At 54.7% G+C, this 115,343-nt stretch carries 101 protein-coding genes and 1 pseudogene (1 of these 102 running past the window's edge); 43 read left to right on the top strand and 59 right to left on the bottom strand.

Annotated elements, in window-relative coordinates:
* Positions 1–172: 172 nt before the first annotated feature.
* The 4 genes from E0L16_RS06905 to E0L16_RS06920 form a co-directional block, all read right to left on the bottom strand.
* Positions 173–2,635 carry a type I restriction-modification system subunit M gene (locus E0L16_RS06905; protein ID WP_131636596.1) on the bottom strand — a complete coding sequence of 821 codons (2,463 nt, stop codon included), beginning with the start codon at positions 2,633–2,635 and terminating at the stop codon, positions 173–175.
* Positions 2,636–2,817: 182 nt separating this feature from the next.
* Entirely contained in the window at positions 2,818–3,711 is an 894-nt protein-coding gene (locus E0L16_RS06910; RefSeq protein ID WP_131636597.1) for an HNH endonuclease family protein, read from the bottom strand.
* Entirely contained in the window at positions 3,708–5,852 is a 2,145-nt protein-coding gene (locus E0L16_RS06915) for an AAA family ATPase (RefSeq protein ID WP_131636598.1), read from the bottom strand. Before E0L16_RS06915 ends, E0L16_RS06910 begins: the two co-directional genes overlap by 4 nt.
* Before the next feature lie 329 nt (positions 5,853–6,181).
* Positions 6,182–6,802, bottom strand: coding sequence for an inovirus Gp2 family protein (locus E0L16_RS06920; RefSeq protein WP_131636599.1), 621 nt, complete (start codon positions 6,800–6,802; stop codon positions 6,182–6,184).
* A 53-nt stretch (positions 6,803–6,855) separates the two neighbouring features.
* Between E0L16_RS06920 and E0L16_RS22005 the strand changes: the two genes are divergently transcribed.
* Positions 6,856–7,029, top strand: coding sequence for a hypothetical protein (locus E0L16_RS22005; RefSeq protein WP_165498400.1), 174 nt, complete (start codon positions 6,856–6,858; stop codon positions 7,027–7,029).
* 397 nt (positions 7,030–7,426) lie between these two features.
* On the opposite strand, the gene E0L16_RS06925 is transcribed toward E0L16_RS22005, so the two are convergent.
* The gene (locus tag E0L16_RS06925) at positions 7,427–7,666 is read right to left on the bottom strand and encodes a helix-turn-helix transcriptional regulator (protein WP_131636600.1); all 240 of its coding nucleotides are present in this window, start codon (positions 7,664–7,666) and stop codon (positions 7,427–7,429) included.
* Positions 7,667–8,015: 349 nt separating this feature from the next.
* Between E0L16_RS06925 and E0L16_RS06930 the strand changes: the two genes are divergently transcribed.
* The 10 genes from E0L16_RS06930 to E0L16_RS06975 all read left to right on the top strand — a co-directional run bounded on the left by E0L16_RS06930 (position 8,016) and on the right by E0L16_RS06975 (position 14,860).
* Positions 8,016–8,858, top strand: a complete 843-nt coding sequence (locus tag E0L16_RS06930) for a hypothetical protein (protein WP_131636601.1) — start codon at positions 8,016–8,018, stop codon at positions 8,856–8,858.
* Positions 8,859–8,910: 52 nt separating this feature from the next.
* Positions 8,911–9,801 (top strand): GTPase family protein, encoded by an 891-nt coding sequence (locus E0L16_RS06935; RefSeq protein WP_226792357.1) that lies wholly within the window; start codon positions 8,911–8,913, stop codon positions 9,799–9,801.
* Positions 9,802–10,107: 306 nt separating this feature from the next.
* Positions 10,108–10,659, top strand: coding sequence for a hypothetical protein (locus E0L16_RS06940; protein WP_131636602.1), 552 nt, complete (start codon positions 10,108–10,110; stop codon positions 10,657–10,659).
* A gap of 5 nt (positions 10,660–10,664) precedes the next feature.
* Positions 10,665–11,180, top strand: a complete 516-nt coding sequence (locus E0L16_RS22180; protein ID WP_226792359.1) for a hypothetical protein — start codon at positions 10,665–10,667, stop codon at positions 11,178–11,180.
* Between the two features lie 157 nt (positions 11,181–11,337).
* Positions 11,338–12,159, top strand: a complete 822-nt coding sequence (locus E0L16_RS06950) for a DUF932 domain-containing protein (RefSeq protein WP_131636603.1) — start codon at positions 11,338–11,340, stop codon at positions 12,157–12,159.
* Between the two features lie 30 nt (positions 12,160–12,189).
* Positions 12,190–12,633, top strand: coding sequence for an antirestriction protein (locus tag E0L16_RS06955; protein ID WP_131636604.1), 444 nt, complete (start codon positions 12,190–12,192; stop codon positions 12,631–12,633).
* 12 nt (positions 12,634–12,645) lie between these two features.
* Positions 12,646–13,188, top strand: a complete 543-nt coding sequence (gene radC / locus E0L16_RS06960) for a RadC family protein (RefSeq protein ID WP_131636605.1) — start codon at positions 12,646–12,648, stop codon at positions 13,186–13,188.
* Positions 13,185–13,406, top strand: coding sequence for a DUF987 family protein (locus E0L16_RS06965; protein WP_047644100.1), 222 nt, complete (start codon positions 13,185–13,187; stop codon positions 13,404–13,406). Before radC ends, E0L16_RS06965 begins: the two co-directional genes overlap by 4 nt.
* 25 nt (positions 13,407–13,431) lie before the next feature.
* Positions 13,432–13,788, top strand: a complete 357-nt coding sequence (locus E0L16_RS06970; protein ID WP_049010462.1) for a type IV toxin-antitoxin system YeeU family antitoxin — start codon at positions 13,432–13,434, stop codon at positions 13,786–13,788.
* 337 nt (positions 13,789–14,125) lie between these two features.
* Positions 14,126–14,860, top strand: coding sequence for a DUF3800 domain-containing protein (locus tag E0L16_RS06975; protein WP_097404727.1), 735 nt, complete (start codon positions 14,126–14,128; stop codon positions 14,858–14,860).
* A 222-nt stretch (positions 14,861–15,082) separates the two neighbouring features.
* On the opposite strand, the gene E0L16_RS06980 is transcribed toward E0L16_RS06975, so the two are convergent.
* Complete coding sequence (locus E0L16_RS06980) at positions 15,083–15,712, bottom strand: hypothetical protein (protein ID WP_049010458.1); 630 nt, start codon at positions 15,710–15,712, stop codon at positions 15,083–15,085.
* 1,941 nt (positions 15,713–17,653) lie between these two features.
* Here E0L16_RS06980 and hsdR point away from each other — a divergent pair.
* The 4 genes and pseudogenes from hsdR to E0L16_RS22320 all read left to right on the top strand — a co-directional run bounded on the left by hsdR (position 17,654) and on the right by E0L16_RS22320 (position 24,341).
* The gene (gene hsdR / locus E0L16_RS06995) at positions 17,654–21,166 is read left to right on the top strand and encodes a type I restriction-modification system endonuclease (RefSeq protein ID WP_165498401.1); all 3,513 of its coding nucleotides are present in this window, start codon (positions 17,654–17,656) and stop codon (positions 21,164–21,166) included.
* Positions 21,167–21,237: 71 nt separating this feature from the next.
* Positions 21,238–22,827: an N-6 DNA methylase gene (locus E0L16_RS07000; protein WP_131636606.1), complete on the top strand. Its 1,590-nt coding sequence runs from the start codon at positions 21,238–21,240 to the stop codon at positions 22,825–22,827.
* Positions 22,824–23,363 (top strand): annotated as a pseudogene (locus tag E0L16_RS22315) (restriction endonuclease subunit S); the annotation flags it as partial. The gene E0L16_RS07000 and the pseudogene E0L16_RS22315, both read left to right, overlap by 4 nt.
* 15 nt (positions 23,364–23,378) lie before the next feature.
* Positions 23,379–24,341, top strand: a complete 963-nt coding sequence (locus tag E0L16_RS22320) for a restriction endonuclease subunit S (protein WP_427854521.1) — start codon at positions 23,379–23,381, stop codon at positions 24,339–24,341.
* Positions 24,342–24,412: 71 nt separating this feature from the next.
* Here the strand turns inward: E0L16_RS22320 and E0L16_RS07010 are convergent, their stop codons facing one another.
* From E0L16_RS07010 to E0L16_RS07025, 4 genes are all read right to left on the bottom strand, one after another.
* The gene (locus tag E0L16_RS07010) at positions 24,413–30,733 is read right to left on the bottom strand and encodes a DEAD/DEAH box helicase (protein WP_131636608.1); all 6,321 of its coding nucleotides are present in this window, start codon (positions 30,731–30,733) and stop codon (positions 24,413–24,415) included.
* Between the two features lie 2 nt (positions 30,734–30,735).
* A complete protein-coding gene (locus E0L16_RS07015) occupies positions 30,736–34,032 on the bottom strand; it encodes an STY4851/ECs_5259 family protein (RefSeq protein ID WP_131636609.1) in 3,297 nt (1,098 codons plus the stop codon).
* A 483-nt stretch (positions 34,033–34,515) separates the two neighbouring features.
* Complete coding sequence (locus tag E0L16_RS07020) at positions 34,516–35,106, bottom strand: class I SAM-dependent methyltransferase (RefSeq protein ID WP_131636610.1); 591 nt, start codon at positions 35,104–35,106, stop codon at positions 34,516–34,518.
* Positions 35,106–36,119 (bottom strand): HNH endonuclease family protein, encoded by a 1,014-nt coding sequence (locus E0L16_RS07025; protein ID WP_131636611.1) that lies wholly within the window; start codon positions 36,117–36,119, stop codon positions 35,106–35,108. Before E0L16_RS07025 ends, E0L16_RS07020 begins: the two co-directional genes overlap by 1 nt.
* 636 nt (positions 36,120–36,755) lie before the next feature.
* On the opposite strand from E0L16_RS07025, the gene E0L16_RS07030 reads away from it, so the two are divergent.
* The 4 genes from E0L16_RS07030 (at position 36,756) to E0L16_RS07045 (ending at position 39,167) form a co-directional block, all read left to right on the top strand.
* Positions 36,756–37,271 carry a DUF2778 domain-containing protein gene (locus tag E0L16_RS07030; RefSeq protein ID WP_131636612.1) on the top strand — a complete coding sequence of 172 codons (516 nt, stop codon included), beginning with the start codon at positions 36,756–36,758 and terminating at the stop codon, positions 37,269–37,271.
* Positions 37,252–37,770 (top strand): hypothetical protein, encoded by a 519-nt coding sequence (locus E0L16_RS07035; RefSeq protein WP_131636613.1) that lies wholly within the window; start codon positions 37,252–37,254, stop codon positions 37,768–37,770. The genes E0L16_RS07030 and E0L16_RS07035 overlap by 20 nt, the downstream gene beginning before the upstream one ends.
* 1 nt (position 37,771) lies before the next feature.
* The gene (locus E0L16_RS07040; protein ID WP_008501360.1) at positions 37,772–38,257 is read left to right on the top strand and encodes an Hcp family type VI secretion system effector; all 486 of its coding nucleotides are present in this window, start codon (positions 37,772–37,774) and stop codon (positions 38,255–38,257) included.
* 442 nt (positions 38,258–38,699) lie between these two features.
* Positions 38,700–39,167, top strand: a complete 468-nt coding sequence (locus E0L16_RS07045; RefSeq protein WP_131636614.1) for a SymE family type I addiction module toxin — start codon at positions 38,700–38,702, stop codon at positions 39,165–39,167.
* A 58-nt stretch (positions 39,168–39,225) separates the two neighbouring features.
* Here E0L16_RS07045 and E0L16_RS07050 read toward each other — a convergent pair whose 3' ends face one another.
* The 3 genes from E0L16_RS07050 to E0L16_RS07065 form a co-directional block, all read right to left on the bottom strand.
* A complete protein-coding gene (locus tag E0L16_RS07050) occupies positions 39,226–39,597 on the bottom strand; it encodes a hypothetical protein (protein ID WP_048957626.1) in 372 nt (123 codons plus the stop codon).
* Positions 39,598–40,171: 574 nt separating this feature from the next.
* A complete protein-coding gene (trpS, locus tag E0L16_RS07060) occupies positions 40,172–41,176 on the bottom strand; it encodes a tryptophan--tRNA ligase (protein ID WP_131636616.1) in 1,005 nt (334 codons plus the stop codon).
* A gap of 194 nt (positions 41,177–41,370) precedes the next feature.
* Positions 41,371–42,381, bottom strand: a complete 1,011-nt coding sequence (locus E0L16_RS07065) for a LacI family DNA-binding transcriptional regulator (protein WP_131636617.1) — start codon at positions 42,379–42,381, stop codon at positions 41,371–41,373.
* Positions 42,382–42,566: 185 nt separating this feature from the next.
* Between E0L16_RS07065 and E0L16_RS07070 the strand changes: the two genes are divergently transcribed.
* A complete protein-coding gene (locus E0L16_RS07070) occupies positions 42,567–43,655 on the top strand; it encodes a cellulase family glycosylhydrolase (RefSeq protein ID WP_131636618.1) in 1,089 nt (362 codons plus the stop codon).
* 45 nt (positions 43,656–43,700) lie between these two features.
* Complete coding sequence (locus tag E0L16_RS07075) at positions 43,701–45,095, top strand: MFS transporter (protein WP_131636619.1); 1,395 nt, start codon at positions 43,701–43,703, stop codon at positions 45,093–45,095.
* A 34-nt stretch (positions 45,096–45,129) separates the two neighbouring features.
* Here E0L16_RS07075 and E0L16_RS07080 read toward each other — a convergent pair whose 3' ends face one another.
* The 6 genes from E0L16_RS07080 to E0L16_RS07105 form a co-directional block, all read right to left on the bottom strand.
* A complete protein-coding gene (locus E0L16_RS07080) occupies positions 45,130–46,434 on the bottom strand; it encodes an McrC family protein (RefSeq protein ID WP_131636620.1) in 1,305 nt (434 codons plus the stop codon).
* Positions 46,431–48,494 carry an McrB family protein gene (locus tag E0L16_RS07085; protein ID WP_045259561.1) on the bottom strand — a complete coding sequence of 688 codons (2,064 nt, stop codon included), beginning with the start codon at positions 48,492–48,494 and terminating at the stop codon, positions 46,431–46,433. Before E0L16_RS07085 ends, E0L16_RS07080 begins: the two co-directional genes overlap by 4 nt.
* A gap of 131 nt (positions 48,495–48,625) precedes the next feature.
* Complete coding sequence (locus E0L16_RS07090; RefSeq protein ID WP_131636621.1) at positions 48,626–49,447, bottom strand: alpha/beta fold hydrolase; 822 nt, start codon at positions 49,445–49,447, stop codon at positions 48,626–48,628.
* Between the two features lie 30 nt (positions 49,448–49,477).
* On the bottom strand, positions 49,478–51,097 hold the full coding sequence (locus E0L16_RS07095; RefSeq protein ID WP_131636622.1) for an MFS transporter: 1,620 nt from the start codon (positions 51,095–51,097) through the stop codon (positions 49,478–49,480).
* Entirely contained in the window at positions 51,094–51,501 is a 408-nt protein-coding gene (locus E0L16_RS07100) for a DoxX family protein (RefSeq protein WP_063450788.1), read from the bottom strand. The genes E0L16_RS07095 and E0L16_RS07100 overlap by 4 nt, the downstream gene beginning before the upstream one ends.
* Positions 51,501–53,372 (bottom strand): amidohydrolase, encoded by a 1,872-nt coding sequence (locus tag E0L16_RS07105; protein ID WP_131636623.1) that lies wholly within the window; start codon positions 53,370–53,372, stop codon positions 51,501–51,503. Before E0L16_RS07105 ends, E0L16_RS07100 begins: the two co-directional genes overlap by 1 nt.
* A gap of 220 nt (positions 53,373–53,592) precedes the next feature.
* Between E0L16_RS07105 and E0L16_RS07110 the strand changes: the two genes are divergently transcribed.
* From E0L16_RS07110 to E0L16_RS07130, 5 genes are read left to right on the top strand one after another with little or no spacing between them, the layout of a single operon-like run.
* Entirely contained in the window at positions 53,593–54,279 is a 687-nt protein-coding gene (locus E0L16_RS07110; RefSeq protein WP_023315321.1) for a hydrolase, read from the top strand.
* A 60-nt stretch (positions 54,280–54,339) separates the two neighbouring features.
* Positions 54,340–54,561, top strand: coding sequence for a DUF1427 family protein (locus E0L16_RS07115; RefSeq protein WP_003863054.1), 222 nt, complete (start codon positions 54,340–54,342; stop codon positions 54,559–54,561).
* Positions 54,558–54,818: a XapX domain-containing protein gene (locus E0L16_RS07120; RefSeq protein ID WP_063450786.1), complete on the top strand. Its 261-nt coding sequence runs from the start codon at positions 54,558–54,560 to the stop codon at positions 54,816–54,818. The genes E0L16_RS07115 and E0L16_RS07120 overlap by 4 nt, the downstream gene beginning before the upstream one ends.
* Before the next feature lie 23 nt (positions 54,819–54,841).
* Positions 54,842–55,222, top strand: coding sequence for a response regulator transcription factor (locus E0L16_RS07125; protein ID WP_107534617.1), 381 nt, complete (start codon positions 54,842–54,844; stop codon positions 55,220–55,222).
* A 9-nt stretch (positions 55,223–55,231) separates the two neighbouring features.
* Positions 55,232–60,817, top strand: a complete 5,586-nt coding sequence (locus E0L16_RS07130; protein ID WP_131636624.1) for a trifunctional serine/threonine-protein kinase/ATP-binding protein/sensor histidine kinase — start codon at positions 55,232–55,234, stop codon at positions 60,815–60,817.
* Positions 60,818–60,820: 3 nt separating this feature from the next.
* Here E0L16_RS07130 and E0L16_RS07135 read toward each other — a convergent pair whose 3' ends face one another.
* Together E0L16_RS07135 and E0L16_RS07140 are read right to left on the bottom strand one after the other, a co-directional pair.
* Positions 60,821–61,438: a response regulator transcription factor gene (locus E0L16_RS07135; RefSeq protein WP_112792164.1), complete on the bottom strand. Its 618-nt coding sequence runs from the start codon at positions 61,436–61,438 to the stop codon at positions 60,821–60,823.
* 179 nt (positions 61,439–61,617) lie between these two features.
* The gene (locus tag E0L16_RS07140; protein WP_045631073.1) at positions 61,618–62,004 is read right to left on the bottom strand and encodes a VOC family protein; all 387 of its coding nucleotides are present in this window, start codon (positions 62,002–62,004) and stop codon (positions 61,618–61,620) included.
* Positions 62,005–62,085: 81 nt separating this feature from the next.
* On the opposite strand from E0L16_RS07140, the gene E0L16_RS07145 reads away from it, so the two are divergent.
* The 3 genes from E0L16_RS07145 to E0L16_RS07155 all read left to right on the top strand — a co-directional run bounded on the left by E0L16_RS07145 (position 62,086) and on the right by E0L16_RS07155 (position 64,778).
* A complete protein-coding gene (locus E0L16_RS07145; RefSeq protein ID WP_112792165.1) occupies positions 62,086–62,856 on the top strand; it encodes a DeoR/GlpR family DNA-binding transcription regulator in 771 nt (256 codons plus the stop codon).
* A 63-nt stretch (positions 62,857–62,919) separates the two neighbouring features.
* On the top strand, positions 62,920–63,522 hold the full coding sequence (locus E0L16_RS07150; RefSeq protein WP_131636625.1) for an ATP-dependent Clp protease proteolytic subunit: 603 nt from the start codon (positions 62,920–62,922) through the stop codon (positions 63,520–63,522).
* Between the two features lie 134 nt (positions 63,523–63,656).
* Positions 63,657–64,778: a ribosomal protein uL16 3-hydroxylase gene (locus E0L16_RS07155; RefSeq protein WP_131636626.1), complete on the top strand. Its 1,122-nt coding sequence runs from the start codon at positions 63,657–63,659 to the stop codon at positions 64,776–64,778.
* Between the two features lie 38 nt (positions 64,779–64,816).
* Here the strand turns inward: E0L16_RS07155 and E0L16_RS07160 are convergent, their stop codons facing one another.
* The gene (locus E0L16_RS07160) at positions 64,817–65,005 is read right to left on the bottom strand and encodes a hypothetical protein (RefSeq protein WP_047363975.1); all 189 of its coding nucleotides are present in this window, start codon (positions 65,003–65,005) and stop codon (positions 64,817–64,819) included.
* A gap of 219 nt (positions 65,006–65,224) precedes the next feature.
* On the opposite strand from E0L16_RS07160, the gene E0L16_RS07165 reads away from it, so the two are divergent.
* From E0L16_RS07165 to foxA, 3 genes are all read left to right on the top strand, one after another.
* Positions 65,225–65,458 carry a DUF2171 domain-containing protein gene (locus E0L16_RS07165; RefSeq protein WP_003863067.1) on the top strand — a complete coding sequence of 78 codons (234 nt, stop codon included), beginning with the start codon at positions 65,225–65,227 and terminating at the stop codon, positions 65,456–65,458.
* Between the two features lie 139 nt (positions 65,459–65,597).
* On the top strand, positions 65,598–66,551 hold the full coding sequence (locus E0L16_RS07170; protein ID WP_131636627.1) for an AraC family transcriptional regulator: 954 nt from the start codon (positions 65,598–65,600) through the stop codon (positions 66,549–66,551).
* Between the two features lie 121 nt (positions 66,552–66,672).
* Positions 66,673–68,781: a ferrioxamine B receptor FoxA gene (gene foxA, locus E0L16_RS07175; protein ID WP_112792168.1), complete on the top strand. Its 2,109-nt coding sequence runs from the start codon at positions 66,673–66,675 to the stop codon at positions 68,779–68,781.
* Between the two features lie 79 nt (positions 68,782–68,860).
* Here foxA and E0L16_RS07180 read toward each other — a convergent pair whose 3' ends face one another.
* A complete protein-coding gene (locus tag E0L16_RS07180) occupies positions 68,861–70,276 on the bottom strand; it encodes an aminotransferase-like domain-containing protein (RefSeq protein WP_131636628.1) in 1,416 nt (471 codons plus the stop codon).
* A 176-nt stretch (positions 70,277–70,452) separates the two neighbouring features.
* Between E0L16_RS07180 and E0L16_RS07185 the strand changes: the two genes are divergently transcribed.
* Positions 70,453–70,614 (top strand): DUF1127 domain-containing protein, encoded by a 162-nt coding sequence (locus tag E0L16_RS07185; protein WP_107534623.1) that lies wholly within the window; start codon positions 70,453–70,455, stop codon positions 70,612–70,614.
* Between the two features lie 45 nt (positions 70,615–70,659).
* Here E0L16_RS07185 and pdxR read toward each other — a convergent pair whose 3' ends face one another.
* A complete protein-coding gene (pdxR, locus tag E0L16_RS07190; RefSeq protein ID WP_131636629.1) occupies positions 70,660–72,048 on the bottom strand; it encodes a MocR-like pyridoxine biosynthesis transcription factor PdxR in 1,389 nt (462 codons plus the stop codon).
* Positions 72,049–72,149: 101 nt separating this feature from the next.
* Between pdxR and E0L16_RS07195 the strand changes: the two genes are divergently transcribed.
* The 4 genes from E0L16_RS07195 to E0L16_RS07210 all read left to right on the top strand — a co-directional run bounded on the left by E0L16_RS07195 (position 72,150) and on the right by E0L16_RS07210 (position 75,445).
* Positions 72,150–72,629, top strand: a complete 480-nt coding sequence (locus E0L16_RS07195; RefSeq protein WP_010427243.1) for a carboxymuconolactone decarboxylase family protein — start codon at positions 72,150–72,152, stop codon at positions 72,627–72,629.
* A 215-nt stretch (positions 72,630–72,844) separates the two neighbouring features.
* Entirely contained in the window at positions 72,845–73,315 is a 471-nt protein-coding gene (locus E0L16_RS07200; RefSeq protein WP_063867344.1) for a MarR family winged helix-turn-helix transcriptional regulator, read from the top strand.
* Positions 73,312–74,379, top strand: coding sequence for an HlyD family secretion protein (locus tag E0L16_RS07205; RefSeq protein WP_107534625.1), 1,068 nt, complete (start codon positions 73,312–73,314; stop codon positions 74,377–74,379). Before E0L16_RS07200 ends, E0L16_RS07205 begins: the two co-directional genes overlap by 4 nt.
* Positions 74,369–75,445: a DUF2955 domain-containing protein gene (locus E0L16_RS07210; RefSeq protein WP_063867348.1), complete on the top strand. Its 1,077-nt coding sequence runs from the start codon at positions 74,369–74,371 to the stop codon at positions 75,443–75,445. The genes E0L16_RS07205 and E0L16_RS07210 overlap by 11 nt, the downstream gene beginning before the upstream one ends.
* Here E0L16_RS07210 and E0L16_RS07215 read toward each other — a convergent pair.
* The 3 genes from E0L16_RS07215 to E0L16_RS07225 are packed head-to-tail and all read right to left on the bottom strand — an operon-like array spanning position 75,442 to position 78,161.
* Positions 75,442–76,713, bottom strand: a complete 1,272-nt coding sequence (locus tag E0L16_RS07215) for a DUF445 domain-containing protein (RefSeq protein WP_131636630.1) — start codon at positions 76,711–76,713, stop codon at positions 75,442–75,444. The genes E0L16_RS07210 and E0L16_RS07215 overlap by 4 nt on opposite strands.
* 3 nt (positions 76,714–76,716) lie before the next feature.
* Positions 76,717–77,370 (bottom strand): LysE family translocator, encoded by a 654-nt coding sequence (locus tag E0L16_RS07220; RefSeq protein WP_063867352.1) that lies wholly within the window; start codon positions 77,368–77,370, stop codon positions 76,717–76,719.
* A 47-nt stretch (positions 77,371–77,417) separates the two neighbouring features.
* The gene (locus E0L16_RS07225; protein WP_131636631.1) at positions 77,418–78,161 is read right to left on the bottom strand and encodes a helix-turn-helix transcriptional regulator; all 744 of its coding nucleotides are present in this window, start codon (positions 78,159–78,161) and stop codon (positions 77,418–77,420) included.
* Positions 78,162–78,314: 153 nt separating this feature from the next.
* Here E0L16_RS07225 and E0L16_RS07230 point away from each other — a divergent pair, with 153 nt between their 5' ends.
* Positions 78,315–79,685: an NAD-dependent succinate-semialdehyde dehydrogenase gene (locus tag E0L16_RS07230; protein ID WP_131636632.1), complete on the top strand. Its 1,371-nt coding sequence runs from the start codon at positions 78,315–78,317 to the stop codon at positions 79,683–79,685.
* A gap of 178 nt (positions 79,686–79,863) precedes the next feature.
* On the opposite strand, the gene E0L16_RS07235 is transcribed toward E0L16_RS07230, so the two are convergent.
* On the bottom strand, positions 79,864–80,409 hold the full coding sequence (locus tag E0L16_RS07235; protein ID WP_063450766.1) for a YfaZ family outer membrane protein: 546 nt from the start codon (positions 80,407–80,409) through the stop codon (positions 79,864–79,866).
* 411 nt (positions 80,410–80,820) lie between these two features.
* Between E0L16_RS07235 and E0L16_RS07240 the strand changes: the two genes are divergently transcribed.
* Entirely contained in the window at positions 80,821–82,179 is a 1,359-nt protein-coding gene (locus E0L16_RS07240) for an esterase-like activity of phytase family protein (protein WP_131636633.1), read from the top strand.
* Between the two features lie 60 nt (positions 82,180–82,239).
* Here E0L16_RS07240 and yjiA read toward each other — a convergent pair whose 3' ends face one another.
* The 13 genes from yjiA to hpaG form a co-directional block, all read right to left on the bottom strand.
* Positions 82,240–83,193, bottom strand: a complete 954-nt coding sequence (gene yjiA / locus E0L16_RS07245) for a GTPase (RefSeq protein ID WP_131636634.1) — start codon at positions 83,191–83,193, stop codon at positions 82,240–82,242.
* Positions 83,194–83,203: 10 nt separating this feature from the next.
* Complete coding sequence (locus E0L16_RS07250) at positions 83,204–83,407, bottom strand: YbdD/YjiX family protein (RefSeq protein WP_003856610.1); 204 nt, start codon at positions 83,405–83,407, stop codon at positions 83,204–83,206.
* Positions 83,408–83,503: 96 nt separating this feature from the next.
* A complete protein-coding gene (locus tag E0L16_RS07255; protein WP_131636635.1) occupies positions 83,504–85,657 on the bottom strand; it encodes a carbon starvation CstA family protein in 2,154 nt (717 codons plus the stop codon).
* Positions 85,658–85,939: 282 nt separating this feature from the next.
* Complete coding sequence (locus tag E0L16_RS07260) at positions 85,940–86,449, bottom strand: 4-hydroxyphenylacetate 3-monooxygenase reductase subunit (RefSeq protein WP_003856606.1); 510 nt, start codon at positions 86,447–86,449, stop codon at positions 85,940–85,942.
* Between the two features lie 17 nt (positions 86,450–86,466).
* Positions 86,467–88,029 (bottom strand): 4-hydroxyphenylacetate 3-monooxygenase, oxygenase component, encoded by a 1,563-nt coding sequence (gene hpaB / locus E0L16_RS07265; RefSeq protein ID WP_131636636.1) that lies wholly within the window; start codon positions 88,027–88,029, stop codon positions 86,467–86,469.
* 195 nt (positions 88,030–88,224) lie between these two features.
* The gene (hpaA, locus tag E0L16_RS07270) at positions 88,225–89,115 is read right to left on the bottom strand and encodes a 4-hydroxyphenylacetate catabolism regulatory protein HpaA (protein WP_063867369.1); all 891 of its coding nucleotides are present in this window, start codon (positions 89,113–89,115) and stop codon (positions 88,225–88,227) included.
* Complete coding sequence (gene hpaX, locus E0L16_RS07275; protein ID WP_064910200.1) at positions 89,087–90,430, bottom strand: 4-hydroxyphenylacetate permease; 1,344 nt, start codon at positions 90,428–90,430, stop codon at positions 89,087–89,089. The genes hpaA and hpaX overlap by 29 nt, the downstream gene beginning before the upstream one ends.
* A gap of 21 nt (positions 90,431–90,451) precedes the next feature.
* Entirely contained in the window at positions 90,452–91,246 is a 795-nt protein-coding gene (gene hpaI / locus E0L16_RS07280) for a 4-hydroxy-2-oxoheptanedioate aldolase (protein WP_131636637.1), read from the bottom strand.
* A gap of 10 nt (positions 91,247–91,256) precedes the next feature.
* The gene (gene hpaH / locus E0L16_RS07285; protein WP_045259529.1) at positions 91,257–92,060 is read right to left on the bottom strand and encodes a 2-oxo-hept-4-ene-1,7-dioate hydratase; all 804 of its coding nucleotides are present in this window, start codon (positions 92,058–92,060) and stop codon (positions 91,257–91,259) included.
* 106 nt (positions 92,061–92,166) lie between these two features.
* Positions 92,167–92,547, bottom strand: coding sequence for a 5-carboxymethyl-2-hydroxymuconate Delta-isomerase (locus tag E0L16_RS07290; RefSeq protein ID WP_131636638.1), 381 nt, complete (start codon positions 92,545–92,547; stop codon positions 92,167–92,169).
* A gap of 9 nt (positions 92,548–92,556) precedes the next feature.
* The gene (hpaD, locus tag E0L16_RS07295) at positions 92,557–93,408 is read right to left on the bottom strand and encodes a 3,4-dihydroxyphenylacetate 2,3-dioxygenase (RefSeq protein ID WP_107534635.1); all 852 of its coding nucleotides are present in this window, start codon (positions 93,406–93,408) and stop codon (positions 92,557–92,559) included.
* A 2-nt stretch (positions 93,409–93,410) separates the two neighbouring features.
* Positions 93,411–94,877 (bottom strand): 5-carboxymethyl-2-hydroxymuconate semialdehyde dehydrogenase, encoded by a 1,467-nt coding sequence (hpaE, locus tag E0L16_RS07300; RefSeq protein WP_131636639.1) that lies wholly within the window; start codon positions 94,875–94,877, stop codon positions 93,411–93,413.
* Positions 94,874–96,151: a 4-hydroxyphenylacetate degradation bifunctional isomerase/decarboxylase gene (hpaG, locus tag E0L16_RS07305; RefSeq protein ID WP_131636640.1), complete on the bottom strand. Its 1,278-nt coding sequence runs from the start codon at positions 96,149–96,151 to the stop codon at positions 94,874–94,876. Before hpaG ends, hpaE begins: the two co-directional genes overlap by 4 nt.
* A gap of 268 nt (positions 96,152–96,419) precedes the next feature.
* On the opposite strand from hpaG, the gene hpaR reads away from it, so the two are divergent.
* Both hpaR and tsr read left to right on the top strand, forming a co-directional pair.
* Complete coding sequence (gene hpaR, locus E0L16_RS07310) at positions 96,420–96,860, top strand: homoprotocatechuate degradation operon regulator HpaR (protein WP_063867379.1); 441 nt, start codon at positions 96,420–96,422, stop codon at positions 96,858–96,860.
* 83 nt (positions 96,861–96,943) lie between these two features.
* Positions 96,944–98,608, top strand: a complete 1,665-nt coding sequence (tsr, locus tag E0L16_RS07315) for a methyl-accepting chemotaxis protein (RefSeq protein WP_063450753.1) — start codon at positions 96,944–96,946, stop codon at positions 98,606–98,608.
* Between the two features lie 335 nt (positions 98,609–98,943).
* On the opposite strand, the gene E0L16_RS07320 is transcribed toward tsr, so the two are convergent.
* The 17 genes from E0L16_RS07320 to E0L16_RS07400 form a co-directional block, all read right to left on the bottom strand.
* Positions 98,944–99,450, bottom strand: coding sequence for a GNAT family N-acetyltransferase (locus E0L16_RS07320; protein ID WP_131636641.1), 507 nt, complete (start codon positions 99,448–99,450; stop codon positions 98,944–98,946).
* A gap of 29 nt (positions 99,451–99,479) precedes the next feature.
* The gene (locus tag E0L16_RS07325; RefSeq protein WP_063867381.1) at positions 99,480–99,953 is read right to left on the bottom strand and encodes a hypothetical protein; all 474 of its coding nucleotides are present in this window, start codon (positions 99,951–99,953) and stop codon (positions 99,480–99,482) included.
* 1 nt (position 99,954) lies between these two features.
* Entirely contained in the window at positions 99,955–100,695 is a 741-nt protein-coding gene (locus tag E0L16_RS07330) for a transcriptional regulator (protein ID WP_063867382.1), read from the bottom strand.
* Positions 100,696–100,823: 128 nt separating this feature from the next.
* Positions 100,824–101,780 (bottom strand): Csu type fimbrial protein, encoded by a 957-nt coding sequence (locus E0L16_RS07335; protein WP_131636642.1) that lies wholly within the window; start codon positions 101,778–101,780, stop codon positions 100,824–100,826.
* Entirely contained in the window at positions 101,771–104,065 is a 2,295-nt protein-coding gene (locus E0L16_RS07340; RefSeq protein WP_242672216.1) for a fimbria/pilus outer membrane usher protein, read from the bottom strand. The genes E0L16_RS07335 and E0L16_RS07340 overlap by 10 nt, the downstream gene beginning before the upstream one ends.
* Positions 103,983–104,762 (bottom strand): fimbrial biogenesis chaperone, encoded by a 780-nt coding sequence (locus tag E0L16_RS07345; protein ID WP_063450748.1) that lies wholly within the window; start codon positions 104,760–104,762, stop codon positions 103,983–103,985. Before E0L16_RS07345 ends, E0L16_RS07340 begins: the two co-directional genes overlap by 83 nt.
* 2 nt (positions 104,763–104,764) lie before the next feature.
* Positions 104,765–105,265 (bottom strand): Csu type fimbrial protein, encoded by a 501-nt coding sequence (locus E0L16_RS07350; RefSeq protein ID WP_063450747.1) that lies wholly within the window; start codon positions 105,263–105,265, stop codon positions 104,765–104,767.
* 20 nt (positions 105,266–105,285) lie between these two features.
* Positions 105,286–105,840 (bottom strand): helix-turn-helix transcriptional regulator, encoded by a 555-nt coding sequence (locus E0L16_RS07355; protein ID WP_131636643.1) that lies wholly within the window; start codon positions 105,838–105,840, stop codon positions 105,286–105,288.
* The gene (locus E0L16_RS07360; RefSeq protein WP_131636644.1) at positions 105,837–106,475 is read right to left on the bottom strand and encodes an EAL domain-containing protein; all 639 of its coding nucleotides are present in this window, start codon (positions 106,473–106,475) and stop codon (positions 105,837–105,839) included. The genes E0L16_RS07355 and E0L16_RS07360 overlap by 4 nt, the downstream gene beginning before the upstream one ends.
* Positions 106,476–106,655: 180 nt before the next feature.
* Positions 106,656–108,947 carry a phosphatidylglycerol--membrane-oligosaccharide glycerophosphotransferase gene (opgB, locus tag E0L16_RS07365; protein WP_131636645.1) on the bottom strand — a complete coding sequence of 764 codons (2,292 nt, stop codon included), beginning with the start codon at positions 108,945–108,947 and terminating at the stop codon, positions 106,656–106,658.
* A gap of 268 nt (positions 108,948–109,215) precedes the next feature.
* Entirely contained in the window at positions 109,216–109,698 is a 483-nt protein-coding gene (locus E0L16_RS07370) for a YjjA family protein (RefSeq protein ID WP_131636646.1), read from the bottom strand.
* 73 nt (positions 109,699–109,771) lie between these two features.
* The gene (gene dnaC, locus E0L16_RS07375; RefSeq protein WP_063450743.1) at positions 109,772–110,509 is read right to left on the bottom strand and encodes a replicative helicase loader DnaC; all 738 of its coding nucleotides are present in this window, start codon (positions 110,507–110,509) and stop codon (positions 109,772–109,774) included.
* Positions 110,506–111,051, bottom strand: coding sequence for a primosomal protein DnaT (gene dnaT / locus E0L16_RS07380; RefSeq protein ID WP_063450742.1), 546 nt, complete (start codon positions 111,049–111,051; stop codon positions 110,506–110,508). The genes dnaC and dnaT overlap by 4 nt, the downstream gene beginning before the upstream one ends.
* 123 nt (positions 111,052–111,174) lie before the next feature.
* Positions 111,175–111,603, bottom strand: a complete 429-nt coding sequence (locus tag E0L16_RS07385; protein ID WP_003856578.1) for an organic hydroperoxide resistance protein — start codon at positions 111,601–111,603, stop codon at positions 111,175–111,177.
* Between the two features lie 84 nt (positions 111,604–111,687).
* On the bottom strand, positions 111,688–112,140 hold the full coding sequence (locus E0L16_RS07390; RefSeq protein ID WP_063867389.1) for a MarR family winged helix-turn-helix transcriptional regulator: 453 nt from the start codon (positions 112,138–112,140) through the stop codon (positions 111,688–111,690).
* 44 nt (positions 112,141–112,184) lie between these two features.
* Positions 112,185–112,658 (bottom strand): threonine/serine exporter, encoded by a 474-nt coding sequence (locus tag E0L16_RS07395; protein ID WP_112792016.1) that lies wholly within the window; start codon positions 112,656–112,658, stop codon positions 112,185–112,187.
* Positions 112,649–113,425: a threonine/serine exporter family protein gene (locus E0L16_RS07400; RefSeq protein WP_107534649.1), complete on the bottom strand. Its 777-nt coding sequence runs from the start codon at positions 113,423–113,425 to the stop codon at positions 112,649–112,651. Before E0L16_RS07400 ends, E0L16_RS07395 begins: the two co-directional genes overlap by 10 nt.
* Positions 113,426–113,817: 392 nt before the next feature.
* Here E0L16_RS07400 and E0L16_RS07405 point away from each other — a divergent pair, with 392 nt between their 5' ends.
* Positions 113,818–114,555, top strand: coding sequence for a helix-turn-helix transcriptional regulator (locus E0L16_RS07405; RefSeq protein WP_102750110.1), 738 nt, complete (start codon positions 113,818–113,820; stop codon positions 114,553–114,555).
* On the top strand, positions 114,552–115,187 hold the full coding sequence (gene bglJ, locus E0L16_RS07410) for a DNA-binding transcriptional activator BglJ (protein WP_063867393.1): 636 nt from the start codon (positions 114,552–114,554) through the stop codon (positions 115,185–115,187). The genes E0L16_RS07405 and bglJ overlap by 4 nt, the downstream gene beginning before the upstream one ends.
* Before the next feature lie 37 nt (positions 115,188–115,224).
* Here the strand turns inward: bglJ and E0L16_RS07415 are convergent, their stop codons facing one another.
* Positions 115,225–115,343, bottom strand: partial view of a YbaK/EbsC family protein gene (locus E0L16_RS07415; RefSeq protein WP_003856572.1) — the end only. 340 nt of this gene lie beyond the right edge of the window; 119 of the gene's 459 nt are visible here — the last part of the coding sequence; its start codon lies off the right edge, out of view; its stop codon occupies positions 115,225–115,227.

A 115,343-nucleotide genomic window follows, 5' to 3' on the forward strand; every position in this document is an offset into this window, starting at 1 on the left:
TTGCCTGTATAAAAACTTTTATTACCACGGTAGGGAGTGGCTCCGCTGGAGCAGGATTCAATGAGATCGTTGAATGTGTACACATCCCAATCTTCCGGGATTACGCCCATTTCAGTGAGCTTATAACCAGCTGGGACCGCCTTATCAACTTGCATCTTTAATACATTATCCATCATGCCCAGTCCAATCCCATTGCCTTCAGATGGGCCGCTACTTTAGCTTCCAGTTCAGCCACATGATTGGATAGATGCGGTAGAGTTACACTATAACGTTCTTCCAGCTCTGTTACACGATTGGCCAGCCGCTGCGTAACACGCTCAATCTCAGCTTCTAGACTACCAGCTAGGCTGGCCTGCCATTTATCTTGAACTAGCAGACTTTTAAGGTCGTTATCAGTGAGTTTTGGATAATGAGCAAACACCGCAACATCCAGTTTTTCCTGTGCTTCTTTATATTCTTTTTTAGCTCGAGTTTCGGCATCGAACAACTTCTGAGTAGTTTTCAGCACCTCCTTTTCTTCTTTATCTGTGGCGACTTTAAGTCGAGCTTTAATGCTGGCGGCTGTAACTTTCTCTTTGTCGTTCATCGCATCAGCAAGTAGCCCATCTTCACCGCTATTTTCTTCAAGGAAACTTTCAAGTGTTTGCACTGTTTCGTCATAAGCGACTTGTAGCTGGTCTAGCTGTTCCTGCTCGGTAGCAAAATAGCGAGCCACTAAAAGTGCTGGCGGCAACAGTTCTGCCTTATATTTCTTCTTACCAATGACCAGATCCGGCGTTTCTTTGAGTTTTTCGCCTTTTTCCACAACCAGCTCACGTAGCACTTTGCCCGCCTGCCAGCCATCCTGACTCAGAACATAAACATCGTCCTGCATCACATCCATCCAGTAGTCCATCAGTAACTGATAGATGGCGTAGTTTTCAAGCAGCGGCACGTCAGTTGTGGCTTCAGAAGCATAGGCAGCGAGGAGACGCTCACCAATCTCTTCAATAAGCTGTTTCGGTGAGTCACCGCGAGAAATTTCTTCAAGCTGACAACTTGTAAACCATTTTTCAAATGGTATCAGTGCTCCTGTTTTGAAAGCGGCAAATTCCGGGTGCGCCAGAATAGCACTCTTAACTTTATCGGCCTCGACTCGGGCATTGCTGTAGCCAGGGCGATCAGGTTCAAACAGATCCTGTCGTAGCGTTGGGAAAACTTTCCAGTAAGCACTGAGAGCATCAATATCGCGATCGGGAATGCCACCAGCCAAATGGCCAGAAAGGTCGTGCAGATCTTCAGGATCACTGCTGTCGATATAGCGAGGGATATTGAGGTTGAAGTCGTTGGCCGCAATTTCTGACAGCGGTACCATGCGGCTGAAACGGGGGATTTCCTGCTCACGATTAAATGCATCGACAATTTTATGGATGTCCTGGGCGCGTAGGCGATTTTTATTGCCGTCTTTAATAAAGCCCTTACTGGCATCGATCATAAAGATGCTTTGCTGACTTTCGCCATTAGCATTGAAAGCTCGGAGCTGGGCATTTTCTTTATCGATGACAATGATGCATGCCGGAATGCCTGTGCCATAAAACAAGTTCGTGGGTAGGCCAATAATTCCTTTGATATAACCCTGTTTGAGCAGATTTTCACGAATGCGCGCTTCAGCGTTGCCCCGGAATAGAACGCCGTGAGGCAGGATCACTGCGCCTTTACCTGTGCTCTTCAGACTTTTGATGATGTGCAACAGGAAAGCATAATCACCATTCTTTTCTGGCGGTGTACCCCAGATAAAACGGCCAAAAGGATCATTCGCAGCATCAAGTCCGCTGGTCCAGTTTTTGTTGGAGAAAGGGGGGTTGGCTACAGCAAAGTCGAAAGTTTTTAGGTTGTCGTTGCTATCTTTCCAGTATGGATCGGCTAGGGTGTTACCTTTCCAGATTTTAGCGGTGGCGTTGTCATGCAGGATCATGTTCATGCGTGCCAGTGCGCTGGTCGCATAATCCATCTCTTGCCCATAGATGGTTAGTCCCTTGGGACCTGCTTCGTCACTGGCTTTCAACAACAATGAGCCTGAACCACAGGTAGGGTCATAAACGGTAGCATCCTGTGGTGTCTGTTTGCTGATACCAATCACTTTAGCCAGAATGCGTGACACCTCTGCAGGGGTATAAAACTGCCCCTTAGATTTACCTGACTCTGTAGCAAAGTGACGCATCAAATATTCGTACGCATCACCCAGCAGATCGTCTCCGTCAACGCGGTTGGCTGAGAGGTCCAACCCTTCGAAGATTGCCACCAGCTTGGAAAGGCGGTCGATCATTTCCTTGCCTTTACCCAGCTTGTCTTCATCATTGAAGTCGGCAATGTCGATAACACCTTTCAGGTCATTAGCTTCAGCCAGTAATCTGATGGTTTTGTTAATTTTTTCGCCAATTTCTTTGTTGCCCTTGAGAGCAACCATATCGTCGAAACTTGCACCTTCCGGCACTTCAATCATCGCGTAATGGTTGCCCTTAGCTTTGTCAGAGACGTACTTCATAAACAGTAGAGTCAACACATAGTCTTTGTACTGTGAAGCATCCATTCCGCCACGCAACTCGTCGCAGCTCGCCCAAAGGGAGGAGTAAAGTTCGTTCTTCTTGATAGCCATATGGTGTCCGGTGAAAACAATGCATGTAACGCGGCAAAGAGGTGACGACACAATCGTCCAAATAGTTTCTGCCCCGTAAGAATTTACGAGAGAGTTTATCAAGTTGGTGGGGCTTCGACCATGGGCCTCGGCCTGCCGTAAAGGGGATTTTGATGACAGCATAAATGCTTTTACAGAATCAGTTATTCCGAAAACAACGTTTTGAATTCTGTTTCTAGGGTAGCCAGATGTAGATTGATATATGCTCGCGACATAGCTGACCATTCTTCCTGACTATCTTCATATGCCTTTAATGACGCGATCTCATCAATAAAATGGGCTTCAAGGACATGGCGTTCTGTCGGTTTTAGCTGTGCAATGCTGTAGGCTAACCGACGAATACTGGTTACTCTTAAACTGATATCATCCAGTTTCTTTTTGCGTTTTTCCAGCAGTCGCTTGCGATTCAGTCCGCACAGACTGATGGTGGTTTCTGCCCGTTCATCTAGGGGTATGAGAAAAGGATAATTCAGTTGAGTAAAAATCCATTTTAGATGCCGGGTAGGATCATCCTTGCACGGGTTTAGGAGCAAAGGTTGTTCTCGGATTAAATGATGGCTGGGCCGGGTGCATCGCGCAGACTCACATGCAATCGGAAAATGATTCTGTTTACCGCTTAATCTCTCTATTGTTTCTAGATGTACTTGCCTATCAGACGTAAGAACATAATGCAATTTGCCACGATGGCTGTTGCAGTCGTTACAGCTGGGCAATAAATTATCCCAGTCAGCTGCCAGCCACCAATACCCAGGGTGTTTCGGCGCGCCAGTAACACCGCCTTTAGGACGGTAGTGTTCAACGGCCATCGGCTGAGTGGCTGAATAATCCGTTTCGCAGTAGGCACACTTGTTATGAAAGAGGGTATTTAACGCTTTAACAACATCTGGTGCTTTGTACACTGCAAAAGGATAAGCCGATGTACCTGGTTTTTTCTGGTTATAATGGGCTTTTGCTTTTGTAAGCTCTGTCGCAGCAGCTGACTTGCTTCCTACTAGTGATGCTGGTTTTTTGATAAGACGCTTTTCAACAAGGATCATCGCTGTGCCTCCTGCAAGCTTTTGACAATCATTCTTACCGCATCCTGATGGAGTTTCTCGCGTTCCAAAGGCGTCTGGCGCGCCTGCTCGACATAGCGGGCAATACCCTCTGCGATAACACGCTGCACAGGGTTTCCGGACAATGCTCGGTATTGGCTCAGTTCTCTTTCAATATCATGGATCAATCTCTGCTGACCTGGCGTTCGTTGTATTGCATGCTCGTAACGTTTAAGTAGATTTTCAAGCTTACCGTCGAGCGTACTTAATAGCCCGAAATAGTCAGAGGTTAAAAGTTGTTCAATATCCATGCCTTGCAAAAGAGGCAACTCACTCAATTCGACAATCTGCTGATGGGGATCTCGGAAAAGCACGCGAACTTCATGTTGGGTTAGACCTCTAAGGCATAGTGGGTCATGTGTGGAAAAAATGAATTGAACACCAGGCATCGCGCGGCGTAATGCTGACACGACCTGAATCTTCCAGCGGGGATGTAGATGCGTTTCAATTTCATCAATAAGTACGACTCCACGAGCCGATTCAAGACTTCTCCAGTAATGGGTCATTCTGAACATAATATCGAGGCTCATGGCAAACAAGGACTGATACCCGTCGCTCATCTTGCTGAGTGGTGTATCACGACCATGAGCGCGAACCAGAATATTGCGATGACTATCCCGCAGGAGAAACTCTCCTTGTTCCAGTGACAGAATTTCTTTCATTGCACGAGCAATAGAGGCAAAGAATTCATCATCTTTGTCCGCTAATTCGTTCGTAACATCCCGCAGCAGAGCAGTGGGATAAAATAGTGACTTCCCTACGGCAGTCCTCCGGGTTCGTTCACAGAAATACCGACGTGCACCGTAAGCGAGAACCATGAAGTCAGGCCAGTCATTGTCACTAAACACGAGCCCTTCATCCGAAATCGTTAATGTGCGCGTACTACCATCCTCTAGGGTGAGGGTAATGCTGGCAGGTTTCATATGGCTACGTTGCCAGCCTTCACGATCGCGTTGCAGGTAATTTTCGTAATCTAGGCGTAATAGATTACGTTGCTGTCGACTCATCAGGGCCAGGCAAATTCCCTGTAAAATACTGCTTTTCCCGGTGGAATTTTCTCCTACTAACGCCACGCAGGGAGCTAAGTCTTCTGGTGGAGTAATATTAGTGAAATCAAGAGTAAAATCTTCAAAACTCTTAAAATTATGTAGTGTAATGCCTGTAACGAGTTGTGAGGCAAGACTACGACGTCTCTCATTTACTGCTTCGTTCGCCCAGTCTGCTTTTTGGTTTTTATCAGGAAGAGGAAAGGAAAAGTCAGACCAGAGACGTATAAGTTCGTTGAGTGGCAATGAAGAGTTCAGCACAGCATCTAGGGCACGGTTAAACGTAATAAGTGGTTTATAGCGTAGATTTGTGTACTCACCAGCAACTATCCGCAGCAGGGTGTTGAGAAAAATAATCGCTACACCGGGGCGTTCCGTGTGAATTAGATAATGCTCCATGGTAAGCGTATTTGTATGCTGATTAAGTTCCGAGATTAAACTGATTATCTCCTCTTCACGCTTATATCGTAGTGGCTCCCGATTAAGCTGTAAAATTTCAATAGTGGTATGACCTTTCTCAGTGAGAGGTAACAATAAACCGTCACGTTGGATACTGAGATGCTCACAGGGATTATCGGCAGAGGGGTTCAGGAGTAAACTTTTTTCGGTTCTCTGCGCCTCTGACCACGTACACTGGATCTGAGCTGGACGTCCACTCAGGGGAAACCAGTTTGATCTCGCCCTATTACATTCTCGACAGACCAATAGGAGATTTTGCCATTGATAGGCGAACCATCCGTAATAATCGGGGGCTACCTGACTGTTGATACCAAACCGTGCTCCTCCACGGGGTCGGTAGTGATCAATTTCTGGAGTGTCGACACGTTGTTCACACCAGGCACATCGCCCCTGAAACTCACGCATCAACCTCATGCGAACCTCGTTGTTATATAACGGCTCAGGATCAAATGGCGGGCGGGAAAGCACGCGTTCTGCGGGCAATTGCTTGTAGTACTCTGCCAGCTCACGTCGTTGTTCACGAATTCTGCTAAAACTTAATGCTTCAGGCGGCACCCTGGATCTTGTGATTTTTCTCATGAGGTAATTCCCAATAAAAATGACAGGATAATACACCGCGTGAGAGGCGTAAATTATAGCTCATATTTCCCCTCTCGATTCTGATAGTAAAAGTCGGTCAAAGCGGTTCACAACTGGAACGGAGGAAGCAATGAGGTAACTGACATATCATTGGCCTAAATTAGATGTTGCCCCACCGACGTATTATTGCTGTCAACAGGTGGTACTAGAAACTTTCACGATAATGTAATGACTGGGGGGCAACACGGTCTTTACAAACCTGAGGTGAGACACCGTAATAGCAGGAAAAATCACGTAGAAGTGGAACTGACCCCCTGAATGCTATTGGCTTATCTGATACTTCCCCCGAATGAGCGTTCTTCCTTGTTGTAGGACTTGGTGTGTTCTTTGGCAAAATAGCTTAAGTGGCTCCGTAGTTTCAGTAACTGTTGCCCAAAGCGGTCCACCCGAAGGCGCTCCAGATAGTGTGGCGTGTTGTTGAGGGAAACCAGCGTTCTGTACTCAGGGTATCCGAGCAGACCCAGCGCACTTAGCCAGGCCTCGCAGATGTAACTCCCCAGGTTATGGCCTTCCTTTGAATAATTCCCCAAGCCGTTAAAAGTATCTTTGTTAACGAATATCGCCATGTGGTAATGAGACTTACCGCTTTTCCCCACTTCTCGTACCCACAGATTTCTAAGTTCAGTTGGACATACCTGGTTTTCTTCCCGCTTACGTCGTTTCTGATGGGTTGCTATACGGGCATTCAGCGCCCCTTTGAAGCGTTCCATTAATCCTGGCCTGAGGTCAGGGTTGCAGACGGTGCTGTCACCGTTATCGCGGTACTCAGGCAGTCTGAGAACGAAGGTGAATACGGCTGTTCTGGCATGGGCATTTGTTGCAAAGTTGGTGACATCCGTCATACGTTTCATATAACCAGAATTCAATGGGCCAAATTTACTGTCGGTCATAAGTATTACTCCTGTTAGTTTGTTTCAGACGAGCGAATCTCCTGCCAGAGCGAATGGCAGTGATGAATTTACGGATGGGGATTAATGTGTCAGAGGGTGAAAAAGGCAGAGTGCTGCCGGATATTTATCAACAAACGCAGATGCGATTACTGGTGGTGAATGTTTCACTGACAGATATTCATGCAATGCTGATTAGTATTGACAACAACCATTACCAGTTATCGTAAGTCAATATTCATCAGGATAACGTCAACCCTGTCTGGCATCTCGGTTAAATATTGACAGGCACTTCCTCATCAGTTTTATCATTAATTAACAGCGTACTCTCACTCCGTATACTTAACGTTTTATATATTAAGCTCTACCACATACTTAACTTGGTAAAAGAGCATATTGTAAATATACATCATAAGTATTTATAAGTACTCGCATGCGTTTATACTTATAAGTGCATGAGTTTACACATGCCCTTATATATGAGTTATATATAACCTTATATAATATATATACTGTGCAAATGACCACATCAAATATATAACAAAGCCTTCTCTGGTGCGGGGCCGTTTATTTATCACGCTCATTTTTTACTCCAGGGTTAACTATTCAGAACACAATAAATAAATCTTATTTCGAGGTTCTTTCAGACAGACATACTCCGTTACCGCGTGAATTCGCAATACGTTGCTGCATCCAGGTTTCGACTTCACTCTTCAGCCAGCGGGAGCTGCGACCCAGCTTGATGGGCTTCGGGAACTGGCCTTCGCTGATGAGTTTGTAGAACCATTTATCCGTCATTTCGGTATAGGTGGTGATGAATGCCATATCGACAAGCTGGTCGCTCAGCAATGCGGGGGATGTGTTCATGGGGATATCTCCTTTACGTTAAAAGTGAAGGAGGAATGACTATGCTCCGGGTTGTGTTGCAGCCTTCCTCAGAGGATAGGAAGGTCGTGTAAATAAATACGTCGCATGCTGCAGGACAGGCATCTTATCCTGCCCCAGGAAAAGGTTACCCCTTATGTATTCAAAGCACCTGAGTGTGCTATCTTACTGAAATTAAAATGCAGTAAAAAAGGTGCTGCACTTTTTTGTTATATAAAGTGCCACACTTATGGAGACAAAAGTGCCCAGCCATCATCGAATCACTGTCAACCTGCCAACCCGAGAGTTCTGCAGTTCCCTGAAGGGACTGGCACAGAAGCGAGAGTTGACGATGTCCAGACTTGTCCTGGACATCGTCATTGCATGCCTGAGGTTTGATGCTTCCTCAGCCCGCTTTCTGGAAGAGTTACGTCATGACTTAAAAGAAGGGAATTCAGGTGAAGAAAGCTTTAACGGAAATGAGACGGGGATTTTACATCGCACAACCAAAGTGGTACCGAAAAAGGATGCCGGCGATACCTGGGAGCAGATTGTACTGAAAGCTCAGGAATGTCGACTTCCTGATTATGTATTCACAATGTCTGAAAAAAGCAGTCAGGGCGGGTTCCACTCTGACGCTAAAAGGAAAATGAGTGATACCGCCAGAGAAGAAATGCGGAAGGTTTTGAAAAAATATATTTTGAGTAAGGTACCTGCGATTACCAGTCAACTTGGTGGAACCCCTGCTTTTCTTCATATGTTCGTCAAAAAAGCAATGGTTAAGTATTATGAGGATAATGACACAGGCTGTAATGTCAGAATTCAGATCACATTGCATGTGTTACCTCTTTTTTTGAATGATGTCAGGAATAGCAGACTTGATTTTCCCGGGATCAGATTCCGACAGTTCAAAGCTCTGGCTGTTAAAGGCTGGGATAAAAGTAAATATGAAAAGATGGTGTTTATTGAGAATGCTTCAGAAACGAAGTCAGGAGGGTATTTTACCGGTATGGCCTGGAATAAGGTGGGGAATACAGATGAAATTTATGAGGGCTATGAGATTTTTAATACAGGCAGTGCAGAAGAACTACATAATATATATTGCAGAGTTCATATGAACGACCGGGATGTGAAACTCAAAAATACAATAACGGTTTCACTTCCAGGAAAAGATAACCCGACATTACCAGAGTGAGCACGGCAGCCAGTATTGCTGCTGCACTGTTGTTTAACTCACGGAGGTAAAGTTGTCAGACCGTATTCTTACCGGGCAAATTCCTGATGCCCTGAAACAGCCCCTTTCCTGTCTCCCTGCCACTGTATCGGAAATGATGGTCGAACGAATACTCCGGTGTGTTCACTACGAGCCGGTGATTGGCATTATGGGAAAATCGGGAGCCGGAAAATCAAGTCTGTGCAATACCCTTTTCAGTCCGCCACCTGCCAGCGTGGATGCCGTCAGGGGCTGCACCCGACGTGTTAACCGGTATCATGTCCGGCGCGGGCCACATACTCTTCATATCGCAGACTTTCCCGGCATTGCTGAAACCCCGGAACTCGACAGGCAGTATCGTCGGCTGTACCGGGCATGGTCCTCAAAACTGGACCTGATTGTCTGGGGACTTAAAGCGGACGAGCGCGCCTGGAAAGATGACCTGCGCTGCTACCGTGAACTGCTGAACACAGGAGCAGAGCCGGAACGTTTTCTGTTTGTCCTCACGCAGGCCGACAAAATGGAGCCCTGTCGCGAATGGGACAATTCAAATCATCAGCCTTCTGCAACCCAGTCTGAAAACCTCGCCACCAAGACAGAGCTTGCCATGACACTGTTTGCCGCAGTCCATCCGGTCATTGCGGTATCCGCCACGGAATACTACAACCTGGAGCTGTGGGCGGAGGCACTGATTCAGGCCCTGCCGGTTAACAGCTGCAGTGCCGTTTCACGCTACCTGAACGCAGAGTTACGCACTGAACGTGTTCAGCATACCGCACGGGAAGGGTTCGTCAGTGTCGCCGGAACGATTTTTGACGAAGCGGCTTCAGTTGTGCAGACCTCAGGGAAACTGGTGCGTCAGTTACGGCGACTCCGTCGGCGGTTTCTGTCCCTTATTCATGTCGTCTGGCATCTTCTGTTCTGATTTTTCCTTTCTTTTATCACTGCCGTTTCGATCTGTTTCGACGATCGAAATTGCAACGTACGATAGCATTAAACTATTGAAAATAGTTTATTGATCGTGATTATCGATAGATATCAACGATCGGTTTACGCATATCGATCTGAATTAACAATTATCCCGCCTTCTGATTAGCCAGTACGATCTGTGCTGTCTGTGAAGATACCTCCGGTTATTAATTTTATTTAATCAATTGTTTATAAAGGAATATTTTATGCTTCATCTTATCTCCGTGATGACGGGTGCCTGTATTCACAGGGAGACCCTGAAATGAAATCATATCCATTACTGCGTCAGGACATTTTTGCCTGGTGCCTCGCGGCCGTACTCCCTGCAATCTGGGTCGTGCTGTTCCTGAATTTTCCACAGACAGTCGCACTTGTCATTTACATGGCTGTTGCCCTGGCCTGGGTATTGCTGGACCGGACAAACCTGATGAAACAGGGCGTCACGCTCCCTTCTTTTCTCTGGTTCTGGTTCCCGGTGGTGTATCTGCGCCAGCGCGACCAGATGCAGGGTAAACCCTGGCGGCTGATGCAGGTCTGGCTCTTGTGTACCGTGCTGTCATTCGTGGCGATATACCTGCTTAACCAGCGCTCTGGTACGGAAAACCTCGCGCAGAGTGCCTGCAGCGTGGTGACAAAAATCCTGCGGGATGAGGGGTTTGATGAGCGTTGTATTCGCATAACCGGTATGCAGGAAGAAGTGAAGGGTCGATTCTGGCGGGCACAGGCCCTGCTGAACACCGGTGTAAAGGAGCCGGTGACCATTGAGGTCAGGGGCCGGGATATTTATGTCGTTTTACCTGAAGCAGGAGAGTGAAGAAAATGAAAACCCTGAAAACCATTACCCGGCATCTGCTGATGAGTGCAGCCGTGTTATTCACCGCGACATCAGTTTTGCATGCAGCGACGACGGACGCGCTCCCTCAGGCAACTGGCCCGCGCTGTGCAAAACCGGTGTTTTACGCGCAGACTGTGAACCATAAAAAAGAAGTGGAGATTTGTATTGTAACCCCGTCAGTGTCGTATTCGTTCGGCAAAGTGGGGGCAAAAAACAAAGAAATGGATATTACCGTTCCTGCAGGCAATACCATTTATGCATACCAGAGCAATCAGGTTATCAGTATTCAGAACTTTACTGTCAGAAATGGCGATACCCGCTATCAGGTCTCAGCAGGCTCGAATGATGCCGGAGAACCATTCGTTTCCCTTTATGTATATAAGGGCACCCCGGAGATCGGCAAGCTCCTTGCAGAGATAAGACTTGACCCGGATACAGTAGTCAACAATATCAGTCATTCGCTGGCTGAAGAGGGGGTTATACAGGCAGACAGCCTCTGACAGCAGTATTGACGTTAACGGATAACAGCTGTATTGCAGCCGGAATTAAACAGTCCCAGGCGAATACGCCGTCATTTATCTATCACCGCACTGACAGGGCTGTTCCTCCTTCGGGAGGAACAGCCCTTTTCTGTTTCTGCCATTTAAGGAGTCACACATGCGCTTAGCCAGTCGCTTCGGACGAATTAACCAGATACGCCGAGACCGTCCTTTAACCCGTGAAGAACTGATGCAGGTCGTTCCCAGTGTTTTCGGAGAAGACAAGCATGCATCACGCTCTGAGCGTTATAGCTATATCCCCACCATCACCCTGCTGGAAAACCTGCAACGCGAAGGCTTTCAGCCGTTCTTTGCCTGCCAGACCCGTGTTCGGGACCTGAGCAAACGTGAACACACCAAGCATATGTTGAGACTGCGCCGTGCCGGACAGATTACCGGTCAACAGGTCCCGGAAATCATCCTGCTGAATTCTCATGATGGTTCATCAAGTTACCAGATGCTGCCCGGCATATTCCGCAGCGTCTGCACCAACTCTCTGGTCTGCGGCCAGTCCTTTGGCGAGATACGTGTCCCCCATAAAGGCAATGTGGTGGAAAAGGTCATCGAAGGCGCTTACGAGGTTCTCGGGGTCTTTGACCGGGTGGAAGAGAAACGCGATGCCATGCAGTCACTGCTGCTTCCTCCTCCGGCACAGCAGTCGATGGCGAATGCGGCGCTGACATACCGTTTTGGTGAAGAACACCACCCGGTGACCGCCACGCAGATACTGACACCCCGACGGTATGAAGACCGTCAGGATGACCTGTGGACAACGTACCAGAGACTGCAGGAAAACCTGTTGAAGGGCGGCCTGCCCGGACGTACAGCAAAAGGTAAACGCAGCCATACCCGTGCCGTGAACGGTATTGACGGCGATGTGAAACTCAATCGCGCCCTGTGGGTGATGGCAGAAAACATGCTCGAGTTTTTCGGGCGTTAAACAACCTTTCCGACATAAGGAGATAGTTTAATGAATACACAACACTTTGAGTTCGCTGAGCAGGCAGCAATTACTGCCTCAGTGGTCCCGGATGAGTTACGCATCGGCTTCTGGCCGCAGCACTTTGGCTCCATCCCACAATGGATAACCCTTGAACCCCGCATTTTCGCCTGGATGGATCGGCTGTGTACCGATTACCACGGTGGTATCTGGCGCTTTTCGACACTCAGCAACGGCGGCGCTTTTATGGCTCCCGAGTCAGATCACGATGAGAAGTGGACATTATTCAACAGCATGAACGGCAATGGCGCAGAGCTTACCAGTGAAGCTGCAGGGATGGTCGCCTGTCTGATGGCATTTAGTCACCACGCCTGTCGTACCGAGAGTGACGCGATGACTGAGCATTATTATCGCTTACGAGACTACGCGCTGAAGCATCCGGAATGCAGCGCCATTATGCATCTAATCGACTGAGGAATGCCTGTCATGAATACCGCATTATCCCCGGTGTCATCTCAGCCTGAATTCTTTCCACTGGCGGTTATGACCCAGCATAGTTGCCTGCTCCCAGCGACCTCCGGATTAACCCCCTATGCCCAACGCACCATTCGCCGCGCTATCAATCTACTGGATAAATATCTGCGTCAGCCCGGCAAATCCTTTACCTCCAGTACTGCTGCCCGTGACTGGCTTCGGCTACAGCTGGCCGGACAGGAGAGGGAGGTATTTATGGTGCTCTCTCTCGATAACCAGCACTGTTTACTGGAGAGCGAAACGCTGTTTGCCGGTTCGATTAACCATGTCCAGGTCCATCCCCGTGAGCTAGTGAAGTCAGCGCTTCGCTTCAATGCTGCAGCTGTCGTGTTGGCGCATAACCATCCATCCGGTGACCCGGAGCCCAGTCAATGTGACCGCAACATTACGGGCAGGCTTAAAGAAGCGCTGGCACTGGTTGATGTGAGCACGCTCGATCATCTGGTCATCGGTTCAGAGGGCATTGTGTCGTTCGCGGAGCGAGGCTGGATATGAAAATCATCAGTAAACGCCAGGCAATGACCCTATACCGGCAACATCCTGGCTCCCGACTGTTTCGCTTCAGTACGAGCAAATATAAATGGTCAGGTAGTATCTGCCATTATGCTGGCCGCGAGGTGGAGGACATACGCGGCGTTCTGGCCGTGTTTGCTGAACGTCGTCAGGACCGCAATGGTCCCTATGTCATTCTTCGAAGCGTTACTCTCAATTAATCCTTCCCTTTAATCAGGAACAATAATGAACAATCACTCAGAATCCGGTACAAAGCCGGAGAATCCCGCCTGCCAGCAGTGGGGGCTACAGAGTACGATAACACCCTGTTTTGGCGCTCGTCTGGTGCAGGAAGGCAACCGACTGCATTTTCTCGCTGACCGCGCCGGATTTAACAGTGCTTTCAGCGACGATGACGCGTTGCGTCTCGACCAGACATTTCCCCTGATACTCAAACAACTTGAACTAATGCTCACCAGCGGAGAACTCTCTCCCCGGCATCAGCACTGCGTCACGTTTTACCACAACGGACTCACCTGCGAAGCCGATACGCTTGGTAGTTGTGGCTACATATACATCGCTGTTTATCCCACTCAACGTTAATTACTTTCACGAGAGCCATAATGAAATTTCTACCTGCAACAACTCTGCGTGCAGCGAAGACATCCCGTCACCTGTCGCTATCTGGTAAATGTTACTTACTTATCTGCTATCGGCATAGTCTTTACTAAGATGACTGTAAACGATGACTTAGAGTCCGCTTCGTTCCAGAAGCGGACATGTTGGTTAATTAATGTTCAGCATGTTTAAAGTTATGTCACACGCAAAATGATAACTTAATATATTTAGAAGATTACTAATTCAAAAATAGCGTTGTAATTCAATGAACTCTACCTATAATCTAACATAAAAAATCATATGTCATTGAAAGGATAAGGCTTTGAATATTTACATTGATGAGTCGGTACACGAGGAGTTTGGGTTTATGATCATGGCTTATGTAGTTTGTGATCAAGATCCTCAGTCTGATATAAACAAAATTCTTTCAGAGCATTCAGTTGATGAACATCACTCATGCGCAAGAATGGATCAATCTGAATCTTTAAGAGATTTGAGGTGTAAACTTATTTCTTACTTGAACTCAAATTGTCGATGGGGATCATTTATTATGCCAAGTGAGTATCGCCATCGTTGTTATTCGGATGTGTCATTTTTATTAAGCTTATTGATTAAGAACTTTCCAGATGGGAAAGGGAATGTTTTTTTCGATGAAGGTATCATAAACTCTACAGAAGCTCTCAGTCTATGTTCTGATGAAGTAAAAGTTATAACATGCTCATCTCATGAAGTTTGTGGGATACAACTTGCTGATTTGGTGGCATCTTTTAGTGGTGTTAGGTTTAGAGAAACAATAACTGGAAAAGCAAAAATCTTAACTTACGGTTACGACTGCGGCTATGAGCCCCCAATAGAAGCCCCTCTTGGATTTGAGCTTTTTGCTACGCTTCGACAGTCTATGCTCAGGGAAAATGAACCTCTCGGGGATGAGATGCCTGAGTTTGCCACATTTAAAACTATCAACAAAGGGTTGGTTTTGTCGAAAAACTTAACAACTGAATTTAGTCAGTTGGCATTAAAAACCTTTGGGGAAGTGTACTTAGGTTGCATCCATTAAATGTAATATCACTATCAATTAATAGCAAAATAAAGCGAGGTGTACCTACGAATACAGGAGACGATGATACAACTGACTTTCGCTTCTCGTTCATATCGAACCTTAGGCTTCGTAAGCTTGTTCGCTTAGTGCCAGAAGCGGACTTTCTGTTATTATGTTGCGACAACTAGCACACAGACTAGTAAGACAATCCGTTTCTGGGATAATAAAAAGCTAGGTTGCTTATAACCTTCCTGCGCGCACAAAAGTTATGCATAACTCCGTAGGAATAATTACACTTTTCCATGCCCCATTGTTCTTTCCCAACCCAGCATTAACTAGACTATCTAAAAAGGCCTCATCCATTTCCACTGGTTGGTCAGGGTCGATGGCAACAAAAGCCGCCAGTTCACTGATATCAAATGAGGGAATACGTTCAAGAGCAACGAGCAAACGCCGAAGAACATTAAAATCTATCTCTTCTCGTGCGAATGACTTGAGAAATTCTGCCGCAACTTCAGGCTTGCTTTCGCTTTCCATCCGGTCAATGATTTCAATCAGTCTTGCACCTGCCTGGCCAGCAAACTTATCGTTTTCATTCAACCTTTCAGTCATTTTAATCCGTTCAGCGTCGGGTAGGTCTGAGAAGTGAGTGAGGAAACGAAAAATCTTTTCAGTAAATAGCTGACTCCTGACAGAACTGGCAACTTTGTATACTCCAACCACAGTGCTAACAAAAGGGATAGATTCAAGCGTTTTTGATTCAATCAAAGCGTCAATGCTAAGCTCAGCGTATTCCTTGCTCAACTCGACTACCTCGTCAGATTTTAAAGCGCAGATTAATGCGCTACCGCGTTTGGAGTCTTCTGTCATGATTCCTCAATTACACATTTCTATGGATAGTTTAGGTTGAGACTATTGAATCAAACGCAGGAAGAGTATGCGACTTTTTTTATAAAAAATAGGTGAAGTATTTTATTCATTCATCGTTACCAATAAGATGTTATTACTTACAATCTGATAGTAGCTATTATTTCGGATAGATTGATCTACTCTTCGCTTAAATCTGTCTGTAATGCTGCTTAAGAAATAGGCGTAGCATAATTCTCTAAACGATCCCCATTTAGCACGTATGCGCAAAAAAACTACGGTAGATATGAGTGCATAATGCAACACACACATTTAAAGAGGGCTTTTTATGCCTGTTATTGAGAGTATTTTACGCATACAGCTAGACAGAGATGTATTTCATGGAGAAGAACAAATGGTTAGCGGTATAGCCCAACTAGCTGTAGATCGGGGATTTAACGCGTTATCCCCTCGCCAAAAAATAGTATTAGAGCCGTTCTTAACACAACACTGTTCAGGCGTAATCGATCCAGGTGGTCACCATAACAACTGTACTACAGTTCTGACTGGTGAGGCATTATTAGATGCGTATGAGAATTGTGATGATACGGAAAGCCTGGAGTGTGAAAGCTGCCGTGAGGAAAGTTCTTTTCACGCCCACCAGTGGGCAAGAATAGAGCGAGAATAGGAATAAGTATCCTCCGGCTTAACCGGAGGTTTTTCAGATGCTCTTATAAGGCTCTGTTACCAGTCGTGCCCTAACAGGAGTATATGATCTGGCATTTACATCTGAATTCGTTACTTACGGCCCATTGTTCCTGAATCTTCGTGGTGTTCTTGCCTACAATATTATCTAGTATGACCGCCCCTGTTGATAAACGCACGGCAATGTCAGTATTTCTCGCCAAGATATGGGGGCAATTTCGTCGGTCTGCTCTTCGCTCATAGCAGACTACAAGCGCTTAGATTCTGCCCACCTTGTACCAGAAGCTGTCAATGCTAGTATTGCGATGTATCGATCAACGAGTGAAGGTAAGGATAAATGATTGTAACTAGGGAAAGCATGAAACAATGGATCATTGAGTGTCTTCGTGAACGTGGAGGTAGTGCTTGGCCACGCGAAGTTTCAAAGTATGTATGGAACAGCTACGAGACTGAGCTTAGAGATTCGGGCGATATGTTGTATACGTGGCAATATGACATTCGTTGGGCCGCTCAACAATTGAGAAACGAGGGCACTCTAAAACCAGTAAATAGACGCAGAGATTTGCCTTGGGAACTAGCATAGCAAAGCAAGGATTAACGTTCATTTCGCGGCCATATCTGACTTTGTTCTGAGTGGATGAGAATTGATACCTCTGAAGAAAACTTTCCTTCCTGCCTGAACCTTGCTTTGATGGCCATATCGGTGTTCTACTGGTATGGCTTTATACCCCACTAGTAATGTCTATTTTTTGTACGGATTTTCACTTGTGGGTACAGGTGCGGGTATAACTATTTACCCCTGTTTATAAACAACATTGATATCAGTCTATTAGGTGTGTAATTCGAGTCCGGCCTTCGCACCAAAAGATGCAAATCAAAGTCGCTTAAGGGCGGCTTTTTTTGTTTCTGAATCCATGCAAATTTTTTCTTTCAGCAGAAGACAATCTGATTCAACCAACATCAAATTTCTTGTGTGTATAGAAACGAATATATTCTAATGCGATAACTTTTATATCTATGCATCAGCATTTCGGTGATTATTAAATGAATATTTTTCTTAATTTGCACGCTTTCCGCTTTATCCTGGAAAAGGAATGTATGCTGTCCCGCATGGTTTAAACATCTCACATCTGCTGTAACGAACCTCAAACTTTCTCCATCATTGATTAACTTGCTGTGACTTTGGTCATTGCTCCGGAATCTTCAGATAGTTAAAGTAACAGTTATGTTCCTAAAATGTATGCGCAGGCCTGCATAACAATGATGAATAAATCCAATTTTGAGTTCCTGAAGGGTGTGAACGATTTCACCTATGCCATCGCTTGCGCGGCGGAAAATAACTACCCGGATGATCCCAATACGGCGCTGGTAAAAATGCGTATGTTTGGCGAAGCGACGGCAAAACATCTTGGGCTGCTGCTGGATATTCCTCCCTGTGAAAATCAGCACGAACTCCTGCGTGAGCTTGGCAAAATTGCCTTCGTTGACGACAGCATTCTTTCCGTGTTCCATAAATTACGTCGTATTGGTAACCAGGCTGTCCACGAATACCATAACGATCTTGATGATGCTCAGATGTGCTTAAGGCTGGGCTTTCGGCTGGGGGTCTGGTACTACCGTTTGGTTACGAAAGATTATGACTTCCCTGTGCCTGTTTTTGTTTTACCGGAGCGTGGAGAAAATCTTTACCGTCAGGAAGTACTGACGTTAAAACAAAAGCTAGAAGAGCAGTCACGTGAGAAAGCACTCAGTCAGGCTGAACTCGAAGCACAGCAGCAGAAACTGATTGCTCTGAACGGCTATATTGCCATTCTTGAAGGTAAGCAGCAGGAAACTGAAGCACAGACATTGGCTCGTTTCTCAGCTCTGGAAACGCAGTTAGCTGAGAAAAATGCGAAGCTTGCTAAGCTCACGGAACAGGAAAGAAAAGCCTACCATAAAGAAATCACCGACCAGGCCGTCAAGCGTACACTGAATCTCAGTGAAGAGGAGAGTCGCTTCCTGATTGACGCTCAGTTACGTAAAGCGGGTTGGCAGGCGGATAGTAAAATGCTGCGCTTTGCCAAAGGTGCTCGCCCGGAACCGGGTATCAATAAAGCGATTGCCGAATGGCCTACGGGTATAGATGAAACGGGTAAGCAAGGATTTGCGGATTATGTTCTGTTCGTTGGCCTCAAGCCCATCGCCGTTGTCGAAGCAAAACGTAAAAATATTGATGTTCCCGGCAAGCTGAATGAGGCTTATCGATACAGTAAATATTTCGATAATGCATTTTTGCGCGATACGCTTCTGGAGCAATTTACCCCCGACGATATACACGAAACCCTACCGGTTTACGAAATCAGCTGGCAAGATACCAGCGGCACACAGCGTTTTAAAATCCCCTTTTGCTACTCCACCAACGGGCGTGAATACCGCGCGGCGATGAAGACCAAAAGCGGTATCTGGTATCGCGACGTCCGCCACACCACCAATATGTCGAAAGCGCTGCCGGAATGGCATCGCCCGGAAGAGCTGCTGGCAATGCTGGGCAGCGACCCGCAGAGACAAAATCAGTGGTTTGCCGAAAACCCCGGAATGAGCGAGCTGGGCCTGCGCTATTACCAGGAAGATGCCGTCCGCGCGGTGGAACAGGCTATCGTAAACGGTCAGCAACACATCCTGCTGGCAATGGCGACCGGTACCGGTAAAACCCGTACCGCCATTGCTTTAATGTTCCGCCTGATCCAGTCGCAGCGTTTCAAACGCGTCCTGTTTCTGGTCGACCGGCGCTCGCTTGGCGAGCAGGCGCTGGGGTCGTTTGAAGACACACGAATTAACGGCGACACCTTTAACAGTATTTTTGATATCAAAGGCTTGACCGACAAATTCCCGGAAGACAGTACCAAAATTCACGTCGCTACGGTTCAGTCTCTGGTTAAACGCACATTGCAATCCGATGAACCGATGCCGGTTGGCCGCTACGACTGTATCGTGGTCGACGAAGCACACCGCGGCTACATTCTTGATAAAGAGCAGACCGAAGGCGAGCTGCAGTTCCGTAGCCAGCTGGATTACGTTTCTGCCTACCGTCGCATTCTCGACCACTTCGACGCGGTAAAAATTGCGCTGACCGCCACGCCAGCCCTGCACACGGTTGATATTTTCGGCGAGCCGGTTTACCGCTACACCTACCGAACGGCTGTGATCGACGGCTACTTGATCGACCAGGATCCCCCCATTCAGATTGTCACACGTAACGCGCAGGATGGGGTCTATCTTTCTGAGGGCGAACAGGTGGAGCGCCTGAACCCGCAAGGCGAGCTGATCAACGACACGCTGGCTGACGATCAGGATTTTGAGGTTGCCGATTTTAACCGCGGCCTGGTGATCCCGGCGTTTAACCGTGCGGTATGCGGTGAGCTCACCAAATACCTGGATCCCACCGGACAGCAAAAAACGCTGGTGTTCTGCGTCACCAACGCCCATGCCGACATGGTGGTTGACGAGCTGCGCGCCGCGTTTAAGAAAAAGTATCCGCAGCTTGAACACGACGCCATTATCAAGATCACCGGTGATGCCGATAAAGACGCGAAGAAAGTGCAAAGCATGATCGTCCGCTTCAACAAAGAGCGGTTGCCCAATATTGTGGTCACCGTCGATCTGTTGACCACCGGCGTGGATATTCCGTCAATCTGTAATATTGTGTTCCTGCGCAAAGTCAAAAGCCGCATTCTATACGAGCAGATGAAGGGTCGTGCTACGCGTCTGTGCCCGTCGGTGGGGAAAACCAGCTTTAAGATTTTCGACTGTGTTGATATCTACAGCTCGCTGGAAAGCGTCGATACCATGCGCCCGGTGGTTGTGCGTCCACAGGTGGAACTGCAAACACTGGTCAATGAAATTACCGACTCAGAAACCTACAAAACCATTGAAGCGGATGGCCGCAGTTTTGCCGAGCACAGCCATGAACAGCTGGTCGCTAAGCTGCAGCGAATCATCGGCCTCGCCACCTTTAACCGCGATCGCAGCGAAGCGGTGGATAAGCAGGTCCGCCGTCTGGATGAACTGTGCATGGATGCCGCAGGCGTCAACTTTGGCGGTCTGGCCTCACGCCTGCGGGAAAAAGGACCGCACTGGAGCGCCGAGATTTTCAATAAGCTTCCTGGCTTTATCGCCCGCCTCGAAAGGCTGAAAACCGATATCAATGCTCTGCGCGACGCCCCCATCTTCCTCGATATTGATGATGAGGTAGTGAGCGTTAAATCGCTGTACGGTGATTACGATACGCCGCAGGATTTCCTCGAAGCGTTCGATGAGCTGGTGCAGAACGCTCCTAACGCTCAGCCCGCACTGCAGGCGGTGATCAATCGCCCCCGCGACCTCACCCGTAAAGGGCTGGTGGAATTGCAGGAGTGGTTTGACCGCCAGCATTTTGAAGAATCCTCCCTGCGCAGTGCGTGGAAAGCGACGCGCAATCAGGATATCGCCGCCAGGCTGATTGGCCACATCCGCCGCGCGGCGGTGGGCGATGCGCTCAAACCGTTCGACGAACGGGTCGATCACGCGCTGGCGCGTATCAAAGGCGAGAACGACTGGAGCGATGAGCAGCTAAGCTGGCTCGACCGTTTAGCGCAGGCGCTGAAAGAGAAAGTGGTGCTCGACGACGACGTGTTCAAAACTGGCAATTTCCACCGTCGCGGCGGTAAGCCAATGCTACAGCGTACCTTTGACGACAACCTTGACAGCGTGCTGGATAAGTTCAGCGATTACATCTGGGACGAGCTGGCTTAACGCGTTATCATCTACAGCAATTATATCTTCTGCGGCCCTACTGAGGGCCGCTGCTTTTCAGGGAATCAGATATGAACAATAACGATCTGGTCGCTAAGTTATGGAAACTCTGTGACAACCTGCGCGATGGCGGCGTCTCTTATCAAAACTACGTCAATGAACTCGCCTCGCTGCTGTTTTTGAAAATGTGTAAAGAGACCGGTCAGGAAACGGAGTATTTGCCGGTGGGCTATCGTTGGGACGACCTAAAATCCCGCATCGGCCAGGAGCAATTACAGTTCTACCGTAACCTGCTGGTGCATTTGGGGGCGGACGAACAGAAGCTCGTGCAAGCGGTTTTCCAGAACGTTAACACCACCATTACTCAGCCAAAACAGTTGACCGAACTGGTCAGCAATATGGATTCGCTTGACTGGTACAACGGAAATGATGGCAAATCTCGCGATGACTTCGGCGATATGTACGAAGGGCTGTTGCAGAAAAACGCCAACGAAACCAAATCCGGCGCGGGCCAGTACTTCACCCCGCGTCCGCTGATTAAAACTATCGTTCACCTGCTTAAGCCACAGCCGCGTGAAATTGTCCAGGATCCGGCTGCGGGCACGGCTGGATTTTTGATTGAAGCTGACCGCTACGTAAAATCGCAAACTAACGATTTGGATGATCTTGACGGTGACACTCAGGATTTCCAGATCCACCGCGCGTTTATCGGCCTCGAACTGGTACCAGGCACCCGCCGTCTGGCATTGATGAACTGCCTGCTACACGATATTGAAGGCAACCTCGATCACGGTGGTGCCATCCGCCTTGGCAATACGCTCGGTAGCGAAGGTGAAAACCTTCCGCAGGCGCATGTGGTGATGACCAACCCACCGTTCGGCAGTGCCGCTGGTACTAACATTACCCGTACCTTTGTTCATCCAACCAGCAACAAACAGCTGTGCTTTATGCAGCACATTATCGAGACGCTGCGTCCTGGTGGTCGTGCCGCAGTGGTTGTGCCGGATAACGTGTTGTTCGAAGGCGGCAAGGGCACGGATATCCGTCGAGACCTGATGGATAAATGTCATCTGCACACCATTCTGCGTCTGCCGACAGGCATCTTTTATGCTCAGGGCGTGAAAACCAACGTGCTGTTCTTTACTAAAGGCACAGTGGCAAATCCTAACCAGGATAAGAACTGTACTGACGACGTCTGGGTGTATGACCTGCGCACCAATATGCCAAGCTTTGGCAAGCGTACGCCATTTACCGAGCAGTATTTGCAACCGTTTGAAACCGTCTACGGCGTGGATCCATACGGCCTTAGCCAACGCCCCGAAGGCGAGTGGAGTTTTAACGCCGAAGAGGCTGAAGTTGCAGATAGCGAAGAGAACAAAGACATCGACCAGCACCAGGCCACCAGCCGCTGGCGTAAATTCAGCCGCGAGTGGATCCGTACTGCCAAGTCTGATTCGCTGGATATCTCATGGCTGAAGGACAAAGACAGTATCGACGCCGACAATCTGCCGGAGCCGGATGTATTAGCGGCAGAAGCTATGAGCGAGCTGGTACAGGCGATGGGAGAACTTGATTCGCTGATGCGTGAGTTAGGTGCAGGTGATGAAGCCGATGCGCAGCGTCAGCTGCTGAATGAAGCATTTGGTGAGGTAAAAGTATGAAGCTTTTTTCCTCTCACTCAAGTTGGAGTAAATCTTCTCTAGAAGATATTGCGATTCATATCATCGGTGGTGACTGGGGGAAAGATCCAGAATTCAGCGAAGAAGGGTATGAATCTGTATCATGTATTCGTGGAGCTGAATTTAAAAAATGGAAAGAAAATTTCGGCAATACCGCTGTAATACGAAAGATAAAGGCTTCGAGTTTAACGTCTAGAGAGTTACTTAAAAACGACATATTAGTTGAAATCTCTGGAGGGGGACCAGACCAACCGGTAGGTAGAACTGTATTAATTGATGATAGAGTATTAAACAACCAAACGTTACCTTTGGTGTGTACAAACTTTCTTCGTTTAGTTAGGTTAAGTTCAGAAGTAAGTGCATCTTTTATTAATCGCTACTTAGAGTTTTTCTACAGTTCTGGTGAGGTTACTAAATACCAAGGAGGAAGTAACAACCTAAGGAATCTTAAATTTAAAGATTACTCAAAGATCGAAATACCACTACCATCACTTGCCGAACAAGAAACCATCACTGAAAAACTCGATACGCTGTTGGCGCAGGTTGACAACACCAAAGCACGTCTTGAGCAAATCCCACAAATCCTGAAACGTTTTCGTCAGGCGGTGATGAAACTCGCGATAACAGGTGAGCTAACATCAGAATACCGTAATAATTTTCCTACTAATCTAGTTCAAGAAATCGCGGGTATTGTCGAAAAAGAACGGATAGAAAAGAAGATAAAAAACAGTAAATTATCGAAAGAACCATACCCTGCAAAGATACCATTTTCGATACCAAAAAGTTGGCAATGGTACAGACTGGGTCATATCAGTTTAAAAATAACAGATGGAGCTCATAACACTCCTAAAGTGTTAAGTGAAGGCTACCCATACATTATGGCTAAAGACCTAACAAAAGGTAAGCTCGATTTTTCTGAGGAAAGATTTATTTCAGAAAAAGACCATAAAGAACTTTATTTTAAATGTGCCCCAGAAGTAGGTGATCTTCTTATTGTTAACATCGGGGCTGGAACAGGGAACAATGTTTTAATAGACAGCGACATTGAGTTCAGTTTTAAAAACATCGCGATAATAAAAAAATCCAAACTGATAACACCAACTTATCTAAAGATTTTCTTTGATTCTCAAAAAAATAGAATATTCAATGAGCAGACAAAGGGAGGAGCGCAGCCTTTTCTTAGTTTATCTGTATTAAACGATATTCCTTTTGCCCTCCCTCCTTTACCCGAACAACACGAAATCGTCCGCCGCGTCGAACAACTCTTCGCTTACGCCGACACCATCGAAAAGCAGGTCAACAACGCCCTGACCCGCGTCAACAGCCTCACCCAGTCAATCCTGGCGAAGGCCTTCCGCGGCGAGCTTACCGCCCAGTGGCGTGCTGACAACCCAAGTCTTATCAGCGGAGAAAACAGCGCTGCCGCCCTGCTGGAAAGGATTAAAGCCGAACGCGCGGCCAGCAGCGGTAAAAAAAACTCGCGTAAAAAAGCGTAATTGGGGTTATCGGCCATCGCTGACTCGAGTCGTTTTAGCGCTCCCAATTCCTTATTGGGAGCGCTAATCCATTAAGACGGCATCACCTCTACCAGCACATCCGTTGCCCAACTATCCTCGCTATTAAGGACTTTGCCCTCCTGGCAGGCTTGCGCCAGTTTTACTAGCTGATAAGTCACATCGTCAGTAAAGTCAAAGTTACGCCATGCATACGGGAAGTCGATACGCCAGTATCCCATTCCCTGGTCGAAGCGAATCTTCAACGTCTGACCATCTTCAAAGGTCACCGTCAGCTTACGATGATGTGGAATATCACGTGGTGAATCGAACACCGTCAGTTCTACCGCTCTGCCCATCGCCGCAGTAAACCACTGGTCGGCGAAATCCTGAAAATCCGCATCGCTCATCCAGTCATGGAACGGCCGGTTGCCGGGACGATCCTTGGGCTTAAACAGAGTATGAAGCTCAAGCTCCGCGTCATCGGTCAGCTTTGTTTTTAGCGGTTTCAGTATCGCCCCCAGCAGTGCCAGCGCAACCGGGTTTTGCAGATAGCGATCGGTATAGTGAACGCTGGTGATTCGCTGGTTTTTCATCAGCGATTGTGCTTCTTCATGGCTGTTAAACAGCGTGTCCCAGAAGCGTTGTCCGAACTGCGAAAGTGCACCATTTAACTGTTTATGAATCTCTATGTCTTTGACACGCTCAACAGCGTTCGCTGCTTTCCCCGGCAAAACAAACTCGTTCAGTTTTACCGTTTTATAGCCGAGGCTGCGAACGACCAGTTCGTCATTAAGGTGCCAGCCTGGACCCGGGATAGTTGCCTGCTGGCTGCGTGAAGCCAGCGTCATTATGCGATCGGCAAAGGCGATTTGCGCAACAATCGGCAATTCCAGAATCTGTTCGCTATGACACAAACGCACGCCCAAAGCAGTAAACTGCGAAAGTTCGTGCAACAACTCCGGATCATCGACGCCAGCAGGAATGACAAGGTCGACCGCAACATTGTCTTTAATCCGGTAGTTCTGAATCGCCGCCCGGAATTGACGGGCATAAAGATCCCATTCATGGAGTGGCCCATTCATCCACAGTGTGAGTTTTTCAGCTCCCTCGTTAATCGCCCGACGAAGGGTATCGCTAATCGGTCCCGAGCAATATCGGGCATCCGGTAGCGAGAATGTCTCTTCATCTGGTAAACCAATGTAGAAACTAAAGTCATTCCCAAGCCAGGTCAGCGCCGCTTTACGATCCAGCAGGTCATGATCGTGGCGGGTTTGGGAATCGAGCAAACATTCACTGCATGCGGTATCACAATGGTTGCAGCCCAGCTGTTTCACCATCCCCAGCAGAATGGTCTCAATGTGTAATGAAGCACTGGACGCAAAACCTGCGCCACCGCTAATCACATCGTAAAGTTGAACGGCTAGTACCGATTGTCCATCTTCCTGCCTGACCGGACGCACAGCGTAGCCCAGTTCTGCAGCAGAAATACCCAATACACCCGCCAGCGCCTGACGCAGGGCAACCGCCAGAGTCATGGCGACAAGCCGACCTTCTTCTGTATTATCCGGCAGGTATTCACCGTTTTGAGGCTTTCGCAAAACCATTTCAAATACATCCGTTCGCGCTAATGCACCCAGAGTGACGTTTTTCATCAGTGCCGTCGAACCAGGGCAAATCAGCCGCTGATTTTGGCTATCGCGGTCCGCTTTCCCCGGACGCGGTGGGTAGTGAGCTTCCATACTTCTCGGTGCATCATTCTCATTCAGCATCGACTCTGCACGCCCACAGCTCAGGCATAACGCGTAACCATGCCCACCTTCTCCGAGACTTTGCTGGAAAACATGACCATCAGCACCAGACGTCATATACCCCATTGTCGGGTTAGGCAACGGTACGGGTTCAGCTTTAACAAATACCCAGGCAGGGACAACCGGGATAAATTTCATGGTTTCAATGTTGTTTGTCACAGGTGCATGCGCATCGGTCACAAACCCGGCAGGCTGCAGCACCTGGCGGCGATTATCCATGATGATTTTTTCACCACAGGTGCTGTTGGTACAGCATAATACCCCGGAACTGCTCATTCCCTCTTCATAGCCGATGGTCCCGCATTTGTGGCAGCGCCAGGCGCAATCCAGACGCTGCGCTTCATTCGTATCGGCATTAATATTGTGCCAGTGAAGGGAGACGCCGGCAGAACGGAAGACCCTGCCATCAAGAATAATTTCTGCACCTGGTGCATATTCACGGATAGCAACCCCAAGGTTGCGGGAGGGTAGCCCTTTATAACGCGACACGTTATCTTCGCGATCTTTTTTATCCCGGCTTTTCTGCGATTTTTCGCGAATATAGTCTTCCATTGTGAAGTTATCAAACGTCACCACATCCGTTGGGAAGCCGTATCCGGGAAGGAAGGTTCTGGCCGCCAGATCGCGCAGTAGATATTCGCCGCAATGTCGTTTTTTTTCCAGTTCTATGCGCTTGCGATAAGGCGTTTGCGGCTGCGATTCGCGTTCCTGTGCAACAAGATCGCGATAGACGGAAAGCCATCTCTGTTGCAGAAGAGTAATCGCATCAACTGTTTTCTCTCGCAATTTGTGGGAGCTGGCGCCATGCAGCGCCGTGCCTTTTACCAGCCTTTCCAGCGCCGCGTCAATATCAAGCTCGGGGCGTTCAAGCCAGACTTTAAAGCGTTCACATTTTGATTGATCTTCGTCATCACCGAAAAACCAGAGGCTGTCGAGGCTGGTTTTTTCTTTGTCCGTGTCGCCAATAACGTGACATAAAAAGTCAGAGAGCAATAACGCATTGACGTGGCGTTGCACCAGCCGGGCTGAGTTCATCGCCACCATCGGTGCAGGGATCATCGTTTCAAACGGCCAGAGCGGGTTGGCAAATACCTGTTGATCGTGCGGGTTACCTTTACACAATGTGTAAGATATCGCGCGCGATTCCTTGCTACGTCCGGCTCGTCCGGCTCGCTGTAAATAATTTGCCGGATGCGGCGGTACGTTGTTCATCACCACGGCGGTAATGCCACCGATATCAACCCCCATTTCCATGGTGGTGGAACAGTTGAGAACATTAAGCTGCCCGTTCTTAAACATCTTTTCGTAGCTTTGCAGGCGTTCTGAAGACTGCTGGGCAGAGTGCTCTGCAGTGCGGTAGTAGAAGCCACCTTCTACGACACGATCGTTGATATCCGTCCAGACATTTTCCGAACGCAATTGTGCGATCAGCGGCTCGTTGCTGACCCAGTCACGTACTTTAGCCAAACCCGGAGCGTAGTCTTCTTGTGAGCGATCCACCTTCCAGATCTCTGGCATGGTGACCTTTTGCGCGACAAATGCGTCATATTGCGTCTGGGTGAGTTGTTCAAAGGAAATGTGAGTGGGTAGATATGGGGTTAACCCTTTAAAAGCAGTGTCCAGAATTTTATTGGTGACAGGACAAATCCAGGCATCCGTTATTAAAGAGAAGGTCAAATGCTCTTTCGGCAAATAGAAACGGTTACCATCAGGCTTCAGTACGGCAAGTGACCCGGTAAGCTGGTTCCATGCTTCTTTTAACCATGTATTGATAATATCAATCGTCGCCGTATTTACTTTTTTTAATCCCGCACCAAGCATTAATAACTTCACCAAACGATGGGACAAATTGCCATTACGAATTTGTGGCCAGCGTCTGTTCTGATTATCTTCAGGATCTTTTGTTTCCGGGTTACGGACGAATTTTGACGAAAAACGACTACCAATCCAGTTTTTTAACTCATCGTCCAGTTGTGTGAAGTTGCTTTCACGTACGTACAGATCCAGAGTAACCTTAAGAAAATCTTTCCAGTCATCCAGCGTCAGCCCTTGCTCTTGCCAATGCATCGGCATCTTATGAATCTTCTCTAGCCCCTGATAACCAACCCGCACCAGCCCTTGCGTTTCCAGGCTGTTAGTTCGTTTAGGACGACGCATGAACTCCCGGAAAAGCAACATTTCCGAAAGCTTCAGCGGCCCGCCGTTTTCGTTGAAAATTTCAGGCTTCAGATAGTGATTATATTGCAGAATAGGGCCGCTAATATCGGCTTTCTCTCTAAGCTCATTGACTATTTCTGTCCAGGTTCGGGAAATGAGAATGGTCGCTACGTTACCTCCGGTCGCAGCCTGAAAAGCTTGTTCAAGCTGCTCGGCCTGTACTTCTGCCAGCTTCGCTTGTTCAGGTAATCCCCAGCTTCTAAATTCATCGGCCTGTTCGCGTGCCTGTTTTGCCAACGCTGCTAACTTTTCAAGATCTGTATTGGCATTTGGTGTGGTGGAAGTCTGTGTCCGTTGATGCCAGCCCAATATTTCTACTACGCTGCCACGTAAGCGACTGCGTTCAGCTTCTTGCTGCATGCGTACCGCCATGCGCGCTGTTCCCTGACGGCTGTCGGTGAAGGTAATGAGACGGCGGCCTCTACCTGGCAGTGAATCAGGCCCCACTCCCTCCTTTCCATCTTCGCTGACAAAGTCCTGACAATACTCCAGAACGGTTGGCACAATATTGGTGACATAAAACGGTCCACCCAACAATGCGCGGCGGAAAGGTTGTTTTCCACTCGTGCCTCTGTAGCCGCAGCTGCTGGCACTACATACCTGTTCAATATCGTTAATAATCAGTTCAATACTTTCATTATTAACTACACCAATACGACGAGTCTTGCGATCGAGTCGCTGTAGAATATAACCAGTTTCACTGGCCTTTTCTGCCGCAATAATAAGTGGAGGGCGGTAACTACTTTCTTTCTCAACTTTTTCTTCAGTAGCGTCGTTTTCAACATTCACCTCATCCTGCAAAGAGAATTCATCGCCACCTTTATTTTCCCATTGGACAAGTTTGCCATTTTTATCCCGGGCCAGAAGATGCGGTTCGTTACATTCATTGCAGAATGCCAGTTCGTAGACCGGGCTCCCGCATTCACAATTTTGCCGTTGATTCACATACACATAACCAAAGGGCCAGCCCTTTTCCAGCGGAGTGCCATGCTTTTGTCTGCACTCTTTATCAACACAAGCCCATACTCCCTGGGTATTGCGCTGGAAAATATGCGCTCTTATCTTCAGGAATGCCGGATCTTTAGGATTAGGTTGTGTACCAGAGCAGACGTCGATCCAGCGAAGTACTTCCTGCTGGCTATAATTCTGCTTGGTCAGCGTATTCAACCGCTTCGTCATCGTATCCAGCTTCATTGGATCCGGCTGAGTAACTAACATCTCACGCAAGTAATGTGCTTCAGGTGAATGCGTAAGAGCTTCAAAGCGGTCTGGGCTTACGCCCTTCATGTCCGTATCAGGGATTTGTTCAATTTCTTCTAAAGGGATATAAACGTGTTTGCACGATGCCAGTTTCGGAATCACCCGGCTTCCGTCCAGTACATCGATGCGCTCCTGCGGTATACCGGATAATTCAGAGAGGAATTTTTTCAGTTGTTTTTCGGCATCGCTTCCGGCAATAGTTGCAGAGGTTGCCACGAAACGCACATCGTCTGGCGTCACTCCAAAGGCCGTCATCACGCGGCGTAACTGCAGAGCTAATTCAGCGGCCTGCGATCCGACATAGGTATGCGCTTCATCCAGTACTATCCAGCGTAATGATTTTTGTGCTTTAGACTGTTGAATAATTGGAGCATCAATCTGGCGGACCATCATATATTCCAGCATCGTGCCGTTTGTTACCAGAATTGGTGCGGGTTCTTCACGCATCTTTTCGCGTGAAAGCACTTCATTTGGCCTTTTTGCCTGCTCGCTTTTTACCGAAGCGTGAAGATTTTCTGTATTGCCATTATAAAGACAGTAACGGATCCCAGTACCAAATCCACGTGTCCACGCATCCAGGCGCTCCCGCTGTGAATTAATTAGGGCATTGAGGGGGTAGAGGAAAAGGGCCCTGACGCCGACAAGTGGGTTGTTGCTATTTTCATGTAATTCTCTGTAGAGGTCTTCCAGCACAGGAACCATAAAACATTCCGTTTTGCCTGACCCCGTACCACTTGTCACCACTACCGAATGTTTATCTTCCAGTAAAGCCTTCCAACTGGCTAGCTGGTGAGTGAAGGGTTTCCAGTCTGCACCAAAACGGTAACGACCGTTGTTATGATCATCTAGTGAATCAACAACAGCTTTACTCAGTAATGCCTTACCTTCGGTCAGGTTGCGCATTGTATAATTTGACTCTTTCCAGCCAAACATTTGCTGGAATACTGGTGAGGCAAGAAATGAGCCTGATTTCCCACAATCGGCACCCATTTGCTCTGCGAGATGCTTGCGTAAGTTCGGGTTTGTGATCCCCATAATACTGAGCGTTGCTTCGGTTGAGCGAGACAACGATTGTTCAATAAGCGACGAAAAAAAGCGTGTAGTCATCTTTAATCCTTTTTATTTTTTGAAATATAACGCAGAAGGCTGCACTGGAATATGGCCTTGAACCAGCGAGAATCGAAGTCCCGAACTTGTCTCAGGAAAAATACGGCGCCAGGTTTGTGTTCAAACACAGTTTCAAAGGAAGTTTTACCGCTTGCCACTGCAGCCGCGAAAACAGGTAACCAGGCAACTGAATAGCGATAATCAGCCTCGGGATAAATATCTATCACTACATCTGTTTGTGATGACATCCAGTTATGCAGTCGCTTACAGCCATATTCTGGCCACCGAGCTTCACTGTGTTCACGTAAAAGCTCCTGATACCACTCACGGACAAAGGATGTTGGAATGGGAGGAGGGAATTTCCCATAACTTAACCATTTTTCAACTTCATCGGCATAAGTTGGAAATACGATCCCTAATTGTCGATACATCTTACTCAGCAGTGTTACCAAAACTTCATCTGGTGCCCCTTTTTGGGTCAGGAATCGTTTGAAGGTTTCTGCTGCGGATTTGATTTCTAATATAGGGAAAAACTCCCAAAAAACAGGGAATTCATTCTCAATGCGGTTTAAATACTCGGCGGACATTTCAAATTTGAAGAGCGACATCGCCAGCGCTCTTGGATGTTGTACGAGTGCTCGCCATACTTCAAATGTAGCCAGCGGAAGATAGCCAAAATGTTCATAAAGACTGTGCATAAACTGCCAACCGGAGTGCGCAGGATCGGTAGCCATCTGATCAAGCACCAGCGTTATGGTATTCACTTTTGCCTGGGGATTAAAAAGTTGGGTGGCTTTCTGAAGTGAACGAACGCTACTTTCATCGCCATGTAAGGAAGATTCGCCACGAATGAAGCATGGACGAAACGCCATTTCATCACCTTCCTTTGGGACTACTAGCCAAGGCCCGTTTTTGCTAACGATTGAACTCAGTTCATATTCACCAACAGGTACACCCTCACTTAGCCTCGATGACAACGAGACTGCTTTTCGCTCTGGCTCGCTCAATAACATGATGACAGGAGAAGGGAGTTGCCCGGCACGATAGCTTGTCGACTGGCTGGTGAGAACTTCTTTTTCATAATCATAACGCAAACTGTATTTGTAGCGCCTAATCTGCCAGCTCATCGCTACGCCAGCACCTCTGATTCGCATATCCACAACTTGGTCAATTCCTGACTCAAGAGATAGCAAATTTTCAATATGCTCTCTTAGACTGTATAAATTGAGTTCAATAGGGCGTTCTCCTGCCGTATAAAACCATTCATGCCATGCCTGTTGACCATTTATAGTGCGTAGATGTAATTCCAGTGAAAATCGAGTCGGTTCACCATTTTTACCAAACAAGTAAGCTCTTGAACCAAGTAAATCATGCAAAGTGATATTTTTTTCAAGAAGGTCTCCATTTGCATCAAAAACCAAACAACCTTTAGCAGGATAAGGCAAAGTCAATTCAATTGAGTCAGCCCCCAAATTAGGATAAACTTCCAGAGAGATAAAGGCGGGAGGGATGCCTTCGGCTTTGAGTAATATCTCGGTGCGTCCTGCTGCGCGTTTTCGAGCAATCTCGAATGTTTTATTTTTTAAGACAGACATGCAGGGATGTTGCGTTGAGATGACAATGGTACCTTCATTAGCCTGATCGCCACCATGAATCTGAACATTAAAGTCTGCCGGTAATATTCCAATTTTTCGACGGAGTATCGTCTCATTATCACTATTCCTGACGGAAACAAATTGAGATCCCATCATCTCCTGTAACTGGCATTCTTCGATTGATTTACTATTAAAATAAGGTTTAAATTGGATATGTTTTACATCAGGATTTTTCGAGGTGACTTTAGGGACCCCAAGGAATGTTTCAGTAGGGTTGCATACCCAATTTACTCTTTTACCATAAAACTCAACCCCACCAGGGTTAGTCTGTTCTTTTCCAGTGCGTATACGATATATTTCATCTCCGGAAATAATTAATTCATGGCAACCTTTTACGGAGAGTGTTTCGAAGCCTAAGACTGAAATTGTATTCAAAGTCGTTTCATATCCTGAAACAGTTGTCTTTTCTCGAGGTAGAACAATAAGGACATCGCTGTTACGAACATTGCACGAAGCTTGCCCGTGTAATAGCCATCGTTCTCCATCAGCAACAAAAGTAAGTGGAACCTCACCAATGGCGATTTCGCTATCATCCAGTTTTATTGCGCCAACATTCATTCCGCCTGCCCGAGCAACTAACGATAAACTCGCAGAAGGGGCATGTCTGGCAAATCGTGATTCATTTTTACGGATGCGAATTCTGGCATGCGATTTTTCGAGGGACGCATAGACTACACCAAGGCTTGCAACTTCGTTAATGCCTTCGTAAATAGCAAGTTCAAATCGTGTGGTTGAAGGTTCACTAATAATTGGAAAAGTGAGTTCATCTGGTAACGAAACTATCGCACGTATTTGGTCCGGCGATTTTTCTGTCCAAAAGAACTGACAACTGGTACATTTATTTTTTTGTGAACGAGGTTTTGTTTCTATAGATGCAGTACGTAACAATCCATTTAGAAAGCGGGTGCCTGTTTCATCATCAAGTGGCATAGGGAATTCATCCCGCCATTTTGGATGCGTTTTATCAAGCTGCGCTACTGGTTCAGAGTCATCGCTTAGATTATACATCAGTACCAATGAGCTGAGTTTTTCTGCCATATGACTGATGAGCTCTACTGATGTGTCTTCAATAAAAACGGCTGGAAGCGAAGATCTTTCTATAATGTTTCTTACCAGCGAAAGCATGGAAAAACCTGCTATCTGAGCTTGTTCATACTGATTAAGGATCCGGGAAAATACGGTTTGAAAACTACTATCTGATTCCTTCAGTAAACGAAAAGGTAGACCACCCTCACTGAACAACGTTCCTAGAAAGTTACGTCTATCCGATTCATAAAATCGAATTGGTCGCATCCAGTAACTCTCCATCCCTTTAGGAACGATATGCCTTAGTTCCGTCGCCGTTAACGATGTACCTAGCTTTTTATAAATGGGCTCCCAAGTCCACCCACAATTCCGCTCATAGTCTCTGCGGTACCATTCAGAGCAAAAAAACACAAAACATGAAGCATAGCCTTTATCATCAACAATATTTGTAGTTTGGCTAACCGCTCGAAGTAACTGCGTTAAGTCCACATATTCTTCATTCGTCGCTTGATATTCATAAAGCGGGCGGCCATCGGGTTGTCTCAATCCTCTACGACTAAGAAAGTTTGTTAGCCATGAAGTACATTTTGTCCATGAAATGCATTCTGATTGAACCAAAGCATTCTCCTTATAGTCAAGCGAGACAAGACTTAATGAATGTTTAATTTAAATAACCGATTAGCGTACCCTCGAAGCGTTTGTATGGCAATACCTAATTTTTGTAGGTGGCCAGGAGGAACACTACTGATATATGACATATCAAATATTGATTAATTGCTTGATCATCATTGCTTTCAGTTATGATTTCTAAGTAAAAGCAAATTTCACTTTAGTGACGAGCAAATATAATATCTAAAAAACCACCTATTACGCTATATAACAATTATGGTGATGGTTCAATAGTAAAATACGAAATTTGTATAACTTGTCAAAAAAAGAGAACGAGCTAGCTGTTTGGATTATGAATTTCTAAGTTCATTAGAGCTGTGATAAGATCTTTGTTGAGGATAGAGTGATATAGCCATTTATGTCGGTATGAAGATGAGATGTGTGCAACTCAACATATCAATATGAGTCCTTCACCGATAAGTAAAAGCCACTCTAAAAAATAGTGTTTTTTTTATGTAATATCCCATTTAACCATCTCTCACTTCTTTCCTGCCGATAATCCTTCGTAACCCAAAGCGAAGTTATCGCCACATCTGTTATATTACTTATTCCCATCCGCAGCCCCTCTTCATCCAGATCCGTAAACCGTCTTATACCCTGCACGCGTTCACCGTTGCCATACTTAAAGGACACATACCAGACTCCGCCAGGCTTAAGCGCATCCGCAAGCTTCTGCATCACCGCAGGCAGCTCAGAAGAGGGGACATGCAACAAAGAGGCACAGCACCAGATCCCATCGTACTGCGCTTTACCGTCGATTTCTGAAAACGTCATCAACTGCACGGGTAACCCGGTATGTTGCCTTGCCAGTTCCACCATGGCGGAAGAGGCATCAAAAGCATCCACCTGATAACCCATCTCATGAAATGCCTTTGCGTCCCGCCCTGAACCGCAGCCCGCATCCAGAACCCGGGCACCGTGCGTCAGATGTTGGGTGAAGGCCTCGTATAGCGGGGTCATATCGACATTGACCGTGCCATCGAAGAAATCCTGCGCGTGGTTCTGATAGTAGTGAAGTGTCATTAAAACGTTGCCTCGCCTTCCGCGTTGGGTTTCCAGGTATGGATAAGTTTATCCAGCGCAGCCTGCCAGTTACGCTGAAGAAAGCTTCTCCGTGCTTCGGGACGCTGCCCTGTCTGTAGAACAATCGTCTCATGTAACGGCAGTTTGCTTTGAATAAAATACTCATTGCGGGTTTGTAACCGCTGCAGGAGCCTGAGCTCGGGAATGCCTGCATATTTGCCTTCAGTGCCACGGTTACAGCAACGGCAGGCCAGCACTAAGTTCCATACGCCGTTAATATTGCTCACTTCATGGTGGGCAGCCCAGGGAATAAAGTGGTCGACGTCCGCCAGTTCTGCGTCTCCCGGTACCAGGCTGATGGGTTTGAAGCAGTAAAAGCATCGTCCTTTCTGGTAACCATTCAGGCTGTCGCGACAGCTGGTGATGTCTACGCGACGCGCGTTCACCTTCGTGAACAGCAGCTGATTATCTTCGTCAAACTCCACACCTACAAGGTTACGTGAAATCCCCATCGACCAGGCCTGTTCTACCAGGTTCCAGCGGGCATTGGTTTCAAAGGCGAGGTTTTTATACTGTTGGCGTTCGCCCAGTAAAAAGAAATTATCCGTCAGGCGGATCCCGTTGTGGGTTTTGCGCTCATCAAGGAAAAAACGTTTATCGATCTCGCCCTGGTTCACGTAGTGAAAGGCATCAATCACGTTGTTAAAGCCAAGGCGCACCGTCGCTTCAATGAGCTGAGCGTGGGGGATTTCACCTCTGTTGAACTTCAGACAGGTTTCCAGAAATTGGCTGCTGCGGGAGGTGATCTGTTTTGGCGCGTGCTTCAGGTGCTCGCAAAGATAGCGGCTGAACGGCACAGCAAGCTGGTCGAGCGTAATCAAATCGCTGCCCGTCTTATCCACTTCATACAACGCTGACGCCAGCGCAAATTTGTAAGATGCGACGTTCCTTCCAAAGAGGATCACACCACGCCAGTAGTTCTCAAGCGTCGGATCGGCCTGATAAAATTCCATCGATGAAGTCCTGTTACGGTTGGCTGGGCAGGGCGTTACTAAAGCCTGTAACAGGATCACATAACAAAATCAGGGTGATGTAAATCGTTAATCTATAGGTTTGATGAATTTTTGTGGGATCTGAGAAGAAGGGCTGGATGCTATGAATTTGTCGTCTAAGGTAATTTAGCGAATGAATAGATTTCTGGATGAGGAAAATAAGACTGATTTTCAAGCCAGCGATTTACCAGTATCCCCCAAACCCATTCCCTGAATCCCCCTCGTATTTCCCAAATTTACCCATCGCAAAACCGCTGTATTTATATTCAGCTGTGTATAATATGGCAGCAGTAATTACGCCAGTCGGAAAAACGCCTCTTCATAGGGATATCCTCATGTGGCTTATGAAGACATTACTAACATCATGGAGCAGGTCACTCTGCCAGCGGTTCGGTCTCGCCCCTTAGGGTACAGGTCAACTTGATAAACTTCGCTTCCTGATACACCTCTGATGTTACCGCAACGGCCTTACACGTTGTCTTACCACCAACGGGCTATTATCTGAAAATCAGAGGTCTCTCGGAAGAAAACCTTCTTCTGTCCGATTGCGCAGGAGTACGATAAGCCAACAAATCATTATAGATAAAAGGGTTATCTATGGCTCTACATGGAAAGTTCGTAATTAATGATGCGTACTACTCCCCGTTATCGTTTCCTGGTATAGGCACGTTTTTAGCATTCTCTGGTAATGGTACCTACCGTAACCGTGGGGCATGTGGAATGATCCCCAAAGAGGGGCCTGTACCAGCGGGTAAATACTGGATTGTTGACCGCCCTCAAGGTGGACTCAAGTCACAGCTAAACACAGTGGGAAGAGACATTTATAATCACTTCGCCAATGGTGCAACATTCAAACATTCTGAATGGTTCGCATTATGGCGTGATGATTGGGGCATCGACGATTACACATGGATTGAGAGCGTTCAGCGTGGCAATTTCCGTTTGCATCCAGGCGTATTATCAGAAGGTTGTATCACTCTCCCACATGATTCTGATTTTGCCATGTTGCGTAATGCTCTGTTGAGAAGCCAAAAAATAGATGTTCCTTGCATGAGGAAGCTACAGGCATACGGCACGATTGAGGTGATCTCCAATGGCAAAACATGCCCTTAGTTTATTCATCAAGATAGTGCTGTTCGCTGTTGTTATGCTGATCGTTGCTGAAATGGTTCCGTATGATGGATTAGTTAATTCTATTACGGAGCTTTTCGATTTCCAAAGCGCCGACAAGTTTACCCGCTTCATTTTAGGTGAACCTGATTTAGAAGTTTGGGAATCGTTAGATGGCTATTTTAGCATCTTAATCAATACATTAATCAGCGTACCTGTCATGAGCGCCATTACCACGGCGTACAGTGGCGCGACACACAAAGTTAGTCCAGCTGGTATCCCCAGAGAGTGGTTCAGTTCCACATTGCGACGGTTAGCTAAAATCTTCGGGTTTACCTTCCTTTTTTGGGCGTTATTTCGCTTGCTGCCTTATCAGTCTTTATTCCCGGATCAAACGTATTCAAATTTCACAATGGCGGCGATTGTGGGCTTTCAGTTGCTCTTAACGATTGTTTGCTACTGGTTCATCACGAAGAAAATCACAACTAAAAGGAGTTTGTAAAATGCCTATTCCGGCTTACATGTGGCTTAAGGACGATGGCGGCGCAGACATTAAAGGAGCTGTAGACGTTCAGGATCGTGAGGGGAGTATAGAGATTGTTGGCTTTAGTCATGGTCTGAACATTCCAGTAGACAGTGCCAACGGGAAGATTACTGGCAAGCGTTCACATTCTCCGATGATGATTGAAAAGGAGTTTGATAGCTCCAGCCCGTACCTATACAAAGCCGTTGCCACCGGTCAAACGTTGAAAAGTGCGGAGATTCGCTGGTATCGCATTAACCATGCAGGACAAGAAGAGTGCTACTTCGTCATGACCATTGAGGGCGTGAAAGTGACGGGCATTAACCCAGGGATGCCAAACGCTAAAATGGCAGGAAACTCGCAGATCAACCACATGGAATCTGTTTCCCTGATGTATGACAAAATCACCTGGCGTTATGTTGATGGTAATGTCCAGTATACGGACGATTGGAACGTAAGAGCGTAACAAATAGAACGGAGGCATTGAGTGCTTCCTCTTTATTAACGCTTATCCTCTCAAAGGATCCTGTCCGTAATGCTGTGTAACTGCCATCGTATTAAAGGTGATCGCTCAGTCGGTCACCGAACTTGATAATAAAACAACTCATTGCCAGCCCGCAGATCGGCGAATGGTTGCTCTGAGTTCCATGCGGGCGCTCACCTTATATTCTGATAGTCCTCGCTGCGTAATTTCCCTGACCCAACCCTTTTCCTGAATCCCCCTCGCAAAATTCAAATTTCCCCCACTCAAAACCGCTGTATTTATATTCAGCCCTGTATAATAAGCATCAGAAATTACGCCTAACGGCAAAGGAAGTATCAAAGAATATTTAACGAGGATTTCGCGATATGAAGGTGCTGCAACACCCCCATACCGCTAACCACAACCAACTATAAGGGAGTTGAAAATGGCTGCGACGAATTTTAAGCCAGAGTTTACTGTTTGCAAAACAGAATCAGACGCTTTCACCGACATGATTGAAAACCGCGAGCTGGTACGCAAAAACAGCGCCCGCCGTCTTCACGGCAACCCGCCCAACGCGGCACCCATTCATCTCCGCGCGGAAACGCCGCAGGACAGTGCAGCCTGCTGCGAACTGTATGCGCGCATAGACATGAAATACCTTCTTCTGGGCGGCGACTGGTTAAAACGCGCGGGTTTCATCAACGGTATGCCAGTGAAAATCCGCGCCATGAAAGACTGCATTGTGATTACGCCACAGCATACAAGAGAATTATGGGGATGCCTGGAGGGTATGAGCGTGGTGAATATAAATAAAAAGAAAGTGGCGCAGTGGTTGAAGACCTTTCCAGGAGCGCTGAATGATACAGGTGATGTTCCGGTGATTAAGCGTGGGAGTGGGAAGGCCGTTTAAACTTAAGACTAACGAGTGCGGGCATATGAGCACATGCCCGCACTATGCTAAAAATAACTCAATCATGATCTACCTGTTCTTTAACTGCCTTAACCAGCACAGCATGAAGCTCGCCAACGGTTAAATCGCGTATCACCGGTTCCTGAATGCCTCGCAACCTGCGAATCAAGCGGCAGATACCAAAGTAATCTATGCCCTCGGTGCTAAAAAGAAACTCGTTTTCAGCGAGGGAAAAAGTTTTCTCATAGCCATCTTCTTCAGTGACAAGCGTAACGCCAAACGCTTCCTCGCAGTCTTCTATCAGGGCATCGCCATCCATGCCGCATATATCGAGGTCGGCTTCGATTAGGGTGTTCTCATCAATGCGCTTGCGATGATGTCCCGAGGACTGACGTACAACCTCAATGACCTGCGAAAGAGTGGGGTACATTATGTTGGATTCCGTGGGTGAAAAAATGACGTAGACACTTATTAATAGACCGAGTTAACGCCTGGGACTGATTATTGATGGTACAAAGAAAATCAAAATAATCCACGCAAACATCCCAATGATTTTTAACGGCCAGGGTTCGAATACATCAAAGCACACAATTGCTCCTATAACTAATAGTGGTCCTCCCAATAATTCCAATATTCCTTCTAAAATAGATAACTTATGAGGCAATACATGATTCAGTAAAACGGCCATGAAATGTGCGCATCCTAAAATGATGATTATAGCTATAGTGCATTCTTTCCAGTTATCAGTGACGCCCACGCATATGAGGCATAACACAATTACAAAAACACAAAGTAACGTATTCAGCATGGAAATAATAAACTTGCTCATAACAGTTATCGTGACGTTTAAAATAAAAAGAGTCTATGAATATAGCGCTCTCAACAGAATGACAAACGACATTGGCTAATAATGCATTTAAGAATTTATTGCGCCTTGCTTATTTTCGTAATAAACGAGTTAGCGGCTTCATGCCAATCCCACGCACTCCACCGCTAAACCTAACTTAACTAAACACCGGCACCCCCAGCCCCACCTTCACCTCCCTCAACGTCGCCTGCGTCACCCCCTGCGCCCGTTCCGTCCCGCACTTCAGCATCGCCATCAGCTCCCCCTTGTCCTGCATATACATCGTCCGCAGCTCCCGCATCGGTGCAATCAGCTCCTGCAAACACCCCTCCAGCTCGTTCTTACATACCCGGTCACCCAGCCCGCCCGCCTGATAGTGCGCCTTCATCGCCGCCACTTTCTCCTTGTCCGGATGAAACGCGTCGAGGTAAGTAAACACCACGTTCCCCTCAATCTGCCCCGGGTCGCTCACCTTCAGGTGGTTCGGGTCGGTGTACATGGCGCTGACCGCACGGTGAATGGTCTCTTCACTGGCCGAAAGGTGCAGCGTGTTGCCCAACGATTTCGACATCTTGGCGCTGCCGTCGATGCCGGGCAGGCGGCTGGTGTCGCTCAGCATCGCCTTACAGTGGCGCAGCACCGGGGCGGGCAGCAGGCTGTTCATCTTGTGCACAATCTCGTTGGTCTGCTCAATCATCGGCAGCTGGTCGTCGCCGACGGGCACGCACTCGGCCTTAAACGCGGTGATGTCCGCCGCCTGGCTGATGGGGTAGGCCATAAACCCGACCGGCAGCGAGCGGGCAAAGCCTTTCTGCGCAATCTCGTTTTTCACCGTCGGGTTACGCTCGACGCGGGCGACGGTGACGATGTTCATATACAGCATCGTCAGCTCGGCGAGGGCGGGCAGGGCGGACTGGAGGCAGATCGTTGTCAGGTTCGGATCGATGCCGGCGGCGAGGTAGTCGGCCAGCACTTCGGGGATGTTGTCGCGAATTTTTTGCGGGTTGCTGCCGTTGTCGGTCAGCCCCTGAAGGTCGGCAATCAGCACAAACTGGTTGTGCGTGTGCTGGAGCGCCACGCGCTGGCGCAGCGATCCGACGAAATGGCCAAGGTGCAGCGGGCCGGTTGGGCGATCGCCGGAGAGGATGGTGGGTGCGTTCATAAAGACTCCTTAACGTTGTAATGCCGAAAGGGGTCTTGGAAATATGAAAGCCGCCTTTCGGCGGCTATCTGAAAATGGGGAAAACTACTCCGGGCCGCCTTTAAGAAGGCAGCCACCAGCGTTTAACGGTGAGTACGGCGGAGCGTGTGTTCATCCAGTTAACCTATCATGCGAAAGCGCAGGGGTAAAGCGCCTCAGGCGCCGCTGCTTGAGGCGCGCACCTTCAGCCTGCCCGCCAGCGTCACGTGCGTTGCGGCATCTTCCTGATTGCACAGGTACTCCACCGCCAGCCGTCCCAGCTCGCTATAGGGCAGCTGGATACTGGTCAGCGGCGGGGTCAGTTGCTCGGAGATCTTCTGGTCGTCGTAGCCCGCCAGCAGCATGTCCTGCGGGATGCGCACGCCGTTCACCGCCAGCGCCTGATAGCAGCCAATCGCCAGCCAGTCGCTGGCGCAGAAGATGGCGTCCGGGCGCTCGGCAAGTTCAAGCAGGGAAGCTGTCGCGGTAAAGGACTCGCTGAACTGCCAGTTGGTCTGGCGCACCAGGCCGTCGTCGCACGCGAGTCCGGCCTGCTGTAGCGCCGCCCGGTAGCCCGCCAGACGCTGGCGGGAGGCCTCCATCCAGCTCTCGCCGGTGATGTGGGCGATGCGTGTTGCGCCGCAGGCGATGAGGTGTTTAGTGACCTGGAAGGCGTTGGCGTAGTCGTCCGGGATAAACGACGGCAGCAGCGGCGAGCCGGGGTCGCGCTGGTTGAGCAGCACCAGCGGGATGCGGGTGCAGTCCTGAAAAGCCGTCATATCGACGACGTTCGTGACCGGAGAAGCCAGGATAATCCCGATGCAGTTGCGCTTGTCCAGCTGGCGGATGATGTTCAGCGCCAGCTCGATATCGTCGCCGTAGTCGTACACGGTGAGCAGGGTCTCGTTGCGCCACGCCGCTTCCCGCGCCTGGCTGATGGCGTCGATAAACGGGTCGAAGCTCTGCAACGAGCTGACGAGCAGGGCGATCTCTTCCTGGTTGCGCGGGGCGTGAACGGCGGGGAGGCGGTCGTAGCCGAGCTCGGTGGCGACGCTAATCACCCGCTGTCGGGTGTCGTCGCTGAGCTTGATGTTGCGGGACTGGTTAAGCACCAGCGATACCGTCGCCTGCGACACGCCCGCCGCCCGCGCAATATCGTTCATCGTTACCTTCGTTTTTCGCTTCATCCGTCCTCTCCCTTTCGCGACTTCGCATCATACCCTAACCGCACGCTTTAGCGCCGCCGATCACGTTTCTCATTCATCGAAGCGCGAACTTTGTGAGAGCCGTCGCTTTTCAGAGCGTCGCGGTTTGCGCATTTATCCCGCAACTAATATTTATTAGCTAAACATTATCAGTAAGAGGGCGCGTAATGAAAGAGCAGTGGAGCAGGGAGCAGGCGCAGGCGTGGTATCAGCAGAAGGGCTGGCTGTGCGGGTTTAACTATCTGCCGTCGACGGCGGTGAACTGGACCGATATCTGGCAGGAAGAAACCTTCGATGCCGCAACCATCGAGCGCGAGTTAGGCTGGGCAGCGGACGCAGGCTACAACACCCTGCGCATCAACCTGCCGTTTATCGTCTGGGAGCACGACCGCGACGGGCTGATGGCGCGTATCGATCGTTTTTTGACGATTGCCGACGGTCACGGGTTCAGCACCATGCTGACCCTGATGGACGACTGCGGCTTCTCCGGCGACGAGCCGTACCTCGGGCCGCAAAAGCCGTCCGTGCCGGGCAAACATAACAGCCAGGCGGCGGCGAGCCCCGGTCGCGATAAGGTGTGCGATCCTGACTGCTGGCCGCAGATTGAGCGCTATATCCGCGACGTTGTCCGCCAGTTCCGCGAGGATAAGCGCGTGCTGCTGTGGGATCTGTACAACGAGCCGGGCAACCGCGGCATTTTCGCGACGGGCACGGAAGAGGTGCTGTACGACCAGAAGCTGGAAACCTGCGCCCACGAACTGATGAAGCTCGCGTTTCGCTGGGTGCGCGAGGAAGACCCGACCCAGCCGCTTACCGTCTGCGCGTGGCGTCTGCCTGCGGAAGAAGAAGGCGAGACGTTCTTCCGGCATCCGCTGGACCAGACTGCGCTGGCGCTCTCGGACGTGGTGAGCTTCCACGCCTACACCCACACCGGGCGCATTACGGCGATTATCCAGCAGCTACAGGCGCTGGGCCGCCCCATCTTCTGCACCGAATGGCTGGCGCGCCACGTGGGCAGCACGATTGAAGAGCAGCTTCCGCTGATGTACATGGCGAAGGTCGCGCCGTACCAGTGGGGGCTGGTGCGCGGCAAAACCCAGACGTGGCTGCCGTGGCCGGTGGTGATGAAGGAGTCCACGGACTACTGCCGCCTCTGGTTCCACGACGTGTTTGAGGAAAACGGTATCCCGTTCTCGCGCGCTGAAATCGCGCTGATGCAGAAGCTACGCAAAATCGCCCCGAAGGTGCAGGGCTAATAATAACGACCCGGCGCGCTGTCGCCGGGCAACCAGGTACGCACTATGGCAACGACAATGAAAATACCGTCTCGCGAGTTATGGTCTTATTTTGGCTATGGTTTAGGTCAGTGTTTTAGCTTTGGTTTAGTGGGTTCGTTTATTAACTATTTTTACACCGACGTGCTGGGTATCTCTGCGCTGGCGGCGAGCACCATCTTCCTGATTGCCCGCGCGTGGGACGCGGTTCACGATCCGCTGTTTGCCAGTATTATGGACACCATTAACAGCAGGTTCGGCAAGTTTCGCCACTTTTTGCTGATCGCGCCGTTGCTGATTACCGGCGTCACGCTGCTGTCGTTTTATAAAATCGAAGCGGACATGACCACCAAAATCCTCTACGCCGGGGTGACCTACATCCTGTGGGGGACGCTGTACGCCATCTCCGATATCCCGTTCTGGTCGATGTCGTCGGTGATGACCAATGACTCCGGCCAGCGCACCCGCGCGGTAACGGCGGCGATGCTCGGGGTGAACGCGGGGATTGCCTGCGCCAACATCTTCTTCCCGAAGCTGGCGGCGTTTTTCGCCCAGTACAGCAACGATAAAGGCTACTTTATGGCGGCGCTGGTGATGATGCTGGTGGGCCTGCCGCTGATGCTCAACGGCTTTATGCAGATCAAAGAGCGCGTGCCGCCGAGCCCGGAAAAGGTGACGATGCGCGACACCTTCCACAACCTGCGCCAGAACAAGCCGCTGTTTATCGTCCTGCTGTCGTTCTTTTTCTGCGTGTTTCACAACGTCGCGGGCGGTCTCTATATCTATTTCTTTATCAACAATATGGGCGACGGCAGCCTGCAAATGGCCATTGGCGTGATGGGCATTGTTGCGGCGGTGCTGTGCCTGGTTGCCCCGATGCTGACGCGCCGGATGCAGAAGCGAAAGCTGTTTATGATCCTCTGCGGGCTGGACGTGGCGGTGCGTGTGGTGATGTGGTTTGTTGGGTATCAGCAGGTGACGATGCTGTTTATTCTGCTCGGCCTGAGCACGCTGTTCGTGATGATGACCAACATTCTCACCTCGTCGATGATCGCCGACACCATCGAGTACGCGGAGTACCACACTAACAAGCGCTGCGCGGCGATCACCTTCTCCGGGCAGACCTTTACCGGCAAGATGTCGGTGGCGGTGGGCGGCGGGCTCATCGGCGTGTTCCTGACGATGATTGGCTACGTGCCGCAGGCGCAAATTCAGAGCGAAGGCGTGCTGTCGGGGCTGTTCTTCGGGATTTGCCTGCTGCCGGCGATAGGGTCGCTGATCCGCATGGGCTTTATGTCGCGCTTTACCTTTACCGAGGAGAAGCATGCGGAAGTGTGTCGGCTGCTGGCGGAGCGCAGGCGGGGGAGCGAGCAGAATGGCATCGGGGATGAGGCGTTGACCCGCCCGGTATCGGTCAATTAATCGCTTCAGACGCCTGCTTTGCAGGCGTCTGTTTCTAATTCCACAGCTTCAGGGACTCGGGGAGGTGGAGTATCGAGCTCTGAATACTGGTTCCGATGGTAAAAGGGACGACCCACAAACGTAGCGCATGGCTGTCCGGCTTATGAAGTTCGAAGGGATGGGGAAGCGCATCGCTAAAACCGTCATACTGCGGGTAGATCAGGATCATATCGCCGCGGCTATCGAGATATTTCGTTCCGTAGGCCAGCATCTGGTAAAGATCGCTTTGCGAAATGTTAAAGCCAGGTTTATGAGGCTTAATCTTTTTCCATTTCGTATCGCAAATAATTGAAGAATGTTTCGACGTGTTATACGGGCGAAGCCAGATATCCGGCTTGAGTCTAAACATATACCTGGTGTGATATCGAGCCAGAGTGTGTGTTTTTGCTTGGGTATCAATTTGGTAACGTTGATGATGATGATGCCTCATCCACGCCGCAACAAAGGATTCAAATACCGCTTCCATTGGAAAGAGCAGCGATATGGCATCAGCATGACCCTGCATACAAAGTGGTGACTCCCCATGTAGGATCAATTTGGCCCATTCCAGCGCCTGTTCATAGTGATGCATATGCCTGTCGAGGCGAACCAGATCGAACGCGTGAGCGGTATCAACAACGGGAGGAATACCTTCGAAGGCCGACTGCAAGGGGTGAAGCTGCTGGATGAGCTGAGGGTTGCGGGTCAGGCGCGAAACCGTATCGATGGCCGTTTTGAGAATGCGGTTCTCCGGTCGGTCAACACTGTACTCGTCATACTCCACCTGAAAGCGATCCCGGCGAACGCTATTTGTCGACAGTTGTGCTGAAACCCGCAGTTTTCCCTTCATCCACGGTAGATTCTCCTGCTGGCGAAGGTAGTCACGCTTAAGACCCTGCTGCAGGACCGCCTGGACGCTCTGGATAAATTGATGAATAAAGATATCCATCAGCGGCATGCGCGAGGTTTTGATACTGGCGGAGGTTGTGGCGATGTGCCGGAAGGTTTTCAGCGTGCGCAGCATCATCATCAGCTGTTCGCGGGCGTTATCATGGCCGGTCTTTGGCAACACCTCGATGAACGCTCCTCCCGGCAGCGCAATGACGCCGACATAGTTTTTCACCTGCAGCACCTTCACGCGCCCGACCGTTTTCAGCGTCAGCAGGCGCGCGTCGTATTCCGCATCGTCGTTCAGGCAGCATTGCTCCAGCCACGCAAAACAGGCCGGAGGAAGCTCCACTGCGTCCTTAACCCGGCCGCTGTCCTCTTTACTGACCAGATAACCGTATTCAAAGGTGGACCACTGCCGCCGCCCGGTCATTCGTCGTTCTCCGCGCCTCGCGCACCTGCATCGTAAATCTGACGCCAGGCGATGGCATTATTCCAGACAGGATCGTCTTCGCCTGCAAGGTGATAGCGCTCTCCCTCTTCCTGCAGATCGTCCGATGCATCCGTTCCAAACAGCCGCTGAATATTTCCCTCGTTTTTGATCGAACGGATGAAGCACAGGGCGGGATCCTGCTTCTGGTTATCTCCAAGGACCAGACGAATTTTCTGCCAGTCGTTGTAAAAGTACTCCTCCAGCAGCGGCAGCACTTTATTTTTCATCACCCGCTGCAGACGGGCGAAAGCAATGTCATCGTCCTCCGTCTCAATTACCGGTATGAAAAAAGCGTGCCCGAGCGTGTGCTCGCTATCGTACAGTGCCTCAATGCGTTCATTGAGCATCTGCAGTAGCCGTTTGAGATCGATACCTTTGATGACGTGGCCTTCCAGAATGGAGGCTTTCGGCAGCATGGCCTTAAACTCGAAGCGGCGGCGCAGGGCGGTGTCCAGAGCGGTCAGGGAACGGTCCGCGGTATTCATGGTGCCGACCAGGAACAGGTTGTTTGGCACGCTGAATTTTTCGCCCGAATAGGGTAGCGTCACGCTCAGGGCCTCGGGTTCACCCATGCGCTTGGATTTCTCAATTAAGGTGATGAGCTCTCCGAAAATTTTGGAGATATTGCCACGGTTAATCTCGTCAACAATCAGCACGTAGTTCTGGCGTTTTGCCGGTGCATTTTTTTTCGGTGTGACGGGAAGATTATAATTATCATGAAGATAGTTGAGGATACCCCGGACATACGACTCGTTGTGGATATCAATCCCGTTGTTCTGATACCAGGCTTTGATGTCCTTCACGTAGGCGTTGTATCCATTCCCCAGATCCCCTTTTTTGCTGTTTAAAGGGAAGATGCCGAAATTCGTTTCACTTTTATAGGTGACGCCGAACGGTTTACCTGATGTCGTTTTGAGCGTGGCGGCTTCGCCATTCAGCAGTTCTTTTTGAAACTTTGATAGCGCCTCGTTCAGCGCCAGCTGTTCACCTGCGTAACCAAACGCCGCATCCTCACAGATTTGCTTAAAGACGCCGGATTTAATGTCATAGCGAACGTTACCGTCACGGGTGGTATCGGCGCGTAGCCCTTCAATAAACTCTTCATAACCAAAGCTTTGGTGGAAAGTGACAAAGCGGATGCGCTGTTCGGAGACCAGCCGGTCATAAAGCGCTTTAAGTGCGTTTCGGTAATCACTGCCCTGAAGGCCATCCAGCAGGCGGGAATACTCAGCGGGTTCACAGGCGCGAACGGCATGCTCAACGGTGGAATAGGTTTTACCCGTCCCCGGAGGGCCATAGAGAATGACGTTCAGTGGAACATCCGCCACGCTCTCATCCGTATCCTGATCGTCGTCTTCGGCCCAGGACTCGCTACCTACCAGGCCGATATCGCTCTTATCTTTGATGAAATGCGTGTAGAGATGCCACAGCGACATATTGAGTTCGACAGGGTCTACATGGCCGCCCAGCTCGCGGTTCAGAGCCGCCTTCAGCTCCAGGTTTTTTTCAAACCACGTCCCTTTCCCGGCGAGCCCAAGCCCGAAGCGGTTATTACAGTAGTTATAAATGCGGGAAAACATTTTGGTATTTACCACGTTCGAAACCCGCTCAGGGTACAGCGTGGCAAAAGCCCGGTGACACAACGCCCAGTACTGTTTCTTGAGAATGGATTTGGCCTTAAGCGCCTGTAGCTTGTTGACCACCTTTTCATATACGGCCGGGGTGCAGCCCTGTGCCATCAGGGTTGTGATTTCCCGCAGGTGAATCTGGGCCGCATTGTATTCGTTCTGCGACATTCCACCCTGTTTAATGCTGGCGACGCCGTTGGAGCGTTCATACCAAAGTGCCTTGATAAGGCTTTGATCACGAAACTCGGGCCGCTCTGTCGCTACGCGTTTGACCATCTGGTGATAGGCTGGCCCCCATTTAGGGCTGTATCGGCTGTTGTTATTGATATGCTCATTAAAGAAGGGGGCTAACGCGGTGCGATCCTGAACCATCATAAACTCCGGAAGTCGGGTAAAGGCGGTAAAGGTCAGTATTTTATAGGATTAATCTGAATAGTGTCACTGCTTGTTCAGGTGGGTTGAGGTGAAAAGGGGGCTGTCGCCGTTGGCGTCAGCCCTCAGAATTACAGCGACTTCACAAACGCCAGCAGATCTTCGTTGAGCTGGTCCTGGTGGGTCAGCGCGAAGCCGTGCGGCGCGTTGTCGTACACCTTCAGCGTGGCGTTGTTGATCATCTCCGCCGCCAGCTTGCCGGTGGTTTCAAACGGTACGATCTGGTCGTTGCTGCCGTGGATCACCAGCGTCGGCACGTCGATTTTCGCCATATCCGGGCGGAAGTCGGTCTCGGCGAAGGCGGTCACGCAGTCGATGGTGCCCTTCAGGGACGCCAGCAGGGCGATGTTCAGCGTCTGCGTCAGGGCACCTGCGGAAACGGTCTGCCCGGCGTTGGTGCCGTAGAACGGAGTGGCGAAATCGCTGATGAACTGGGCGCGATCTTTACGCAGTCCGTCGCGAATACCGTCGAACACGCTCTGATCCACGCCTTCCGGGTAGCTATCGGATTTGCCGAAAATCGGCGTTACCGCGCCCAGCAGCGCAAGCCCGGACACGCGTTCGCTGCCGTAGTTGTTGATGTAGCGCGTCACGTCGCCGCCGCCCATGGAGAAGCCCACCAGCGTCACGTCGCGCAGATCCAGGGTGGTAATCAGGTCGTTAATGTCGGACGCAAAGGTGTCGTAGTCGTAGCCGTTCCACGGTTGTTCGGAGCGGCCAAACCCGCGACGGTCAAAGGCGATGGCGCGGAAGCCGCGCTCCGCCAGGTAGTTCAGCTGGCTGTCCCACATATCGCCGTCCAGCGGCCAGCCGTGGCTGAAGAGGATCGGTTTGCCCGCGCCGCAGTCTTTGTAGTAAATCTGCGTGCCGTCTTTTGCCTTAAACAGTGCCATAGTGTGTTCCTGTGCAGGTGATTGTTATGGTTATACCGGCGCGACCAGATAGCGAATTGCCGGTGATGTTGTGCCCTGATGAAAAGCCAGAACGCGGCTTTGCAACAGGAGGTCATTCATGGTGTGGCGTTCCTGCTGGCGCAAATGCTCGATCCAGGAACCCATCAGGAAAGTCTCGATAAACAGCCCCGGACGTTCGATATCCTCGTACACCGCCCAGCTCATCGCTCCGGCGCGGCGGCGCACCCGGCGTAGCTCGTGCACGGCCTGCAAAAACGCTTTCGCGTTCTGTGGGTCGATGATGTACTCGTGCGACACCAGCACCGGGCCGCGCTCGTTCGGGAGTTCAATCTCCACGCCGTCCAGCGGCTGGCCGCTGAGCTCGAGATTTAAATCCGGATCTTTCTCCAGCTTCCAGCGGAACACCGTTGCGCTCGCCAGCACCATGCCCAGCGTGGCGACCACCAGCGAGGTCGGGGTGCCAAACTGCGAGGCGAGCTGGCCCCAGACGGCGCTGCCTGCGGTCATCGAGCCGAAGAACACCGTCAGATAAACCGCCAGCGCCCGGGCCTTCACCCAGCGGGCGGCGCTGCGCTGCGCGCCGAGGTTGAGGGTGGAAAGCACCGCAATCCACGCGAAGCCGGTAAAGAACTCAAACAGGTTCAGCAGCCAGAAGTGGCGCACGAACGCCAGCGCCAGCATGGTGATCGCAAACGTCAGGCTGGCGGCCACCATCAGGCGGTCGGCGTTCAGCCGCTGGCGCAGGCGCGGCAGCAGGATGGCTCCGGCAATCGCCCCCAGGCCGATACACGCCAGCATCACGCCGTAGCCCGCCGGGCCTAAGCCCAGCTCGCGGCGCGCCACCAGCGGCAGTAACGCCCAGCCCGCGCTGCCGAAAACGAAGAAGGCCACGGTCCGCACCAGCACGTTGCGCAGCACCGGGGCGGCGTGCACGTAGCGGATGCCGGACCGCACCGCAGAGAAGAAGTGCTCCGGCGGCAGGCGCTGCACGGACGGCGCCGGACGCCAGCGCCACAGCACCCACGCCACGCCCATTACGGAGAGCGCGTTCAGGGCAAACACCATCCACGGCCCGGCCAGCGACAGTAGAAAACCGCCCAGCGCGGGGCCAATCGCCCGGCTGATGTTGACCCCGAGCGAGTTAAGCGCCACGGCGGAACCCAGCTCGGGCTTGCTCACCAGGTCAGGCACAATCGCCTGGAACGGCGGCGAGCTCATGGCCGCGCCCACGCTCAGCAGAAACGTTGCCGCCAGCAGAACGGTGGGGGTGACGTGTCCGGTAAAAGAGAGCACCGTCAGCCCGGCGGCGGCGATGAACACCCACAGCTGGGAGAAGAGCAGGTATTTACGCCGGTCGACGATGTCCGCCATCACCCCGGACGGCAGGGCGAAGAGGAACATCGGCAGGCTGCTGGCCGCCTGCACCAGCGCGATATCCAGCGGATCGGCGCTGAGCGTCAGCATGCTCCAGTTGATGCCGACGTCACTCATCCATGAGCCGACGTTAGAGACCACCGTGGCGATCCACAGCATGCGGAACACCGGCTGGCTCAGCGGCTGCCATGGCGAAGCCGCCGGTGCGGGCGTCGTCTCGACGTGTGCGTCGCGAACGTCGTTAACCTGGGTCATGCGAACCTCTCCGTCGCCTTACGCTGCAACCGCCACTGGCCTGGCCCGGTGAGGGCGAGAGTGGTGAAGATAATCAGCAGCAGCCAGCCAAACTGCCCCTCGGCAATCGACCAGCCCGGGTGGACTACCAGCATCGCCACCAGCAGCACGGCGATAATCGGCAGGCAGGCCAGGCGGGTATAGACGCCTGCAATGATAAACAGCGGGCAGATGACCTCGGCGACGATCGCCGGGATCAGGCTGGCATACGGTCCGAAGCCAAACGGATCTTCGATGCGCGTCAGCTCTTCGCTAAAGTGGAGCACCTTCGGCAGGCCGTGCACGTAAAGCAACAGCAGGCTGCCGGTCAGGCGCAGGAAAAACAGCCCCGGATCGATCCGGGGCGAAGCGTCATAATGTTTCATCAGAATGCAAAGCAGCTGCAACCCAGCGCCCCCCAGAAAGCGTTATCGTCGGATACCGGCATCTCTGACGTGCGGGCAAAATCATGCTGGTGGCTGTGAACCCCGCACGGGCCGCTACAGTGGTGAGCCACACTCATACCCACGCGTGCGGCCTGCGGCGGCGCGCTGCGGTAGTGGCCGGGCACTTTCACCACCGGGGACCACTCGGGCAGGACCGGAATGGCCGGCGGCGCGAGCGGGCCAAAGGTGCCAGCGGCATAGACGATATCGCCGTTCACCACGGTGAGGACGGACTCAATGCCCTTGATCTCCTCTTCCGGCACGCGGAAGTAGTCTTTGCTGAGCACCGCCAGATCTGCGAGCTGGCCCGCTTTGATCTGCCCCTTCTGATTCTGCTCGCTGGAGAACCACGCGCTGCCCTGGGTCCAGAGCATCAGGGCGGTATCGCGGTCCAGACGGGCGCTGTGATCGTACATCTGCATCCCGCCAACGGTACGACCGGAGACGAGCCAGTAGAGCGCGGTCCACGGGTTGTAGCTCGCCACGCGGGTGGCGTCCGTCCCTAAGCCCACCGGCACGCCGGTCTCAAGCATTTTGGCCACCGGCGGCGTGTGGCGGGTGGCTTCAATGCCGTAGCGCTCGGCAAAGTACTCGCCCTGGAAGGCCATGCGGTGCTGCACGGCAATGCCGCCGCCCAGTTCTTTGATGCGGTCGATATTGGCCTGCGATACGGTTTCGGCGTGGTCGAAGAACCAGTGCAGCCCGTTGAACGGAATGTCGCGGTTCACCTTCTCGAACACGTCCAGCATACGGCTGATGGATTCGTTGTAGGTGGCGTGCAGGCGGAACGGCCAGCGGTGCTCCACCAGATGGCGCACTACGCGCTCCAGCTCGTCCTCCATGCCCGGCGCGAGATCCGGGCGCGGCTCGAGGAAATCTTCAAAGTCGGCGGCGGAGAAGACCAGCATCTCGCCCGCGCCGTTGTGGCGGAAGAAGTCGCTGCCCTGGCCCGGCGTGAGCATGTCGGTCCATTTTTCAAAGTCTTCCAGCTCGTGGCCCGGACGCTGGGTAAACAGGTTATAGGCGATGCGGATAGTCATCTGCTTTTTCTCGTGCAGCTCGGCAATCACCTCGTAATCTTCCGGGTAGTTCTGGAAGCCGCCGCCCGCGTCGATGGCGCTGGTCAGCCCCAGGCGGTTCAGCTCGCGCATAAACTGGCGCGTGGAGTTGACCTGCTGCTCCAGCGGCAGCTTCGGCCCTTTGGCGAGGGTTGAATAGAGGATCATGGCGTTCGGGCGGGCGATCAGCATCCCGGTCGGGTTGCCGTTGGCGTCGCGCTGGATCTCGCCGCCCGGCGGGTTCGGCGTATCCCTGGTATAGCCAACCACCTTCAGCGCGGCGCGGTTGAGCAGGGCGCGGTCGTACAGGTGCAGAATGAAGATCGGGGTATCCGGCGCGGCGTCGTTAATCTCATCCAGCGTCGGCATGCGGCGCTCGGCAAACTGGAACTCGCTCCAGCCGCCCACCACGCGTACCCACTGCGGCGACGGCGTGCGCAGGGCCTGCTCTTTCAGCATCCGCAGGGCATCTGCCAGCGACGGCACGCCTTCCCAGCGCAGCTCGAGGTTGTAGTTCAGCCCGCCGCGGATAAGGTGCAGGTGCGAATCGTTCAGGCCGGGGATGGCGGTGTGGCCTTTCAAATCAACCACCTTAGTGCCGTCGCAGTGGTGTTGCATCACCTCGGCGACGGTACCCACTTCCAGAAATTTCCCGTCGCGCACGGCAACGGCTTCCGCGAGGGGATTCTCGCGATCGACGGTGTGAAACTGGCCGTTAACCAGAATAAGATCGGCTTTACCGAGGGTAACCATAATAGCTCCAGACTAAGAGGGGAATGGTCAGGATTATGGGAACCGGTTTCGGGAAAGATCCAGTTATACAATAGGATAGGTATACCAAAGTATAACTATACCTAAGGTTAACTATACGAAGAGATAATTACGCCCCGGCGGCGTGGGTCATAGGATTAATGCGATTTTATCGGCGTGCCTTTCGCGACGATTTTAACCTTTAACCTCACTGGATAATCTTATGACCACTTCAAAGCTCGAAGTCTTAACCCCTGCCAACTGTCAGATCATCTTCATCGACCACCAGCCGCAGATGGCGTTTGGCGTGCAGTCTATTGACCGCCAGGTGCTGAAAAACAACACCGTGGCGCTGGCGAAAGCGGCAAAAGTGTTCAACATCCCGACCATCATCACCACCGTTGAAACCGAAAGCTTCTCCGGCAACACCTATCCGGAGCTGCTGGACGTGTTCCCGGGCCAGGACATTCTGGAGCGTACCTCCATGAACTCCTGGGACGACCAGAAAGTGCGTGACGCGCTGAAGGCCAACGGCAAGAAGAAAGTGGTTGTCGCCGGTCTGTGGACCGAAGTGTGCAACAACAGCTTTGCCCTGTGCGCGATGCTGGAAGGCGACTACGAAATTTACATGGTGGCAGATGCGTCCGGTGGCACCTCCAAAGAGGCCCACGACTTCGCGATGCAGCGCATGATCCAGGCGGGCGTGATCCCGGTGACCTGGCAGCAGGTCATGCTGGAGTGGCAGCGTGACTGGGCGCACAAAGAGACCTACACCGCGGTGATGGATATCGTGCGCGAGCACTCCGGCGCCTACGGCATGGGCGTGGACTACGCCTACACCATGGTGCACAAAGCGCCGTCTCGCCAGAAGAGCGAGCACCGCACCTTAGCGCCGGTCCCGGCACGCTAAGCCTCGTCGGCGGGCTGGTCCCTCATCCGGCTCGCCGCGCCTTTTTCTCTGGAGTTCTCAATGAGTACAGGGTTGATATCCCTCGCGGCAGGCGTATTGATTGGCCTGATGTACGCCGTGCTGAAGGTGCGGTCCCCCGCGCCGCCCGCGCTGGCGCTGATTGGCCTGCTGGGCATGCTGGCAGGCGAACAGGCGATGCGTCATCTTTTATCCCGCGATAATCCGGCTGCCGTGCAGGTGACGGTTCCCCACGTTCAACACCCTACCGGAGCGTCATCATGAAGGCCTGGATTATTTCGCTGGTGTGCGGGGTCGTGGCTGGGGTACTTTACGCCCTGCTTGACGTGCATTCTCCGGCGCCGCCGGTCGTCGCGCTGCTAGGCCTGTTCGGCATGCTGGTGGGTGAACAGCTGATCCCCATTGGGCGTCGTCTGGTGAGCCGCGAACCGCTGACCCTGGCCTGGTTTCGTCATGAATGCGTACCGAAAATCAGCGGTACTGCGCCCCCCGCGCCCGCGAAGGAAAGCCGCGACGCGTAACGATTTGTTTGAGGAAAGACAGCATGACGCTGCCGTGGCGCATTGCCATCATCGATGACGAACGCTCTGTTCGCAGCGGGCTCAGTAATCTGCTGCAATCGGAAGGGTATGCTACCGATACCTTCGATTCGGCAGAGGTGTTTTTAAGCCACCCTCTCGCCCTGACCGGCGCGTCGCTGGTGATCGCCGACATCAAGCTGCGCGGCATGAACGGCATCGAGCTGTTTGAGAAGCTGCGGTTGCTGGCCGCGCCGCCGCCGCCAATACTGTTTATCTCCGGCCATGCTGATGAAAATATGCAGCGGTATGCACTCAGTCTGGGCGCCGCTGCATTTTTGCGTAAGCCGATTAACATCGATATTCTGCTGGATCATATTCAGCGGGAGCTGACCCGCCGACAATAAGGATCGCGGATGAACGAACATACGTCGCCTGCATTTTGGCCCGCCCGGGGAAGTCTCCATGAAGGGCGGGCTTTTGTTCTGAAAGAGGATGTTATTTTTACCGTGCTGGCGCAGGAGGGCGGCATCTCCTGGATGAACGCACGGCATCCCCAGTCCGGCGGTTCGTTTATTATTGCCACCGCGGTCAGCGATGAAGAAGAGGAGCGGGCAACCCGCCTGCTGAAGAACGAGTTTGCCCTGCGCGATCGGCTTCATGACGGCTGGGCCATCCGGCCCGTCGCTTCTACCCAGTACCGCGGACGTTTTGCGCTGGTCTACGCGCCGTTCTGCTTTGAACTGCTGGCGTGCCGGGCAGGCAAGGCGATTTCCGGGATCGCCCGCTTTATTGAGATGGCAATCCGCATCTGCGGTCCCCTGCGCCAGATGCATCTGCACAACCTGATCCACGGCGATATCAAACCCGGGTCGATCTTCGTTCACCATGACGCCACCTGCCGTCTGTGCAGCTTTGGCCTCGCCTGCGGCACCTCCGACGCGTTCTCCCAGACCCGGCTTGCCGCGTCTGGCGGCACGCCCGCCTACATGTCACCGGAACACACCACCCGTACCCGTCGCGCCGTCGACAGCCGGAGCGATCTCTACAGCCTGGGTATCGTGCTGTATGAACTTCTGACCGGGCGATTACCGTTTGAACTGAGCGCAGATGACCAGACCAGCTGGGCGCATTACCACATTGCCTCTGAGCCGCTTGCGCCGGGCCGGGTGCGCCCGGACGTCCCCGGCATGCTGTCGACCATCATCCTTAAGCTGCTGGAGAAGAATCCGGAGAACCGCTATCAGACCGTCGACGGGCTGATTGCCGACCTCAGGCGCTGCCAGGCGACGCTGACGGTTGAAGGCGAAATTGTCGACTTTATTCCCGGCCAGCAGGATCGCTCTCCGGCGATCCATCTGGCCGATTCGCTTTTTTCCGCTCATCCGCAGGCCAGCGACGTCATCGCTGCGTTTGAGCGGGTGAGCCAGAGCGGTGCGCCGGAACTGGTTACGATTGGCGGACCGTCGGGGATCGGCAAATCTTCCGTGATCGCCACCACGCTGAAATCGCTGCAACAGCGCATGGTGCTGCTGGCGGTGGGCAAGGTCGATCAATATTCCCCCACGCTGCCCTACGGCGTGCTGAGTTCGGCGTTTCGGACGCTCACGCTGCACCTGCTCGGGCTGCCAGCCGGGGAGGTGGCGACGTGGAAAATCCGCCTGACGCGCGCGCTGGAAGGCTACGAGGAGCTGGCCGTCAGCCTGGTGCCGGAGCTGAATTTACTCCTGGAGAACAAACCGCGTTTCTCAGCGGATACATTTTCCATCGATGCGCGGGCGCGCTTCAGCCATATGGTGCTGGCGCTGGTGAAAACCTTCACCACCCAGGGGACGCCGCTGGTGCTGCTGCTGGATGATGTGCAGTGGATCGACGTCGCCAGCCTGCAAACGCTCGATCACCTGCTGCGTACCTGCGGCGCCATTCCGCTGCTGGTGGTGGTGGCGCACCGCGATCTCAGTTCGCTTTCTGACCCCAGCTTGCAGACCGCGCTGGCGAGCCTGCCGGAAGCGGCGCAGCACGCCACGACGATCGTTCCGCAGCCGCTGTCGGTGAAGGCCGTGGCGCGCTGGCTCGGAGGAATTTTTCATGCCCGCAGCGCCGGCACCACCGATCTTGCCACGCTGATCCATGAAAAAACCGGCGGCAACCCGCTGTTCGTGCAGGAATTTTTCCGCCGCATCGTCGATGACGGGCTGGTAGTGCACAACAAATATCAGGGTAAATGGCATTACGATCTTCAGGCGATCCGCGCCCGGCACTACACCGAAAACGTGGTAACGCTGGTGCTGGAACAGCTCAAGGAGATGCCTGACGAAACGCGCCGTCTGCTGGGCAGCATCGCCTGCCTCGGCTGCACGGGCGAGCTGGAGATGCTGTGCCGCGTGGTGGGGCTGTCGGCAGCGGAAATCCGCTACGCACTTCACCCGGCTGTGACCGCTCAGCTGATTGTGCTGACGGAAAAAGAGTACGCCTTTACCCACGATCGGGTGCAGGAAGCCGCCTTTGCCCTGCTGGATGAGGGCGAGAAAAGCCATCTGCACCTGACCACCGCCAGCCTGCTGGCGGACGCCGCGCGCCAGGCGGCAGGCAATGAGCTGCTGTTCCGCGCGGTTCACCACGTCAGCGCCGCGCTGGACTGCATCCAGCCTGCGCCGCAGCGCCAGAGATTCCGTGAGCTGAGCCTCCAGGCCGCGCGGCGTGCGAAGCGTACCGGGGATTACCTCTCCGCCCTGAGCTATATCCAGACTGCCAGAGCGCTCGGGAATGCGGGTCCGGTCTCGGACTTTATGCTGGATATTGAAGAGGCGGGCTGCGAGTTTGCGCTCGGGCACCTGGAGCGTACGCGCGCGCTGTGCGATACGATCCTCGGCTCACCGGGCGGGCTGACGGAGAAAGCGCTGGCGGCCAACCTGCTGGCGGAAGTCTATATGCGCCAGTCGGAGATCCGCCTGGCGCTGGAGGCCTCGTTGTGCTGGCTGGGCGTGTTCGGGATCCAGGTCAGCCGCTACCCGGAAAATGCCGATTGTGACGAGGCCTGGCAGCAGTTCTGCGAACGCATCGCCGACGCGCCGCAGAACCCGTTTTCTCAGCTGACGCTGATGAAGAATGCAGAGACTGAAGCGGTAATGAACCTGCTTTACAGCGCCAGTATGTTCGCCAGCTTTACCTGCCCGCGGCTGCACTTTCTACTCCTGTGCCGGATGATGCACCTCACGCTCGACCACGGCATTACCGGGGCATCCACCACGGCGATGGCCTGGTTTGGCGTGCTGATTGGCCACCGCTACGCCGAATACCGTCTCGGGTTTGAGTACGGCACGCTGGCTCGCGAGCTGGTAAACCGCCACGGCTATGATGCCTATGAAGCCAAAACCCTGCTGCCGCTCGACCAGCTCAGCGTCTGGACCCAGCCGCTGTCGTACACTATCGAGTGCGCGAAAGCCTGTTTTACCTCAGCGGTGACGCACGGCGACACGACGATGGCCTGCTTCGCAGCCTGTCATCAAATCATTAACTTCCTCTCCCGGGGCGATCATCTGGACGGCGTGCTGACCAGCATCGATCGCGGTCTGGCCTTCGTGCGTAAAACGGATTTCCAGGACATTGAAACCGTTCTGCACATTCAGCGCCGCTACGTGGAGTTTTTACGCACGCCGGTGACGGGCACCTGGAGCGCCGCCCAGGCGCTGCCTGACGATCTGCTGCCCGCACCGCCGGAGCAGGCGCCCGAGCAGACGTCGACCATGCTGTTCTGGTACTGGCTCTATCGCGGGATAGCGCACTTTACCTGCGGCGAATATGCCGACGCGCAGGCGGATTTAGAGATGGCGGGCTGGTATGCGTGGTCCGCGCCGGGCCATATCCATCTGCTGGATTACCATCTTTACAGCGCGCTGGCCCTCTCGCGCCAGCTCACGCCGGAGACCTTTTCGGCTGATTATCGCCGCAGCATTCATCACCACTACGACAAAATTGCCCTCTGGGCGCGGATCAATCCGGGCACGTTTGCCGATAAAGAGGCGCTGATTTACGCCGAAATCGTCCGTCTGGACGGCATGAACAGCATCGCGCTGGAGCAGTATGAAAAGGCGGTGCGCCTCTCGCGGGAGGGCGGGTTTAACCCGATCAATGCCCTGGCGCACGAGCTGGCGGGGCGTTTCTCGCTGGCCTGCGGCTACCCGACCGCCTCCGACGCCCATTTCCGCGGGTCGATTGCCGCCTGGGGCCGCGCCGGGGCGCAGGCCAAGGTGCGCCAGCTGGAGCAGGATTTCCCGCACTTGCTGGCCTCCGGGCAGAGCCGGGCGTATGAGTCGGTGGCGTTCGCCCAGGACGAGGTGATCCGCGATTTACAGAGCGTCATCAAAGCCTCGCGCGCCCTGTCCGAAGAGATTAACCTCGAACGCTTAATCGAAAACCTGATGACGCTGCTGCTCGAACGGGCCGGGGCGCAGCGCGGCCTGCTGCTGCGCGTCAGCGATAATCATATACCGGAAATTGAAGCCAGCGCCTGGACCAGCACCGACGGCGTGCGGGTGCGCATCGTGAAAGAGTCACCGATGGCGACGGACATGCCGCTGTCGGTGCTGGCTGCGGTGATCCGCACCGGGCAGGAGATCCGCACCGGCAAGCCGGAGGCGTTCCACCCGTTCAGCCAGGATCCGTATCTGGTGACGTCCGGCGCCGCGGTGATGTGCGTGCCGATGTTCAAGCAGGCGCGGTTGGTGGGCGTACTCTATCTGGAAAACCGCCTGATGCCGGAGGTGTTTACCGCCGAGCACTCGCGCGTGGTCAGCCTGCTGGGCGCGCAGGCGGCGGTTTCGCTGGAGACGGCGCGGCTTTACGCCGAGCTGCTGGCGGAAAATATCCACCGTCGGCGCGTGGAGAAAGAGCTGCGCGCCAGCCAGACGTCCCTCATGCTGGGCGAGCAGATCAGCCACACCGGCAGCTGGCGCTGGGAGCTGGTGCAGGATCTGATGTTTATCTCCGAAGAGTACGCCCGCATTCTCGGCCTGCCGGAACAGCAAAAAATGCTGTCAATGGCGGAGTTTTTGACCTACGTCCATGAGGACGACTATGGCCGGATTGGCGCCCTCGTTAACCAGAGCGTGCGCGACGGGCTGTCCATGCGCGCGGAGTTTCGCATTATCCGCACCGACGGCTCCGTGCGCTACATTCTGGGGATTGGCGATCCGGTGGGCGTGGGCAGCGAGGTGAACGAGTATTACGGCATCATCACCGACATCACCAGCCAGCGGGCGGCGGAGGATGCGATGCGGGTGGCGCAGGCGGATCTGGCGCGGGTGTCCCGGGCCACCACCGTCGGGCAGCTGACCTCCTCGATCGCCCACGAGATCAACCAGCCGCTGATGTCGATTGTCTCGAACGCCGGGGCGAGCCTGCGCTGGCTTGGCCGCGATCCGGCGCGGCTCGACAAGGTGCGCGAGGGGCTGGAGGAGATCGCCGCCGAGGGCGAGCGGGCGGGGGAGATCATCCGCAGCATTCAGTCCCTGACCCGCAAGCAGGATCCCACGCTTACGCGCATCGATCTGCACTTCCTGATCCACCACATTATTATGCTTTCCCGCAGCGAGCTTGAGCTGCGACACATTAGCGTTGATTACCTTTTAAACGCTCACGACAGTTTTATCATTGGCGACAGCGTGCAGATCCAGCAGGTGCTGCTTAACCTGGTGATGAACGCGGTGGAAGCGATGGCGGAGATAAAAGATCGCCCGTGCAGCATCACGATCTCCACCGCGAACGGCATTGAAGGAAAGGTGATCTTCGAGATTGCCGATACCGGCAGCGGCATTGAGCCGGAGCTTACCGAGCGGATCTTCGACTCGTTCTACTCCACCAAGGCGCAGGGAATGGGGATGGGGCTGACCATCAGCGCCAGCATCATTGAGCGGCACCGGGGAAAACTGAGCGCGCGCCGCAGGGAGCCGCACGGCACGGTGTTTGCTTTCGCGCTGCCGCTTGCCGGCCCGGAGGCGTAAGGGTTATTCCACGGTTTGGCTTTGGGTCAGGCGCTCGACGGCCCTGACCAGCTCGGCCACGGAACGAACCTGCATTTTCTCCATCACCCGGCGGCGGTGCACTTTCACCGTGATCTCGCTGACGCCCAGCTCGGCGGCGATCTGCTTGTTGAGCTTGCCGATGATGGCAAGCTCAAGCACCTCACGCTCGCGCGGGGTGAGGGACATATGGCGCTGCTTCAGGGCGTAGTGCTCTTTGTTGCGCACGGCGTTGTTTTCCGCCAGCTGAAGGGCGGATTCAATGGCGTCGAGCAGCGCGCTGGATTCGACGGGCTTGGTGAGAAATTCATAAGCCCCGCCTTTAATGGCGCGCACCGACATGGGAATAGTGCCGTGCCCGGTGAGAAAGATAATCGGGATCTCGCGTCCGCTGTCTTTGAGCGCGTCCGCCACCTCAAAACCCGAGATGGCGGGCATTTGCATGTCGAGGATCACGCAGGAGGGCAGATCCTCAAAGCGATGTTGAAGAAACGTCTCTGCCGATGAAAAGCCGATGGCGTTCAGGCCCGCTGATTCCAGCAGCCCGATTACGGACTGCCTGACTGGGTCATCGTCATCAACCACATACACAATGTGTTCCATTCACCGCCCCGGTGCTGATTTAAATGTCGAGGATGCAAACAGTCCCAACGGTGGCGTAAGAGACTGTTTATGCTGACTTTCATCTTAACACATTAAATATCATTATCATTTAACAATATGATAACCATATGAAGTATAGCGAGCCGGGGCGGGGGCAGTGAAGGAACGAAACGCTGTTTTTATGCACCGACAAGCTCAATGCGGTTGCCGTCCGGGTCCGCGATCACCGCTTCATAGAAGCCGTCCCCGGTCATGCGCGGGGCGCTGAGCAGCGTGCCGTTTGCCTGTGCCCGCTCGGCCATGCTGTCCACTTTTGCCTTGCTGCCGACGTTGATGGCGATATGCGCCCAGCCGATAAACTCCGGGTGCGACGGGGCGTCGGGCAGGTCCGGCAGCGTCATCAGCTCAAGGGTCGGCCCGTCATCCAGGGTAATAAAGTGGGATTCAAACCCTGGGCGGTTTTTGCTGACGTAGCGTTCGTTACTGCGGCCATTAAAAACCGTTTCCCAGAACTGAACCTGGGCCTCAAGGCTGCGGGTCCAGAGTGCGACATGTGCAATATTCATTGTAACCCTCGTTGTTTGTATTGCGCGGTTATGCAACATTATGCGCATTGATACTCGATTAAAAATCACAAAGGACTTTCAATGCTCGATTATGCAGCTTTTCCTGAGCAGCGACAAGAGCGGATCCGACAGATCCTTCAGGAGAGCGGAAGGGTGATCTGTACCGAGCTGGCGAGCCAGATGAAGGTGTCCGAGCACACCATTCGCCGTGATTTACATGAACTTAGCAAAGAAGGCTATTGCAAAAAGGTCTATGGCGGCGCGGTGCTTCAGCTCCCGGATGCGGGCAGTTTTTTCAGCCGCGAGCAGAAAATAAGTGCAGAAAAGCACACAATCGCGCAGAAAGCTGCAACGCTGGTTCAGGCGGGCGGGTGCATTTTTATCGACGCGGGGACGACAAATCTGGCGCTGGCGAAAGCCCTTCCGGCGGATCTTAACGTCACGGTGGTAACCAACTCCCCGGCGATTGCCGCGGAGCTGCTGCATCATCCTCTGTGCGACGTGATCGTCACCGGCGGGCAGATCCAGCGAGCGTCCGGCGGAACGGTTGGCGCCACGGCGGCGAACCAGATCCAGGGCATTATCTTCGATCAGGCCTTTATCGGCGGCTGTGCGATGGATCCTGAGACGGGGCTTACGGGGTTTGATTTTGCCGACTGCGAGTTTAAAAAAGCCGTGATTGCCCAGAGTACCCAGACCATTGTGGCCCTGACCGCAGACAAAATTCCCGGCGTAGCGCGCTTTGTGGTAGCGAAGAGCCGCGACATTGATGTGCTGGTGGTAGAAGAGAGGATAGAACAGGGCGTTTTTGACGCGCTGGCGGCGCAGGATGTTCGCATTGTGTGTGCCTGAGGACTTTCACGGGTAAAACAGGCTACACTCTGGTTTTGAGCGCTAAATGCTGAGGACGTAACAATGCACTACACACTGAAAGAAAGCGACAAAGACAAAGCGGAAGGGTCAAGCGGCGCGGGCGCTCTTCAGCAAAAACTGCTGGAATCCCGTTCGATTGTCATCTCCGGTGAGATTAACCAGGAGCTGGCCCAGAAGGTCATCACCCAGTTGATCCTGCTGCAAAGCGTCAGCAACGATCCGATCAAGCTGTACATCAACAGCCAGGGCGGCCACGTGGAAGCGGGCGACACCATCCACGACTTCATTAAGTTCATCCGTCCGGAAGTGCACGTGATCGGCACCGGCTGGGTGGCGAGCGCCGGGATCACCATCTTCCTGGCAGCGAAAAAAGAGCACCGTTACTCGCTGCCGAATACTCGCTTTATGATCCACCAGCCGCTGGGCGGCGTGCGCGGTCAGGCGACGGATATCGAGATCGAAGCGCGCGAGATCATCCGCATGCTGGAACGCGTGAACAAGCTGATTGCTGACGCCACCGGCCAGCCGCTGGAGAAAGTGAAGAAAGACACTGACCGCAACTTCTGGATGTCCCCGGCGGAAGCGCTGGACTACGGGATTGTGGGCAAGCTGATTACCCATTATGACGAGCTGAACCTGGATTAAGTTTTAGCCCGCGCGTGCGTCGGGTGACGGCTTCGCCATACCCGACCTACGCGCGCTCGTTTGACCCATGACAAGTTCCCCCCCAGCCGTCTCCCCTATAATCGCGCCTGTTTACCCTCTCACTGGTGCTAACCATGGCGTATCAACTGAACCTGAACTGGCCGGAATTTCTTAAAAAATACTGGCAAAAACAACCTGTTGTGCTGAAAAATGCCTTCCCGAATTTTGTCGATCCGATTACGCCGGACGAGCTGGCGGGTCTGGCGATGGAGCCGGAAGTCGATAGCCGCCTGGTAAGCCATGCCAACGGCAAGTGGCAGGCGAGCAACGGTCCGTTTGAGCATTTCGATAACCTCGGTGAAACCGGCTGGTCCCTGCTGGCGCAGGCGGTGAACCACTGGCATATGCCCGCCGCCGAACTGGTGCGTCCGTTCCGCGTGCTGCCGGACTGGCGTCTTGATGACCTGATGATCTCCTTCTCCGTTCCGGGGGGCGGCGTGGGGCCGCATATCGATCAGTACGATGTGTTTATCATCCAGGGGATGGGTAGCCGTCGCTGGCGCGTGGGTGACAAGCTGCCGATGCGTCAGTTCTGCCCGCATCCGGCGCTGCTGCATGTCGATCCGTTTGAGCCGATCATCGACGAAGATCTTGAGCCGGGCGATATCCTCTATATTCCGCCTGGATTCCCGCATGACGGCTTCACCCATGAAACCGCGCTCAACTACTCCGTCGGCTTCCGCGGGCCGAACGGCCGCGATCTGTTCAGCAGCTTTGCTGATTACGCGCTGGAAAACGATCTGGGCGGCGAGCACTACAGCGATCCGGATCTGACCTGCCGCGAACACCCGGGCCGCGTCGAGCAGTATGAACTCGATCGTATCCGCCAGATGATGATCGACATGATTAGCAAACCGGACGATTTCACGAAATGGTTTGGCAGCTTCGTCTCCACGCCGCGTCACGAGCTGGATATTGCCGCCGCCGAGCCACCGTATTCAGCGGAAGAGGTTCTCGACGCGCTGCAAGGGGGCGAAACGCTCTCCCGTCTGAGCGGGCTGCGCGTGCTGAACGTCAACGGCAGCGTCTTTATCAACAGTGAACAGCTGGAAACGGCGGATATGAACGGGGCAGACGCGCTGTGCCGCTACACCGAGCTCGGCCAGGCCGAGCTGGGCGACGCGCTGAATAATCCGGCGTTTGTGGACGAGCTGACCGGATTGATTAACCAGGGCTACTGGTTCTTCGACGAGTAACAGCAGGCGGCGTTTAGTCAGCCTAAACGCCGCTACGTTCAAACCAGCATGTTACACGCCTTCCAGTAGTTCAAAAGCCGCTCGTCGTCGCGCTCTTTCTCCGCTTTGATTTTCATCGCCTGGGCCAGGTTCTCTCGCGATACCTCATGGCCTTTTTGCACGATGTCTAACACCGCTTCACCAAGAGCCAGCGAAATTTCTGCCCGATTATTGTTGCGAATCGTCATAAATACCTCCTCGTTGGTTGCGATAATTTAATTATGAACGGGAAATAATCAGTCGGTAATAATTCATCTCATTCTTATTTTTTCAATTCGGCGTTAAATAGACATAATATTCCATTCTGTCAATGATGTTTCAAAATGCTAATAAGCCTTTTAAGCCTGAATTTATGCGCTACAGTTAATTTCGTGCAACAGGCAAATAACCGAAACAGGAGAATGATTATGGTAGATAAAAGCGCAATTAAGGATCACACTCAGGTTGTCGCCAGCTGCGGAACGCACGTCGGGGTTGTGGACCATTTAGACGGTGAGCGTATCAAGCTTGCGAAGAGCGACCCGGAATCGGGCGGCAAGCACCACTTTATTCCTCTCGGCTGGGTCGATAAGGTCGAAGATAATAAAGTTGTCCTGACCAAAAACCATAAAGAGGTTTTTGCTGAGTGGCAGGAAGCATAAAATATATTTCTCGTGAAGAAATATACGCCTTCGCTCCGGCTTTGTCCGGAGCGGAATAGTGTCTGCGCCCGGTGATTGCTGACATGGCAAAGGGATGGTACTGTTTTGCCTGACCTTTCCCCGATGCAGGCCCCGAATTATGCTCCAGAGCGAAAATAGATCAGCGAAACGCCTATTTTTTGTTGAAGATTTTCAGATATTCGGCGAGCGCTACGGCATCGACTACCGTTTCCCGCTGTTACAAGGGGAGCAGGTCAGCGGCAGCCCGGTGTTGCAGGGGAATGTGGAAGAGATGACGCTCTCGTCCGGCATTTCGCTGACCCATTCCGACGTGCATGTATTACAACCCTACGAAACCACATCCCGCCACAGCAGCCCGCTCTATATGCTGGTCGTCCTGGAAGGGTGCGTTACGATCGCGCTCAATGGCATCGACTATCACGTGCGTCCCGGCATGGCGTTCAGCGCCCGTCTGAGTGAGGAACAGGTGATGAGCGCGCGTCACGACGCCGACAGCGCGCTGAAAACACTCTCGTTTGGCGTGTACCCGCATGAAGCCGGGCGTGAAGCCCTGCTTGAGTCGCTGCTGCTGGAATGGCAAAACCTGAATACACCCACGTTTGTCTGGCACGTTCCCGAGTTTGTTATGTCAGGCATTCAGCATGCGCAGCAGCAGAGGGGAAGCGTGCTCGCGCGTAAGCTGCTGCTGGAGGGACTGATGTACCAGCTGCTCGGCCACGGCCTGAACCAGCGCCAGCAGCCCTGCCCGAGCCGCCCTGAGCATGCGCGCCTGGAACGCGTGCGGGGCATGCTGGAACAGTCTCCTGAACGGGATCATACTCTCGCGCAGCTGGCGGCCCTGGCTGCCATGAGCCCAAGCAGCCTGCGCAGCAAGTTCCGTCAGCGCTACGGCTGCACGCTTTTCGATTATCTCCGCGACTGTCGCCTTGCGCTGGCGCGCCGCTATCTGCTGGAGGGCCACAGCGTGCAGCAGGCGGCCTGGATGTGCGGGTATCAGCATGCCACCAATTTCGCCACCGCGTTTCGTCGTCATTACGGGATTTCACCGGGCGACGTGCGCAAACTCCGCTAACGTAATTTCGCCCATCGCGCGAACGCATCCCGTGCGGTTTAGCATCGCGCATACGTAACCTGGCGGCGCGCATAGCCGTTTGCACTCTCAAAAAGGTAATAATTCTTATTAACAATAAGAAATATCTCTGGAGAGGGTTATGTTTGCTAAATCGCGTCTGGCACTGCTGGTGGGATGGGTTACCGGTAGCGTCGCTTTTCCTTTACTGGCGCAGGATGCGCAAAAAACTGACACCGTGGTGGTGACCTCGCAGATGCAGTCTGCGGCCACCAAGCTTGAAACGCCGGATATTGAAACTCCGCAGTCGGTCTCTATCGTCACGCGCGAGCAGTTCGAAGAGCAGGGCGCAACCAGCGTGCGTCAGGCCGTGAGCTACACGCCGGGGGTCTACAGCAACCAGATTGGGGCGTCTAACCGCTTTGACTACATGGTGCTGCGCGGCTTCTCTGACGGCAGCCTGGACAACGTCTACCTGGACGGCCTGAAGATGATGGGCGACACCAACTCCCACAGCTCGCTGGTGGTTGATCCCTGGTTCCTGGACAGTATCGAAGTCGTGCGCGGCCCGGCCTCCGTGCTCTATGGCCGTTCATCGCCGGGCGGGATTGTGGCGCTTACCTCCCGTAAGCCGTCGTTCGATCCGGGCGGGGAGATCAAGCTTTTTGCCGGGAACAATAGCCAGCGTGGGGCGATGTTCGACGTCACCGGCCCGGTTGATGATAACGACCGCGTGGCGGTGCGCCTCAGCGGGATGACCCGCTATGCCGATTCCCAGTTCGATCCGCTGAAGGAAGAGCGTTATGCGCTGATGCCGAGCCTGACCTGGCGTATCACCGATAACACCCGTCTGGATCTTATGGCCTACCTGCACCGCGATCCGGAAGGCGGCAGCCACTCCGGCCTGCCGTATGAGGGCACCGTTGTGCCGCACAGCGGGAAGAAAATCTCCAACACGTTCTTTGAAGGTGAAGACGATTACGACAAGTACGATCGTCGGGAAAACATGGTCGGCTATAACCTTGAGCACCTGTTTGACAGCGGCTGGTCCGTGCGCCAGAAGCTGCGCTACCTGCACACCAAAGTGGAGCTGAACCAGGTGTATGCCGCAGGCTGGTTGAATGACACCGAGCTGAACCGCGGTTATTCCGGCTCCGACGAGAAGATGAACGCCATCACCCTGGATAATCAGGTCGACGGCAGCTTCGACACCGGGGCGGTAAACCACCGCGTGCTGATCGGCATGGACTACCAGGACCGCACCAACAACGTGACCGGCTACTATGGCGGCTTCCCGCCGATTGACGCCTTCCACCCGGTTTACGGTGCGAAGCCGGATTACATCACCCAGTACAGCAGGGAAAAGCATAAGCTTCGCCAGACCGGCTACTACCTACAGGATCAGATGTCCGTTGACCGCTGGCGCCTGACGCTCGGCGGGCGTTACGACCAGGTGAGCGTGTCGAACGTCGACAACTTTAACCACACCCGCAGCGATCTGGATAAAAACAACTTCAGCAGCCGCGCGGCGCTGCTGTATCTGTTTGATAACGGCGTTGCCCCGTACGTGAGCTACTCCACCGCCTTTACGCCGACCAGCTTTGCCGACGAGCAGGGCAATATCCTGGATCCGATGAAGGGCAAGCAGTGGGAAGCGGGCGTGAAGTATGAGCCAGAAGGGATGAACAGCCAGTTCAGCGCCTCGGTGTTCCGCATCAACCAGAAGAACATTGCCACCAAAGAGGAGCCGACCGATCCGTACCGTTCCATCGGTGAAATCGAATCCGAAGGCGTTGAGCTGGAGGCGATTGGTCAGCTGACCGACAGCCTGCGCATGCAGGCGGCGTATACCTACACGGATATTCGCTATAAGAAGAGCAGCCCGGAAGAGGAGGGCAAGCGCGCGGTTTATGCCCCGCGTAACATGGCCAGCGCCTGGCTGAGCTACGACGTCAAAACCGGCCCGCTGGACGGCCTGACCGTCGGCTCCGGCGTGCGCTATGTCAACGGGATCGCCAGCGATCGCCAGAACACCCATACGCTTCCGTCGTATACGCTGGTGGACATGGTCGTGGGGTATGACCTGTCAAAAGTGGGGCTTACGGGCGTGAGCGCGCAGCTGAACGTCAATAACCTGACGGACAAAAGCTACGTTGCGGCGTGTAACTCGCTCTCTTACTGTTATTTCGGCGCAGAACGCAGCATTGTGGGCAGCGTTTCGTGGAAGTTCTGAATCGTTGATTTTGCCGGGTGGCGGCTTCGCCTTACCCGGCCTACTCTATTCCGTAGCGCCACCGGCGCTAAAAAACGTACTACTCCTCCATCGCAATCACAATCGCCTCGCCCATCTTCTTCAACGCCTCGCGATGTTTATCCGTCGGCGGCAGCGCCACGTTGATCCGCAGGCAGTTGCGGTACTTCCCTGATGCGGAAAACAGCGACCCGGCCGCCGCCTGGATCTTCAGCCGACACAGCTGCTTGCTGACGCACACCATATCCACCGTTTCCGGCAGCTCGACCCACAGCAGAAAGCTCCCCTGCGGGCGCGTGACGCAAATCTCTGCCGGGAAATATTGCCGTACCCAGCAGGTGTAGGTTTCCATATTGTGCTGATAAATCTGGCGCATCCGCCGCACGTGGCGATGGTAATGCCCGTCGCGAATAAACGCCGCCACCGCCATCTGCGTGCCCGGCACGTTAAACCCGCCCGCGGCGTACTTCATGTGCATCACCCGGTCGTAATAGCGGCCCGGGACAATCCAGCCGACGCGCAGCCCGGGTGCCACGGTCTTGGTAAATGAGCTGCACAAGATCACGCGGCCATCAATGTCCATCGAGTGAATGGTGCGCGGGCGTGGGTACTCCGCCGCCAGCTCGCCGTAGATATCATCCTCCACAATCACGATATCGTGCCGCTGGGCGAGCGCCAGCACCTGCTTCTTGCGCGCTTCCGGCATGATAAACCCGAGCGGGTTGTTGCAGTTGGGTACCAGGATCACCGCTTTTATCGGCCACTGCTCCAGCGCCAGCTCTAACGCCTCAATGCTGATCCCGGTCTCGGGATCGGTAGGTATCTCAATCGCCTTGATGTCATACCCGCGCAGCATCTGCATGGTGCCGTGAAACGACGGGGACTCCACCGCCACGATGTCCCCCGGTTTACACACCGAGAGCAGGGCGATCGACAGCGCGCCGTGGCAGCCGTTGGTGATGACAATCTCGTTTGCCGCGACGGTAGAGCCGCCGTCCAGCATCAGGCGGGCGATCTGTTCGCGCAGCTCAAGGCGGCCATCGAGCACGTCATAGCTCAGCATCTCGCTCGGGTTATGCTGCGCAAGGCGGCTCATCTCGCGCCACAGGGGCTTCAGGCTTGGCTGATTTACGTCCGGCGAGCCGCCGCCAAACGAAATCATCTCTTTGTCGGCGCGGGCGTCCAGCAGCATCATCACCTCATCCCACTGGGTGACGTCAACCGGGCGCTGTACCGGGCGCGTCATCGCCGGAACGGGCGGCTGGGCTTTGCGTTTCGAGACAAAATAGCCGGAGCGCGGCTGGGGGGTGATCAGCTGAAGATTTTCGAGGATCTGGTAGGCCTGCTGTATGGTGCTGATGCTCACGCCGTGCTCCTGGCTCAGGGCTCGCACCGACGGCAGACGCTCGCCGCTGCGATACAGCCCTTGTTCAATGCGTTCTGCCAGAAGGTTGGCGAGGTGTTGATAGCGCGTCATGCTGTATCCTTTATTTTCACCATACAGATTGTTAAACCAGTACAGATTGCCGCAAAAAACGGCATGCAGATACCGTTTTAGCGGATCTGTATGTTAAACAAAAGTTGTTTTTGCATCTGTATTGCGCAGGCCGATTTCCAGGATGATAACCCCACTGGCACAGTGAGGAGAGCATCATGGAATTCTACGAGAACCGTTCAAAACGTCCGTTCGTCGTGTTTGTCTGGATCGGCAAAACGATCCGCAACTGGTATCGCATCAACCGGACCCGCCGCATCCTGAGCCAGATGAGCGACGAGCAGCTCAGGGACGTAGGGTTATCGCGACATGATGTATAACGCGGATCGTAGGCCGGGTAAGGCGCAGCCGCCACCCGGCGATGTTCAGCTCAACAGTTCAAGCATCTGCCGTTTCGGCCTTTCCAGTAAATCCACCGCCTCCTGATACGTCCGCACGTTGTTATAGCCCATCACCAGCCCGTAGCGTTTGCCCGAGCCGCGATACCACGCTGAGAGGGCATTTACCTGGAGCTGGTGTTCCTGCCAGCAGCGGGCGATCTCCCGGTCCGCGCTTCCCTTTGCGAGAAACGCGACAATATGCATCCCGCCGTCGTTTTGTTCGGTGAAGAACAGGTCACCATAGACCTCACGCAGGGCGGCTATCATCCAGTCGCGGCGGGTCTGATAGAGGGAACGCATCTTCTTGAGGTGGCGAAAAAAATGCCCCTCGTTGAGAAACGCGGTGAGAATTTTTTGCGTCAGGATTGGCTGGCCGCTGGTGAGGATGTCCGCGCAGTCGGTAAACGCGTCGACAGTGCTGGCGGGCATCACCACGTAGCCCATGCGCAGCGACGGCATGATGGTTTTACTGAAGGTGCCCATAAAGATCACCCGGTCGTGCTGGTCGAGGCTCTTTAGCGACGGCAGCACCTTGCGGGTGTAGTGAAACTCTCCGTCGTAATCGTCTTCGACGATCCACGCCTCGTTCTGGCTGGCCCAGTCTAGCAGCTGCTGCTTGCGCGGCAGGGAGAGCGTTACCGCCAGCGGGCTCTGGTGCGACGGGGTGACAATGGCGAAGCGGGCATCGGGGTGATTGCGCAGCAGGTAGTCCGTATCCATCCCTGCGCGATCGACCGGCACGGTATGCAGGCGGGGCACAATTCGCTTGAGCAGTTGCTGGCCCATAAAATAGCCCGGATCCTCAAACACCACCTTGTCGCTGCGGCTGGCGAGCGTGTCGAGGATCAGGCGCAGGCTGCCGCTGTAGCCGCTGGTAATCAGCACCTGTTCCGCAGTGCAGGATAACCCGCGCGAGATATTCAGGTAGCGGGCAATCGCCTCGCGCAGCGGATACCAGCCCAGCACCGGCGGATTGAGCATTTCATCCTGACGCATGGCGCGCGTCGCCTGGCCCGCCAGCAGCAGCCATTTTTTGTAGGGGAAGCTGTCGAGCGCGGGAATGCCGGGACGCAAAAAACCGGCCCGTTCGCGCTGGCTAATCAACGACGGTGGCAGCGTGCCGGTCGCTTGTTCTGCGGGGGCGTTTTGCGCGGGCAGCAGAAGATCCGGGTTCACCCGCGTCCCGCGCGCGCCCTGGCTTACCAGATACCCTTCCCCCGTCAGAATGGCATAGGCCGTTTCAACGGTTTTTCGCGCGACCTTCAGCTCTTCCGCCAGCACGCGGATGGCAGGCACCTTGTCGCCGGGCTTCAGCACGCCGCGCGTGATGTTATCGCGGTAGCGGGTATAAATCTCGTGATAGCCCGGCTTCATGTCCTACCTCATTTCATGTTTTTTGTGTCTTTTTACTATGTCATTAACGGCGTAGATTTGCCTCATCGCATGACAAAAACGGCAAAAAAAGAGGAAAGACAATGAGCACTCGCGTAAACCACCACAAAGCCACACCTGCACTCGCCAACGCGCTTTCCGCCCTGAGCATGGAAGTGGCGAAAACCTCCATTGACCCGGCGCTGAAGCACCTGATTGACATTCGCGTGTCGCAGCTGAACGGCTGTACCTTCTGCCTGGATATGCATTCGAAAGAGGCCAAAATTGCCGGCGAGCGCGAGCTGCGCCTGTACCATCTGGCGGCATGGCGTGAATCCCCGCTGTTCAGCGCCCGCGAGAAAGCCGCGCTGGCCTTCACCGAAGCGCTGACCCAGATTGGCGTTCACGGGGTGAGCGACGCGCTGTACCGCAGCGTGGCGGAGCACTTCTCGGACGTGGAGATTTCAGAGCTGAACTTCGCCATTGTCGCGATCAACGCCTGGAACCGCCTGGGCATTACCTCCCGCATGGAGCCGGGCTCGCTGGATGCGGCATATGGGCTGAATAAGGCTAATCTGGAATAATCCCGATAACGTTGCGCTTACCGGGCCTACAGTGCGGCCTGATCCCCTCACCCTAACCCTCTCCCCAAAGGGGCGAGGGGACTGATCCGTGCATATCATTCAGCCCACACTGAGAGGGCGAACTCTCTTTCGCAATTCCTGCGCTTTAGCTTCTCGTTTCTTGATACTTACCCTGATAACTATTATCGTAGTGGCGTATTACGAGAGGATTCCCCATGCGTGAAGAAGATCTGTTTAGCCGCAGGCCGATGGGCATGCGGATGGCGATGATCGTGCGTCAGTGGCGCGCCGTCATCGACGACGCCATTCTCGACACCGGGCTAACCCAGTCGAGCTGGACGGTGATGATGCAGCTTCATCAGCTCGGGGATAACGTCTCGGTCAGCGAGCTGGCGGAAGTGCAGGGTATCGAACTGCCCCCGCTGATGCGCACGCTGACGCAGCTGGAAAAGCAGGGTTATCTGCTGCGCACCGTCTCGCCATACGACAAGCGTATCCGGCTGCTGACGCTGACGCCCGAGGGCAAAGCCATCCTTGAAAGGCTCACTCAGGTGATAGAGACGTTTCAGGCGCGCGTATCGCAAAACATTGCGCCGGAACATATCGACATTTTCAGCGCCACACTCAATCAAATCGCCTGCAATTTGCGGACAATCCGCGAAGAAGATAATAAGACCGAAAAATAATGACTCCTGAACAAAAGTTTGCCCGCTGGGTAAGGGTGAGTATTGCCTCTTTCCTGCTGATGTTTGTCTACTTTATCGTCGCGGATATCTGGATCCCGCTGACGCCGGACTCCACCGTGATGCGCGTGGTGACCCCGGTGTCCGCGCGCGTCTCCGGCTATGTGGCGGCGGTACATGTCCACAATAACAGCCAGGTCAAGAAAGGCGATCTGCTGTTTGAGCTCGACCCCACGCCGTTTCGCAATAAGGTCGAAGCGGCGCAAATCGCGCTGGAGCAGGCGCGTCTGTCTAACGATCAGCTGGATGCGCAGATTGCCGCGGCGCAGGCCAGCCTGAAAACCGCCGTGCTGACGGCGCGTAACGACAAGGTGACCTTCGACCGCTACCAGAAACTGAGCACCTTGCAGAACGTGTCGCAGGCGGATCTGGATAAAGTTCGCACCACCTGGCAGAGCAGCGAGCAGTCCGTCAGCTCGATTCAGGCGAATATTCATAACCTGCGCATTCAGCGCGGCGAGCGGGACGAGCACCGTAACGTGACGCTGCAAAAATACCGTAACGCGCTGGATGACGCGGAGCTGAACCTTGGCTGGACGAAGGTCTACGCCGAGGCGGACGGTACGGTCAGTAATTTGCAATTAAGCCCCGGTTTTTACGCCTCGTCCGGTTCGGCCGCGCTGGCGCTGGTGAACACCCAGACTGATATCGTGGCGGATTTCCGCGAGAAGAGCCTGCGTCATACCCACCAGGGGACGGACGCTGCCGTGGTGTTTGACGCCTTCCCGGGGCAGGTCTTCCGTGCCCACGTGACCAGCAGCGACGCGGGGATCCTCGCAGGCCAGGAGGCGGTGAACGGCCAACTTTCTGAACCGGAAACGTCCAACCGCTGGGTGCGTGATGCCCAGCGTATGCGCATTCACGTGGCGCTGGATGAAGCCTTACCGAAGCCGCTGCCAACCGGCGCGCGCGCCACCGTGCAGCTCTATAATAGCGAAGGGCCGTTTGCGCGATTCTTCTCCGGGATGCAAATCCATCTGGTGAGCCTGCTTCACTATGTCTATTAGCACCCTGGCGCGGGTCTTTACCCCGCACGGCAACATTGTCTACACGGCAAATGACTTTCGCCAGACCCTGCGCATCGTCTTCGCCGGGATGATTGCGCTGAGCATTTCGAGCTTCTACAACACCAGCTACGGCGTGTTTTTCGTGGTCTACCCGATCATGCTCCTCTCGCTGGTGCCGGTATTTAACCGCCACGTGGCGAAGCAGTTTATCTTCAGCGCATCGCTGAACTGCGTCGAAATGGTGATTATCATCGGCTATTTATCGCAATGGCCGGTCATTATGACGCTGGTGGTGTTCGCCCTGTACGTGATGCGTTTTCGCTTTATGAGCAAGGGGCCGCTGTTCCTGTTCGGTTCAATGGGCGTGGTATGCCAGAGCGTGATGCTCAACTTTATGAGCTACCCCACCACTAACTGGCACACGCTTTTGTTCTCTAACATCGAAGCGAGCGTGATGGCGGTGTGTCTGAGCGCGCTGATGAATTACCTGCTGCCGGACGTTGAGCCGCGTAAGCCGCCGCCGCTGATCGAGAAAAACGATGCCCGCGTGCGCCACGAGTCGCTGCTCTCCGGCACCGTGGCGACGCTGATTTTCGTGGTTTTCCAGATAAGCGATCTCAGCGATTCCCTGTCGGCGCTGATGGCGGGCATTTTGATCCTGTTCCCGATGCACTATCGCGGCTCGGTGATCAGCTCTATCTGGCGCGTGGTCGGCGTGGTGCTGGGGTGTCTCTATATCCTCGTCGTTCAGCTTATTCTGTACGATCACAGCAGCCATATGCTGCTGATGATGCCGCTGATCGGCCTTGGGCTGGCGTTTGGGGCACGTCTGCACGTGATGGAGAAGGTCGGCGCCGGGGTAGGCTTCGCCAGCATTACCACCATCGGCATCATGTTCGGACAGAACATGCATCCGGACAGCGACCTGGTGTTCAGCGATCTGTACCGCATCACCTCCGTCACCTTCGCGCTGGTGGTCACCCTGACGATGGTCTTTCTGGTGCACCTGATCCTGAACCGCTTCGAGGCGACGCGCTACGTTATCGCGCCGCCAAAAGCGGATTAGTGCGCCAGCACGGCGGGCAATTGCGAGAGTAAAAACAGGATCAGGCCAATCGTCCCGCCCACTAATGTGCCGTTGACGCGGATAAACTGTAGGTCTTTGCCTATGTTAAGCTCGATCTGACGTGACATATCTTTGGCGTCCCAGCTTTTCACCGTGTCGCTGATATGGCGCGTCAGGAACGCCGCAAAATCCGGCGCGACGCGGTGCGCCGCCTGTTCCAGATGCTCGTTCAGCGACGCGCGCAGGCTGGCATCATTCGATAGCGTCTCACCAAACCACAGCCCGGCGTTGGCAATGCGCTGCTTCACGCGCGAGTCCTCGCTTTGCATATCCGCCTTTAGCCACTGGCGAAGGTCGGCCCACATTTCACCCAGATAACGGTTAAACGCTTCATCATTCTTCAGATAGTGCTTGATGTTGTCGGCTTTGGCCGCCATCTCCGGGTCGTTTTTCAGGTTGTCGATAAGCTTCAGCGTGGCGCGGTCGAACGCCTGGCGGATCTGGTGCGTGCGGTCGTGGCTGATATCGTCCAGCAGCGTGTTCACCGCGTTCGACACCATCTCTGCACTCTGATCGCCCAGCCACTCGGTGGGCAGCACCATCGCCTTGCGGGGGTGCTCGGTCTTCAGCCAGTGGACAATCTGGTCAGAGATAAACTCCCGCGTGCTTTCCCGCTGAATTAGCGTAATCAGGCGGTTGATGATGGCGTCCAGCAGCACCTGATGGCGGTTGTTTTTAGTCATGCTTTCCAGCATCACGGCGCTGGTTTCGGTGAGATCGACCTTGTCGATAGCCTTATGCACCGCGCGTTTGAGCAGGCGCTGAATGCGCCCGTCGTCGGTCAGCTCAAGAAAACCGCTCATCACCTGCATCAGATGCAGCCCGACGCGCTGGGCGTTGTCGGGCTTGCTGAACCAGGCACCAATCATCTGCGCCGGCTCGTAGCGGCGAATTAACGCGACCAGCGACTGGGTATCCAGAAACTTCTCCTGCACGAACTGGCCGAGATTGTCGCCAATCCGGTCCTTATTGCGCGGGATGATTGCCGTATGGCGTGAAATGAACGGAATGGGCACCCTGCGAAACAGCGCGACGACGGCAAACCAGTCCGCCAGCGCGCCGACCATTGCCGCCTCGGCAATAGCCTTCACGCCGCGTACCCAGAAGGTCTGCGGCAGAAACAGGGTGGTGATAAAGGCCGCAGCGGCAATCAGCAGCAGCGACAGCGCCAGAAGCTTGGCGCGTTTGAGTTCAGCTATTTTTTCCATGGGTTAAGGATAGAGGGAGACGGGGGGAATGTGCAAAAACCGCCACAGCACCCACCCACCAAACCCCATCAGCACCACGCCCGCCGTGCGCTCAATCCACCACAGCGAACGGCTAAGCTTCTGTTGCACCGCCGATAGCCCCATCATCGACACCAGTGCCAGATCCCACACCAGCACCACCGTCACCATCCAGACGCCGCACGTTGTCTGCTGAAGCAGCGTGACGTCCGGCCCGAGTAACGCCGTCATCAGCGCCAGGTAGAACAGCGCATTTTTCGGATTTAACAGCGCCGACCCCAGCCCCAGCAGGATCTGCTTCATCAAAGAAGGGCACCGCTGTCGGGTTTCAGCAAGCGCCAGCGCCTGCGGTTGGCTGCGCACCAGATGCGAGCCGATCCACAGCAGATACAGCGCCCCGCAGAGCTCTATCAGCGTAAACAGCCAGGCAAACTGGCGCAGTGCGCTCCAGCCGATAATCACCAGTAAGATATACAGCCCGTTACCCGCGGCGATACCGAAGCACAACCCGGCGCTGCCGCGCAGTCGGTAGCGCGCGGCGTAGCCCACCAGCAGGAAGAAGTCCGGGCCAGGGCTTAACAGGGCGACAAAATGCGCCAGCGCCAGGGCGAGAAAAGCGGAAGGGAAGAACAGTTCCATAGCAACCTCGGTTAACAATCTGAGGTCAGCCTACGGTGATGCAAACGCTATTTATTGTCAGATATTGATCGGCCTGTCGCATACTGACGCGGCGTGGCCGCGGTATAGCTGACAAAGGTCTTATGAAAATGGCTCTGGTCGGCAAACCCGCTCTGGTAGCCGACGTCGGCAATGTCGTCTCCGGCACGCAGCCGCGCTTTGGCGAACTCCACGCGGGAGACGTTGAGAAAGCTGACCGGCGTCAGGCCGGTGTCCTGCCGGAAGGTGCGGATCAGCGTCTCCTTGCGCAGCGAGAATCGTTGGGCAAGTTCGTCAAGCGAAGGCGGTGCGGCCAGGTCGGCAAGAAATGCCTGCTGAAGGTGCTGACTGGTTGAGCGAAGCGCGTCTGCGTTTTCCACGCAGCGGGGAAGGGCAGAAAGTAGCGTGTCCACGGATGCAGATGACATCGTCTCAACAACATCAAGGTAGCGCTTGAAGAGCGCAGGGTCGCGAATCACCTGGAACGCCAGAGGAAGATCGGTGTCGATATAGAGCATATGGTAGCTGCGCGGTTGCCCGTTGACGGGGTTGCAGCTGTGCGGCGCGTAAGCCGGGATGACAATGAGATCGCCGGGGTTCAGGATAGACTCTCTGCCATGACTGACGCAGCAGGTCTGGCCTTCCATAATCGCGCCGATGGAGAGCTGCGGATGACAATGACGTTTGTACGCCCGGGTGCTCTGCCACGTACTGCGCAGCTCAAGACCTGCGGCGCGATGAAAGGTCTGGCGGATGTGGCGGGTATCGGTCATAAGAGCTCCAGTGATGAGCTTTTTTTATACCATGTATGCGTCTGCCCTGGCAGCGTCTTACTAAGAACCTTCCGTATATACCCAACTTTACCTTCATAGCCAGTCACATTGACTACCCTTAATACCCTAAGCGGTAAAACAAGGAGATTCGATATGGCTTACCAGACAGTAAATCCTGCCACCAACCAGCTCATCAAAGAATACCCCTCACATACCGACGCGGATGTAGAAGCGGCGCTGAAGGCGGCCGATGCGCTCTATCATTCTGACTGGGCCAAAGGCGACATCAGTCAGCGCCTGCCGGTACTGCATAAGCTTGCCGACCTGATCGACGAGCGCACCGAGGAGCTGGCGAAAATTGCCAGTCAGGAGATGGGTAAGCTCATCGAACAAAGCCGCGGCGAAGTGAAGCTGTGCGCGCAAATTGCCCGCTACTATGCGGACAATGCGAAGCAGTTCCTGGCCCCGGTGAAATATCCGTCTGAACTCGGGGAAGCGTGGGTGGAACATCACCCCATCGGCGTGCTGATGGCCGTAGAGCCGTGGAACTTCCCGTACTATCAGCTGATGCGCGTTCTGGCGCCAAACCTGGCGGCAGGTAACCCGGTGATCGCCAAGCACGCCAGCATCGTGCCGCACTGTGCCGAGACCTTTGCCCATCTGGTACGTGAAGCGGGCGCGCCGGAAGGGGCGTGGACCAACCTGTTTATCTCGTCCGATCAGGTAGCAAACATCATCGCCGACGATCGCGTACAGGGGGCGGCGCTGACCGGTTCTGAAAAAGCGGGTAGCGTGGTTGCGGCGCAGGCAGCGAAGCACATCAAAAAATCGACCCTTGAACTGGGCGGGAACGACGTATTCGTGGTGCTGGACGATGCGGACCTGGAGAAGGCTGTGAAGATCGGCGTTAACGCGCGGCTTAATAACGCCGGTCAGGTCTGTACCGCGGCGAAGCGCTTTATCCTGCACGAGAGCATCGCAGACGCGTTCCTCGAGAAATTCACCGAGGCGTTTAAGCAGGTGAAGATCGGCGATCCGCTGGACGAAAGCACCACGCTGGGGCCGCTGTCGTCGAAAGACGCGCTTGAAACATTGACCAAACAGGTCAACGAGGCGGTGAAAAACGGCGCAACGCTGCACTATGGCGGTAAACCAGTACAGCGTGACGGGAGCTTCTTCGAACCGACGATCCTGACGAATATATCGCGTGAGAACCCGGCGTACTTCGAAGAGTTCTTTGGCCCGGTGGCGCAGATCTACGTTGTGAAAAACGACGACGAGGCGGTCGCTCTGGCGAACGACTCGCACTACGGTCTGGGCGGCGCGGTGTTCAGCCAGGATATCGAGCGCGCGAAGAAAATGGCGTCGCGTATTGAGACCGGGATGGTGTACATCAACTGGCTCACCGATACGGCGGCAGAACTGCCGTTCGGCGGCGTAAAACGTTCGGGTTACGGACGCGAGCTGTCGGACATGGGGATCAAAGAGTTTGTGAACCAGAAGCTGGTGGTTGTTCGCAAGTAATGTCGGAAATAAAAAAAACCTGCCATCCGGCAGGTTTTTTATTAACAGTTTCATCGCCTTTCTTGCCGGGTGGCGCTGCGCTTACCCGGCCTACAATGTGCAATAATTTTACTCTATTGCACCCTTCATTGTAGGCCCGTGCAAGCGTAGCGCCGCCGGGCGAAACGGGCAATCAGTCTTAGAAGGACACGCCGCCGCCAACATATGCGCCGTCAATCAGCGTGTGGTTTGGACGACCGTCTTTGCCATCAACGCTCACGTGGCGGTAGCCCACTTTCAGCGTAACCGGTTTGACCGGGGTCCAGCTTACGCCGCCGTTAGCTTCAACATAGTTCTTCACGCTGTTGTTCAGGCCGTCTGGCGCAACGTAGCCTTCACCGAATACCCTGATGCTGTCGGTCAGGGCAACGTTCACACCGCCACCGACCGGGAACGCCACGCCGTTATCGCCTTTCTTCGGGCCAACGTAGAGGGCCTTAGCGCCTGCGTTCAGCATCACCGGGCCGACCTCGAAGTTGTAGCCTGCACCCACGCCACCGGTCGTGGTGCCGTCGTCGGTGTTTTTCAGCCAGTTACCTTCGGTGTACAGACCAGAGGTAGATTTGCCCATTTCCACATTCAGGTTGGTAAAGTTTTTACCCTGCTCAATGCTGCCGCCCATTGCCAGTGCGGAGCCCGATACGGCGGTGAGAGCAGAAAGGATGAGAACGTTAAGCTTTTTCATGAGTGTTTCCTCGTCATCAAATTAATCTGAGGGCACCTTAACAAGGGATGTTTATGACTGCAAATGTGATGGGTATCGCAGTTTTATGCTGTTTTTGTTGGGTTTTTTAATCTTAAATGTTGATGAGATGTTTGTAAGGCAAATCGTCAATCCCCAATCCATTCGCGTTTAGGGAAAGTTTATATTTTTGGCTAAACGTTTAATGAACGAGGCGAAGAAAGCCGTTTGAGGTGAATTAATTAAGTTTCTAATAATTTCCAAAAATATTTCAGCTGTCACAGATAAAGACAGAGGTTTACATTTCTGGTGGTTGCTATACGTATTTCTTTGCCGATCCGCTGTCGTTACATGTCATTTTTCTGACACGTTTCTTCATTACGTTGTTGGCTTCACTTACTGGATGCTAACAATATGAAAAGAAGTATCATTCCTGTGCTAATCGGTTGTGCGCTCTCTTTCTCTGCCCTGGCGGCACAGCCAACCGCGGAGCGCTACGTCGTCAGCTTCCCCGAAGGATCGCATGTTAAATACAGCGGTGCGTTTGCCAGCGCGTTTCCGAACGGGCTTCCTGTGGGGGTGGGTTCTGGTTTGCTGTTCACCGGCAAGCAGGGCGATACCCTGACCTTCGCGACCGTGACCGATCGCGGTCCAAACGCCGACGCGCCAAAGAAGGGCAAAAACGAAGCCAAAATTTTTGTTACGCCGGATTTCGCTCCGTTCTTAATGACCATCCGCGTCCAGAACGGCAAAGCGGAGGCCGTGGATGCCCGCCCGCTGCATGATGATAAAGGCGAGATTAACGGCCTGCCGCTGGAAAGCGGCGTGATTGGCTCGACCAATGAAGTGGCGTTCAGCGACACCTTAAACGTGCTCAAAGGCGATAACCGCGGGCTGGATACGGAAGGCATCACGCCGGACGGGAAGGGCGGTTACTGGCTGTGCGATGAGTATGGTCCGTTCCTGATCAATATCGACAGCAAAGGGAAAATTCTCGCGATCCACGGCCCGCAGGCGACTGAAGGTGAGAAATCCATTGCGGGCGGTCTGCCAAACATCATCAAATGGCGCCAGGCGAACCGTGGTTTTGAGGGCCTGACCCGGATGCCGGACGGGCGTATTATCGCCGCCGTGCAAAGCACGCTGGATATCGACGGTAAGAGCAAAAAGCAGGCGCTGTTTACGCGTCTGGTTAGCTTCGATCCGGCGACCGGGAAAACCGCGATGTACGGTTACCCCGTTGACAGCGCGGCCTACAGCAAAAACAGCGACGCTAAAATCGGCGATATCGTGGCGCTGGATAACCACACGATCCTGCTGATTGAACAGGGTGAGGATAAAAACGACGCGATGCGTAACCTCATCTACAAGGTGGATCTGAGCAAAGCGAGCGACCTGACCGCCTTCGACAAGCCGGGCGACTACCCGGAGTTTGACGATGAGAAAACGCTGGCGCAGCGCGGCATTACCCTTGCTGCAAAAACGCAGGTGGTCGATCTGCGTGCCCTGGGCTGGCAGCAGGAAAAGGCCGAAGGGCTGGCGCTGATAGACGGCAAAACGCTTGCGGTGGCGAACGATAACGACTTTGGCGTGAAGGTCGCGATGCAGAACCCGGTCGACGGCAAGAAGCTGAAGGATTATCGGGTAAACGCGGAAGGCAAGCTGACGCTGGATGACAAACCGGTGGAGACCACGCTCAGCGTGAAGCCGCTGAAGAAGCCGGAATCTGACAGCGAATTGTGGATCGTGACGCTGCCGGAGGCGTTGAAATAATACCAGGGCTTACCCCTCACCCTAACCCTCTCCCCGAAGGGGAGAGGGGAAGCAAGGCGGTTATTTCTGTAGCCCCGCAAACGCCGCCCGAATCTCCTCTTCCGGCAGCTGTATTCCAATAAACACCATCACGCTGTGCGGCGCTTCATCGCCCCACGGGCGGTCCCAGTCGGCGCTGTACAGGCGCTGTACGCCCTGAAACAGCAGGCGGTTCGGCTCGCCGTCGATCCACAGCATCCCTTTGTAACGCAGCAGCTTATCGGCAAACGACAGCAGCAGGTTCTCCATCACGCGGGAGACCTCGCTGATATCCACCGGGTAGTCCAGCTCCACCACAATCGACGCCACGTCGTTTTGCCTGTCTCCCATAAAGTGGAAGCGCGGTTTCGTGGTGACGTTCTCTTCCAGCATAAAGCCGTTGGTGTTGAACAGCTGTGACAGGTCGATATTGCCGTGCGTTACCGTGTAAATCGGCGCGCGCGAGTTAATGCGCGTCAGGCGCTCGCGCAGTTTTTCGCTGTCGCCCGCCACGTCGGTTTTGGTCAGCAGGATGCGGTCGGCGTAGCCAACCTGAGACTGGGCGATGGTGAACTGGTTCATCTGCTCGTCGGCGTGGACCGCATCCACCAGCGCGATGACGCCGTCCAGCAGGTAGCGCTGGCACAAAACGTCATGAGAGAAGAAGGTCTGGATAATCGGACCCGGGTCGGCCATGCCGGTGCATTCGATCACCAGACGGTCAAAGTCGATGTCGCCGCGATCGCGGCTGTCGAGCAGATCCAGCAGGGCGTCTTCCAGCTCGTTAGAGCGGGTGCAGCAGATGCAGCCGTTGGTCAGGGTTTTGATTTGCGTGGCGCGATCGCCAATCAGCTGGTCGTCCACCGAGACTTCACCGAACTCGTTTTCGATCACGGCGATTTTGAAGCCGTGCTGCTCGTTCAGGATGTGGCGCAGCAGGGTGGTTTTGCCTGCGCCGAGAAAACCGGTCAGCAGGGTAACGGCAATCGGGGTCATGGTCTCTCCTTTAGCAGCAGCGGACGCCGCCTTCTCCACTTCCGCCATAGCGCGCTTCCTGACGCTCGCGGAAGAATTCGGTGTAGGTCATGTACGGCTTATCGGGATGGTTGGTCTTCATATGCTCAACGTAGTTGTCATAGTCCGGAATGCCAATCAGCATCTTCGCCGCCTGACCGAGGTATTTTTTCGCTTCGCCTAAGTTACCAAACATAATGCATCCTGATAAGACAACGCCCGGTGGCGCTACGCTTACCGGGCCTACAGTACCGTTGTAGGGCGGGTCAGCGTAGCGCCACCCGCCATTTTTTTAATGGTGTGAAGAGGTCTTCACGCCGCCTTCCGGCACTGGCACGTACGGGGTCTCTTTATCCGTACGGCCATCGGCGTTGCGCACTTTCATCCAGGTTTTAATCCCGTAGAAGATAATGCTGTACACCACCACCAGGAACAGAATGCTCAGACCCGCGTTGGTGTAGTTGTTCACCACGATATGGTTCATGTTGGCAATCTGCTGCGCGGTCAGATCCGCGTCGCCTGCGGCAATCTTCTCTTTGTACTGGTTAGCCATGAAGAAGAAGCCTTCCAGCTGCGGGTTGGTGCTGAACAGCTTCAGACCCAGCGCCCAGGTGGTGCAGAGCAGCAGCCACAGCGCAGGAACCACGGTCACCCAGATGTATTTGGTGCGTTTCATCTTCACGAGAACAACGGTGCCCAGCACCAGAGCTACGGCTGCGAGCATCTGGTTAGAGATGCCGAACAGTGGCCACAGGCTCTTCACACCGCCCAGCGGGTCGACAACGCCCTGATACAGCAGGTAACCCCACAGGCCTACGCAGCCCGCCGTACCCAGAACACCCGCCACCAGAGAGTCGGTTTTCTTCAGGAATGGCACGAAGTTGCCCAGCAGATCCTGCAACATAAAGCGGCCTGCACGGGTACCGGCATCCAGCGCGGTGAGGATGAACAGCGCTTCGAACAGAATACCGAAGTGGTACCAGAAGCCCATGTCCGCCCATGGCAGCACTTTATGGAACACGTGTGCGATACCTACCGCCAGCGTCGGCGCGCCACCGGCACGGTTCAGCACGGACGGTTCGCCGATGTCTTTCGCGGTCTGCATGATCTGCTCAGGCGAGATCACGAAGCCCCAGGAGCTGACGGTTGCCGCCGCGTGTGCGCTGGCCTCTTTCAGCTGGGCCATGATCAGCGCGGTATTTTCGCCGCCCATCTCATGCAGGTTTGGCATGGTGATGCCAAGACCCGCCGGTGGAGTGTTCATCGCGAAGTACAGGCCTGGCTCGATAATCGACGCCGCCACCAGCGCCATGATCGCCACGAAGGACTCCATCAGCATCGCGCCGTAACCGATAAAGCGCGCGTCGGTTTCGTTGGCCATCAGCTTCGGCGTGGTGCCGGAAGCGATCAGCGCATGGAAGCCTGAAACGGCGCCGCAGGCGATGGTGATAAACAGGAACGGGAACAGGGCGCCTTTCCACAGCGGACCGGTACCGTCAATGTACTGGGTCACCGCCGGCATTTTCAGCTCCGGGTTGATGATCACAATCCCGATCGCCAGCCCGACGATCACGCCGATTTTCAGGAAGGTTGCCAGATAGTCACGCGGAGCCAGAATCAGCCACACCGGCAGCAGGGCGGAGATAAACGCGTACCCGATCAGCGCGAAGGTGATGGTGGTGTCTTTAAAGGTCAGCGCCGGGCCCCAGTACGGGTCGTGCGCAATCACGCCGCCGAAGTAGATCGAGGCGACCAGCAGCACGATACCAATGACCGACACTTCACCCACGCGGCCCGGGCGCAGGAAGCGCATGTAGATGCCCATGAACAGCGCAATCGGTACGGTCGAGCAGACGGTGAAGACGCCCCACGGACTTTCGGCCAGCGCTTTCACCACGATCAGCGCCAGCACCGCGAGGATGATGATCATGATCAGGAAGCAGCCGAAGAGGGCGATAGTGCCCGGCACGCGGCCCATCTCTTCTTTGATCATCTCGCCCAGTGACGAACCGTTACGGCGCGAGGAGATAAACAGCACCATAAAGTCCTGCACCGCCCCCGCCAGCACCACGCCCGCCAGCAGCCAGAGCGTGCCCGGCAGGTAGCCCATCTGCGCGGCCAGCACCGGGCCGACCAGCGGACCCGCGCCTGCAATGGCGGCAAAGTGGTGACCAAACAGCACGTAGCGGTTGGTTGGCACGTAGTTCAGGCCGTCATTGTTAATGACCGCCGGGGTGGCGCGCGTCGGGTCGAGCTTCATGACCTTTTGCGCGATGTATAAGCTGTAGTAGCGATAAGCCACAAGGTAGACGGAAACCGACGCGACCACGATCCACAGGGCGCTGACGTGCTCGCCCCGGCGTAATGCGACAACCGCCAGACAGAAAGCACCGAGGATCCCGAGTAAGGCCCAGGGCACGTGCTTGAGTAGTTTTTTAGTATCCATAGTAAGACCTGGTTTTTTATGTAAAGAAAAAAGGGTCAGGGTTCGTTGTGAGGAGGTATTGATTAATGCTGGAGCGATCGTGCCAGATCCCCGCGCGCGTAAAGCACGGTAAATGGGTGAGTGGTTGAAAGCGATGCGTGAGCGGTCAAAAGCGGGGGCGAGTGGTTAAGGCTCACCCCCGGCGGAAAGAAATATGTGATTGAGATCACTAAGGATAATCTGGCGCTTCGGGCGTGGCCGTTCACGCCTGTGCGGAAACGCAGCGCTTTTTGTGCAATGGGATCAAACCGCGGCTTCCATCTCCATCATCACCGGGTGGAAACGGCGTTTGAAGTAGATCAGGCCGTGCCCCTCGCTGCTGAGAATGATGTTTTTTATTTCCACGAGATAGACCAGATGGGTGCCGATAGTTTGCACCTGGGTTATCTCCCCTTCCAGACTTGCCAGCGCGCCTTTCAGCACCGGCTGCGCCAGTGGGCCTTTCTGCCAGCAGGAGAGCGCGAAGCGCTCCTCCATGGCCATGCCCGTCATTCCGGCAAAGTGGCGGGCCATGATCTCCTGCTCGTGGTTCAGCACGTTGACGCACAGTTTGCCGTTGCCCTGAAAGACCGGGTTCATGGCGCTGTTGGCGTTGATGCAGACCATGACCGAGGGCGGGGTATCCGTTACCGAACAGACCGCAGTGGCGGTAATACCGCAGCGACCGGCGTCGCCCTCGGTGGTGACCACATTGACCGCCGCCGACAGGCTGGCCATCGCGTCGCGAAAACGCAGGCGTTCTTCAGATTGCATTGAAACCTCCCGCTGCGCTATTTCAGCAGCTTATCCAGCATGTTGATATCAGTGTTGTTGTGCAGGTGCGGCACGGTCCAGCCGTGCTGGTCGTACTCGGACATGCAGCGGTCAACCATCGCCATCATCTTGTCCATGTTGCCGGAGCTTTGCGCCTGACGCAGGCATTGCAGGCGGATCTCGTCCTGGCTTCCGGAGTAGTTAATCTCGTACAGCTCGTGGCGACCGCCAAACTCGCTGCCGATGGCGTCCCACATCAGTTTCAGGATCTTGATGCGCTCGACGTGATCCATCCCGTTGGAGCCGCGCACGTACTTCGCCAGATACTGGTCGATCTGCGGGTTGTTCAGGTCCCGCGCGCTGGACGGCAGATAGATCAGCCCGGAGGTCACGTTGCGTTCGATAATGTTCTTGATCTTCGCGTAGGCCATTGGCGCCATCACGCGGTAGGTCTGCAACGCCGCGTGGTCAGGCAGGAACGCGCCGTTCACCCACGGCGTCGCTTCAGAGCACATGGAGTCGCTCAACGCCCAGAACATGTTGCGCCACGCCACCACTTCGCCGAGATCCGCCTGCACGCCGCGGAACTCCAGGGTGCCGGTGCACTCCAGGGATTTTTTCAGCAGGGCGGTGATGAAGTCGAGCTTCACCGCCAGACGCACGCAGGCCTGAAGCGGGTACATGCGGGCGAAGCCGCCCTCCATCGTCCAGCGACGGCAGCGGTCGAAATCGCGGTAAATCAGCACGTTTTCCCACGGGATCAGCACGTGATCCATCACCAGAATCGCGTCGTTCTCGTCGAAGCGGCTGGAGAGCGGATAGTCATACGGGGATCCGGTCGCGCCTGCCACCATCTCGTACGAGGCGCGGGAGATCAGCTTCACCCCTTCGGCGTCCATGGGAGCGACGAACATCAGCGCGAAGTCCGGGTTTTCGCCCATCACCTGCGCGGAGCCAAAACCGATCATGTTGTAGTGGGTCAACGCCGAGTTGGTCGCCACCACCTTCGCGCCGCTGACAACGATCCCGGCGTCGGTCTCTTTCTCTAGCTTGATGTAAACGTCCTTCACCTCGTCCGCCGGCTTATGGCGATCGATTGGCGGGTTGACGATGGCGTGGTTAAAGTACAGGCCGGTTTCCTGAATGCGGGTGTACCAGTTGCGGGCGTTCTGCTCGAACTGACCGTAGAAGGCAGGGTTCGCTCCCAGCGCGCAGCCGAACGCCGCTTTGTAGTCCGGCGTGCGCCCCATCCAGCCGTAGCTCAGGCGCGACCACTCGGCGATGGCGTCGCGCTGCTGGCGCAGGTCGTCGGCGCTTTTCGCCACGCGGAAAAATTTGTGGGTGTAGCCGCCGCTGCCGGTGTCGGTGCCCCAGCACAGCGTATCCTGCATGTCTGGCTTGTGCAGGGCGTCGTACATCTGGGCGATGGACGCCGCCGCATTGCGAAATGCCGGGTGGGTAGTGACGTCCTTAACGCGCTCGCCGTAGATATAAATCTCACGGCCATCTTGCAGGCTTTTTAAATACTCTTCGCCGGTTAACGGACGTTTGGCATCAGCGCGGAAATCTTCAGGCTTCATAGGGACCTCGTATCGGAAGATGGTTGTTAAATTTATGTTTTGTTTTTGTTGTTTAATTGAAGCGTGAGAGGGGCGGAACGTGAAGGGACGATTGGGACAACGGCGGGTACTTTTCGGGCGGGATTGGGATTTGTGATCTGTGCGGGTTTTTGGCGGGTAGCGCTGCGCTTACCCGCCCTACATACCGCGATGCGCTCAGGAAACCGGTACTTTCTGCGCCCGATACGCGCTGGGCGAGCAGCCCGTCAGGCGATTGAAAAACCGGGCGAAATAGGCCGGATCTTTAAATCCCAGCTGCCAGGCAATCTCGCTGACCGCGCTGTCGGAAAACAGCAGCAGACGCCTGGCCTCGCGCAGCTGCCGGTCGAAGATCAGCCGTTTCGGCGAGCGGTTGGCGAAGCGGCGGCAGATGTCCGTCAGGCGGGATTCGGTGAGGTGCAGTTCGCTGGCGTATTCCGGTACCGTCCAGTGCTGGTGATAGTGGGTATCGATCAGCTGGGTAAAGCGCTGAAACAGCTTCAGCTCGCCGCGCATGCCGCTGGCCGCGTGGTCGTCGAGCTTCGCGTTGCGCAGCAGCAGGGTAAAGACCGCCTGCGCCAGAAGGACCAGCGTATGCTCACGGCCCGGCAGCTGTGCCGTGGATTCCCGGGCAATGAGCTGCCAGTAGTGCTTCAGCGCCGCCAGCTCGTCAGGCTTGTCGGCAAGCGACAGGCAGATCCCCGGCAGGCCGAACGCTTCCCGCGTGCCGGGGTAGAGCACTTCTAACAGCGGCCAGATGAGATCCTCGCGCACCGTCAGCACGTGGCCGTCGCTGTCGGATTCGGTGATAAACGCGTGCGGCACCGACGGCGGCGTCAGCACAAACAGCGGCGCCTGCACCGAATAGCGGTGGTCGTCGAGCTGGAGCTCAATCTGCCCGGTGTCGAGAAAGTGCATCTGAAAATACTGGTCGTGACGGTGCGCCTGCATGTCGCGGCCAAAAAAGGCCGCCATGCGCGCGAACGACTGGTAGTGCACATCGTCGGAGCCCAGACTTTCGTCGTACTCCTTGCTGATATCAATGTTGGCGATAGGGCTCTGGCACATGCTCGTTCCTCTGTTGAACCCGCTGCGTCATCGGGATGCGCGTCAGCACCAGCGCGCCGACCACCAGCAGACCCGCCACGAACCACAGCCCGGAGCTGAAGCTGCCGGTCGCGTCGCGCAGAATACCAATCAGTAGCGGGCTGACGGCAGAGCCGACGTTGCCGATGGCGTTGATCACCGCCAGCGCCACCGCGCGGGATTGCAGGCTAATAACCTGGTCCGGCGTGGTCCAGAATATCGCCATGGCGGTAAACGATCCGGTTGAGGCCATGATGATGCCAAGCAGCTGGATCAGGCTGTGATCGGTCGCGGAGGCCAGCATCCATCCCGCCGCTGCAAACAGGTACGGCAGGATAGTGTGCTTTTTTCGCTCTTTCAGCCTGTCGGAGCGGCGACTCCACCAGATCATCCCGAGAATGGTACAAAACTGCGGGATCGCCGCCAGCAGGCCAATCACGATATTGCTGCTGCCGGTATTGAAGCTTTGCAGGATCTGTGGCGTCCAGATGTTGATCGCACTCAGCGTATTGGTCAGACAGAAGTAGGCCAGCGTGTAGAGCAGCACGGCGGGCGTAAGCACCTCGCGAAGCGTCGATCGCGGCGTGACGGATTGGGCGATGGCGACCTCCTGCTCGCGGGCGATCATCGTTTTCAGCGCCTGCTTTTCGTCTTCATCCAGCCAGGTGGCCTGATCCGGCGTGTCGTTGAGGTAAAACCAGGTCACCACGCCGAGCACCACCGACGGCAATCCCTCCAGCAGAAACAGCCACTGCCAGCCCTTCAGGTTCCACAGCCCGTCCATCGCCAGAATGTACCCGGAGAGGATCGAACCAAGCATCATGGTCACCGGCATGGCGATCATAAACAGCGCGTTGGCGCGGGCGCGGTGATAGGCCGGAAACCACCAGGTGAGATAGACCAGAATCCCCGGCAGGAAACCGGCTTCCGCAATGCCCACCAGCATGCGCAGGACGTAAAGCGTTTCGGGGCTGGTGGCGAACATGGTGCAGGTGGAGGCGATGCCCCACACCACCATGATCCCGGCGATCCAGCGCCGTGCGCCGACCTTCGCCAGCATGATGTTGCTGGGGATCCCGCACAGCACGTAGGTGACGTAAAACAGCGTCGCGGCCAGGCCAAACATGGTCGACGTGAGGCCCAGATCTTTGCCCATCGTCAGCCCGGCAAAGCCGATGTTAATGCGATCGAGAAACGAGAAAACAAACAGGATAAAGAGAAACACGATCAAACGACGGAACAGCTTATTTATTGCGCGATGTTCTACATCTTTATTATGCAGGGTTGAGGTCGTCATGTTGCGCTCCACATCGTACGTTTAGTAGACGGATTTATTGTTATCAACTGCTGTGGTGACGTCGGTAAAGCGGGCCGCCAGCGCTTCGGCGCTGCGGGCGAGCAGGGTGGTATCCACACCGACCGCCACAAACAGTGCGCCGAGGCCGAGATAGCGTTTCGCCAGCTGTTCATTCGCCATCAGGATGCCGGGCGCTTTACCCGCGCAGAGGATCTGGGCGATCGCCTGCTCAATGGCGGCCTGCACCTCCGGGTGCTGTGGGTTGCCGGCAAAGCCCATGTCGGCGCTCAGATCCGCCGGGCCGATAAACACGCCGTCGACGCCTTCCACGTCCAGGATCTGCGGCAGGTTTTTCAGCGCCTCGCGGGTTTCGATTTGCACCAGCACGCACATGGCGTCGTTAGCCTGATGCAGATAGTCCGGGATGCGGTTCCAGCGCGACGCGCGTGCCAGGGCGCTGCCGACGCCGCGAATGCCCGCAGGTGGGTAGCGGGTGGCGCTTACCGCCAGCCGCGCCTCGTCAGCGTTTTGCACCATCGGCACCAGCAGGGTTTGCGCCCCCACGTCCAGCAGCTGCTTGATCTGCACCGGATCGTTCCACGACGGGCGCACCACCGGCTGGCTGGGATAGGGAGCGATAGCCTGTAATTGAGTTAACACGGTCTGCACGCTGTTCGGCGCGTGCTCGCCGTCGATCAGCAGCCAGTCAAAACCGGCCCCGGCCAGCAGCTCGGCGCTGTAGCTGCTGGTCAGCCCCAGCCATAAACCGATTTGCGGACGGCCCGCCTTTAGCGCCGCTTTGAATGCGTTTTGCATGATCGCCTCCTTACACAAAGCGACAGCTGATGGAGCCCATGTTGCCGTAGTCAACATGGAAGGTGTCGCCTCTGCTGGCGGCAACCGGACGGGTAAACGAGCCGCCGAGGATGATTTGTCCGGGCTCAAGCTGCACGTCGTACGGCGCGAGCTTGTTCGCCAGCCACGCCACGCCGTTCGCCGGGTGGTTAAGCACGCCAGCGGCGACGCCGGTCTCTTCAATTACGCCGTTGCGGTAGAGCAGGGCGGAGATCCAGCGCAGATCCAGCGCGTCGGGCTTAATCGGACGGCCGCCGAGGATCACCCCCGCGTTGGCGGCGTTATCGGAGATGGTGTCGAACACCTTGCGCGGGCGCTGGGTCTCCGGGTCAACGTTGTGGCAGCGGGCGTCGATCAGCTCCAGCGCGGGGATCACGTAGTCCGTGGCGTTGTAAACGTCGAAGATCGTGCAGTTCGGGCCGCGCAGCGGTTTTGCCAGCACGAAGGCCAGCTCCACTTCAATGCGCGGGACGATAAAGCGGTCAACGGGGATGTCGCTGCCGTCGTGGAAGAACATGTCGTCCAGCAGCGCGCCGTAGTCCGGCTCGCTGATCTGCGAGCTGGCCTGCATCGCCTTCGAGGTGAGGCCAATCTTGTGGCCTTTCAGCACGCGGCCTTCGGCAATTTTCAGGCTCACCCATTCGCGCTGGACTGCGTAGGCGTCTTCAATCGTGATCTCCGGGTACTCCAGCGAGATCGCGCGGATCTGCTCCCGGGACTGTTCCGCCTGATGCAGGCGGTGGGCGATCAGGGTATGGGTGTGTTTGTCGAGCATGGCGTATCCTTTGTGCGGCTGTTGCCGGGTGGCGCGTAGCGATCCCGGCCTACGTTCGAGCCGTTGTAGGCCCGGTAAGCGAAGCGCCACCGGGCGAAAAAGATGTCTACTTAAACAACGCGTGTACGTTGTTTTGTTTGTAATTGAGCGTCGGGTGCAGCTCGTCGAGCTCGAAAGACAGCGCCAGATAGCGCTCCGACATCAGCTCCGCGAAGTGGGTTTTGATCAGCGCAAACAGCATCTCCCCCACGGCTTCCCGGCTCTCCAGGCTTCGCCCGGCGCCGATCTTCAGCGTCATATGCACAAAGGCGTAATCATGCTTACCGTCCGCCATCTGCCAGGTGTCCAGCCAGTGGGCGCGGCTGCGGATGCCGCCGAGCGGGAAGATCCCCGTGGCGGCCAGCGCCTCGTTCACTTTGGCGAACAGCCCCGGCAGGTCGGCCTGCGCGCGGAGGTTGTCGGTACATTCAGCAATAAAGTGCGGCATAACGACTCCTTACGCGGGCAGCGGGAAAACGGCGTTAACCTGGCCGGTGCCGGAGCTGGCGAACAGCTCGGTGAGAAACTCCACCTTGCCGTTGTAGTTGTCCCAGCCGAGCATCCCCAGCAGCATCACCGTGTCGTGCATGTTGCCCTCGCCGTAGCAATAGTCGGCATACTCCGGCAGCATGCTGCAAAACTCTTTAAACTGGCCTTCACGCCACAGCTTGACCACGCGCTCGTCCATCTGGCGGTCGAACTCGCGGGTGTAGCTGTTCATTCCTTCCTCGGCGCGCTGGTCGTCGATAAACCTGTGCGACAGCGAGCCGCTGGCGAGCACCGCCACGGTGCCGTCGTACTTTTCGATGGCACTGACGATGGCCTCGCCCAGCCTGCGGCTGTCGGCGAAATCGTGAACCGTGCAGAACGCGGAGATGGAGATCACTTTGAAGTGCTTATCCGCGTTCATGTAGCGCATCGGTACCAGGGTGCCGTACTCCAGCTTGAGGCTCGGGATGTTGTGCGCCTTGGCGCGCACGCCGAGCTTCACCGCTTCGTCGGCGATCAGCTGCCCGAGCGCCGGATTGCCGTCGTAGTCATACGTCATGTCGCGGATAAAGTGCGGCAGCTCGTTGCTGGTGTAGACGCCTGAAAAATGATCCGCACAGTTGATGTGGTACGCGCTGTTTACCAGCCAGTGGGTGTCAAACACGATGATGGTGTCCACGCCCAGCTCGCGGCAGCGCTTGCTGATCTCTTTATGCCCGTCGATGGCCGACTGGCGGCAGCCGTGGTTTTTCCCCGGCAGCTCGGAAAGGTACATCGACGGCACGTGGGTGATTTTTGCCGCTAACGCTAGCTTGCCCATTGTCAGATCCCCCATTTTGGAATCGGATGGTCGCCCATGGAGATGCAGACGTTCTTCATCTCCGCGAACACCTCAAAGCTGTACTCGCCGCCTTCGCGCCCGGTGCCGGAGGCCTTCACGCCGCCAAACGGCTGGCGCAGGTCGCGCACGTTCTGGGTGTTCACGAACACCATGCCCGCTTCAATGTTGCGCGCCAGACGGAGCACCTTGCTGACGTCCTGGGTCCAGATGTACGACGCCAGGCCGTACTCCACGTCGTTCGCCAGGCGCAGGCCTTCCGCTTCATCCTTAAACGGCAGCAGGCAGGCCACCGGCCCGAAGATCTCCTCCTGCGCCACGCGCATGCGGTTGTCGACGTCCGCCAGCACCGTCGGGCGCAGGAAGTTGCCGCCTTTCAGGTGCGCGGGCAGGTCGGTCGGTTTGTCCGGGCCGCCCGCCAGCAGGGTTGCGCCTTCTTCAATGCCGAGGCGGATATAGCCGGATACTTTTTCCCAGTGCTGTTGGCTGATGAGCGCACCAATCTGGGTGTTCGGATCGGTCGGGTCGCCCACGCGCAGGCGGTTGGCGCGCTCGGCAAAGCGTTTGACGAATTCCGGGTAGATGCTCTGCTGGATGAAAATGCGCGAGCCGGCGGTGCAGCGTTCACCGTTAATGGAGAAGATGGTGAACAGCGCGGCGTCCAGGGCGCGCTCGATATCCGCATCTTCAAATATCAGCACCGGGGATTTGCCGCCCAGCTCCATGGAGTATTTCTTCAGCCCGGCGTTTTTCATGATGTTGCGCCCGGTGGCGGTGCCGCCGGTGAAGGAGACGGCGCGCACGTCGTGATGACGCACCAGCGCGTCGCCCGCCGTGGCGCCGTAGCCCTGCACCACGTTCAGCACGCCCGCCGGAATGCCCGCCTCCAGCGCCAGCTCGCCCAGACGGTCGGCGGTCAGCGGCGAAAGTTCGGACATCTTCAGCACCGCGGTGTTGCCCAGCGCGAGACAGGGCGCGACCTTCCAGGTGGCGGTCATAAACGGCACGTTCCACGGCGACACCAGCGCGCAGACGCCCACCGGCTGCACCAGCGTGTAGTTGAGCATCTTGTCGTCGACCGGGTAGGTTTTGCCGTTCATCTTCTGGCACACCTCAGCGAAAAACTCGAAGTTGTGCGAGGCGCGCGGAATGAGCACGTTTTTGGTCTGATGGATCGGCAGGCCGGTGTCGGCGGTTTCCATTGCGGCAATGTCCGGCACGTTCTGGTCAATCAGTTCGCCCAGGCGACGCATCAGGCGCGCGCGCTCCTTCATCGGCAGGTTGGCCCATTTCGGGAACGCCTCTTTAGCGGCGGCAACGGCCTGATGAATTTCCGCTTCACCGCCGGAGGCGACTTCCGCTAATACCTCGCCGGAGGCCGGGTTAGTGGTGTGGAAGTACTCACTTCCGGCGACGTTTTTACCATTGATCCAGTGGTTAATCTTTTTCATTTTGCTGTCTCCTCACTGACAATTCGGTTTACCAGGCGGCCCACGCCTTCCACCTCCACCACCACTTCATCGCCCGGCACCACGTCGGACAGCCCCTTCGGCGTGCCGGTGGCAATCATGTCGCCGGGTTGCAGGGTCATAAAATCGCTCAGATACGCAATCAGGTAGGGGATGCTGAAAATGAGATCGGCGGTGATGCCTTCCTGACGCAGTTCGCCGTTGACGAAGGTGCGAAGACGAAGGTTGTGCGGATCGGGAATCGCTGATTTCGGCACGACGTGCGGGCTGATGGGGGTCAGCCCGTCGCGGCTTTTTACCCGCAGGTTCGGGCGGTAGTAATTTTCCAGGTAGTCGCGGATGGCGTAGTCGTTGCAGACCGTATAGCCCGCGACATACTCCATCGCCTCGGCTTCGCTCACCTTACGCGCGGTTTTACCGATAACCACCACCAACTCCGCCTCGTAGTGCATGTATTCGATATTGTTCGGACGCACCGAGGTCTGGTTGTCGCCGTTAAAGGTATTTGGCGCTTTGATAAACACCAGCGGTTCGGTGGGCGGCTTGAAGTCCAGCTCGCTGGCGTGATCGGCGTAGTTAAGGCCGAGGGCAAACAGCGTGGCGTGCGGCGGCGCGGTACGGGTAAGGGCGACGTCGCGCTCATCCACCACCGGGTTTTCCAGCGGAGGAAATCCTTCTGCCAGAATGCGTACCCGATCGCCCGGACGGATCTCGACGCGGCTTTGCGGCGTGCCGAGCAATATGGCATCGCCGGGATTCAGGGTGGCAAATTCGCTCAGGGCGCTCAGCAGTTCGGCGGCGTTGCGATGCAGATCGGCGGTATTCCAGTGGTCCGCTTCGCGGCCGTTGATCTCGGTAATGATGGTCAGGTTGTCCACGCTATCAACGGCGACAGGCTCGCCGAGCGGGCAAAATCCATCCCGACATTTGGCCTTAATGGCCGGGCGATAAAAGCTCTCCTCCGGCAGGCTGATTTCGTTGGCCAGCGCATACCCGGCGATGTACGCCGCCGCCTCTTCAGCGCGTACTTTGCTGGCGGTTTTTCCCACCACCAGCGCCACCGTCGCACCGCTTAACACCGTTTCCCCCTGCGGAAAAGGAATCGGTTCGCCTGCGCGGATAACGGTGTTGTGTGGCTTGATAAACCATACCGCCGTTTTTGGCGGCGCGTTATAGGGGGCTTTTTCAAACGCCTCTGCCCAGGCAGCACGCTGGCTCTGGTGGTTTAGCGCCACGGCAAAAACAGTACCTTTCATTCCCATACTCCTCAGACCGGATATCCGGTTTGGATTTCATTAATATGTTAATGATCTGGTTTTATGCTTTTGCTGAACGTTTCGCAATCAGAAGTGAATAATTTGTGATATGAGTAACAATAAATTTACATAAACAGGTAAATGTACTATTGAATCAATGCATTAAAAAAAGCGCGTTGTTTCTGTTAGACTTTTTAGGTAAAAAAGTGCTGTTGATAAAAGCATCTGTTTTGAATTGTTTACTTGTTAATGATGTAAGGGGAAGGCTATGCATGATTCATTAACCATCGCGCTGTTGCAGGCGCGTGAAGCGGCGATGGGCTACTTCCGCCCGATAGTGAAGCAGCATAATCTGACCGAGCAGCAGTGGCGTATCGTCCGCGTGCTGGCCGAGCATCCCTCCATGGATTTTCACGATCTGGCGTTTCGCACCTGCATTTTGCGCCCGAGCCTGACCGGCATTCTGACGCGCATGGAGCGCGACGGTCTGGTGCTGCGCTTAAAGCCGGTGAACGACCAGCGCAAGCTGTACGTGTCGCTGACGAAAGAAGGTAACGCGCTGTACCAGCGTGCTCAGGCGCAGGTGGAAGAGGCGTACCAGCAGATAGAGGCGGAATATACGCCGGAGAAGATGAAGCAGCTCACTGCGCTGCTGGAAGAGTTTATTGAACTCGGAAACCGACATATCGCCGCGCGGGACGAAGCGTAAAAACCCTAAATTCCAGGATGATTTTCGTAAAGTTTTCTCATGCCAGGCCGAATATTCTGTATCTGTCTGAGGAAAGAGAAAACATGTTAAACCGAATCAAGATTGTCACCAGCTTACTGCTGGTTTTAGCGATATTTGGCCTTTTACAACTCACGTCCGGTGGTCTTTTCTTCAATGCCCTGAAGCATGACAAAGAGAATTTCACCGTCCTGCAAACCATTCGCCAGCAACAATCCACCCTGAACGGTAGCTGGGTGGCGCTGCTGCAAACCCGTAATACCCTGAACCGCGCGGGTATCCGCTACATGATGGATCAGAACAATATCGGCAGCGGCTCTACCGTCGCCGAGCTGATGCAAATTGCGTCTGCGTCCCTGAAGCAGGCGGAAAAAAACTGGGCGGATTACGAAGCGCTGCCGCGCGACCCGCGTCAGAGCGACGCTGCGGCGCTGGAGATTAAACGTAATTACGATATCTACCACGGCGCGCTGGCCGAGCTGATCCAGCTGTTGGGGGCAGGCAAGATCAATGCGTTCTTCGACCAGCCGACCCAGAGCTATCAGGACGGCTTTGAGAAGCAGTACGTCGCCTACCTGCAACAGAACGACGCGCTGTACCAGACCGCGGTTGAAGACAGCAACAGCTCTTACCGCCAGGCTATCTGGGTGCTGATTAGCGTGCTGGTTGCCGTGCTGGTGGTGATTGTCGCCGTCTGGCTGGGCATTAAGCAGGCGCTGATATCGCCGCTGAACCGTCTGATCGACAGCATTCGTCATATCGCCAGCGGCGACCTGGTGAAGCGCATCGACGTGGAAGGCTCCAACGAGATGGGCGAGCTGGCCGACTCCCTGCGCCATATGCAGGGTGAACTGGTGCGTACCGTGGGTGACGTGCGTAACGGCGCAAACGCCATTTACAGCGGCGCGAGCGAGATCTCAATGGGCAATAACGATCTCTCATCCCGTACCGAGCAGCAGGCTGCCTCTCTGGAAGAGACGGCGGCCAGCATGGAACAGCTGACTGCCACCGTGAAGCAGAACGCCGAGAACGCCCGTCAGGCGAGCAACCTGGCGTTGAGCGCCTCTGAGACGGCGCAAAAAGGCGGTAAAGTGGTGGATAACGTGGTGCAGACTATGCGCGACATCGCCGGCAGTTCGCAGAAAATTGCCGACATTATCAGCGTAATCGACGGCATTGCCTTCCAGACCAACATTCTGGCGCTGAACGCGGCGGTAGAAGCGGCGCGTGCGGGCGAGCAGGGCCGTGGTTTTGCGGTAGTTGCGGGTGAAGTGCGAAACCTGGCGCAGCGTAGCGCCCAGGCGGCGCGCGAGATCAAGAGCCTGATTGAGGACTCCGTTGGCCGGGTGGAAGTGGGTTCAACGCTGGTGGAAAGCGCCGGTGAAACCATGGGTGAAATCGTGAATGCGGTTACCCGCGTGACGGACATCATGGGCGAGATTGCCTCTGCGTCTGACGAGCAGAGCCGCGGTATCGACCAGGTCGGCCTGGCGGTGGCGGAGATGGACCGCGTGACCCAGCAGAACGCCTCGCTGGTGGAAGAGTCTGCGGCTGCGGCGGCGGCACTGGAAGAGCAGGCGAGCCGTCTGACGCAGGCCGTTGCGGTGTTCCGTATCCAGCAGGAGCAGATGAAGGCGCGCGAGTTCGCCTCCGCGAAAAGCGTTGCCGCACCGGTGATAGCGCGTAAACCGGCGACCGCAGATGCGGGCGATAACTGGGAAACGTTCTGATCGCGTGCGTTTTGCCGGGTGGCGGCTGCGCCTGACCCGGCCTACGGGATGTGCGGTTTGCCGGGTGGCGGCTGCGCCTGACCCGGCCTACGGATCGTGCGTTTTGCCGGGTGGCGGCTACGCCTGACCCGGCCTACGGGATGTGCGGTTTGCCGGGTGGCGGCTACGCCTTACCCGGCCTACGGATTGTGCGTGTTGCCGGGTGGCGGCTGCGCCTGACCCGGCCTACGGGATGTGCGTGTTGCCGGGTGGCGGCTACGCCTGACCCGGCCTACGGTGTGGGCTACGGAACGCGTGTTTTGTAGGCCCGGTAAGCGCAGCGCCACCGGGCGATTTTACAGAGGCAGGCGCATGGCGCAGCGGGAACCATACGCTAAACCGTGCGCCGCCTCTTCTTCACGTTTCTGACGCAGCTCCGGCGTCAGCGTTGCCATCATGTCAAACCCCAGCCGCGCATAGAACGGCGCGTTCCACGGGACATCACGAAACGTCGTTAACGTCAGCGAGGCGAGCCCCAGCGCGCGGGAACGCTCTGCAACACGGTTAATCAACCGGCGTCCAATCCCCTGTCCCTGCCAGTCCAGATCAACCGACAGTTCCACGATAAACAGCGATGATGGATGGGCTTCGGCGAGAATAAAGCCCACCGGGCACCCGTCAGCCAGCGCCAGCCAGCTTAATCCCCGCGCGGCATAGCCGAGGTGATCCTCAACCGAAATTACGTCGCCATCGGCAAGCCAGGCCAGCTCAGGAACGTCGCGAAACCGCTGCCCGGCCGCGCGTTCGATCGCGGGCAGGGCGGTTGCGTCATCGCAGGTTGTGGGGCGGATTTCAATATTCATGGCGGGAAGTATAGCCTGAGCGACCGCTATTACTCCGAGCAAACCAGCACCGGTGAGTAAAAATTGCTGATCACCAGCGCGCTCTGCGGCGTGCGCTCTATCGTCAGGAGCCTTTTTTTCCCCAGCGTCAGGCCCGCGACGTACTTTTCAAACACCCCCGGCGGCATGGCGTCATGGCTGAAGCGCTCCACTTTTTGAATGATAATTTCATACAGCTCTCCCTCCACGTGGCGCCATTTAAACATCTCCTGACGAGAAACCTCCCAGCTGTTCGGGGCATTCTCGACGTTGCCGTTTAGCGTGATATAGCCCGTTTTATCCGGGTGAAAACGCATTATGATCTCCCCGTCGAACGTGAATTCATGGTTGTCGCGCCTGTCGGAGAAGGTCAGGTTGCCATCGCAGGCCACCGACAGCGGAGGCGTGTAGTAATACCACGCCAGCGCGGCGCCCAGAAGCAGCAGGTTGAGGACCAGTATTAGCCACACTTTTTTGTGTTTCATATCACCACTCGTAATAGTAAAGCGTACGGCAGGCGCTGGCTTTATCGTGCGTGAGCGAGCACTGGGATAGCACCAGCCGCCCTTCGTGACCGTAGAAAAGCGTTCTCTGAATGTGCATGTAAAAGATCGAATTTTTCAGGCACGGGAGATGGCCGTCCTGCTGAAGCTTTTGCGCCAGGGCAATCGCCCTGTCGTGGAACACATCCGCCAGCGGCGTAAAGGTGTAAACCGGACACGTGTCGATATGGGTAAGCAGGTGAATTTCACTCTGCGGGGCATCTGGCTTAATGGCCGTTATCCAGACGCACAGCGCAACAATCGCCAGCGTGAGCGCGCCGCAGAACAGCAGTTCCGGACGAACGCGCCATGTCGGTTTCGTCGTTTCGCCCGCCGGCGCCTCTTCCTCCAGCGCCGTGACCGTGACGTCCGCGCAGAGCATAAAGCCCGTTTTCGGCACCGTGACGATAAACAGCACGTCGGGAAGCAGGCTGGCCAGCATTTTGCGCAAGATGCTGATGTACTGGTTTAACGAGTTGTTGGATCCCTGAAGCCCGCGCCGATCCCAGACCTCATGGAGGAACGTTTCCCGTTCGACGACGTTCCCGTGATGCTTCACCAGCAGCTTCAGGATGGTATTGGCCGTACAGGTGAGGATCTGCGCATCCTCGTCCGGCGCATTAACAGGAGCAATGGTACCGTCCTCGTCGTTGTAAACGAGGGCGTCAGCAAGCAGGTATTTCATAAGTTGTTGTAATACAAACAGAGATATTCAATTAAAAAAACAGGCATTACGCCTGAGTAAACAGCGTTATTGGTTATTTTAGCGCCACTGTTACCGATAACATTGATCCAGACGGTTTTTTGGTGAGTTTAATAAGTCAGCGTGACTATCACGTCGTCAATGAACTCCCCCGTCCCGCTCAGGGGCTGGGCCGGAACCTCCCCGTAGACGGTGAAGTTCTGCGTGCCGCCGGCGGGGTTGGTGACGTTCAGCGTATCGCCGCTGCTTTGATCGCCCCAGCGCTGCGTCGCCCCCGCATCCTGCCAGAGCCCATAGCGCAGGCACTGCCCCTCATCGTTGCAAAGCTGCCGCCAGTCGCCGCTGGCATGATTGCCTTTCCCCATGGCAAGCGTGAATGCGGTTCCGGCCGGGCAGCGCGTGGTGAGGGTTGCCGTCGAGCGCGTGGGGCGCAGCGCGGTGGTGCTGGTCAGGGTGCCGAAGTTCAGCGGGGTGACACGCTCTATGTAGCATCCCTCGCTGATTTCGGCCTGCGCATTGCTCCCGCCCTGCACCTGTTCCCCCTCCGCGGAGCCGTCTGCACAGCTTTGCAGGGCATCCTGGCGGGTGGCGCTGTGCCAGGCGATGCGCAGGTTCATGTTGTAGTTGTAATAGTGGGTCGCGGGGAGCTGGCTTTGCCCCGCCGGCAGGGTGGCGATAAGCGGAAAGCTGCCGCTGACGCTGGCGTTGCTTCCCGCAGTAATGGTCTGCTGAATGAGATCTCCGCGGCTGGCGGGGCCCAGCTCCTGCGATCGCGCGAGGCCGTTAAGCAGGCGAAACAGCAGGGTGTACTGCTTTCCCTCCTGGTCGCCCGTCGAGAGCATCTGAAAGGGCGGGGCGTCGATGCTGCTCAGACAGACGTTGATGTACTCTGCCGTGCCGAAGTTATCGGCCTGACAGCTAAACTTTACCTTGGTGTTTGTCGAGGCGGCGTTACCCGGCACGACGTTGCCGAAGTTAATCACTGCGGGGGAGGTAATCCAGCACGCTGCCGCCATCGCCTTCATGGACAGCACAAGCAACAATGTTAACGGCGTTTTTATTGACACAGCTGTTCTCCAATATTGATTACGGTTGACGCGGTGCGCGGGGCCGGAAGCGTGACCCGACACTCGCCTTCACCGGTTTTCACCACCAGCTCGCCCGGCAGGGGCGGATCTTCAAGCCAGATAAACCCGTCGCGACCCACGATAGTGGCGCCGTGTGGTGTTGAAACAACGCTGCCCAGCGGCAGCGGCTGGCGGCGCCTGTCGACCAGCCGGGCCTGAACCGTCACGGCGCGGTGGACGTTAAAATCGACTTTTACCGCGCTGCTGTTACCCGGTCTGGCATACATGTCGGTGACGGGGGCGATGACGTCGGGCGGCAGATCCAGCGGATCGATGCTGACTTTGCTGTTGTGGTAGCGCGGCAGGTCGGTCAGCAGAAGGTATCCTTTCTCATCGGTCTCGCCCGCCCGGCGGTTTTCCAGCATCACCGGCACGTGCCCGATACCGCGCGTGGAGACCAGCGCCAGCCCCTGCTGGCTGTAGCGTAAAGCGTGCAGGCTGTTGTCCAGCAGCGTCAGGCTGCCTTCGGCCGAGGCGTACTGGTTGACCGCGTTAGTGCTCTGCTCCAGCCCGACGTGCCACTCTCCGGCGCGGCCAAGGTAGCCCACGTCTGCATACCTTTCCCGGTTTTGACCAAAGCCCTGCCCCAGTTGCCAGGACCAGCCGCCCGCCTGATTGTCTGGCTGGTGGCGATAGTCCACGCGCGGCCTGTCCCGGCTGGCCTGAACCGAGAGGGTATTCTGGCGGCCCAGCGGGACGGAGAGCATAAGCTGGATGTTGCTCGACCCGTCCGTAAACGAGCGGGTATAGCTCAGCGTGGTAGAGAGATGGGCCGGGAGCGAAACGGACCAGGAGGAATTGAGATAGCGCTGCCGGTTGCCCTGTATATTTTGCTGCACCCAGCCCGCACCCAGCGTGCCGAAGTGGGGAAATGCGTGGCTGACCCATACGCTGTCGCTGCGCCGGACGGGCTCGGCCCCGCTCATGCGGGCGTTATCGGCGAAGGCGGCGTCGGTACGAACGGTGCTGGCGGAAAATCCTGTTCCGCTACCGTTCCACTGCCAGCCGATGCCCCACTGCATCCCCTTACCGTAGGCGCTGTCGCTCAGGGCAACGTGCGGGCTGAGAATGCCCGCACTGGGGGAGATCAGCCAGTCTGCGCCTGTTCCCACGTTGCGCAGCTTTCGCTGCTGTTCCGTATGCAGGGCCAACGTTAGCTGGTTATTCACGCCATAGCGCCAGCCGGCGTCGAGCATCGGCGAGGCGGCATAATCATCGGAGCGCAGCGAATAGTTTTGCCGCATCCAGCCGATGTCCAGCGAGCCGCTGCTGAGCCCCTCCGCCAGCATTCCCGGCGCGCCGTATAAATCGAGCTGAACGGTGCGCCGCTGGCCGTTGATGTCGGTAATCACCACCTGCGCCTGCCCGCTGCCGGTAAAGGCGGGCAGAGTATCGAGCAGAAAATCTCCCGGCGTTACCTGCTGGCTGCTCTGCTTAAGGCCGTCAATGTAAAGATCGACCGTTGAAGGCAACACGGCCGTGTCGCTGTAGCGGCTGCGCGGTTCGGTGTTGAGCTGCGGATTGAGCTCAAAGTTGCGCGCCCAGTGCAGCCCGCCGAAGCGGACCTGGCGGCTCCAGCGGGTGCTGGTGGTGATGCTGTCCCCCAGCGCCAGGCTGGTCAGCGAGTCTGGGTTATCCCGCTGCCAGCGGGTTTCAAGGCGCGTATGGGTGGGGCGACCCGCGCTGTTTTCCTTCCCGGCATGGCTGGAAAAGCTGCTGCTGAACAGGCCGGGCAGCGGCCCGGAAGCGGACAGCGTGGTTTGCGCGTTAAGCTGGCGTTTTCCCTCGGACTCGCTGGCATAGAGCGCGTACCCGAGCGTAAAGGCGCTGACGGGCTGCGCTTCAGGATAGCGGTACTGCGAGGGAGGCCTCCCGAACGTCACGTGCTGCTCTCCCTCAAGCGCCTTCGCCTCGGCGCTGATGGACACCTGCTGCGAAAGCACGTCGAGGCTGACCTTCAGGCCCGGCAGGGACGTCAATTCAACCCACTCGCTGCGGCCTTCCGGGGCGCGAAGCCCCAGCTTTGCGATGTCGCTGCGGCCAATCCACAGCGCATCGCCCTCTACGCGGCAGGCCCACAGCTCGCCGCGCGGGGCGTGGTTTACGGTAATGGCCAGCCACTGAACGGCGTCAACCGGAGGTTCAGCCCGGGCTGCTGGCAGCATGAGCGGTAGCCAAAGCAGGAGCGCGAGCAGCGAGCGGGCGCAGTGGGATCTGGCTGGCATGGCGATCGTCATTGATGTAGGCGCGTAACGCGCTAAGCGCGTGGCGGGGAGTTTGCTTAAGCGGCACAAGCGCGGTCTGTCCCGGCAGCACATAGCCGGCCAGTCCTTTGACTGCGGCAGCAACCTGCCCGTCGGCCGTCAGCACCTGAAGGTGGCTGAGGCGAATATGGCGGTTTCCGGCGTTATAGCAGCGCAGCGTGGCCGGAATGTCGGCCTGTTCGCAGCTCAGGACAGCCTGGCTGACGGGCGTTGTCTGGCTTCCGGCGATGAAGACCGGAATCGAGTAGCGCAGCAGGAAGTGGACCGCGCTGGGGTTGGCCGCACGGGACGCGGCGTCTGGCAGCTCATCGATGATCAGCCGGTAGCTTTGCTCCTGTTCATGGGCACCCGGCTGCATCACGATAATACGCACCAGCTGCTGCTGGCCCGGCGCCAGCGAGGTCATCGCCGGGCTGCTGACGACTTCCTCGGTCGCTTCCAGCACATCCTTGCCGTTTTTCTGGGACCATTCGTACACCCGTATCTGAGCGTGGATGGCCGTTTTCCCGCTGTTCGTGAGGTAAACGGCCGTTGCGCGTTGACCGCTCTGCATGTCGAGCGTCACGGGCGCGACCTGAAGCGTGGCGGCCAGCGCGTAGCGTGACAGCAGCGCCAGCATCATGAGCCAGATAATGAAGCAGGGAAGAAAGCGACGCACGATCAGTACTCCAGGTTTAAGGTAACATCGTCACTGTAGGTACCCGCCTGGGCAGTCGTCAGGGCGCCCGCATCAATCACGCCATACAGCGTCTCTTCCTGTTTCATCCCGTTGCCGGTATCGGTGAGCCCGCCGGTGCCGGTGATTTGCGTCTGTTTGCCTTCGTCAGCAAACAGCTTCCACGCAATCTTTTGCGCGCCCGTTTCGCCGTTTTCCGGCTTCAGCCAGAAGGTGCCGTTCTCGCTGCTGTCGCTGCTGGTCGCGGAAAGGGTGAACGGGGTACCGTTGGTGCAGACGATATCGACCTGCGTCCTGGCCTCAATTTCACCGGCTTCATCCGTACCGTGGCGCGAGAAGTTGAGATCGTTGGCGTTGAGGGTGCAGGACTTTACCACCTCCAGTGAGACGTGCATCGTCGCGCTCGCGGTGCTGTTGTCTGCGGCGATTGCAGCGGCAGGAAGCAGGAGAACTGAACAACATACAGCGGTGGAGATAATTCTCATGATTGTATTTCCTAACGTGATTAACGGTGCATTGACAAAGAAGAGGACTGAGCGTCCAGCAGGCAGAGCTTCCGATGAAACTCCGCCAGGGTATGGCAGCAAAATTTGTTCATCGCGTTACGCTTGTGGGTGTAGATCGTTTTTGGTGATTTATTGAGGATTTGCGCGATACGTGCCGGGCTAAATCCTTTATGAAACAGCATGCAAACCCGCATCTCCTGATACGTCAGCGTGGCGGTGTTTTCGAAGGTGAAGGTCGTGTCGCTAAAGCAGCGGCTCAGCTGGGCAAGCGATACATTGTCCGCTACCGCTCTCGCCCGCTCGCCGCGCAGGAAGGCGTTGACGTCGCTGACCCGGTCCGCATCGGTAAATACCAGCCAGTCCGCGCCGGCATGGGTATCCAGCAGGCGTTCCTGTAGGCGCACAAGCCCTTCCGGGCTCGCGTTTTTGATCCAGTACATATCAGGGCGAGGGGTGACCGCCGTCGAGATGAGCCACTCGAGGCCAAGCCATAAATAGGCGTTTTCGCTCAGGACGATGACCTGATAGCCAGCGTTAACGATACAAGACGTCACGATCTGCCCCACAGATAACCCTGGCCGTAATCGGCCACGCTGGCGCGGGCCAGTGCGAAATCCCCCGCGGTTTCGATGCCTTCTATCAACACCTTGCCGGCGAGACGTTTGCACTGGCGGGTGAGCTGTAAAAACTTTTCCCGCTCGGTGCGTCCGCTCCAGAAGGTATGCTTGTCAATTTTTACGCCGCAGAAGCGGATCTGGCTGGCAAGCAGGTCGGGAAGAATGTCTTCGTACACATCGTCGGCCCACACTTCTATTCCCCACTGGTGCAGCGTGGCGATGCACGTCCGAAGGGTCCGGCTTTGCGTATCGTCAAGGTGTATCAGCCTGTGAAGATCGGTGACTTCGATAGCAAGCCTCTCCGGGCTGGGCGTCTCTTCTTTCAGCCTGTCCAGGAAGTCCGTTTCCAGCAGCAGATCCGTCGTCGCGTTGAGATAATATTTGTCGCCCGCTTCGCAGAACATGGCATGACGAAGCTGCGCAAAGAAATGCGCTTTACGCTGCGTCGCGGACATTGAGCAAAAATAGTCTTCGAGATCGACGTTAGGCATCGCCGTGGACAATACCTCCCAGGCAATGACGTTTTCGCTGCGCAGTGCCCGGATGGATTCGAACTTGTAGCCGGTTAGCATGATAAAAGTGCGTAACGCTCCGTGGTAAATTCAGAAGCTGCACATTTTATAAATTGTGAATTTGGCGGGATATTTATAAATAAAAATTGCTTATATATAGCGTTTTTATCTAATTTATAATCATTATAAAGGATTATATAATTTCGAAAATGCCCGACTGGAAGCCGGGCTTTGCGCGCGTTAGCCGCTGTTTTTGACGATCTTGATTTCCACCATGCCGATCCCAAGCTGGCGCGGGGCATGGCCGAGGATATTTCCTTCGTTAGTGGACTGCGGGTCTGGCGGCACGATCACCAGCGTATTGCTGCGCGAAGGGTTATCAAAATGCAGCGTGCTGGTGGAGACATCATTGCTCAGCGTCAGCATCTGTTCTTTATCACCGACGCGCACCGGAATCGGGCGGTTTGCATTGGGACCAAATGCCCTGGCGGTGATCACCAGATCGAATTTCTCCGGCAGCGGATGGGTATACTCAATTTTCACCTCATCCCCCAGCTGTGCGTTAGACCAGCGCCCCCAGGATTCGGGACGTGATATTCCGCTGAACTGCTTCACCTCTTCCGGCGCGCCGGCAACATTGAAGATGAAGCTGTCTGCTTTGTAGCGAATGTCGTTGTCGACGATTTTCAGCAGGTCAACGTTGCGCTGATAGCGTGCGGTATCAATGACCGTATCGTTAAACGCGGTTTTTCCCTGCCACTGCGGTTTGTCAACGTGTTGCACGGTCTGCTCACCGCCGAGTTGCCCCTGAGAAACGCACCAGTCGGTGGACAGCGACAGCTGTTGCGACCAGAGCTGGCCCATTTTGTAGCACCTGTCGACCCAGACGAAATTATCGCGCGGGGCGAATTCCGCCAGCTGGAAGCGCAGCGGCGCGGAGTATTCGCTTTCCGGCAGCGGCTCGACGCGCTTATCCGACACGCGCAGCAGCAGAGGCAGGCGGAAATGGCTGCCGGAGAAGGCGATCGTTTTTTTATCCCGATCGATGGTGAAATCGTTTATCTCTTTCGGGAAGTTCCACAGGCGGATGATATCCGGCTTCCAGGCGAGGATTTTTTCCTTCATGTTGAGGAAGATTTCCGAAAGGGACTGCCCCGACAGCGTGCTGCGGCCCAGGCCGATAAAGTTGTCGCCGCCCAGAATGTCGAGCACGGTAGCGCCGTTATCCATCGAGTTACGCTTAGCGGCAATGACCTCCTGCTGCGGTTTATCGCCGCGCAGCACAAAGAACAGGTTGCTGCGATCGCGCTTGTTCAGCTCATCCCAGGCGCTGTTTTTCATCGCCAGATGATCAGACGACACGACGATGACCGTATTTTTGAAATAGGGCGACGCTTTAATTTTCTCGATTAACGCCGCGATATGCTCCTGGCTACAGGTTACGGCGCTGAACGATTTATTGTTTTTGCCGTTAATGTCGTAGCCCTTACGCTTACAGGTGCGCGAGACGAAACCATCCGGGTGGTGCGTGTCAACGGTCAATGCAAACAGCGAGAAGCGTTTACCGGCGCGAGAAAGCTCCTCGAATTTCTTCCAGGTTTCATCCAGAACGGTATCGTCGTAAAAGCCCCAGTCGTTACGGTAAGCCGGATCGGCCACGGTAGTTTTCAGCTCTTCAGAACCGTACAGGTGATCGAAACCGTGGGATTTCAGGAACACGTCTTTCCCGGCGAAGCGCAGGTTAGCGCCCTGCATAAAGTAGTTTTCATAGCCCGAGTTTTTCAGGATATCGCCGAGGCATACGTTCTGCGGGAAGAAGCTCGACATTGAGGCGGAGGCGTTACCCTCAAAGGGGGCGAACAGGGGGATGCCGCACTGGGAGGCCACCATCCCGGCAATGGTGTAATCCGTGCCGGGCAGCTGCGCGGTGTGGCTGAAGTCGAGGCCCTGATTTTTCAGCGCGCCAAGCTCCGGCGTCAGGTTCGGAAATGCCTCGTTGTCAAACCAGGTGCGCTCCAGACTCTCCCCGTAGATGTAGACCAGGTTGAGTTTGGGGTTGTCGATTTTTTTCGCCGGCTCTTTGTAAAAGGCCGCGAAGTCCGGATCGCCATCGCGCGACTGGGATTTTACCAGCTCGGTAATCTGATGGAAGGCCGGGCTGGCATCCACGGAGGCCAGCGCCAGGCACAGCGCCAGCAGGCTGTAGCCATGGTGATGCGGGCGATGACGGCGACGGCGCAGCACCCAGGCCAGCGCAGCGAAAATACCCACCAGCGCGACCACCAGCCCCAGGCCGGGGAGAATGTATTTGCCCACGCCTGCGCCGGTGAGGCTGTTCGTCAGGGTGTAGAGCACCGCGTCGTTAATACCGTCGCCGGTAAAGTAGTCGCTGGCATATAAGGTAATGTTTAAAACAATAAAAATGCCGAGCACGACCAGGGTGGCAACAAACCACCAGGTGTGACGACCGGCTTTCCAGGCATAAACGCCGATGGATGCCAGAAAAAGGACAAGGGATAGTAACTCTGACAACAGCAGATCCTCATCATGCCAGACGCTTAGCCGGCTAATAGCTTATTTTTTTGGGTAATACACTGTAATTGCGATGTCGCTTAGCTGCAATTTTAGTGTCACGAAAGTGTGCTGTGGTTAGGATTTGGTTTATAAAACCGGTTTTTTGAGGACGGTCGCATCCTGACAGACGGACGCTGAGGCGGTAGAGAAAGAGAAAAATGCACGCTTCACGCCGCGCTGAAGGAGTAACGTCATAAACGCGGCGTGTTGTGGCAGAAAACGGGGGTCAGGAGAGGAAATTAACGCCCTGTTTCAGCACCAGATCGCAGGCTTTTGTTTTCACCTGTTTTGCCAGAGAGGAATTTCCAAGGGTGCTCAGGTTCAGCTGCTGACCATTTTGCGCGTTCAGCAGGCCCTGAATACCGTCCATATAGTTGGTATCCGCTTTCTGCTCCTGGGTGTCCAGGCCCAGCTTGCCCAGCACCTGATTCTTAATGTTTTCGGTATCGGTCACGGACGCCAGCTTCTGCTTCGCACAGTATTCCAGGATGCCCGCGGCGTTGTTCATCGTGCCGGCGCTCAGGCTCTGGGAACTGTTGCCCAGCAGGCCGGTGAGGGAAGCAGCGGACAGCCCGCCCTGAGACGTGCCGCTCTCTTTGGTTAACTCATTCGCCGCGCTGGAAAGCGACTCCTGCCATGAAGCGGCCTGCGCTGCGCCAGCCACCAGCAGGGCGCCAGAAAGAATGCTGAAAAGAAACTGTTTTTTCATAATGACTTACTCATTAGGGCCGGAAGGGGCTCCAGTATATACCTCTGCTCCTCCGGCGCTCCCTGGAAATGTCTTAATACTCTTTGCCGGTGACGCGGCTGCGGTAGCTGTCCCAGTCGAAGATGACGTACAGGCTGTTGCCCAGCTTCATGCGGTCCATCACCCGCTCGCCCAGCAGGCGGGTCATCTCGTCGATATTGTGGTTCGTCAGCATACCGGTGGGGCGTTTTGACGACGAACGGCGATCGACAATCTGGTTGATGATCACTTTTTCGTAGCGGGATTCGGTCTGGACGCCGATCTCGTCGATCACCAGCAGATCCACGTTACTTAAATCATTCAGCAGCTGCTCTTCGCTGGTTTCGCGGTTGCTGAAGGTGTCCTTCATGGCTGACATGATGTCGGCCACGGTGATAATCAGCACTGATTTCCCGCGCAGCAGCAGCTCGTTGCAGATAGCGGCCGCCAGGTGATTTTTCCCGGTGCCGGGCTTACCGCTAAAGATGAAGCTGGCGATGTTGCCGTCAAATTCATCCACGTACTGGCGCGCCTGGTTAAGGGCGTTCATCTGCCCCTGCGATTCGACCTTATAATTGTCGAAGGAGCAGTTCTGGTGCAGGGGGCGGATGCCCGAGCGGTTAAAGGTGCGCTGCATTTTCATCGCGCGGTTTTCGCGGGCGAGAGCTGCCGCACGGATTTCACCCTGCTCTTTTTGCCACGCCAGCAGCTCTTCACCGGTGGTGAAGGCGGGCTTCACGTTAGCTGGCATCATCTTCTGCAAACGTTTCATCAGGTCGCCGACGTTTTTCATTTCGCACCTCGGAATCCATCAGGAATTTTTTTGTCCGGTTCTGAAAAGGCATTGATATCACGTTTTGGCTGGCCGTTGGTGCTGGCGCGGTTGATTTGCAGGCTGCGCGCAAGCTTTTGCTGCCACTGAACATGGTGGAATACTTTTCCCTCAGCCTGCCAGTAAGCGGTAAAGGCCGCCAGCTCTTCCGGCGTCGCGGGCTGCGAGAGGGCTATTCCCCATAAGGCCGCCTGGCGCTGAAAATCGGCATCCGGCTGCCAGCCAGCGTACATGGGAAATTTCCCCATCGGCACGGTCACCGGGGCGCTGGTGGGTTCATCAAAAAACTGATTATCCAGCATGACGTCGCTCGCCGGGCGCGAGAGCCTCGCTTCAATGTCCAGAAGCTGCGCCAGACGTTCCGGCGTGACCGCATAAAACGCCGGGGCGTTGTCGGCAAATACCGCGAGCGTGCCGCCTTCGGCGCGCGTCAACGCACCGCGAGGGTCGCGCATAAAGGCATCAATGCCAGCAATGCTGGTGGTCAGGATTCTGGAGGACATAACACTTTCTCAACTGATTACTATGGGCGTGATTGAGGGTTATGGTAGCACAGAGAGAGGGGAGGAAAGGAGAGGATTTCCCCGGCGGCGCTGCGCTACCGGGGCAACAATCAGAGGCGCTGTTTACGCGATGATGTTGAGCGTCACGTCGATATTGCCGCGCGTTGCGTTAGAGTACGGGCATACGATGTGGGCGGCATCCACCAGCTTTTTGGCTTCTGCGGCGTCCATTCCTTCAACGTGGATGTTCAGCTTCGCTTCGATACCGAAACCGGTTGGCAGCGGCCCGATCCCCACTTCGCCTTCAATAAAAGCGTCTTTTGGCAGGGCGAATTTGTCGCGGGCTGCAACGAACTTCATCGCGCCCAGGAAGCAGGCAGAGTAGCCCGCCGCGAACAGCTGCTCAGGGTTAGTGACTTCTCCCCCCATGCCGCCCATCTCTTTTGGCACGCCCAGCTTGACGTCCAGGACACCATCGGAAGAGGTTGCGCGACCGTCACGGCCTCCGGTTGCTTTGGCTTTGGCAGTGTAGACAACTTTTTCTAAAGACATGGCAGGTTCCTCATCTTGTGTTTAAATGCGCTATTAAATAGCGCGCGATGTATATGGTTAAAATTAGGCGCGTAAAGTATAGCCTTACGCGCGATGCAGCTGTTGGCGCAGCAGTTCGAGCTGCTGTTTAAGTGCCAGCATGGTGTCGGTATCACACTGCGCGGCGCAGCCCACGGCATGCGGGATCGTCACGGCCTGCTGTTGCAGATCCCGACCTGCGTCGCTCAGGGTGACGGCAACCTGACGTTCGTCCTGACGGGAGCGCTGGCGGGAGATCAGTCCTGCGCTTTCCAGGCGTTTCAGCAGGGGCGTCAGCGTGGCGGAATCCAGAAACAGCCGCTCGCCAATGTCCGACACCGTAATATCATCCTGCTCCCACAGCACCAGCATCACCAGGTATTGCGGGTAGGTCAGGTTAAGCGGTGCCAGCAGTTGCCGGTACAGCTTGTTAAGCGCCAGGTTTGCCGAATAGAGGGCAAAACAGAGCTGGTTATCCAGCAGAAGCGCATTGGTGGTGTCGTTCGTTTTTGCGTCCATGAAATGAATATAGATAGTGCGCGATACAATTGCAAGCGATTTTATTATACACGCGGACGTTTACGGTAAAGCCATAATCCGGGTATCGACAGACCGATTGAGAGCGCGCCCACAATCGACGAGGCCTTGAGGAAGTTGCTCAGGAGCAGGATCATTTGGGGTTCGCTATAGCCAAAGTGGCTGATTTTTACGGCGGAAATCATGGCCGTATAGGCCGAAATGCCCGGGAACATAGGAATGACTGCCGCCACGGTGAACACCTTCGGGTGTGCCAGATACCAGCGTGACCACTGGATACCGATGCTGCCGACCAGCATGGCGGCAATAAACGTCGACCATTCGATATTAAAGCCCGCGGCCATCATCACCATACGCGAGCCGTGGCCAATGGCGCCGAGCAGCGCGCACCAGGGTAACGCACGCTGAGGGACGTTAAACACCATCGCAAATCCAACGGCGGGAAGGGCTGCCAGAAGCATGTCCTGCGCCAGTGCGAGCAGAAAATCTATCACGCCCATCCGCGTAACCCCCACATCGTCATTGCCATGACCACCCCGATACAGGTTGCCAGCGTCAGCAGGCTGGCTATCGCCCAGCGCGCCAGACCGGTATTGATATGGCCTTTAAACATATCGGCGACGGCGTTGATTAAGGGAAAACCCGGCACCAGCAGCAATACGCTGGCGGCCATCGCAACCGTAGGCGTGCTGGCGAAGACGGGCTGGCGCAGCAGCAGGCCGGAGACGGTTGTCGCCACAAAGGCCGTAATACAGAAGTTAATCTGCGGATGCAGCTGCCTGTGGGTCAGAAGCTGGCGGACGTACATCGCGATACTGCTGGCAAAGAAGGTCACTACCGCGCCGTCCCACCCGCCGTTGTTGAGCTTACAGAAGCAGGCGCAGGACAGCCCCACCATCAAAACAACCAGCCAGCGCGGATAGCGCAGGGGTTTGATTTGGTTGAAACGTTTTTCTATCTCCCGGAGATCGAGCAGCTTGTGTTCAGCGAGGATCACGATGTGCTGCACTTCCGTGACCACGTGCATGTTAATGCCGCGATCGTGATTTTTACGCGTGGAGGTCAGGCACTGTCCGTCCTTAATGGTGGTCAGCACAATGGCATTTGACGAGATGGAACTCTCCACGCTGTCCATCCCCAGCGCCAGCCCGAGGCGCGTGGAAAGTTCTTCGACGAGGGCGCTTTCTGCCCCGTGCTGTAAGAGGAAAAGCCCGCACTGAATACATAGCCGCGTTGCGGCACGCTGCGTAGACCGATCTGCCTGCATGAAACGCCCTGAAAAGAAGAGAGATTGCTTACTTTTAACACAAAGTGCGGTGGCCGTTGTGCTGGGCCAGATCAAGATTTGTGCGATTGGCTGCGCGTCTGAAGTCGGGAAGAGAAAACGTATTTTATTTATTTAATGAATATAAACGGAGAACATATATAAACAATATATTAAGTATTTCTAATTTCATATTGTCGATATTTTCAGGTGTTTTTAATTAAATATTTATGGTCTTTATGCGATATTAAGCCTGTATTGGGCGTTTCATAACCCAAGCGACATATCTTAGCGAGTGCGAGTATTAAGCCGTTTTGTACTTAGGGATACAGGCGTGTTTAACCTCGTAGGGTTTTCACGTTATTAAATTAATGTATTAAAGACATGGAGGGTCTATGTTGCCATTGAATGGTAAACACGGAGTTGTGATCAGTAGAGTACCCGTAATGCAAAATGGGTTAGGGGGCGTCATGACGCGCCATTTTCCCGATTTTGAGATAACGTACTGCCGTTCGATGCAGGAGTTGACGCTGCTCCAGCTGCGTCGCGCTGGGGTCGTTATTGCCGATATTTCGGGTGAATATCGTAATCCGCGTGGCACGCTTGAGCAGTATTATGGATTAATGAATCAGTACCGGGATATTCACTGGATTTTTCTCGTCTCGCGTCCTCTTTATCCGCTTGCGGTAGAGCTGCTTATGCGCCCGGAAAGCACGCTGCTTTCAGATATGGAACCGATTGAAGGCGTTATTAACGCTATTCGCGCGGGCAGTGAACGTGCCGAGCGAATAAGCCAGACGTTATTAATACCAGAAAATCCTGATATTGAAGAGGAGAGTGAGCAAACGATCGCGCTCACCCACTCTGAACGTAAGGTGTTGCGTTTATTAGGTAAAGGTTGGGGAATCAATCAAATAGCCACGCTGCTGAATAAAAGTAATAAAACGATCAGTGCACAGAAAAACAGTGCAATGCGCCGCTTATCACTGCGCAGCAATGCCGATATGTACGCGTGGATAAGCAGTACTCAGGGTATGCGAGAACTCAGTTTAATGTCGGCTTATGGAGAGTTTGAGGAATGGAAAAGACCACTGCAACAAAACATATCGCCGTCATCGAAAGTTGCTCAATGAGCGCTGTGGGGCTGAGGCATCTCTTTGCGATGCCCGCCCTGAGCCATTACCAGGTGCATCTGTTTAGCCGATTCGACAGCTTCAAAGCGGCGCTCTCGGAAATCTCATTCTTTGCGGTAATTTATTCATTGTCTGATGAGCGTGAAGAGCGGCGAAACTGTCTGGCCTGTTTGCGGGATCTCACCTTCACCCACAGCGACGTCCAGCGTATCGTGCTGGCTTCTGATGAAATGGAGGCGAGGCTGGTCAGCCATCTTTCGCCTTCTCGCTTACATGGGATCATCAGTAAATCGGTTCCGCTAAAGCAGTTATTGGAGGGGCTGGAGACACTGCTCAGCGAAACACATCAGGTGAATGACAACGTGTTTAATCATTGGTGTGTGAGCCAGAATCGCATGCTAAGCCCAACCGAAAGGGCCATTCTGCGTTATATGTCATCGGGTTTTTCGATCCCTGAAATAGCGGCACAGCTTGAACGCAATATTAAAACCATTCGGGCGCATAAGTTTAACGCAATGGTAAAGCTGGGCGTCAATTCTGACGTGGGGTTACTGGATGCGGCGGATATCCTGGCGCATCTCCCCGTCAGGGAAGTGCGTCGTTCCGCTCTCACCGTTCCTTCCTTCTCTTAGCGTTAAGAGGTGCGCCAGAGTGCTTCTGGCGCAACGTTCAAATACAGACATCGACCCATTTTGCTGCGGTCAGTTCCGCCATTCTGTCGGGCGAGATACGCACCGCGCTGTGGATGGCACCCGCTGCGGGTAATACTTCCGCGTACTGTTTTAATG

Source organism: Enterobacter quasihormaechei (assembly GCF_004331385.1).
Classification (GTDB): Bacteria; Pseudomonadota; Gammaproteobacteria; order Enterobacterales; family Enterobacteriaceae; genus Enterobacter; species Enterobacter quasihormaechei.

Excerpts from the sequence above, each read along its gene's own strand:
- E0L16_RS06905 (WP_131636596.1), bottom strand. The coding sequence starts at position 2,635 with ATGGCTATCAAGAAGAACGAACTTTACTCCTCCCTTTGGGCGAGCTGC.
- E0L16_RS06910 (WP_131636597.1), bottom strand. The coding sequence starts at position 3,711 with ATGATCCTTGTTGAAAAGCGTCTTATCAAAAAACCAGCATCACTAGTA.
- E0L16_RS06915 (WP_131636598.1), bottom strand. The coding sequence starts at position 5,852 with ATGAGAAAAATCACAAGATCCAGGGTGCCGCCTGAAGCATTAAGTTTT.
- E0L16_RS06920 (WP_131636599.1), bottom strand. The coding sequence starts at position 6,802 with ATGACCGACAGTAAATTTGGCCCATTGAATTCTGGTTATATGAAACGT.
- E0L16_RS22005 (WP_165498400.1), top strand. The coding sequence starts at position 6,856 with ATGGCAGTGATGAATTTACGGATGGGGATTAATGTGTCAGAGGGTGAA.
- E0L16_RS06925 (WP_131636600.1), bottom strand. The coding sequence starts at position 7,666 with ATGAACACATCCCCCGCATTGCTGAGCGACCAGCTTGTCGATATGGCA.
- E0L16_RS06930 (WP_131636601.1), top strand. The coding sequence starts at position 8,016 with ATGTCCAGACTTGTCCTGGACATCGTCATTGCATGCCTGAGGTTTGAT.
- E0L16_RS06940 (WP_131636602.1), top strand. The coding sequence starts at position 10,108 with ATGAAATCATATCCATTACTGCGTCAGGACATTTTTGCCTGGTGCCTC.
- E0L16_RS22180 (WP_226792359.1), top strand. The coding sequence starts at position 10,665 with ATGAAAACCCTGAAAACCATTACCCGGCATCTGCTGATGAGTGCAGCC.
- E0L16_RS06950 (WP_131636603.1), top strand. The coding sequence starts at position 11,338 with ATGCGCTTAGCCAGTCGCTTCGGACGAATTAACCAGATACGCCGAGAC.
- E0L16_RS06955 (WP_131636604.1), top strand. The coding sequence starts at position 12,190 with ATGAATACACAACACTTTGAGTTCGCTGAGCAGGCAGCAATTACTGCC.
- radC (WP_131636605.1), top strand. The coding sequence starts at position 12,646 with ATGAATACCGCATTATCCCCGGTGTCATCTCAGCCTGAATTCTTTCCA.
- E0L16_RS06965 (WP_047644100.1), top strand. The coding sequence starts at position 13,185 with ATGAAAATCATCAGTAAACGCCAGGCAATGACCCTATACCGGCAACAT.
- E0L16_RS06970 (WP_049010462.1), top strand. The coding sequence starts at position 13,432 with ATGAACAATCACTCAGAATCCGGTACAAAGCCGGAGAATCCCGCCTGC.
- E0L16_RS06980 (WP_049010458.1), bottom strand. The coding sequence starts at position 15,712 with ATGACAGAAGACTCCAAACGCGGTAGCGCATTAATCTGCGCTTTAAAA.
- hsdR (WP_165498401.1), top strand. The coding sequence starts at position 17,654 with ATGATGAATAAATCCAATTTTGAGTTCCTGAAGGGTGTGAACGATTTC.
- E0L16_RS07000 (WP_131636606.1), top strand. The coding sequence starts at position 21,238 with ATGAACAATAACGATCTGGTCGCTAAGTTATGGAAACTCTGTGACAAC.
- E0L16_RS07010 (WP_131636608.1), bottom strand. The coding sequence starts at position 30,733 with ATGACTACACGCTTTTTTTCGTCGCTTATTGAACAATCGTTGTCTCGC.
- E0L16_RS07020 (WP_131636610.1), bottom strand. The coding sequence starts at position 35,106 with ATGACACTTCACTACTATCAGAACCACGCGCAGGATTTCTTCGATGGC.
- E0L16_RS07025 (WP_131636611.1), bottom strand. The coding sequence starts at position 36,119 with ATGGAATTTTATCAGGCCGATCCGACGCTTGAGAACTACTGGCGTGGT.
- E0L16_RS07030 (WP_131636612.1), top strand. The coding sequence starts at position 36,756 with ATGGCTCTACATGGAAAGTTCGTAATTAATGATGCGTACTACTCCCCG.
- E0L16_RS07035 (WP_131636613.1), top strand. The coding sequence starts at position 37,252 with ATGGCAAAACATGCCCTTAGTTTATTCATCAAGATAGTGCTGTTCGCT.
- E0L16_RS07040 (WP_008501360.1), top strand. The coding sequence starts at position 37,772 with ATGCCTATTCCGGCTTACATGTGGCTTAAGGACGATGGCGGCGCAGAC.
- E0L16_RS07045 (WP_131636614.1), top strand. The coding sequence starts at position 38,700 with ATGGCTGCGACGAATTTTAAGCCAGAGTTTACTGTTTGCAAAACAGAA.
- E0L16_RS07050 (WP_048957626.1), bottom strand. The coding sequence starts at position 39,597 with ATGTACCCCACTCTTTCGCAGGTCATTGAGGTTGTACGTCAGTCCTCG.
- trpS (WP_131636616.1), bottom strand. The coding sequence starts at position 41,176 with ATGAACGCACCCACCATCCTCTCCGGCGATCGCCCAACCGGCCCGCTG.
- E0L16_RS07065 (WP_131636617.1), bottom strand. The coding sequence starts at position 42,381 with ATGAAGCGAAAAACGAAGGTAACGATGAACGATATTGCGCGGGCGGCG.
- E0L16_RS07070 (WP_131636618.1), top strand. The coding sequence starts at position 42,567 with ATGAAAGAGCAGTGGAGCAGGGAGCAGGCGCAGGCGTGGTATCAGCAG.
- E0L16_RS07075 (WP_131636619.1), top strand. The coding sequence starts at position 43,701 with ATGGCAACGACAATGAAAATACCGTCTCGCGAGTTATGGTCTTATTTT.
- E0L16_RS07080 (WP_131636620.1), bottom strand. The coding sequence starts at position 46,434 with ATGACCGGGCGGCGGCAGTGGTCCACCTTTGAATACGGTTATCTGGTC.
- E0L16_RS07085 (WP_045259561.1), bottom strand. The coding sequence starts at position 48,494 with ATGGTTCAGGATCGCACCGCGTTAGCCCCCTTCTTTAATGAGCATATC.
- E0L16_RS07090 (WP_131636621.1), bottom strand. The coding sequence starts at position 49,447 with ATGGCACTGTTTAAGGCAAAAGACGGCACGCAGATTTACTACAAAGAC.
- E0L16_RS07095 (WP_131636622.1), bottom strand. The coding sequence starts at position 51,097 with ATGACCCAGGTTAACGACGTTCGCGACGCACACGTCGAGACGACGCCC.
- E0L16_RS07100 (WP_063450788.1), bottom strand. The coding sequence starts at position 51,501 with ATGAAACATTATGACGCTTCGCCCCGGATCGATCCGGGGCTGTTTTTC.
- E0L16_RS07105 (WP_131636623.1), bottom strand. The coding sequence starts at position 53,372 with ATGGTTACCCTCGGTAAAGCCGATCTTATTCTGGTTAACGGCCAGTTT.
- E0L16_RS07110 (WP_023315321.1), top strand. The coding sequence starts at position 53,593 with ATGACCACTTCAAAGCTCGAAGTCTTAACCCCTGCCAACTGTCAGATC.
- E0L16_RS07115 (WP_003863054.1), top strand. The coding sequence starts at position 54,340 with ATGAGTACAGGGTTGATATCCCTCGCGGCAGGCGTATTGATTGGCCTG.
- E0L16_RS07120 (WP_063450786.1), top strand. The coding sequence starts at position 54,558 with ATGAAGGCCTGGATTATTTCGCTGGTGTGCGGGGTCGTGGCTGGGGTA.
- E0L16_RS07125 (WP_107534617.1), top strand. The coding sequence starts at position 54,842 with ATGACGCTGCCGTGGCGCATTGCCATCATCGATGACGAACGCTCTGTT.
- E0L16_RS07130 (WP_131636624.1), top strand. The coding sequence starts at position 55,232 with ATGAACGAACATACGTCGCCTGCATTTTGGCCCGCCCGGGGAAGTCTC.
- E0L16_RS07135 (WP_112792164.1), bottom strand. The coding sequence starts at position 61,438 with ATGGAACACATTGTGTATGTGGTTGATGACGATGACCCAGTCAGGCAG.
- E0L16_RS07140 (WP_045631073.1), bottom strand. The coding sequence starts at position 62,004 with ATGAATATTGCACATGTCGCACTCTGGACCCGCAGCCTTGAGGCCCAG.
- E0L16_RS07145 (WP_112792165.1), top strand. The coding sequence starts at position 62,086 with ATGCTCGATTATGCAGCTTTTCCTGAGCAGCGACAAGAGCGGATCCGA.
- E0L16_RS07150 (WP_131636625.1), top strand. The coding sequence starts at position 62,920 with ATGCACTACACACTGAAAGAAAGCGACAAAGACAAAGCGGAAGGGTCA.
- E0L16_RS07155 (WP_131636626.1), top strand. The coding sequence starts at position 63,657 with ATGGCGTATCAACTGAACCTGAACTGGCCGGAATTTCTTAAAAAATAC.
- E0L16_RS07160 (WP_047363975.1), bottom strand. The coding sequence starts at position 65,005 with ATGACGATTCGCAACAATAATCGGGCAGAAATTTCGCTGGCTCTTGGT.
- E0L16_RS07165 (WP_003863067.1), top strand. The coding sequence starts at position 65,225 with ATGGTAGATAAAAGCGCAATTAAGGATCACACTCAGGTTGTCGCCAGC.
- E0L16_RS07170 (WP_131636627.1), top strand. The coding sequence starts at position 65,598 with ATGCTCCAGAGCGAAAATAGATCAGCGAAACGCCTATTTTTTGTTGAA.
- E0L16_RS07180 (WP_131636628.1), bottom strand. The coding sequence starts at position 70,276 with ATGACGCGCTATCAACACCTCGCCAACCTTCTGGCAGAACGCATTGAA.
- E0L16_RS07185 (WP_107534623.1), top strand. The coding sequence starts at position 70,453 with ATGGAATTCTACGAGAACCGTTCAAAACGTCCGTTCGTCGTGTTTGTC.
- pdxR (WP_131636629.1), bottom strand. The coding sequence starts at position 72,048 with ATGAAGCCGGGCTATCACGAGATTTATACCCGCTACCGCGATAACATC.
- E0L16_RS07195 (WP_010427243.1), top strand. The coding sequence starts at position 72,150 with ATGAGCACTCGCGTAAACCACCACAAAGCCACACCTGCACTCGCCAAC.
- E0L16_RS07200 (WP_063867344.1), top strand. The coding sequence starts at position 72,845 with ATGCGTGAAGAAGATCTGTTTAGCCGCAGGCCGATGGGCATGCGGATG.
- E0L16_RS07210 (WP_063867348.1), top strand. The coding sequence starts at position 74,369 with ATGTCTATTAGCACCCTGGCGCGGGTCTTTACCCCGCACGGCAACATT.
- E0L16_RS07215 (WP_131636630.1), bottom strand. The coding sequence starts at position 76,713 with ATGGAAAAAATAGCTGAACTCAAACGCGCCAAGCTTCTGGCGCTGTCG.
- E0L16_RS07220 (WP_063867352.1), bottom strand. The coding sequence starts at position 77,370 with ATGGAACTGTTCTTCCCTTCCGCTTTTCTCGCCCTGGCGCTGGCGCAT.
- E0L16_RS07225 (WP_131636631.1), bottom strand. The coding sequence starts at position 78,161 with ATGACCGATACCCGCCACATCCGCCAGACCTTTCATCGCGCCGCAGGT.
- E0L16_RS07230 (WP_131636632.1), top strand. The coding sequence starts at position 78,315 with ATGGCTTACCAGACAGTAAATCCTGCCACCAACCAGCTCATCAAAGAA.
- E0L16_RS07235 (WP_063450766.1), bottom strand. The coding sequence starts at position 80,409 with ATGAAAAAGCTTAACGTTCTCATCCTTTCTGCTCTCACCGCCGTATCG.
- E0L16_RS07240 (WP_131636633.1), top strand. The coding sequence starts at position 80,821 with ATGAAAAGAAGTATCATTCCTGTGCTAATCGGTTGTGCGCTCTCTTTC.
- yjiA (WP_131636634.1), bottom strand. The coding sequence starts at position 83,193 with ATGACCCCGATTGCCGTTACCCTGCTGACCGGTTTTCTCGGCGCAGGC.
- E0L16_RS07250 (WP_003856610.1), bottom strand. The coding sequence starts at position 83,407 with ATGTTTGGTAACTTAGGCGAAGCGAAAAAATACCTCGGTCAGGCGGCG.
- E0L16_RS07255 (WP_131636635.1), bottom strand. The coding sequence starts at position 85,657 with ATGGATACTAAAAAACTACTCAAGCACGTGCCCTGGGCCTTACTCGGG.
- E0L16_RS07260 (WP_003856606.1), bottom strand. The coding sequence starts at position 86,449 with ATGCAATCTGAAGAACGCCTGCGTTTTCGCGACGCGATGGCCAGCCTG.
- hpaB (WP_131636636.1), bottom strand. The coding sequence starts at position 88,029 with ATGAAGCCTGAAGATTTCCGCGCTGATGCCAAACGTCCGTTAACCGGC.
- hpaA (WP_063867369.1), bottom strand. The coding sequence starts at position 89,115 with ATGTGCCAGAGCCCTATCGCCAACATTGATATCAGCAAGGAGTACGAC.
- hpaX (WP_064910200.1), bottom strand. The coding sequence starts at position 90,430 with ATGACGACCTCAACCCTGCATAATAAAGATGTAGAACATCGCGCAATA.
- hpaI (WP_131636637.1), bottom strand. The coding sequence starts at position 91,246 with ATGCAAAACGCATTCAAAGCGGCGCTAAAGGCGGGCCGTCCGCAAATC.
- hpaH (WP_045259529.1), bottom strand. The coding sequence starts at position 92,060 with ATGCTCGACAAACACACCCATACCCTGATCGCCCACCGCCTGCATCAG.
- E0L16_RS07290 (WP_131636638.1), bottom strand. The coding sequence starts at position 92,547 with ATGCCGCACTTTATTGCTGAATGTACCGACAACCTCCGCGCGCAGGCC.
- hpaD (WP_107534635.1), bottom strand. The coding sequence starts at position 93,408 with ATGGGCAAGCTAGCGTTAGCGGCAAAAATCACCCACGTGCCGTCGATG.
- hpaE (WP_131636639.1), bottom strand. The coding sequence starts at position 94,877 with ATGAAAAAGATTAACCACTGGATCAATGGTAAAAACGTCGCCGGAAGT.
- hpaG (WP_131636640.1), bottom strand. The coding sequence starts at position 96,151 with ATGAAAGGTACTGTTTTTGCCGTGGCGCTAAACCACCAGAGCCAGCGT.
- hpaR (WP_063867379.1), top strand. The coding sequence starts at position 96,420 with ATGCATGATTCATTAACCATCGCGCTGTTGCAGGCGCGTGAAGCGGCG.
- tsr (WP_063450753.1), top strand. The coding sequence starts at position 96,944 with ATGTTAAACCGAATCAAGATTGTCACCAGCTTACTGCTGGTTTTAGCG.
- E0L16_RS07320 (WP_131636641.1), bottom strand. The coding sequence starts at position 99,450 with ATGAATATTGAAATCCGCCCCACAACCTGCGATGACGCAACCGCCCTG.
- E0L16_RS07325 (WP_063867381.1), bottom strand. The coding sequence starts at position 99,953 with ATGAAACACAAAAAAGTGTGGCTAATACTGGTCCTCAACCTGCTGCTT.
- E0L16_RS07330 (WP_063867382.1), bottom strand. The coding sequence starts at position 100,695 with ATGAAATACCTGCTTGCTGACGCCCTCGTTTACAACGACGAGGACGGT.
- E0L16_RS07340 (WP_242672216.1), bottom strand. The coding sequence starts at position 104,065 with ATGCCAGCCAGATCCCACTGCGCCCGCTCGCTGCTCGCGCTCCTGCTT.
- E0L16_RS07350 (WP_063450747.1), bottom strand. The coding sequence starts at position 105,265 with ATGAGAATTATCTCCACCGCTGTATGTTGTTCAGTTCTCCTGCTTCCT.
- E0L16_RS07360 (WP_131636644.1), bottom strand. The coding sequence starts at position 106,475 with ATGCTAACCGGCTACAAGTTCGAATCCATCCGGGCACTGCGCAGCGAA.
- E0L16_RS07370 (WP_131636646.1), bottom strand. The coding sequence starts at position 109,698 with ATGAAAAAACAGTTTCTTTTCAGCATTCTTTCTGGCGCCCTGCTGGTG.
- dnaC (WP_063450743.1), bottom strand. The coding sequence starts at position 110,509 with ATGAAAAACGTCGGCGACCTGATGAAACGTTTGCAGAAGATGATGCCA.
- dnaT (WP_063450742.1), bottom strand. The coding sequence starts at position 111,051 with ATGTCCTCCAGAATCCTGACCACCAGCATTGCTGGCATTGATGCCTTT.
- E0L16_RS07385 (WP_003856578.1), bottom strand. The coding sequence starts at position 111,603 with ATGTCTTTAGAAAAAGTTGTCTACACTGCCAAAGCCAAAGCAACCGGA.
- E0L16_RS07390 (WP_063867389.1), bottom strand. The coding sequence starts at position 112,140 with ATGGACGCAAAAACGAACGACACCACCAATGCGCTTCTGCTGGATAAC.
- E0L16_RS07395 (WP_112792016.1), bottom strand. The coding sequence starts at position 112,658 with ATGGGCGTGATAGATTTTCTGCTCGCACTGGCGCAGGACATGCTTCTG.
- E0L16_RS07400 (WP_107534649.1), bottom strand. The coding sequence starts at position 113,425 with ATGCAGGCAGATCGGTCTACGCAGCGTGCCGCAACGCGGCTATGTATT.
- E0L16_RS07405 (WP_102750110.1), top strand. The coding sequence starts at position 113,818 with ATGTTGCCATTGAATGGTAAACACGGAGTTGTGATCAGTAGAGTACCC.
- bglJ (WP_063867393.1), top strand. The coding sequence starts at position 114,552 with ATGAGCGCTGTGGGGCTGAGGCATCTCTTTGCGATGCCCGCCCTGAGC.